We start from the raw sequence: 115,343 nt of genomic DNA, 5'->3' as shown, positions 1-115,343 counted from the left end.
GATGCAATATTGAAACAAACGCCTCTTCCAATACGGGAGAGGCGTTTTGTTTCCAAATAAGGAGATGATCAAGTGAGATTGCCGTCATATATTGAAGCACCGTTTGAAGAGTGGAGGGCATCCTTTCGATTTTATGTCGAAACGACCGTTCGGTTTTCAGAAACGGATATGTTTGGCCACATGAACAATGTTACCCCTTTTGTGTATTTTGAAGAGGCGCGCATTGCCTTTTTTCAAAAAACAGGAATTGTTGATAAACGGATGAAACGTGTGCGAGAAACCATGACAGTCGTCGCTAACCTGCAATGTGATTACATCAAGCAGGTAGAGATTGGAGAGAGGCTTCGAGTGTATGTTAAGCCTGAGAAGGTCGGCTCAAGCTCACTCATTCTTCATTATTTAGGAGAAAACGAGCAGCAGGAACCATGCTTTACCGGCTCAGTCACTATGGTGCAAATTAGTAAAGACACAGGCACATCTGTCCCATTTACTGAAGAAGAAAAAGAGACATTTAGGGCGCAGAGAAAAGAGTAGCATGCTACCTCATCAACGTGCACGCTCCATTTTGTTATAATAAAAGCACCATATCAAGAAGAAACAAGAGGAGAACACATGAAGATTTTTCAATATGACACCATTGATAGTACAAATAATGAAGCGAAAAGGCTCATGCAGCAAGGAGAAAAGCCCTCATTTGCTGTCTATGCACGCCAGCAGACAGAAGGAAGAGGCAGACTCGGCAGGCCGTGGGAAACACCTTTAGGGAATGTGGCAGTGACCATGACAGTCATGCCGCCAGAAAAACTCTCCACCCAGTCAACGATCGCCCCGCTAACAGCGCTAGCAATCTATGATGTGCTGAAACCACTCATAAGAGCGGACGATCAGCTGGCGATCAAATGGCCGAATGATATCCTCATTAATGAAGCAAAGGTATCCGGCACATTAATTGAAGCAGATCGCAGCGCCATTTATATCGGTGTTGGCATCAATGTAGAGACGAAGCCGGAGCATGTCCCGTACAAAACCATTTGCTTATCAGAGCTGACAGAGGTGAAAGCTGATCAGCTAGTGAAAGACCTGGCAGCGGCTTTTAAAAAATACCATACACGCTGGCAGAATGAAGGGTTTGAAGCACTCACTGCCCTTTATAATAAACGGTTATATCGTCTAAACAAGCCGCTTCGCATTTCGTTAGATCGTGAAAAACAAACATGGGAAGAAGGCATTTGCTGCGGCGTTAACCGCTTTGGTCATCTTCAGCTAAAAGATGATAAAGGACAGATCAAAGCTCATTCTGCCGGAGATATTGATGCCCCGCTTCAGCATTAAAAAAAGCAGACGATGTTCTCGTCTGCTTTAGGCTTCTCTTTTAATATGAGGCTGCACAATATAATCTTGTTTCGTAAAGACAACCCCGTCTAGAATTTCTCTTGCAGTTCGAATGACTTTGACTCTATTTTGGGACACGTCAATGTCTGTTTGCATAATTCCGGCAGGGTGACCGATTCGAAGCGTATCATGTTGTCCATCATAAAGCTGTGCAGGAAGTGTTTGTTCCATAAAACAGCTGGCTGACACGCAGACAGAACCGGTAATGGCAAGCGCTTGGTGTGGTCTTTGCATCGATAACATGCGTACGACGATATCCATATCGGCTGCTCGTCTCATCACTCCGTTTGTATCCACATAATCAGCAGGCTCGCTAATGATCGCAAGCTTCGGAACGGCTGGTGATTGTAATGTCGCCATGTCTTTGGGTGCAAAGTGACACATTTCAGCAGCGATGGAACGAATCTCTTCTAAATCATTCAGTAATGCGTCTGTAAACTCCTCAGGTAATTCGGTTCCTTTTAAATGAAGATCCTTCGCACGGACAAAGGCAATGGGATTTGCGATGTCAACGATCGAGATCGGAATCTCTCCGAATTTTGTCTGAATCGTATCCATGCGGTTCCCTGTCGGAAAGGTTTTACCAGTCACAGCGCCTTCAGGTTTTTCAAAGGATAGATAGATGGGAGATCCTGTCCCTTTTACACCTGGAATTTCTACATCTCCCTCAAATTTCACTTCGCCATTTTCAACCTCAACCTCTGCTACGATGACTTTATTGGTGTTGGTATTGAGGATACGTACAGTCGTAATGGGCTCAACCGCTTGCACAAGTCCTTTAATGATGGCGTATGGCCCAACCGCTGATGAGATATTCCCGCAGTTTCCTTTAAAGTCGACATATCTCTCATTGATGCTGACTTGTGCAAATGTATAGTTCACATCCACATCCGGGCGTGTGGCTTTATCGATAATGGCCACTTTGCTTGTTAAAGAATTACCGCCGCCGATTCCATCGACCTGCAGCCGGTCAGGACTGCCCATAATGTCTAAAAGAAATGCCTCGAGCTCATCGTGTTCAAATGGTGAATTGTTTGCTTGAATGAATACCCCTTTACTTGTACCGCCTCGCATCATTGTGATTGGAACTTTTCTCATTGCTCTCACCCTCAATTTTTTAATGAACTGTTTATCTAATCAAAATGGTAAAGTATAATAAGAAATAAGTTAAATACATTATTTTAAGATGAATCAATAAAATTTTTTTATAACTAGTGAAAAAGGAGGGCACACCATGGATGAGAAAGACTGGCGGTTTCTAAAGGTGCTCTATGAAGAAAAGAACATCACAAAAGCGGCGGAGAAATTATTTGTCTCTCAGCCTGCCTTAAGCTATCGGTTGAAGCAGCTTGAAGAGGAGTTTGATATGAAGCTTTTCTTTAAAAGAAAACGAGGGATTGAATTTACGTCAGAAGGCGAGTACTTGGCTGCATATGCAAATGACATGCTCAAACAGCTTCAGCAAACAAAAGATGGTATGCTCAACATGCAAAAAAAGGTCAAAGGGACAATCCGGTTAGGTGTCTCAAGTAACTTTGCTCAGTATAAGCTCCCAGAAATTTTAAGAGAATTTTCTAAGCAGTATCCACATGTTCAATTCATGGTGAATACAGGCTGGAGTACGAAAGTCATGGATTTATTAGGCACATCAAGTGTTCATTTAGGGATTTTAAGAGGGGATTATGACTGGAATGGAGAGCGGTTTTTGCTTGATAAAGAGCGGCTTTGTATCATTTCAAAATCAGAAATTCAGCTAAAGGACCTTCCGAAGCTGCCGCTCATTGACTATCATACAGATAGTTCATTAAAACGATTGATTAATAGATGGTGGCAGGAAACGTTTGCCATGCCTCCGCTTGTGACGATGGAGACAGATCGCCAGGATACATCAAAAGAGATGGTCAAGCACGGTTTAGGCTATGCCATTGTCCCGGAAATTTGCCTCAGGCCAAGTGATGAGCTATTTGTAAAAGGTCTTTCGTATAAAGATGGACAGCCTGTTTTAAGAGATACATGGCTTATGTACCAGCCTGACTCCCTTCATTTATCTGTTGTGAAAGCATTCATCGAATTTTTAAGGAGCCAGCAAGGCTGATTATAAAAAGAATTTATAGAAGATACGAAAAAATCAATATTTTCATTATGAAAAAAGCTATTATATCCTTGAAATAGAAAGCGCTAACATTCAGATCACAAGTGCAAAGGGGCGCTTGCTGATCGTGTAAAGAAGAGGATGGAGGGATATATAGTGCTAGCTATTTTAGGGCTTTTAATGGTCGTGACTTTTACATTTCTTATTATGACAAAACGTATGCATCCGGTGGTGGCGTTAACCGTAGTACCGATCATCTTTGCGTTGATTGGTGGGTTTTACAGTGGGTTAGGGGATATGATGCTCGATGGACTCAAAACGGTTGCGCCATCTGCTGCTTTATTATTATTTGCCATTTTATTCTTCGGTGTCATGCTGGATGCTGGGCTGTTTGATCCACTGATTAAACTCATTTTACGTATTGTGAAAGGGGATCCTGTCAAAATTGCGTTTGGGGTAGCGATTTTGTCTATGCTTGTTGCATTAGATGGTGATGGGACGACAACTTACATGATTACCGTATCCGCTTTGCTGCCGCTTTTCTTAAGAATTGGGATGAACCCGTTGATTTTAGGAACGATTTCATTATTATCATTAGGTATTATGAGCGGTATGACCCCGTGGGGTGGTCCGGCTACTCGTGCAATTGCTGCGCTTGGCTTGGATGCAGCTGAATTTTTTATTCCATTAATTCCAACGATGGTAGCTGGCGGTCTATTCATCCTTTTTACTGCTTATGTGCTTGGGAAAAAAGAGCGAAAGCGAATTGGGGTTGCAGAAATTCAGTACAAAGAAGAGGTCTCGATCTCCCCTGAACTGGCAGCGTCAATCGAAGATGGCGTAGAAGATATAAAGAGACCGAATCTCATTTGGGTGAACTTCTTCTTGACGATTGCGGTGATGGCGACACTTGTTTTAGATATCGTACCGATTCCAGTTCTCTTCTTAATTGGATTTGTCATTGCTCTCATGATCAACTATCCAAAGGTTGAAGATCAGCGCGAGAGAATCTTATCACATGCGGGAAATGCCTTAACGGTCATCACCCTTGTGTTTGCAGCAGGAATTTTCACAGGAATCTTTTCGGGGACAAAAATGGTGGAGTCGATTGCCAACTTGGTGATTTACTTAATTCCGGATTCTTACAGTTCGTTTTTTCCGCTCATTGTGGCTTTAACGAGTATGCCATTTACATTTGTTCTTTCAAATGATGCTTATTATTTCGGGGTGCTGCCAATCTTGGCAGAAGCCGGCGCAGCTTACGGAATTGATCCAGTGGAAATTGCACGCGCCTCTATTATAGGACAGCCTGTTCATCTGCTGAGCCCTCTTGTGGCTTCAACGCTACTTCTTGTCAGTATGCTGAACAAAGATATTGGCGATTTGCAAAAATACGCATTGCTGTGGACCGTGTTAACTGCCCTTTTTACAACGCTTATTGCTTTGTTAACAGGAGCCATTTCTATCTTTTAAATACGTGTATGAAAAGGACGACGTCTCGGGTAGGAGACTCGTCCTTTTTTGTGCGGATAAAACCGTACAAAATGGACGCTCATATGCAGGAATTCTCGATTTTAACGTCACCTACCTCGGGCAGCCGGCATATGATATCTCGACTATACAGAATCCCATTCTATAGAGACTAGAGCTCTCACCTTAGCAAGGAGGGTTACAATACTTGAAGGAGAAAGAGTTTCAATCCAAGCCGCTATTAACCAAAAGAGAAAGAGAAGTATTCGAATTGCTCGTCCAAGATAAAACAACAAAAGAAATTGCAAGCGAGCTTTTTATTAGCGAAAAGACTGTTCGAAATCATATTTCGAATGCCATGCAAAAGCTAGGAGTCAAAGGTCGTTCACAGGCCGTAGTCGAGCTTCTGCGTATGGGTGAGCTAGAGCTCTAAAGTCAGCCGGTTTTCCTTCCACTCTAGGGAGGAACCGGTTATTTCTATATGGTTTCCATGAGTCTCTTCTTGCATTTTCTCTGAAAAACGAGGAAAATAGGAATGTACGTTTTAATCAAAGTGAGATGCTATAGTGAGGTATCAATGAAATGGAAACGAATGAGTTCGACCATGTAGCAGAGATTGAAAAATCATTGCGCCATATTGCTGCAATTATTAAGCAAAAAGGCAGAGAAATCCTGAACCAATATACGATTACACCTCCTCAATTTGTAGGGCTTCAGTGGCTTTATGAATTCGGAGATATGACAATAGGTGAGCTATCACAAAAGATGTATTTGGCTTGCAGTACAACCACCGACTTAATTGATCGAATGGAAAAAAGTGAACTTGTCGAACGAGTAAAAGATCCTTCTGACCGCCGCGTGGTTCGCATTCATTTATTGCCTGAAGGCGAGCGGATCATTCAAGAAGTGATTGTTAAACGCCAAGAATACGTCAGTGAACTTCTAGGGGCTTTCTCAGAAGAAGAAGCCATCGTTTTCAACCAATCCTTAACGAAACTACAGCAGCAAATGAAAAGAAAATGAGGCGATTTTGTTGGATCAACCAATCGGCGTCATTGATTCCGGCGTCGGCGGTTTAACCGTTGCAAAGGAAATCATGAGACAACTGCCAAAAGAAAAAATCATTTACGTAGGCGATACAAAACGGTGCCCGTATGGCCCTCGGAAAGAAGAAGAGGTTCTTCAATATACTTGGGAAATGGCACACTACTTATTAAGACATCATCATATTAAAATGCTCGTCATCGCATGCAACACAGCGACGGCGATCGCACTAGATGAAATCAAAGGAACGCTTGATATTCCGGTCATTGGCGTGATTCAGCCCGGCGCCCGCACAGCCATCAAGGTGACAAACAATCAGCAGATTGGTGTCATTGGTACAGCCAATACGATCAAAAGCGAGGCATACAAAGAAGCTTTGCTATCCCTAAAAGCAGGACTAGCGGTTCAAAGTCTGGCATGTCCGTTGCTTGTTCCCTTTGTGGAAAGCGGGACGTTTTTAGATCAGACAGCAGATGAAGTGGTGAAAGATTCCCTTGAACCGATGAAAGAAACAGGAATTGATACACTCATTCTTGGCTGTACACACTATCCAATTTTAAAAGAGTCGATTCAGCGCTTTATGGGCAGTGATGTGAGCATCATTTCATCAGGGGACGAGACAGCGAGAGAAGCAAGTACGATTCTTTCCTATAAAGGGCTGTTAAATACCTCTAAAGAAGCGCCTGTTCATACATTTTATACAACAGGGCAGCAGCAAAATTTTGAAAACATCGCTCGTGACTGGTTTGGCTACCTGCCAGGGAAGGTCGAAACCGTATCACTCGAACACGTCTATCAGCAATAACCCCCTTCTATTTGAAGTGGGTTATTTTTTTATGAAAAGGGTCTAATCCGCAGGAGGAGCTCGTATACATAGTAGTACAAACTACTAGAGGAGGGTGAAGTATGCTGAAAAAAGGATCTACAGCAGCTGTGACGTGTATCGCGTCAGCCATGCTTTTGTCAGGATGCGGATTGTTTCAAACAGACCAAGCGAAAACAGAGATTGACCCGCCACAAAACGTCACATATGTGAAAGAAAATAAAGAAGATAAACAAACAGCGAAAGAAGGAAAAGAAGAGAAGAAGGCAGAAACAGTCATGAGAGAATTATATTTAATTGATAAAAACGGGTATGTCGTTTCTCAATCCATTCCACTGCCGAAAAATGAGGGGAGTGCCAAACAAACCTTAGAATACCTCGTGGACGGAGGACCGATTTCTAACCTCATGCCAAATGGATTCCGGGCTGTTTTGCCGGCCGACACGAGTGTATCTGTCGACATTAAAGACGGAACGGCCGTAGTAGATTTTTCAAATGAATTCAAAAACTATAAAAAAGAAGACGAACAGCGCATCCTGCAATCGGTCACTTGGACGTTAACGCAGTTTGATTCTGTCGCCAAAGTCAAATTGAAAATGAATGGTCATGAACTAAAAGAAATGCCTGTGAACGGCACACCGATTTCAGATGATTTAAGCAGAGAAGACGGTATTAATATTCAGCACGAGGCTGCCGCTGATATGACATCGACAAAGCCAGTGACAGTTTATTACTTAGCTGAATCTGATGAACAGACGTACTATGTTCCTGTGACCAAAAGGGCGCCAAAAGATGAGGATGATCAAATTACAGCAGCCATTGATGAGCTCGTCTCTGGACCAAGCAAAAAAAGCCATTTGCTCACAGACTTTGATCAAGATGTAAAGCTGAATGATATCCCGAAAGTAAAAGACGGACATGTGACACTTGATTTCAACGAATCCATTTTCGGCAGCGCAGATGAAAAGAAAAAGGTGATTTCACAAAAAGTTCTTGATAGCATCGTGCTCACATTAACAGAGCTGCCGGACGTCAAAAGCGTATCCGTTAAGGTAAACGGCAAGGCTGAGCTTGTGAACGAAAAAGGAGCAGAGCTGACAAAGCCGGTTTCAAGACCAGAACAAGTGAATACAGGTAGTTTTTAACGGCACACATTGATATAATGGAGAAAAAGAGGCATGCATATTCGCTGCCTCTTTTTTATTCCAAGCGATTAGAACGAGCCGAGGTTGTCAAAGTTAGTAGGAGAACCCCGCTGGCATCCGCGCGGAATGTATATTGTAACGGAGGTAAATCATGAGATTAGATGAAAGACACTATGACGAATTAAGAAAAATTGAAATAGAGGCAGGCTACATTACGCATCCAGAAGGCTCTGTCTTAATCTCAGCGGGCAATACGAAGGTGATTTGTAACGCATCCATCGAAGACCGCGTACCTCCTTTTTTAAGAGGACAAGGAAAAGGCTGGATTACAGCAGAATATAGCATGCTTCCAAGAGCAACCGCTCAAAGAACCATTAGAGAATCATCTAAAGGAAAAGTGACAGGACGTACAATGGAAATTCAGCGATTAATTGGACGAGCACTCCGTGCAGTCGTTGACTTAGAAAAGCTTGGCGAACGCACGATTTGGATTGACTGTGATGTCATTCAAGCAGACGGGGGCACACGCACAGCATCTATTACCGGTGCTTTTGTCGCCATGACGCTTGCGATTCAAAAGCTTCGAGCAGAAGGTGTCATCAAACAAAACCCGATCACTGATTATTTAGCGGCGATATCCGTCGGAATTGATTCTCAGCAAGGTCTTCTGTTAGATTTAAATTATGAAGAAGATTCTTCAGCTGAAGTAGATATGAATGTCATCATGACAGGCGCTGGACGCTTTGTTGAACTTCAAGGCACAGGCGAAGAAGCGACATTCTCAAGAGAACAGCTAAACGGACTGCTTGATTTAGCCGAAAAGGGCATCAAAGAATTAATCGAAAAGCAAAAAGCAGTGACAGGAGAAGTCATCGAATAAAGAGAAGGGTTTGATCAGGATGAAAACAGCCATCATTGCAACGCACAATGCGGGTAAAGCGAAAGAATTCAAAGCCATTCTTGAGCCAAAAGGATTCACGGTCAAAACACTAGCAGACATCGGCTTTACTGAAGAGATTGAAGAAACAGGACAAACCTTCGAAGAAAATGCCATTATCAAAGCCGAGGCGATTCAAGCCAAAGCAGGTGAAATGGTCATTGCAGACGATTCCGGTTTGTCGATTGACTATCTTGGCGGAAAACCTGGCGTATATTCAGCGAGATACGCTGGTGAACATAAAAACGATGCTGAGAATGTAGAAAAAGTGCTGAGCGAGCTTCAAGGCATTGAAAAAGAAGACCGTACAGCTAGATTCAGATGTGCCCTTGCTGTCAGCATACCGGGTAAAGAAACAAAGACGGTAGAAGGATCAGTAGAAGGCTTCATCGCCGAGGAACCAATCGGCGAAAACGGCTTCGGATACGACCCAATTTTCATCGTCAAAGACAAAGACCAGACGATGGCCGAGTTATCACCAGAGGAGAAAAACAAGATTAGCCATCGAGCGGTCGCGCTTCAAAAGCTTTCATCACTGCTAGACGCAAATGAATAAGGGGGAATGAAGCCATGAAGATACTCATCATTAGTGACAGTCATGGACTCACAGACGAACTTCAAACCATTGCCAAACGGCATGTGGCTGAAGTCGACATGATGATTCACTGCGGAGATTCAGAACTCGAAACGAACCACCCAGCTCTCGAAGGATACAAAGTCGTCAAAGGAAATTGTGACTTTATGGGCGATTTTGAAGAAGAGCTCCTGCTTTCACTTGATGGTGGCGGAAAACTATTTCTCACTCACGGACATCTGCATGGCATCAAACAATCCTTGCTTCAAGTCTACTACCGTGCAGAAGAGCTAGGCGCAGACATCATCTGCTTTGGCCACTCGCACATCCCAGGCAGTGAGCTGCTAAGAGGAAAACTGCTCATTAACCCAGGCAGCGTGCACCTGCCAAGAGTGCGTAAAGAGCGCAGCTACGCTATACTGACACTAGATGGAAGCGAAGCGAACGTACAGTTTTTCACAGACGAAGGTCAAGCCATACAAGACCTCGAAAACACTGTCACATTGGAAGGTATTTCATAAGGGTGCAGCATTTGCCCCTTATGAAAAAACTTTCGAAAAACCGTTGACTTTAAAGAACAATAGTAATATAATAAATCTTGTCGGTGAGGTACTCACCAACAGAACACTACATAACAACATGTCCCAGTAGCTCAGCTGGATAGAGCAACGCCCTTCTAAGGCGTCGGTCGGGAGTTCGAATCTCTCCTGGGACGTACTAATGTAAAAGCTTGAAATCCTTGATATGAAAGGATTTCAGGCTTTTTTATTTCTTGGAACATAAGATCGATTATTGCTTCAAATTAGAGTTTAGGGAGCGGGTTGGGGGCGAATTTGTTTTTAAGTATTTCCGTTCCCTATTTTTGTATCAAAGAAGCTATCAAGATGGGTGGCTGATTTCTGATTAGCTTCTTCAATGACTATGAACGTAAATGGATCAAAATCAAAAATGTATAAATTGAAAATGGGCTTATATGTAGGGTTGCTACTTAATATATTGAGGTAAAGCAAAAACAAACGAAAAGCCCTTCCAATTTGGAGGGGCCTTCCTTTGTTAATTATCACTGTCCAATTCCCATAATTTTTGACCGTCTGCTAAATATACTGCATTTGGTGTATCTTTATAAAGTGAAATTTCAATTAAGGAACTTTTTTCTTGCTTTAACCAATCGTATATATCACAGTCGTTATTAGCGGGGGGCGATAAGATGTTATTAACTTGAAATGCGACTGCGTCATACTCTGTATAATTGACATCATCATCTTCCAATCCGTTATCTGTTTCATAAAGTGTGTCAGATTCCCCAATAACTTTTAAACCGTTTTTCCATTCTAAAATCAAATCGTTATTTTTATATTTTCGTAATGCTGAAATTAATGGATCATATCCCATTCGAATCCTCCTTAATTTATGGTTTTAAAGGCTCTGATGGTACTATATGAGCGCCGTTTTTGCTGTAGTGTATTAAGCCTCTAGTAGTCTCCACATACTTACCGGTATCTTTATCATAGTATTTTCCAATCACTTGGCCAAAGTCTACTCTTTCTTTGTGCTCACCTATTTTTGTACCTTTCCCAGCGAACTTATCTAGCAATTCTTGTGCTGTTTGATTATCTCCATTGAAAATGCTTTTATTTGGACGGCCATTCGCAACTTCTTGCTTATAGTTAGGTGCATCAGGAATATGTTTCTCTTGAGCTCCTGGTTTTACCTTTGCAGGGAAACCATTTACTTCACGATACGGACCTTTTGGTACGGAGTGTTTGCCGAAGGAAGGTGTTTTAACAATCTTCTTGGCTACTTTCTCTCCTTTCATTTTTTTTAAAACATATTTTCCAACTTTAGCGATTTTAGCTCCTGGTATCATGTACAAGCTTGATACTAGACGGTCCATGTCAGCGACTTTATCACCTGTTACAGGATCTCTCCCTGTGATGGCACGAATTGCATCATTTATTCCTGTAAATTCAACCGCCGTATTTAAGATGTTTGAGGTTTGTTCTCCCGTTTTCACATCAGAAATCTTTGTGATGCTTTCAATATTCACTTTGTTTTGATCCGATATTCGTAACCGATACAGCATTCCATCTCGAATAACTTCAACTGTTTTGGCATTTGCGAAGTCAATCTTTTCATTTGTATTATATACTTTTCTATTTACGATCACGGCGTTTTGATTGATTTTATTAGATGGTTTCTTCTTCACAACCGTATCCACATTCGATCGCTCTTTTTCATTCATCTTCTTGAGCATGATCATCATTGGGTTTTCTTTAGGGTTGTCTATTTTTTCATTCAATCCGTTGATGGTGCTCTTGATTTTTTCTTCTTTTCCATCTTTGAAAATAGAGCCCTTTTGATAACTGGTCATCTCAATTTTCGGGCCAGTGAACATCGTGCTTAAAGTGTCTATGTATTGCTTCATTGTGTGAAGGGAACTTTTTGTTTCATTTAGTGCACTTGTTTGTTCTCTGTCAAAAGCATGAAGTAGTCCAATGGTTTTGGACGTCTCAAGCCATGCTTTTTGATAGCTTTGTTGGAAAGTAGATTCGTTTACATGAGGCAAATGCACAATATGGTTTACTCTGCCAATGGCTTGATTCACATCTGATACGATATCAGAAATGGCCCGTTCGGCTTTTTTTAACCCTTGGTCAAGCTCGTGTTCAATGAATGATTGAGAGATAAAACCATTCGGGTTTGATTCAAAAGCATGAAGTGCCTGTTTTGTCTTTTTTAGCGCACCACTGTATTCTTCAATGATGATCTGAAAGAATTGCAAAAAGGGAATGTGACACTCCAAATAAAAAGCTTTTATCGCTTGTCCAGCTTCTCCCTTTAATGCGCCATCCAAGGAGATGATTTGATTGATTTGTTTTTCTAGGGACTTAACATTCTGTAATTGCTGCTTCAATTTGTTCAGCGTTTGGTCAATTCCATTCTTCAACTCAAAGACGTCAAGGGTTTTCATACCATTCTCCTTTAATTTCTCTACTCATTTACTTCCCTCTTTTTAATTCTAGTTGTTTTGCTTTAATTTAGAACTTTGAGAGTGTTCACATAAAGAAAGGGAGCTGCATAGACGACAGCTTCCTAGATGAAGAGTTTAACTATTCTTTTTTCTGTAGTCTTTCACTAAGCTTGAAACCACTAAACCCATAACACTAAAAGCCACAATATAAAATAAAACATTTGTTACAGGTGTATCAATTTTCCCTAAGATCATCACAAGGGCAATAATAGCGCCGGGTAAAGTAATTAATAACATTTTGGATGGTTTGCTTTGCTGTGTCACTGAATGACCTCCTGATTGATCCATTATCTAGGTATTTTAGTTAATTTTAGCATATAGAGATTATACGAACAATATAGGGGAGGGGAGAAACCCACTTATAGAGCGAAACAAAGGAAACCCACTTCTGCTTGTGGTCGAAATCAATCTAGACTTGCGTATATCTGATTTTGTGGAAATTATTTCAATAGAACCTTTTGTGTAATAAAATGTATATGATGTATACAAAGGGGTGAGATGGCGGTGAAGCATTTTTTAACGGCAATCGTAGTGGCTATCATTGTGGGGATCATTGTGTATGCTGCAGATGATCGTTTAAGTATGTTTCCGTTGATGCTGATTTTAGCGGTTGCGATCTATATCGTAAGCAGGATTAGCGAAACATTTATTAAGAGATATTCAAAATAAAATAGTTAATAACACAGCCCCTCCATTGGAAGGGCGTTTTTTAATGAACCTTCCATTTATTTTTAACTAATGAAAAAGACATCGCAAAGGGATAAATGTTCAAAAGAGAGAATATTCATTTTCCAACTAAAAAAATTAAAGTGTATAGTAGAAGGAGAACCCTTTGATAGAACTGTTTGGAGAAAAGTTATGAGGATACAAGAAGCTGGTTAGCCACGCGCTTTCAGGAGAAAGTTGATTTAGCGATCTTTTCTACTCGTTTTGGTGATGGCGTATACCCAACCTTTTGGGGGATGGACGAGAATGGAGATGAAACTTGTCTCGTTACAGATTTTTTATTGACGGATTAAATGAGGAAAAAGCACATAATTCCAAACGCCCTAGAAAAACATTGAAAGGAATGGTCACTTGTACAACATCAATCCAACAAACCTACTATATGAAAATGGAGAGAAATCAAGCAGCTCAGAAGGTGATCAATTATTCGCCAAACAGTTAGGCTATATCGAGATCACGAGCGGTCATATCGTTGCATGTGATCCTTTTGTTTCTGAAGGAGACCAATCGTTTACGAGGAAGGTTGCTCTAGGAAAATATCCTATTCTACTTATAGTTAAGCGGTTGCAAAGCGGTGACGAACGCGTTGCCTATGCAATGATCAAGTTCACAAACGAGCAAGCAACAGAATGGGAGCTTGCCACAAGAGCAGGGCGAGAACTCAATCAATTGAAAGAAGACGAGTTCTTCGGCTACGGTGTAAATACGGGAATGGGTTGTTTCATGGATGCGGAAGCAGCACGATATTTACAAGCTTATGAGGATAAACGGTATAAAGAGGACAATGATTTCTATCTTTATGAAGAATTTGCAGAAGCGCTTGAGCAAAACTACAAGCACACATGGGACTGGCTCGTTGCCCGTTTTCATGACAAAGTGGACATTGCCATGTTTACAGCAGGCTTCGGTGACGGGATGTACCCAAGCTTTTGGGGGCTAGATCAAAACGGAGAGCCCGCTTGCCTTGTGACGGATTTTTTAATAATGGACTGAGAAGAAACCCATGAATCATGGTTTTTTTTGATGGAGATATAGAAAAATATGAGTAACGCCTGCAATTAATTAACATAAATATGAAATAATTCTAATGCGGAAGTCTAATTTTAGAAATTTATAGGCGCATTGGGGAGACGGTAAGTAAATAAATATATATAAGTAACAAAAACATGGAAAAAATAAATAACTATCCGATATTTGTTATGTAAACAAATTGAAGGAGTGTGTTTATCTTGAAAAAATGGTTTTTTATTTTCATTTTATTAATTTCTGCATTAATTTATCCATTACAATCAATAAAAGCAGATATTCTTGAATGGGAAAAACGAGCAGAATTGCCAGCTGCAAGAGTAGGAGCTGTAAGCGAAGTATATGATGGGAAAATCTATGTAATAGGTGGAATAGGTTCAGGTAAAGCCAATTCTAATACTACTTATGTATATGATCCGAAGTTAGATAAATGGTCAGAAAAAGCTAGTATGAAAACAGGCCGTATGGGTGCTGCTAGTGTTATTGTAGGGGATCATATATATGTAATGGGTGGGAGAACAGATCAAGGGTTTTCAAATAGCGTAGAAGTTTATAACATCAAAATGGATAAATGGGAAGAGGCAGAAGACCTCCCATTTGAATTGAAAATATCTGCTTTCGATTTATACGCAGGTGCTATAGATAATAAAATCTATGTTTTGGGTTATAATAAACCGTTAAAGCACGAGAATTACAGCAGTAACACGTATAGTTACGATATAAAAACAAAAGAATGGACAAAGAAGAAAAAATTTGAAAAAGATGCTCCTGCTGGAAATGCTGTAGTTATAAAAAATAAACTCTATGTTTTATCTGGACAAGCAACGTTTGAATATGATCCATCAATAGATCAGTGGACAAGTGTAGGGTCTGGGGGAATTGGGCGTTATTATAGTGCATTAAATTTTGAAGATTATATTATAAGAACAGGTGGAGTTTCTAAAGTTACACTCTATGATAAGCAAACTAAGACATCAAGAACTGTCCCTAATTCTTCTGCTCCTTATCGTATGGGGCATGTATCCGCCATTATTGATGATACACTTTATGTAATTGGAGGTATTCCACAGAGTAATGATGCTCCTAACTACGCTAGGGACGATTTCAAATCTAATTTATCTATTTCATTAAAAAGTCTTAAAAACAGTGACACTACAGCTCCTCCAGGTGACAAAGACCCGGATCCAGCAACACCACCAAAAGACGGTGCAACCGATGAAGACGGCGATGCTCTCCTCATCATCACAATGGTCAATGGTTTGCAAAAAGAGTATGACCTCTCCATGAAAGAAGTCAACGCTTTCCTATCCTGGTACAAAAAGCGTGATGCCGGAGAAGGACCAGGGTTTTATGAGATTGACGAGCATGACAACAACAAAGGTCCCTTTGAAAGTAAAAAGGATTATGTGGTGTTCAAAAATATTCTCATGTTCGAAGTCAATAAATATAAGAAGTAATTAAAATCAAAGCCATCTAGGTAAACTAGGTGGCTTTTGTGTTTATTCGACAGCTTTCAGCAATTTTAAGGCAAATTTAAGCTCGGATTTTATTTCAAATGTATTAAATCTTTGTTACAATGAGACAGCTTTGCTCAAAAGAGACGTTCCAAGGTTCGACATCTTTTTCATGATTTCTTAAAATTTTTATGTTTTGATATGAAACTCTTTTAATGATTCATGCGTCTCTATAAGTGTCAAAAGAAAAGAGGTTATCAATATGCTATTCAAAAAGCTATCAGAAAATAAGTCTGTAAAATGGATAGGATATACGAGCTTTTACTTACTTATTTTGCTATTATTGTTCTTTATTTACGGATTCCACACAGCTAATACGGGATCATTCATTTACAACGATTTTTAATTGGAGATTAAACTATGAAACTATTACACACGATTCAAGAATACCAACAAACGAAACCAACACAGCCAGCATTTGTTTCTCAACATGCTTCGATCACATATGATGAGCTTTGGCATCTATCAGACCAAATGGCTGGTGCGATCGATGCAGTCGCTACAGATAGTGCACCTGTCATTGTATACGGTCATATGGAGCCAGAGATGCTCATTTCTTTCTTAGGCAGTGTGAAATCAGGTAGACCATACATTCCGGTCGACATCTCAATCCCTGCCGAGCGTATCGTCTCAATTATTGAAAGCTCAAAAGCCAGTCTGTTGATTTGTGCAAATGAGCTGAATGTACTAGATGTAGAAGAACACATTGAAGTGAAAAGTGCGGCATCTCTTTTAGCTCTTGAAAAAGAAGCACCACCATCCTCGCAGTGGGTTCAACAGGATGATGTTTTTTACATCATTTATACGTCTGGCAGTACCGGAAAACCGAAAGGCGTTCAGGTAACAGCCAATAATTTAGAAAGCTTTACAGAGTGGATGTGCCGTGACTTCCCAATTGGCGAGGGACGCACGTTCTTAAATCAAGCACCATTTTCTTTTGACTTATCAGTGATGGATTTATATCCAGCGCTTCAATCAGGCGGCACGCTTTACTGTTTAGTAAAAGATCTAGTGAATAAGCCGAAGGATATGTTTGCAGCACTTGGTCAATCTGACGTTGAAGTGTGGACATCAACACCTTCCTTTGTGCAAATGTGCTTAATGGACCCTTCCTTTACAGGGGAGCTTTTACCAGAGTTGAAAGTTTTCTTGTTCTGCGGAGAGGCACTTCCTGTATCTGTAGCAAGTGCACTCCTTGAGCGTTTTCCAAAAGCGCAGGTCTTTAATACGTATGGTCCGACTGAAGCAACTGTTGCGATCACATCGATTGAAGTCACGCAGGCCATTCTTGATCAGCACGATTCTTTACCAGTCGGCTATGCCAAACCGGATACAGATATCGTCATTTTAGATGAAGAAGGCAATGCACTTCCTGATGGTGAAAAAGGGGAAATTGTCATCGTGGGGCCAAGCGTCACGAGAGGCTACTTAGGTGAACAAGCCTTAACAGATAAAGTGTTCTTTGAATACGAAGGGCGCCCTGCTTACCGTACAGGTGACGCAGGTGTGACGCAGGATGGTTTGATTACATGCCACGGCCGTCTGGACTATCAAATTAAGCTGCATGGATACCGAATGGAGCTTGAAGAAATTGAATATCATGTGAGCGAGACAACGTATGTCAATGCTTGTGTGATTGTGCCGTTCCAGCCAAACGGTCATGTGGAGTACTTAATTGCAGCCATTGTTCCAGCAGCGCATTCTTTTGAAAAAGAATATCAGCTGACAAGTGCAATTAAGAAAGAAATGGCGGATTCACTGCCAGCGTACATGATTCCAAGAAAGTTTGTCTATCTTGAGCAGCTATACATGACGCCAAACGGGAAGGTTGACCGTAAAAGAATCGCGAAAGAGGTTCTTCTATGATTCCGTTTAGTTCATTCTTTTTCTTCATTCTAATTGGTGTTCTTCTTTTGCCGACGATCATTCTTGGTCTTCGCGGCAAAAGAATGCAGGGCTACAACATGTTTGCAACGGTTGTGGCACTCGCCCTTATTTTCTCTAAGGATGCACATGGCGCGCTGCTACTCTTCTTGTTTACAGTGTGGCAAGTCTTGATCATCCGCCTGTACCTTTCGTACCGGTTGAAAGCGAATCAAGCGTCTGTCTTCTATATGGCAGTGGTGGCATCGATTTTGCCGCTTGTGCTATCAAAGGTTTTACCGTTCTTTTTAACTCATCAGCCGCATCAACCGCCGCCAATGAACTGGCTGAGCTTTTTAGGGATCTCGTACTTAACATTTAAAGGTGTTCAGTTAATTATCGAGACAAGAGACGGCTTGATTAAGAAGAAAATGCCGATTCATCGTTTGGTCTATTTCATTGTCTTTTTCCCGACGATTTCATCAGGTCCGATTGATCGTTACCGCCGGTTTGAAAAGGATATGGATACGCCCCCTGAAAAGGAAGCGTACAGTGATCTTCTATACGCCGGTATTCATAAAATTTTTATCGGCTTCTTATACAAGTTCATTATTGGTTATCTGATTCACACGTATATTCTCATGAATATTCATCACATTAGCAGCAGTCACTTTGTTCAACAGTTAACATATATGTATGCGTACAGTATGTATTTGTTCTTTGACTTTGCTGGTTATACAGCATTTGCTGTTGGTGTGAGTTATATGATGGGCATTAAATCACCAGAAAACTTTAACAAACCGTTTATCAGTCGGAACATTAAAGACTTCTGGAATCGCTGGCACATGTCCCTGTCCTTCTGGTTCAGAGACTACGTGTTTATGAGATTTGTGTTCTTTATGACAAAAAAGAAGTGGATCAAGAACCGTATGGCAGTATCAAATATTGGGTACTTTGTCCTCTTTCTATTGATGGGTGCTTGGCATGGTCTAGCCCTTCAATATATTATTTACGGACTATATCACGCAGTTGTGATGTCCGGTTACAATTTATTCGAGAAATGGAATAAAAAACACAAGTGGTGGCCGGATAATAAGGTCACAATGGTTGTGTCGATCATTATTACATTCCATGTGATTTGTTTCGGATTTTATATTTTTTCAGGAAAACCATTTCATCATTAATGATTAAGGGAGTAGAAAATTATGGAATTTAAAAATCAAGTATACGGTATTATTGCAGAGGTTTGTCAGGATGACGTTGTGAAAGAAAATCCAGAGATTGCAATTTTTGACGAAGGTCTTCTAGATTCATTTGGTACAGTAGAACTGCTTATGGCAATCGAAAGTCAACTTGGAATTACTGTTCCGATTACAGAGTTTGATCGTGATGTGTGGGATACACCGAATCACATTGCTGAGCAGCTGGCAGAGATGAAGTAATGAAAAAGCGTTTTTTTGGGCCGCTTATTTTAGCGGCTGTTCTATTCATTGGTGTTCTTCTTGTACCAAATGCATGGCTCTCACATCTGATCCCAAAAGACAAATTACAAAAGTCAGCCACAGAATTAGATCCGGGGATGTTCCAAGGGCTTTATTTACAAGACGAAATGCTAAAAGATCCAACTTATTTGCCGATCTATGGATCTTCTGAACTATCACGTTTTGATCCATATCACCCTTCGAATTTCTTTCATGAGAATCCTCAAGGGTTTACACCTTATCTTATTGGAAAAGGTGGATCGCAATCATTAATTCATGCGATGAACTTTGCAGCGCATATGGATGAATTAAAAGGGAAGAAGCTTGTGTTTATCGTGTCCCCGCAGTGGTTTGTGAAATGGGGATCTGACGAAAATCACTTTGCACCGAACTATTCAGCGCTTCAAGCACTGAATCTCGCTTATAATAAAGAAATTGATCCAGCTGTGAAAAAAGAACTGATCAAGAGAATCATGAAGTTTAAAGCAGTGAAGAACGACATGGTCATCACAGAGCTTTTTAAAGCAGAGCTTTCTGGGAACAAATTCGCTTATGGCGCGATTTCTCCTATTGCAAAAATGTATTATGGCATGCTTCAAAAGAAAGACATGTACTATACAATTGGATCGGGACATGAACGTAAGCTTCAACCGTCTCCATCAGTCAAAGGAAAAACATGGACTGAGCTTGAAAAAGAAGCAAGTGTCTTAGGTGCGGAAAAAGCAGGGAACAACCCGTTTTATATTAATCAAAAACTGTTTGACCGCAAGTTGAAACCGATCATGAAAAAGATGAAAGATTCCCGTGAAGGTCATTCTTATGCGGAATCACCAGAATACAAAGATTTTCAAATCATGCTGGATATTTTAAAACAGGCAGGGGCAAAGCCTTTGTTTGTGACGATACCTGTTAACGGAAAATGGTATGATTATACCGGTTTTCCGAAAGAGGGACGTACAGAGTATTATGAGAAAATCAATCGTCAAATACGCGATAACGGGTATGAAGTCGCAGATTTGACTAAGCATGAGTACGATCCTTATTTCTTTAAAGATACGATTCATGTGTCTTATAAAGGATGGGTGTACATCGATAAGGCAATCGAAAAGTTTTACAAAGAGCAGTAGAATGCAGCAGCTTTCTGCTGCTTTTTGTTTGTCGAATTGGCGAATATCTTGTATAACGAAGGGAAAAGGTCTATGCTGTAAATGGAGGCGATATGATGAATCGTTCTGAGAAAAAAGAACTATTGAAGCGTTCAAAGAAGCATTTTAATGATCATGCCTTTTGGGAAAAGTTAAAAAAGACGGCACAAAAAGCTGGTGTCTCTCTTGTCTATGCTGTGCTATTACTTTACTATACATTGCAAAAACCTGAAGTACCTGTCAAAGCAAAAACCCTTATTATTGGGGCACTCGGATACTTTATCCTTCCAATTGACCTCATTCCCGATACATTGATTGGTGTAGGCTATACAGATGATTTAGGAGCGATCACATTTGCTCTGATTCAAGTAGCGGTCTACATTGATGATGATGTGAAAGGAAAAGCGCAGGACAGGCTGTCAAAATGGTTCGGTGAAAAAACCGATACGTCTCTGATTGATCAAAAGCTTGAAGATGGCGGGATGCCGTCTACACGCTGAAAAGAAGACAAAGGGCTAAAATCAAGATCATTTTAGCCCTTTGTCAACAATATGAAGCCTCCACAGTTGGAGGCTTTTTTTCATTATCCTAAAAATTTCACGCAAACTGGATGAGGGACTGAGATGTCTGATTGTAAGACAGTGAGTCGTCCTGTTTCTTTGTCGCGTTTGTATAACACTAGGTTGCTAGACTCTTGGTTTGAACCGACGAGGAATTCTTCAGTTGGATCAAGCACAAAGTCTCTAGGCCAGTTTCCTTCAGAAGAAGCAATCTCGACAAGACTTAATTGGCCGTCAGCGTCTGCTTTAAAAATCGCAATGCTGTCATGTCCGCGATTTCCTGCATAAACAAATTGGCCGTCTGAAGAGACGTGAATGGCACTGCCTTGATTGTTCTCTGTAAAGTCGCTTGGAATGGTTGCGATCGTTTGAATCTCTTCGAAATGACCATCTTCAAAGTAACGAAGCACAATCACCTCTGAGCTTAGCTCTGTCATCACATATGCCACAGGTTTCGTTGGATGGAATGTAATATGGCGAGGCCCTGTGCCTGGTTTTGTTTCAAATGTATGAGCAAGCTCGAGTTTGCCGTTTTCTTTCTTATACGTATAAATGCCATCTGTCCCAAGGTCAACAGCCACTGCAAATTGTTCATCTGGTGTCAGACCCATAAAGTGAGTGTGCGGTTTTTCCTGACGATCTTCGTTAGGGCCAGTTCCTTCATGCTGCGCCTGTGACAGCGTGCGAATCACTGAGCCATTTTCAGTATCGATTTCATACATCTCTGCTGTTCCTTTATGATAGTTTGCTGTAAAAGCTGTTTTTGTTTGACTGTCCACGCTGACGTGACAAGGAGAAGCGCCTTCGGCAAGTTCTTGGTTGATGAAACGAAGTGTGCCGGTTTCAGCATCGATTTGATAAGCAGCCACGCCGCCCTGTGATCCTTCTTTCACAACAGCATACACAAATTTTTGAGAATCTGAGACGGTTAAATATGTAGGATTTTCAAGTTCAGCAGCCACTTCTACTTGTTCGATCTGCTGCTTGTCCGTATTTAATGTAAAAGTATAAATGCCTTTACTGTCTCCCTTTGTATACGTTCCGATATAACCTCTGATGTTAGCCATGTATTGCCCTCCTTCTATAAGATGCTCTCATTCTATCATAAATTCATAGGAAAACGCTTTAGAAAGGCATACCGAAAGAAAATCAAAAGCGCTGGAATCTACCAGTCTTCATTCAAAACAATGTGAAAAAATATGACAAACGTTTTCTCAAATGAAAAGCGTTCAGGTAAAGTAAATCAATTGAAGAAAAAATACAAAAAATTTTAAGTTTTTTTCATTCCTTGTCTAGCAAAGGTGTAAGCGTATACATTTAATTTTGATTAGTCTAAATTGTCTAATAATTTTAAAAATGCTGTTGACACTGTATGGAAAGCGGCGTAAGATGGGTTCAACAAAAGCTAAACAAACACGCAGAGCAAGCGTGAGGCGCTTTAATATAAAGTGTCTGAAAATTCAACTACTTTTTGTTTGAAAGAGAGGGTGCTCACTGAAAATGGAAGACCAAAAGGAACAGTGGATCTTTTTAAACGATGAACTCGTGAAAAAAGAGGATGCGAAAATTTCAGTTTATGATCATGGCTTCTTATACGGTGACGGTGTGTTCGAAGGGATACGCGTGTATAACGGAAATATCTTTCGAATGAAGGAACATTTAGACCGCCTGTATGATTCCGCCAGATCGATTATGCTGAACATTCCATATTCACTTGAGGAACTCACGGAAAAAATGATTCATACAGTTGAAAGGAACGGACTGAAGGATGCCTATATCCGTCTTGTTGTCTCAAGAGGAGCTGGTGATCTTGGTTTAGATCCAAACAACTGCGGGAGAGCCAACACAGTGATCATTGTAGAGCCGCTGGCCATCTTTCCAAAGCACCTATATGAAACAGGTATTGATATTGTGACGGTACCGACGAGGCGAAATCGTCCCGATGTACTGAGTCCAAAAGTGAAATCATTAAATTATTTGAATAACATCCTTGTCCGAATCGAAGCCCATATGGCCGGTGTGAGTGAAGCGCTGATGCTGAACGATCAAGGGTACGTGGCAGAAGGTTCTGCAGACAATGTGTTTATTTATAAAAAAGGTAAGCTCTATACACCGCCAGGTTATATCGGCGCTCTTGAAGGCATCACAAGAAATGCCATCATGGAGATTGCAGAAGACTTAGGCTATGAAGTGAAAGAAGAACCATTCACAAGGCACGATGTGTATACAGCAGAAGAAGTTTTTCTAACAGGAACCGCAGCCGAAGTGATTGCCGTTGTAAAGGTTGACGGCCGTACGATCGGTGAAGGGAAACCTGGGGTTCACACAAACAAACTTCTTGAACAATTCCGCAAGCGAGTCGTTGAAGAAGGAGAAAAAGTCGTTTTTACAGATGAAAACATTCATGCAAGCTAAATAGATATCGATAAACGTTGAAGAGGACTAGTAGCTTTAGAGTCAGTATCTACAGAGAGCCGGTGGTAGCTGGAAACCGGTGTTACTTTCTAAAGTGAACTCACCTCTGAGTGTCTGCTTGAAATGATAGTAGGGCAGACCGAGTGACATTGCTCACTCGTTACCAAAATGGATGAAAGATGTCCATGAGACGGCAGCTGATTTTGCCGTGAACAAGGGTGGTACCGCGAAAAACAAAGCTTTTTCGCCCCTTTGACCTAGTGAAAAGTAGTGTCATTGTGGGGTGAGAAGGCTTTTTTATATGGTCTAAAAACTCGATTTTGAATGGAAAAGGGTGAAAAAACTTGACTGAAGCAAGACAAAGAGGAGGAAATCAAATGGGGACAAATGTACAAGTGGAGACGGAAACATCTAAAGCATCACAAACGATGAACGGTGCACTCATGCTAATTGAAGCACTCAAAAGAGAAAAAGTAGAAGTCATTTTCGGATATCCAGGCGGAGCGGTTTTACCGATCTACGATAAAATTTATGATTCTGGTTTATTTCATGTCCTGCCAAGGCATGAGCAGGGAGCGATTCATGCAGCAGAAGGATACGCTAGAGTATCTGGTAAACCAGGTGTTGTCATTGCAACATCAGGACCAGGAGCGACAAACCTTGTCACAGGAATTGCAGATGCAATGATTGATTCACTTCCTCTTGTTGTCTTCACAGGACAGGTGGCAACCTCAGTTATTGGATCAGACGCTTTCCAGGAAGCAGATGTGCTCGGCATCACAATGCCTATCACAAAGCACAGCTACCAGGTGAGAAATCCAGAGGAACTACCGGGTGTCATTAAAGAAGCATTCCACATCGCAACGACAGGGAGACCTGGTCCAGTCTTGATTGATATTCCAAAAGATGTGGCAGGTATTGAAGGAACGTTTGAATACGATCAGCCAATTGATTTACCTGGTTATCAGCCAAAAGTAGAGCCGAACTATTTGCAAATTCGCAAATTAGTAGAAGCTGTCAGCAGAGCGAAGAAACCGGTCATTCTAGCAGGAGCTGGCGTTCTTCATGGCAAAGCATCTGAAGAATTAAGGCAGTATGTAGAGCAGCAGCAAATTCCAGTCGCTCATACACTGCTAGGACTTGGCGGCTTCCCGGCAAAGCATCCTCTTTTCCTAGGGATGGCTGGTATGCATGGCACATATGCGGCGAACATGGCTCTTCATCAATGTGATTTGCTCATTTCAATCGGTGCGAGATTCGATGACAGGGTAACTGGCAATCTCAATCACTTTGCGAAACATGCGAAGGTCGCTCATATTGACATCGACCCAGCGGAAATCGGCAAGAACATTCATACCCATATCCCGGTTGTTGGAGACAGTAAGCTAGTCCTTGAAGAACTGATCAAGCAAGACGGGAAACAAGCAGATGCTGACGAATGGAAAAACCAATTAGATCAGTGGAAGGAAGAATATCCACTCTGGTACGTCGAAAACGAAGCTGAAGGCTTTAAGCCTCAAAAGCTGATTGAATACATTCATCAATTTACAAAAGGTGAAGCCATTGTCGCAACTGATGTGGGACAGCATCAAATGTGGGCAGCACAGTTCTATCCATTTGAAAATGCAGATAAGTGGGTAACATCTGGAGGCCTTGGCACAATGGGCTTCGGATTACCAGCAGCCATCGGCGCTCAGCTAGCTGATCAAGAGGCAACCGTTGTAGCGATTTTAGGAGACGGAGGTTTCCAAATGACCCTGCAAGAACTTGCCGTTATCCGTGAGCTGAACCTTCCAGTCAAAGTGATTGTGCTCAATAATCACTGCCTTGGAATGGTAAGACAATGGCAAGAAATTTTCTACGAAGAACGCTACTCATATTCTAAATTTTCAGAGCAACCAGACTTCGTTAAATTATCTGAAGCTTATGGCATTAAAGGAATCAGAATCTCATCAGACGAAGAGGCGAAAGAAAAGCTTGAAGAAGCCTTAACCTCTAGAGAGCCTGTTTTCATCGATGTCAATGTAGCGAGAGATGAAAAAGTATTCCCGATGGTAGCACCGGGGAAAGGACTTCATGAGATGGTGGGGGTGAAACCTTGAAAAGAATTATTGTGTTGACTGTATTAAATCGATCAGGCGTACTGAACCGAATCACTGGCCTTTTTACTAAACGACATTACAACATTGAAAGCATTACGGTCGGCCATTCTGAGATTCAAGATGTATCACGCATCACGTTCGTCGTCCATGTAGACCAAGAGAAAGACATCGAACAGCTAACAAAACAGCTGAACAAACAAATTGATGTTCTCAAAGTAACAGACATTACAAACCAATCAATCGTCCAGCGAGAGCTGGCTTTGATAAAAGTCGTTTCTGCACCAGCATCTAGAATGGAGATCACAGGGGTCATTGAACCATTTAGAGCTTCTATTGTAGATGTGAGCAGAGAGAGTGTCGTCATTCAGGTGACAGGTGAGTCTTCAAAAATTGAAGCACTCATTGAATTACTTAAGCCATACGGCATTAAAGAAGTCGCCAGAACTGGCACCACGGCCTTTGCGAGAGATAATCAGCAAAAGCCGCAACAAAATAAAACAATTTCAATTGTCTAAACAAAAGGAGAGAGTCAAATGGTAAAAGTATATTATAACGGTGATATTCAAGAAAACGTATTAAATGGTCAAAAGGTTGCCATCATTGGATATGGATCACAAGGTCATGCACATGCATTGAACTTAAAAGAAAGCGGCGTAGATGTCATCGTCGGCGTGAGAAAAGGCGGATCTTATACAAAAGCACAAGAAGACGGCCATCAAGTATTCACAGTAAAAGAAGCGGCAGCACAAGCAGACATCGTCATGGTACTACTTCCAGATGAGCAGCAAAAGAAAGTATATGACGAAGAAATCAAAGATCAATTAGAAGCAGGCAACTCACTTGTATTCGCACACGGATTCAACGTACATTTCCATCAAATCGTTCCTCCAAGTGACGTAGATGTGTATCTTGTGGCTCCAAAAGGTCCAGGACATCTTGTGAGAAGAACATATGAGCAAGGCGCTGGTGTACCTGCACTATTTGCCATCTATCAAGATGTATCTGGTCAAGCGAAAGATAAAGCACTTGCTTATGCAAAAGCAATTGGTGGAGCAAGAGCGGGCGTTCTTGAAACAACATTTAAAGAAGAAACGGAAACGGATCTATTCGGTGAGCAAGCAGTCCTTTGCGGGGGTCTTACTTCACTAGTAAAAGCAGGATTTGAAACATTAACAGAAGCTGGTTATCAGCCAGAGCTTGCATACTTCGAGTGTCTACATGAACTGAAACTGATCGTTGACCTTATGTACGAAGAAGGATTAGAAGGCATGAGATATTCAATCTCTGATACAGCACAATGGGGTGACTTCGTATCAGGACCACGCGTTGTGGATGCAAACGTAAAAGAATCGATGAAAGCCGTCTTGACTGATATCCAAAACGGAACATTTGCAAAAGAATGGATTGTTGAAAACCAAGTGAATCGTCCACGTTTCAATGCGATCAATGCTAATGAAAATGAGCACCAAATTGAAATCGTCGGAAGAAAGCTTCGTGAAATGATGCCTTTCGTCAAACAAGGAAAGAAAAAGGAAGCGGTGAGCGTCGGTGCGGAAAATTAATTTTTTTGACACAACACTTCGAGATGGAGAGCAATCACCGGGAGTGAACTTAAATGCACAAGAAAAGCTAATCATTGCAAAGCAGCTTGAGCGCCTTGGGGTTAATATCATTGAAGCGGGTTTTCCCGCTTCATCCCGAGGGGATTTCTTAGGCGTACAAGAAATTGCTAGAACGATCAAAAATTGTTCAGTTGCTGGTCTTGCGAGATGTGTAAAAGGTGACATTGATGCTGCATGGGAAGCGTTAAAAGATGGAGTGGAACCAAGAATTCATATCTTTATCGCTACTTCTGATATTCACTTGGAGCATAAACTAAAGAAAACACGTGAAGAGGTCGTAGAACAGGCTGTCTCCATGGTGAAATACGCGAAGGAACGTTTTCCAGTTGTCCAGTGGTCAGCAGAAGATGCATGTCGTACAGATCTTGCTTTTTTAGCAGAAATTGTAGAGAAGGTCATTGACGCTGGAGCGAGTGTCATTAACTTGCCAGATACAGTTGGATACTTAGCGCCAAAAGAGTATGGCAATATCTTTAAATATATGAAGGAACACGTTCCAAATATCGACCGCGTCAACTTGTCTGCTCACTGTCATGATGATCTAGGGATGGCTGTAGCAAACTCACTTGCAGCCATTGAAAATGGAGCAAATCAAATTGAAACGGCTGTTAACGGAATTGGAGAACGTGCAGGAAATGCCGCTTTAGAAGAAATTGCAGTCGCTCTTCATATTCGAAAAGACTTCTACCAGGTCGAATCAACGATTCAATTGAATGAAATTAAGCGTACAAGTGATGTAGTGAGCAAATACTCAGGAATGATTGTACCGCGCAATAAAGCTGTCGTTGGTAACAACGCTTTTGCACATGAATCAGGTATTCACCAAGATGGTTTCCTCAAAGAAAAAACAACCTATGAAATCATATCTCCAGAGCTTGTCGGTGTGACAACAGATGTACTTGTCCTTGGGAAACACTCCGGAAGACATGCGTTTAAAGACCGCATGAAAACGTTAGGTTTTAAACTAACAGAAGAAGAAATCAATAAGTTCTTCGAAACCTTCAAGAATTTGACGGAGAAGAAAAAAGAAATTACAGATGATGATTTGATTTCTATTATATTGGAAGAAAAAGTAGCAGACCGAAAAATTGGCTACGAATTTGAAAGTCTTCAAGTGCATTATGGAACAGAACAGATGCCGACAGCAACGGTCTCTCTGAAAAATCAAGAAACGCAAGAAGTTATTCAAGAAGCAGCTACAGGCGCAGGCAGTGTAGAAGCTGTGTACAACACACTGGAGCGCTGTATGGAGGAAAGAATTCATTTGCTAGACTACCGTATTCAATCAAATGGAAAAGGCAGAGATGCACTAGCGGAAGTATATGTGAATGTTTCAATAGAAGGAAAAGAAACAGCTGGACGCGGTGTAGCGCAAGATGTGCTGGAAGCATCGGCAAAAGCCTACGTCAATGCAGTAAACAGGCATTTAATCTTTAAATCAAATCTCATTGAAATTGAGAAACATCACGCGATCTCATAGGAAAGGAGGTAGGTCCTCATGAAAAAGAAAATTGCACTTTTGCCCGGCGATGGAATCGGACCGGAAGTTGTGACATCAGCGGTCGCTGTCCTCAAAGAGACAGCGGCTCAATTTAGGCACGAATTCGAATTCGAAACGGCGCTCATTGGCGGTATCGCAATAGATGAAAAAAACAATCCGCTCCCAAAAGAAACGGTTAATGTTTGCAAGAGCGCGGATGCGATTTTATTAGGAGCAGTCGGCGGACCAAAATGGGATCAAAACCCACCAGAGCTTCGTCCGGAAAAAGGCTTGCTCGCCATTCGTAAACAATTGGACTTATTTGCTAATATTCGTCCTGTCAAAGTGTTCGATAGCTTAAGCGAGGCGTCACCGTTAAAACAGGATCACATTAACGGAGTCGATTTTGTCATCGTTCGTGAATTAACAGGTGGTCTCTATTTTGGTGAACCAAGCGAGCGCTATACAGATGAAGAAGGAAAAGAAGCTGCGGTTGATACGCTTCTTTATACAAAGGAAGAGATTGTCCGTGTACTAAAAGAAGCATTCGACATGGCGTTAACGAGACGGAAAAAAGTAACGTCTGTGGATAAAGCGAATGTTCTGGCTTCTAGTAAACTATGGCGGGATGCGGTAGAAGAAGTGGCTTCTCAATATCCAGACGTTGAATTTGAGCACATGCTCGTTGATAATGCCGCCATGCAGCTGATTTATAAGCCTGCACAATTTGATGTCATTGTGACAGAGAATATGTTTGGTGACATCTTAAGTGACGAGGCTTCAATGATTACTGGATCACTCGGTATGTTGCCATCTGCTAGTCTATCAAGCACCGGCCTTCATTTATATGAGCCGATTCATGGATCAGCACCCGATATTGCGGGGCAAAACGTCGCAAACCCTCTGGCAACTATTTTGTCGGCAGCAAGCTTGCTTAGAACATCCTTTGCATTAGAAGATGAAGCGGCTGCCATAGAAGAAGCTGTTGAAGCTGTTCTTGCCTCTGGCAAAAGAACAAAGGATTTATCTGCAAAAGAGGGAACGTATCAAACAACTGAAGACATCACTCATGCAGTTGTAGACGCACTCAAGCAGCGCGCGAAAACAATTGTATAAATAGAATCTTGTGGAATTAGGTAGAGGGAGGAAAAGGGTTATGCCTCGAACAATCATCGAAAAAATATGGGATCAGCACGTTGTCAAAAGCGGCGAGGGGAAACCAGACCTTTTATATATTGATCTGCACTTGGTGCATGAAGTGACATCGCCTCAAGCGTTTGAAGGATTAAGACAAAAAGGGCGCAAGGTGAGAAGACCTCAAAATACGTTTGCGACGATGGATCACAACATCCCGACTGTGAATCGATTTGTGATCAAAGATGAGGTTGCTAAAAAACAAGTGAGTGCTCTAGAGCGCAACTGTGCTGAATTTGGTGTCCGTCTAGCTGACCTTCACAGTGTAGACCAAGGAATCGTCCATGTCGTTGGACCAGAGCTTGGTTTGACACTTCCGGGAAAAACAATCGTTTGCGGAGATAGTCATACATCCACTCATGGCGCATTTGGCGCACTTGCTTTTGGCATCGGTACAAGTGAGGTTGAACATGTACTATCCACACAAACACTTTGGCAGCAGCGTCCGAAAACATTAGAAATTAGAGTAGACGGAAAGCTGCAAAAAGGGGTAACGGCCAAAGATGTCATTTTAGCAGTCATTGGTGCGCATGGCGTGAAGTTTGGATCAGGTTATGTCATTGAATACACTGGGGAAGTATTCAGAAACATGACGATGGATGAACGTATGACCGTTTGTAATATGTCGATTGAAGCAGGCGCAAGAGCAGGATTGATTGCACCTGATGAAGTCACCTTTGAATATTGCCGCGGCCGCAAATATGCACCGCAGGGAGAAGACTTCGAAGCAGCGATTAAAGAATGGGAAGAACTTAAAACAGATCCGGGTGCAACCTATGATAAAACGATTGTTTTAGATGGGAATGAGATTTCACCAATGGTCACATGGGGAATTAACCCAGGAATGGTGCTGCCTGTAGATGCATCCATCCCAGGACCTGATGATTTTGCGCAAGAGGATGACCAAAAAGAAGCGATTCGTGCGTACGAATACATGGGGGTTCATCCGCATCAGCGTATTGAAGATATTACGATTGAGCATGTGTTTATTGGCTCATGTACGAACTCAAGAATGACTGATTTACGCCAAGCAGCTTCTATGATAGAAGGACAAAAGGTAGCTGATCATGTCAGAGCGATTGTCGTGCCTGGCTCTCAAAGCGTCAAATTGCAGGCAGAAGAAGAAGGTCTTCATGAAATCTTCCTTGAAGCAGGATTTGAATGGAGAGAATCTGGCTGCAGTATGTGTCTCAGCATGAATAACGATGTGGTACCAGAAGGAGAACGCTGCGCATCCACATCAAACCGTAACTTTGAGGGTCGTCAAGGAAAAGGTGCGAGAACGCATCTTGTCAGCCCGGCAATGGCCGCAATGGCTGCAATACATGGCCGGTTTGTCGATGTCAGGAAGTTTAATCAAGAGAAAACAGTCGTGTAAGGAGTTGTCATAGATGGAGCCTTTAGTCACACACAAAGGAAAAGCCGCTGTGCTTAACCGTATCAACGTAGATACAGATCAAATTATTCCGAAGCAATTTTTGAAAAGAATTGAACGAACAGGATATGGCCGGTTTGCCTTTTTCGACTGGCGGTATTTAGCCGATGGCAGCCCAAATCCTGATTTCGAACTGAATCAGCCGATTTATGAAGGTTCATCCATTTTGATCGCAGGAGAAAACTTTGGCTGCGGATCATCAAGGGAACATGCTCCTTGGGCACTTGATGATTATGGTTTCAAAATTGTCATCGCACCATCATTCGCAGATATTTTTCACCAAAACTGCTTTAAAAATGGGATGCTTCCGATTCGTCTTGATTATGATGTGTGGAAAACATTCGCTGCGTCATATGAGAACAAAGGGTATGAGATGACGGTTGATCTTGAAAAACAGCAAATAGAAGATCACGAAGGGAATATCACTCCTTTTGATGTGGATCCTCACTGGAGAGAAATGCTCCTGAATGGCTATGATGAAATCTCATTAACTTTACTACTAGAAGATGACATTCAAGCATTTGAAGATAAGCGCAGCAGCTGGCTGCGTGCGTAAACAACAAGAAGCCGTCCGCCCGAGGTGTGACGGCTTCTTTTTTGCATGAAAACCTCTCGTTACTTGTGTTTACTAACCTTCGTTGGTAAACTGATAAAAAATATGCGCCCGAAAGGAACGTAAGCATGAAACATGACAAGAAGAAAGATAATGTCATTTTGTTTCCTGGTCTGAAAGAAAGACTGATTGAAAAAGGAATGGCAGCATTAAAAGATAAACAGTATCAAGAGGCACTTCACTTGTTTTCAGAAGCAAAATCTTATGATGACGATGAAGAATCCGATATTCATCTCGGTATGGCGATTTGTTTTCTGGAGCTGGGCGAGCTGCAGGATGCAAAGCGTGTGTGTGAAAAGATGCTGCATGAAGGATATGGTCATTACTTCACCGTGCTTCAAGTGTATATGACAATCTTAATTCAGCTGAAAGAATATGAAGAAGTGAAGCAGACAATTGAAGCAGTACTTGAGGAAAACCACCTTCCAGCAGAAAGCGCGGAGCATTTTTACAAGCTGCTCGAATTTAGTAGAAAAATGATCGAATCGCCTGAACAGATTTTAGATGAAGATGAAGAGGACGGCAGTGAAATCAATATAGATGATCTGCTCGAGCGTCCAGAGGAGCAGGTGCAGTTCATCCATTCGCTGAAAGACCGAAACATCACGCCGCACATGGGTCTATTAAATACGATCCTACAAAAGCCTGATGGAAACCCTTTGGTCAAATCATTGATTCTGCAGCTTCTGTCAGATCATGATGTGGCAAAGCCGGTTCATGTGACGAAGTTCGGTGATTCTTTAACGCTTGTTCCTTCTGAGGCTGTTAAACCAGAGCAAATGCCGCTGCTTCAGCAAGTCCTTCGAAAGCTCGATGACACACTCGGCAATGAGAACCCAACCCTTTACCAAGGCGTGGAAGAGTTATGGCGCCGGCACTTATTTGTACTATATCCATTTCTTCCTAAATACACAGATCCGAATCTTTGGGCAGCAGCACTTCATAAAGTCGGCTATGAAATGCATGGGATCGAGATTGACCTCGAAGAATTGCATCTATTGTATGAATTTGATGAACGAGAGCTGAGAGAAGCTTGCACAATGCTGAAAGATATTGAAGAAATTTCTTATTTGTAATTTGTCGATTTAGTTGAAAGACGGACTTGTTATGTTATAATATAATGGTTGTATTTGTGCATATATCGTGCAGTTGTCGATTCCAATGGTTGAAAGACGATATGTATAATCAAGTCAAATGTTGTATACATAATACCGCTTCTTTAGCGGCGTGCGTGGTTTTTAATTGGACGAAGTCTTTATGATGCTTTAGAATGTAACAACGCACAATCTGAATAGATTTTTGGAGGGAAACACACATGTCAGTAAAATGGGAAAAACAAGAAGGTAACGAAGGCATCTTAACGGTAGAAGTTGATGCTGAAACATTTAACAAAGCACTTGATGATGCGTTTAAGAAAGTTGTTAAGCAAGTATCGATCCCTGGATTCCGTAAAGGGAAAGTACCACGTGGTCTTTTCGAACAGCGTTTTGGTGTAGAATCTCTTTATCAAGATGCATTAGATATTCTTCTTCCAGTTGAGTATCCAAAAGCAATCGACGAAGCTGGTATCGAGCCAGTTGACCGCCCTGAAATCGATGTTGAGAAAATCGAAAAAGGCGAAAGCTTAATCTTCACTGCAAAAGTAACAGTGAAGCCTGAAGTGAAACTTGGTGACTACAAAGGTCTTAACGTAGAAAAAGATGACGCTACTGTCACTGATGAAGATGTACAAGAAGAGTTAAAAGGCATGCAAAACCGTCAAGCTGAGCTTGTTATCAAAGAAGAAGGCGCAATCGAAAACGGCGATACAGTTGTTCTTGATTTCGAAGGATTCGTTGATGGAGAAGCATTCGAAGGCGGAAAAGCTGAGAACTACTCTCTTGAAGTAGGTTCTAATTCATTCATCCCTGGTTTTGAAGAGCAGTTAGTTGGTCTTGAAACTGGAGCTGAAAAAGACGTAGAAGTCACTTTCCCAGAAGAATACCATGCTGAAGACCTTGCAGGTAAACCAGCTGTATTCAAAGTGAAAATTCACGAAATCAAAGCAAAAGAACTTCCAGCACTTGACGATGAGTTCGCGAAAGATGTTGATGAAGAAGTAGAAACTCTTGCTGAACTAACTGAAAAAACAAAGAAACGTCTTGAAGAAGCGAAAGAAAACGAAGCAGAAGGTAAACTTCGTGAAGAGCTAGTTGAGAAAGCTTCTGAAAATGCGGAAGTTGACATCCCACAAGCGATGGTTGACACAGAGCTAGACCGTATGATGAAAGAATTCGAACAACGCCTTCAAATGCAAGGAATGAACCTTGAGCTTTACTTCCAATTCTCAGGACAAGATGAAAATGCGCTGAAAGAGCAAATGAAAGAAGATGCTGCTAAACGCGTAAAATCTAACCTAACACTTGAAGCAATTGCTGCTGCAGAAAACTTACAAGTGTCTGATGAAGAAGTAGAAGAAGAGCTTTCAAAAATGGCTGAAGCATACAACATGCCAATTGAAAATATTAAACAAGCGATCGGATCTACTGACGCAATGAAAGAAGATCTAAAAGTTCGTAAAGCAATTGATTTTCTTGTAGAAAACCGTTAATATGGTGCATAATAATAAAACAGGGCGCGAGTGACTCGTGCCTTGTTTTGTACAATTTTTGACTTATCATCGCTTCTTTTGGAAACGATAGTGTAAGTCGCATCTTTCTGTTATACATATCTCGATGTGCAGTGTTAGAAACACATCATTACCGTCTTTTAGGAAAGTATGGTAAAATGCATACATACTGGACCCAGAAAGGTAGCTGACTGTTAGCTACAGGCAAGTGAAGAAGAATAAGGGGTGAAAGAATGTTTAAATTCAACGAGGAAAAAGGTCAATTAAAATGCTCGTTTTGCGGAAAAACGCAAGATCAAGTGCGTAAACTGGTCGCAGGACCTGGCGTATATATATGTGATGAATGTATCGAGCTTTGCACGGAAATAGTTGAAGAAGAGCTCGGCACTGAGGAAGAAGTTGAATTCAAGGATGTTCCGAAGCCTCATGAAATTCGGGAGATTCTTGATGAATATGTCATCGGCCAAGAAAATGCGAAGAAATCCTTAGCTGTAGCGGTTTATAATCACTACAAACGGATCAATTCCAACAGCAAGATTGATGATGTTGAGCTTTCGAAAAGTAATATCTCTATGATTGGGCCAACAGGAAGCGGTAAAACATTACTTGCTCAAACGCTTGCTCGTATTTTAAATGTGCCATTTGCGATTGCAGATGCAACATCTTTAACTGAAGCAGGTTATGTTGGTGAAGACGTAGAGAATATTTTACTAAAGCTGATCCAAGCAGCCGATTATGATGTAGAAAAAGCAGAAAAAGGTATTATCTACATCGATGAAATCGATAAAGTAGCAAGAAAATCAGAAAACCCTTCTATCACTCGTGATGTATCTGGGGAAGGTGTTCAGCAAGCACTATTGAAAATTCTTGAAGGAACTGTCGCTAGTGTACCGCCTCAAGGTGGACGTAAGCATCCTCATCAAGAATTCATTCAAATCGATACAACAAATATCCTCTTTATTTGTGGTGGAGCCTTTGACGGCATTGAGCAAATCATCAAACGCCGCTTAGGTCAAAAAGTCATTGGCTTCGGTGCGGAAAATAAAATCGAAGATCTTGAAAAAGAAGTTCTTTTATCAAAAGTACTCCCAGAAGACTTGCTTCGCTTCGGTTTAATCCCAGAATTCATCGGCCGCTTGCCGGTTATTGCAAGCCTAGAGCCGTTAGATGAAAAAGCACTTGTAGAGATCTTGACGAAGCCTAAAAATGCACTCGTTAAGCAGTATACAAAAATGCTTGAGCTTGATGATGTAGAGCTAGAATTTGAAGAAGATGCTCTTAGCGAAATTGCGAAAAAAGCAATTGAGCGTAAAACAGGAGCTCGTGGTCTACGTTCAATCATTGAAGGCATCATGCTTGATGTGATGTTTGACCTTCCATCACGTGATGATATTGAAAAATGTGTCATCACTGGTGCAACAGTTGCTGATGGCGTGTCGCCGCGTCTTGTGTTAAAGGACGGCACAGTCGTTAATAAAGATACGAAAACATCTGCATAAGAGTAGTCTCACTCCTGAATCCTTTTGATTCAGGAGTTTTTTATTTATCGTGGAAGTTGTGTTTATTCCGTCCAGCTCTAGGAAATACTAGCAGACAGAAACCAATACATACGATAGATGAAGGAGGGAGCACCGATTGAGCTGGACAGGAATCGTTTTATTCATACAACTGTTCTTTGGTATCGTCATCGGGCTGTACTTTTGGAACTTACTGCGAAATCAGCGCACACAAAAGGTGACGATAGACAAAGAGTCAAAGAAAGAAATGGAGGCACTCAGAAAGATGCGGTCAATCAAGCTGAGTGAACCTTTATCAGAGAGAGTCCGGCCAAAGGGGTTTCAGGATATTGTAGGGCAGGAAGACGGCATTCGTGCACTAAAAGCGGCACTATGCGGGCCGAACCCACAGCATGTCATCGTCTACGGACCACCGGGAGTCGGTAAAACAGCCGCTGCCCGTCTTGTGATGGAAGAAGCGAAGCGTCACGCTGATTCTCCTTTTAAAAAAGATGCGGTCTTTGTAGAGCTCGATGCCACAACCGCGAGATTCGATGAACGAGGCATTGCAGATCCGCTTATTGGTTCCGTGCATGACCCAATTTACCAAGGGGCTGGAGCAATGGGACAGGCAGGCATTCCGCAGCCAAAACAAGGAGCCGTCACACATGCTCATGGCGGGGTTCTGTTTATCGATGAAATTGGCGAACTGCATCCGATCCAAATGAACAAAATGCTCAAAGTGCTGGAAGATCGGAAAGTCTTTTTAGACAGTGCCTACTACAGTGAAGAAAATACCCAAATCCCGAATCACATTCATGATATTTTCCAAAATGGACTTCCGGCCGATTTTCGATTGATAGGTGCCACGACAAGAACACCTGACGAAATTCCACCAGCGATCCGGTCAAGATGTCTCGAAATTTTCTTTAAAGACCTTGACCAGCATGAACTGAAAATCGTCGCTGCCAAGGCTGTCCAAAAAATTCAAAAGGAATTAAGTGATGAAGGGCTGAACCTGTTAACCTCCTATGTGAAAAATGGACGTGAAGCCGTCAACATGGTGCAGATTGCCGCTGGCATGGCGGTCACGGAAAATCGAAAAGACATCACGATCGAAGATGTAGAATGGGTTATTCATTCGAGCCAGCTGACACCAAGATATGAACAAAAAGTACCGGAAAAGCCAAAAGTGGGGGTAGTCAATGGATTGGCTGTTTATGGACCAAACAGCGGTGCCTTGCTTGAGATTGAAGTGAACATCTGTAAGGCGCTTGAAAAAGGTAGTATCAACATTACAGGGATTGCAGAAGAAGAAAGCATTGGCAATCAATCGAAATCCATTAGACGAAAAAGTATGGCCAAAGGGTCAGTTGAAAATGTATTAACGGTACTTCGAAATTTAGGCATTCGGACAAATGAATATGACATCCATATTAATTTTCCAGGCGGTGCCCCTATTGATGGACCGTCTGCTGGAATTGCCATGGCGACCGCAATCTTCTCAGCCATACATCAAATTCCGATTGATCATTTGACAGCCATGACGGGTGAAATCGGATTGCAAGGTCAGGTGAAGCCGATCGGTGGTGTGATACCGAAGATAAAGGCAGCGAAGCAGGCTGGTGCCACAACCGTCATTATTCCTTATGACAATCAGCAGTCGATCTTAAAAGAGATTGAAGGGGTCACCATTGTGCCTGTGAAGCACTTCCAAGAAGTGCTGGATCAGTGTTTGGTTAACCCGCCAGACGAGAAGAAAGATGGACTAGAAGAAGAAATGAAAAGAAAATCTGTTTAATCCCCATCACATATGGGGATTTTTTAGTGAAATAGATCTTTTTTTCTTTTTCAAGATAAAAAGAAAGGGTATACTACGGTAAGATCAACATTTCTCAAGTCTTTTACATTGTACAAGACTGAAACAGGTATATTATAATGATTCATACTAGTGACGGAGGTGTCAATCAACATGGCAGATGAAATCAAAAAGAATGTTCCGCTCCTTCCATTGCGAGGTTTGCTTGTTTATCCAACAATGGTCTTGCATTTGGACGTTGGACGCGAAAAGTCTGTTCAAGCATTAGAACAGGCGATGATGAACGATCATATGATTTTTCTAGCTACACAGCGGGAAATTTCAATAGATGAACCAGGTGAAGAGGAAATTTTCAAAGTCGGCACCTACACAAAAATTAAACAAATGCTGAAGCTGCCAAATGGAACGATTCGTGTACTCGTTGAAGGCCTAAATCGAGCGCAGATCGAATCATATGTCGAGCTGGAGGACTATACGTCCGTCGACATTAAAGAATTGACAGAAGAAGAATTAAAGGACGCAGAAGCAGAAGCCCTCATGCGTACATTGTTAGATCACTTTGATCAATACATAAAAATTTCAAAAAAAATCTCAGCTGAAACATATGCAACAGTGACGGACATTGAAGAACCGGGGAGAATGGCAGATATCGTTGCTTCTCACCTGCCGCTGAAATTAAAGGACAAACAAGAAGTACTGGAAACAGTAGATGTCAAAAAACGGCTGAACCGGGTCATCAGCTTAATTCACAATGAAAAAGAAGTGCTCGAGATTGAAAAGAAAATCGGGCAGCGCGTGAAACGTTCAATGGAACGGACGCAAAAAGAATATTATTTACGTGAACAAATGAAAGCCATTCAAAAGGAGCTTGGAGACAAAGAAGGGAAAACGGGCGAAGTCAGTTCTTTAATGTCTAAAATCGAAGAGTCGAGCATGCCGGATTCTGTTCGTGAAACGGCGCTAAAAGAATTGAATCGTTATGAAAAAATTCCTTCAAGCTCTGCTGAGAGCTCTGTGATTCGAAATTATATTGATTGGCTGATCGGCCTCCCGTGGGGCATCTATACAGAAGATCGTCTCGATTTAAAGCTTGCAAGTGAAATTTTAGATGATGAGCATCACGGGCTGGAAAAGGTCAAAGAACGGGTGCTTGAATATCTTGCTGTACAGAAGCTGACCAATTCATTAAAAGGACCGATTCTTTGCTTAGCAGGACCTCCTGGCGTAGGGAAAACGTCACTTGCCAAATCGATTGCCAAATCACTTGACCGAAAGTTTATCCGTATCTCCCTTGGCGGTGTGCGTGATGAGTCTGAGATTCGTGGACATAGAAGAACGTATGTAGGTGCGATGCCAGGCCGTATCATTCGCGGAATGAGCAAGGCAGGAACGATGAATCCGGTCTTCCTTTTAGATGAAATTGATAAAATGTCCTCTGATTTTAGAGGCGATCCATCTTCTGCGATGCTCGAAGTCTTAGATCCAGAGCAAAATCATAACTTCAGCGATCACTATATTGAAGAAACATTTGATTTGTCTCAGGTGCTATTTATTGCCACTGCCAACAATTTAGCAACCATTCCAGGTCCACTTCGTGATAGAATGGAGATTATCACGATTGCAGGGTATACAGAGGTTGAAAAAGCAGAAATTGTGAAAGATCACCTTCTGCCGAAGCAGCTAAAGGAGCACGGATTAAAGAAAGGGAACTTGCAGCTCCGTGAAGCAGCGATTTATGATACGATTCGCTATTACACAAGAGAAGCGGGTGTTCGTGGATTAGAGCGTCAGCTTGCGGCGATATGCCGTAAAGCAGCAAGAGCGATTGTGGCTGAAGACCGCAAACGCATCACGGTGACGGAAAAGAACTTATCTGAATTTCTCGGAAAAAGACTTTACCGTTATGGTCAGGCTGAAACGACAGACCAAGTGGGGGTTGTCACAGGACTTGCGTATACCACTGTTGGCGGAGACACCTTGTCGATTGAGGTATCACTTTCTCCGGGTAAAGGCAAGCTGTTGTTAACAGGTAAGCTTGGTGATGTCATGAGAGAATCTGCACAGGCGGCATTCAGTTATATTCGTTCGAAAGCAGATGAACTGAACATTGATCCTAATTTTAATGAAAAGCATGATATTCATATCCATGTTCCAGAGGGTGCGGTTCCAAAGGACGGGCCATCAGCTGGTATCACCATTGCGACGGCTCTTGTATCAGCCCTCACAGGACGACCTGTGTCAAAAGAGGTTGGTATGACAGGAGAGATCACGTTAAGAGGAAGAGTGCTTCCAATTGGCGGACTAAAAGAAAAAGCATTAGGCGCACATCGTGCAGGACTGAAAACCATTATTCTTCCAAAGGACAATGAGAAGGATATTGATGATATTCCTGAAAGTGTGAGAGAAGGACTAACCTTTATTCCGGTCTCGCATTTAGATGAGGTGCTTGAGAAAGCGTTGGTAGGAGAGGGAAGATGAAAGTAACAAAATCAGATATCGTCATTAGTGCGGTAAAACCAGAGCAGTACCCAAGCGGGGGACTGCCTGAAATCGCTCTTGCTGGACGATCAAATGTTGGGAAGTCCTCGTTCATCAACTCATTGATTAATCGTAAAAATTTAGCACGTACGTCTTCTAAACCAGGTAAGACTCAAACGCTTAATTTCTACATTATTAATGATATGCTCCATTTTGTGGACGTTCCAGGTTACGGCTTTGCTAAAGTATCAAAGACAGAGCGTGAAGCCTGGGGTAGAATGATCGAAACGTATATTACAATGCGTGAAGAATTAAAAGCAGTTGTCCAAATTGTGGACCTGCGTCATAAGCCATCAGTAGATGATGTGAACATGTATGAATTCCTGAAATATTACGGCGTTCCTGTGATCGTCATCGCAACAAAGGCGGACAAAATTCCAAAAGGCAAATGGGAAAAACATGCGAAAGTCGTCAAACAGACACTCGACATTGCCCCATCAGATGAACTAGTCCTATTCTCTTCTGAAACAAAAAAGGGAAAAGACGAAGCCTGGAATGCCATCCTTGCGAAGATTAATAACTAAAAAAAGGCATCTGTCATGAGCAGATGCCTTTTTATTGTATAAGTTATTTCCTTTTTAAAAATAATAAGAGGAGACTGACAGCAATCAGTACATAAGGCCAGTACAATTCAAAACCGGAAGTAGGGATCGAAAGGGAACTTAGCTGCTTTGTAATTTGCTGAAAGAAATAAAGGAACAGACCGAGTGCAATGAGAACAACACTTTCAATACGATATTCTTTTTTCTGAGATGATTTCACAAAAAGAGCAAGTCCAACGATGAATACGATCATCGTAAATGTGTCTGGCCAGTAGTCCAATTTTGGCTGAAGAATAAAGTGTAGCGAAAGGCCCGTCATCAGCATACCGATAAACACATGAGCGCTTTCTTGCTCCTTCTTTCCTTGATATAAGAAAGCAAGGCCAAAAAGCAGTACGAGTGTATACCATTTCTCTTGATCCTTCCAAATGTCAAATTGACCTCCTGAGAGAATGGCATATAGCGCTACAGCCAGCAAAGTGAGCGGTAGCAAAATGGATTTCTTCTTCAAAGATGTCACCTTCTTTTAAGCAGATCATTTGTCCGCACGCGCCAAATCTGGTAAATTGCTTGAAGTGATGATATGGCATAATGGGTGTCGAACATTTTTCTACTATATCACAACATTTTTGAAATCTGTTCACAATTTTCATCCAGTTAAAAATGAATATATGTTATAATCACTATAAATAATAAATTCTATATTGTAATTATTATAAATTAGACAGGGCGTTGGGGGTGCAAGCTGAAGTTATGCATATTCTTGTTGTGGGTTTAGATTATAAAACAGCCCCTGTTGAGATACGGGAACAGCTGAGCTTTGAACCGAGCGAGCTCGGAACAGCGATGTCCAAGCTTAAAGAAGAAAAAAGCATTCTAGAGAATATCGTCATCTCAACATGTAATCGAACAGAGATCTACGCAGTGGTAGATCAGCTTCATACTGGACGGTTTTATATAAAAAGATTTTTAGCTGATTGGTTCGGTTTAGAAAAGGAAGATGTCTCGCCGTATTTGAAGTTCTATGAAAATGATGGAGCGGTCGAGCATTTATTCCGTGTGGCCTGTGGACTTGATTCCATGGTGATTGGCGAAACACAAATACTTGGTCAAGTGCGCTCTAGCTTTAAAGTAGCTCAAGAGGAGAAGACCATTGGTACCGTTTTCAATTATTTATTCAAACAGGCGGTCACCGTTGCAAAACGGTCTCATGCGGAAACAGACATTGCGTCTAATGCCGTGTCTGTCAGCTATGCAGCTGTCGAGCTTGCGAAAAAAATCTTTGGACGTCTTTCTGATAAACATGTCCTGATTCTTGGTGCGGGTAAAATGGGCGAACTAGCGGCTCAAAACCTTCAAGGTCAAGGGATTGGTCAAGTAACGGTTATCAATCGAACGTATGAGAAAGCAAAAGAATTGGCGGGCCGTTTTTCAGGAGAGCCTAAAAGCTTAAACCAATTGGAAAAAACATTATCCGAAGCGGACATTTTAATTAGTTCCACTGGTGCGAAACAATTTGTCATTACAAAAGAAATGGTCGAAAGTGCGAATAAAAAGCGGAAAGGCAGACCTCTATTTATGGTGGATATTGCTGTGCCCCGTGATTTAGATCCAGCCATTTCTGAAGTAGAAGGTGCTTTTTTGTATGACATTGATGATCTTGAGGGCATCGTGGCAGCTAACTTAAAAGAGCGTCGTGCGGTGGCTGAGCAGGTTGAGCTTCTCATTGAAGCAGAAATTGTGGAATTTAAGCAATGGCTGAATACGCTTGGTGTGGTTCCTGTCATTTCTGCACTTAGAGAAAAGGCGCTGACGATTCAAGCGGATACGATGCAGAGTATTGAGCGAAAGCTTCCGAATCTCACACATCGTGAAATGAAGCTATTAAATAAACATACGAAAAGCATTATCAATCAAATGCTGAAAGATCCTATCTTAAAGGCAAAAGAAATTGCCGCGGAGCCGAATGCAGAGGAAAAACTTTTACTCTTCAAAGAAATCTTTGATTTACAGGTTGAAGATGAAGAGCAAAGGGCGGAGCCGATGCAGGTGGAGCAAGGGTCATTTCAGCTGTTTAAACCAAATATGGCACAAGGCCTTGCTACAGTTGCCAGTGAGTGATTAAGCGATGATGGAATCCATTGTAGCGAGACTAGGCGAAGCGACGACCTTGATCTATGCACTAAGTGTCTTGTTCTATTTCATAGATTTTCTTCAACACAACCGGAAGGCTGGAAAAATGGCTTTCTGGTTGCTTTCTATTGTCTGGCTGCTGCAAACAGTCTACATGTTCTATATTATGATGGAAACAGACCGATTCCCTGTGTTGAATGTAGCAGAGGGGTTATATTTTTATACGTGGGTGCTTGTGACACTTTCACTTGTTCTCACAAAAGTACTGCGTGTTGAATTTATCGTCTTTTTTACAAATGTCATCGGTTTTTCCTTGATGGCGATTCACACCTTTACACCATCGGATCTCCACTCAGCAGAACTAACGGGGAAGCTGACGAGTGAATTGCTAGTGATCCATATTACGATGGCGATTTTATCATACGGTGCCTTTTCACTTTCATTTGCTTTCTCTCTTCTCTATCTCTTTCAATATCGTTTGCTGAAAAAGAAAAAATGGGGAAAATGGCTTCTAAGAATTGAAGATTTATCGAAGCTTGATCATATGGCATACGTATTAAACATTATTGGCGTGCCGATGCTCTTACTTAGTTTGATTCTTGGCATCATTTGGGCATATATTTCGTATGATACGTTGTACTGGACAGATACAAAGGTGCTTGGTTCGTTTATTATGCTGTTTTTATATGGTGTTTACTTATATATCAGATTGGTGAGAAATATGCAGGGCAAAGTCGTGGCACTGTGGAATGTCGGTTCATTCCTTGTGCTGATGATCAATTATTTTCTGCTTGGTAGCTTATCAACCTTTCATTGGTTTCAATAAATAATGATGAGTCTTAAGGGCATTGTCGGGAGGAAGACGAATTGCGTACAATTAAAGTAGGTTCTAGAAGAAGTAAGCTTGCAATTACACAAACAAAATGGGTCATTCAAAAGCTGTCTGAACTAAACCCTTCTTATTCTTTTGAAATAAAAGAGATTGTGACAAAGGGTGATCAAATTTTAGATGTGACCTTATCAAAGGTTGGCGGAAAAGGACTGTTTGTCAAAGAAATTGAACAGGCGATGCTAAATCACGACATCGATATGGCCGTTCACAGTATGAAGGATATGCCGGCTGCTCTTCCTGAAGGATTAGTCATTGGCTGTATTCCTGAGCGTGAAGATGTAAGGGACGCTCTTATATCGAAGGATCATCTGCGTCTTCACGAGCTGCCGAATGGTGCTATTGTGGGAACGAGCAGCTTACGGCGCAGTGCCCAGCTTCTTCAGGAAAGACCAGATCTGAACATTAAATGGATTCGAGGAAACATTGATACACGATTGGAAAAGTTGAAAAATGAAGAATATGATGCCATTATTCTAGCGGCTGCCGGTCTGTCCAGAATGGGCTGGAGCAAAGAGGTCGTGTCTGAATTTTTATCTCCTGAGACTTGCCTGCCCGCAGTTGGCCAAGGCGCTTTGTCAATTGAGTGCCGCGGAGATGATGAAGAGCTATTGCAGCTCCTCGCTCAATTTACGAATGAATACACAAAGAAAACGGTTCTCGCTGAACGAGCCTTCCTCAAACAAATGGATGGCAGCTGTCAGGTACCGATCGCTGGCTATGCAACGATAAATGAGCGCGATGAAATTGAACTGACGGGTCTTGTGGCATCTGCTGACGGACACACGATTATTCGAGAAACTGTATCAGGCTATGACCCTGAGGCAATTGGAACAGCATGTGCGAAGCAGATGGCTGATAAGGGAGCAAAGGATTTAATCGACAAGGTGAAAAAGGATCTGTCCTCCCAATGACCATAGGCCAATCGCTTCACGGACAGACGGTGCTTGTCACTCGAAATGAACGTCAAGCGGGTGTGTTTCAGCAGAAGATTGAAGAGCTGAACGGCCATGCTGTTTTAACCTCTCTTATTCGGTTTGAGCCTACGCTCACAAATGAAAAAGCGCAGGCCTTTTTAAAGGACTTAGAAAATAGCCAATGGCTTGTTTTCACGAGTGTAAATGGGGCGTCTTTTTTTCTGAGCTACATAGAAGACCATCATTTACATAAGAGTTTATCCCATTTGAAAGTGGCTGCGGTAGGTGAGAAAACCTCTGCCTATCTTGAGCAGCACGGCTTGAAGGTGGATGTCGTACCAGAACGATTCATAGCGGAAGAGCTCGCAGATGCGCTGCTTGACCATGTGCGTCCGGGAGAGCGTGTGTTTGTAGCAAAAGGACACCTGTCTCGAGATGTCGTGAAGAAAACGCTTGTTCCACTTGGCATAGAAGTAAAGGAATGGATTTTATATGAAACGGTCAAGGATGAGGAAGGAATTGCCGCTCTCAAAACGGCAATGACGAAGCAATCATTTGATTTTATTACATTTACGAGCTCATCCACTGTCCATTCATTTATGCATGCCATGGAGGCAGGTGCAGCGAAGCTAGCTGCTTCTGACACCTGTTTTGTGACGATCGGTCCTCTGACAAAAGAGGCGCTGCTTCAATACGGGATTTCTTCTGAAACCCCAGATACTTATACGATAGACGGAATGCTTGAATTGATGTGCCGTTTATCTGAAAGGAAGTTGAACCAATGATGAAATTTAACAGACACCGCAGACTGCGGACAAGTGCAGGAATGAGAGAATTAGTCAGAGAAACCTTTTTAAGACCATCTGATTTCATTTATCCGATCTTTTTTGTAGAGGGAGAAAATGTCCGAAAAGAAGTCCCTTCAATGCCGGGTGTTTATCACATTTCAGTGGACCTTGTAAAAGAAGAAGTCCAAGAGCTTGTCGACCTAGGCATCAAATCAATTATTGTATTTGGTGTTCCAGATCATAAAGACCATGTGGGCAGTGAAGCGTATCACGATCATGGCATTGTTCAAAGAGCAACGCTTGAGATCAAAAAGCATTTCCCAGAGCTTGTGGTCATTGCAGACACTTGCTTATGCCAATATACAGATCACGGACACTGCGGAATCGTTGAAGATGGAGAAATTTTAAATGATGAATCTCTTCAGCTATTAGCGAAAACTGCTGTTAGCCAAGCGCGCGCAGGTGCAGATATCATTGCTCCTTCTAATATGATGGATGGATTTGTTATTGCCATTCGTGAGGCGCTTGATGAAGCTGGCTTTATTCATGTACCTGTCATGTCATATGCTGTGAAATATGCAAGTGCGTTTTACGGTCCGTTTCGTGACGCGGCGCATAGCACACCGCAGTTTGGAGATCGTAAAACATATCAAATGGACCCTGCAAACCGTTTAGAGGCACTAAGAGAAGCGCAATCTGACGTAGAAGAGGGAGCTGACTTCCTCATTGTGAAACCATCTCTTTCTTATTTAGACATTATGCGTGATGTGAAAAATGAATTTACACTCCCTATTGTTGCTTACAATGTGAGCGGAGAATATGCAATGGTCAAAGCCGCTGCTCAAAATGGGTGGATTTCTGAAAAAGAGCTTGTTCTTGAAATGCTGACAAGCATGAAACGTGCAGGAGCAGAACTCATCATTACGTATCATGCAAAAGATGCAGCAAAATGGCTCTCAGAATAAAGAACGGATAGACAGGAGGATGTTGAAATGGGACGTAGCTATGAAAAATCAAAGCAAGCATTTGAAGAAGCGCAGCATTTAATGCCTGGTGGTGTCAACAGCCCTGTACGTGCATTTAAATCAGTGAACACAGACCCGATTTTTATGGAACGAGGCAAAGGCGCCAAAATCTATGATATTGATGGAAATGAATACATCGATTATGTCTTATCGTGGGGACCGCTTATTTTAGGTCATACGAATGACCGTGTGGTTGAAAGCATTCAGCGAGTGGCAGAAAAGGGGACAAGCTTTGGTGCTTCGACATTAGTTGAAAATGAATTAGCTAAGCTTGTATCAGAGCGGGTTCCTTCTATCGAAGTCATTCGTATGGTCAGCTCTGGTACAGAGGCAACCATGAGTGCACTTCGTCTGGCTCGAGGCTTTACAGGCAGAAATAAAATTGTGAAATTTGAAGGCTGCTATCATGGCCACGGCGATTCTTTGCTCATTAAAGCAGGTTCAGGTGTCGCAACGCTAGGGCTTCCAGATAGCCCAGGGGTACCTGAGGGAACTGCAAGCAACACGATCACAGTGCCGTACAATGATTTAGAAAGCATTCAAGTTGCCTTTCAGGAATTTGGAGACGATATTGCAGGTGTCATTGTCGAGCCGGTTGCAGGAAATATGGGGGTTGTCCCTCCGCAAGACGGTTTCTTACAAGGGTTGAGAGACATCACAGAGCAATACGGAGCTTTACTCATTTTTGATGAGGTCATGACCGGCTTCCGTGTGGATTATCACTGCGCGCAAGGCTACTTTGGCATCACACCTGATCTGACGTGTCTTGGTAAAGTGATCGGAGGCGGTCTTCCGGTCGGCGCTTATGGCGGAAGAGCGGATATTATGAGACAAATTGCGCCAAGCGGTCCAATTTATCAAGCAGGAACGTTATCTGGTAACCCACTTGCGATGACAGCAGGCTTAGAAACCTTAAAACAGCTGACACCTGAGTCTTATGAAGAGTTTAGACGAAAAGGAGACCGGCTGGAAGAAGGCATTTCAAATGCGGCGAAAGCACATGGAATTCCATTAACGTTTAACCGTGCGGGTTCGATGATTGGATTCTTCTTTACAAATGAAGAAGTGGTCAATTATGACAAAGCCAAAACAGCTGATCTCGCTTTATTTGCTGAATTTTACAAGGAAATGGCCGACCACGGCATCTTCCTACCCCCTTCTCAATTCGAAGGACTATTCCTGTCAACAGCTCACACAGATGAAGACATCGAATATACGATTGAGACAGTGGAAAAAGTATTTCAAAAACTACATCGATAAACGAAAGCCGATATGGAAACATATCGGCTTTTTTGTGTTGCTGAAAACCAATCATATTTTCACTGCCCCTCACATACATCTGTATTGACATCTAATTTTATTTTGAAGGATTAGATGAAAGGAGGACACCGACTTGTCTCAAAACAATCGATTACAGTTTTCAGTAGAAGAATCCATCTATTTCAAAAGCGGACAGGAAGTCAGTGAGCTGCTGTCTATTTCTCTCGATCCTGACATTCTCGTTCAAGAAGTGAATGATTATGTTTCGATTAGAGGTTCACTCGAGCTAACAGGAGAATACAACATAAATCAAGAGGAGCTATTGGGTGAATTGAGTTCCTATGCATCATACAGAGAAGCTGATGAGGTGAAGGTCAGAGAAGACGGGACGGCAGAGCTTCTGCATCAATTCCCAGTCGATATCACGATTCCTAAAAACAAAATCAGTCATTTAAATGATGTGTTTGTGTTTATTGATGCGTTTGATTACCAGCTGACAGAAAATCGTTTGCTCACCATTCAAGCTGATCTGGCGATTGAGGGTCTATTAGACGAGGAAATGCCCCAAGCGCCTGTAGAGGAGTCGTATGAATTTGTTCATCGTTCTGAAGAAGAATATGGCGACGTGACCTACGATTATCAGCTGCAGCCAGAAGATGAAGAGCAAGAAGAGCTACAAGGCTATGAACGTGAGATTGATGAGGATCAGGCTGTATTACAGCATGACACGCGCGCCGAAGAAGAAAAGCAGGAAGAAGAAATTGAGATAGAGCTGATGAGTAGGGAAGAAGAAACCGAAGAACTGGAAGAATCGGAGAGCCAAGAAGAAGTGGCGCTTGGTTATCGCTCTTTACCAGAAGCTCAGGTGCAAGAACCACCATTTTTTGAACCGCCTAAGCTCTTAGAAGAAGAGAAACGGGAGGATACATTCTTTGAGGTGGAAGTGAGAAAAGATCCCGAAGCAGCTGAAGAGCTGGAAGAAACGGTTCAGCCGTATCCGGTATTTGAATCACCGGCTTATCACGTGGAAGAGGAGCAAGAGGCGCAGGATGACACGTACCAGCTCGGACGGTTATATGAACGAGAAGCGCCAAAAGTATATGAGGCAGCTCAAGAAGAAGAGGCGTTTGAAGAAGATGTGAGAGAAACGTCTGGCAGTGAAAACTCTCTTTATTTAACAAAGCTGTTTGCTAAGCAGGAGGAGGAAGATTTTTCTCGCATGAAAATATGTATAGTTCAGCAAGAAGATACGGTCGATCGTATTTGTGAGCGATATCAGTTGAGTGTGCAGCAGCTTCTTCGCACAAACTCATTATCGGTGGATGCGGAGCTTGAAGAAGGGCAGATTCTTTATATTCCTGAATATCAAAAAAGCAATGCCTAACAAGAGATGACCGATCGAGAAAATGTGGTGAGTGAACGTGGATGAGATCCAATCTGTCCTATACGAATACGGGCTTGAGGCGGAATACGTTGAACCTGTCAGTCCTGCTGTCGTCAAAGTATATACAAAGCAGGGCGTATTTGCCTTAAAGCGAGTAAAAGCCAACAGGCATATGCAGTTTACAGAGCAAATGCTTGAACTAGAATCAAAGGGCTATCGCTCTTTTGTGCCGATTTATCGGACGAAGAGCGGTTCTTTTTTCTCAAGTCATCGTGAAAGCCAGTACGCATACTATCTCATGCCTTGGCTGACGAATGAAAAGAGAGAAGAGCAGGACGATAAACATGAATATTTATTTCAAGAGATTGCAAGACTTCATAAGCGGACTGAAGTGATGATGGATATCACAGAGCAAGAGATCGAAGCGCACTACACACAAATCAAGACCAAATGGGAAACAGAGAAAGACATGTATGAACGATTCATAGAGCGGGCAGAGCAAACTTGGTATATGTCGCCATTTGAACTGGCTGCTGCGATGTATTTTTCAGAGGCGATGTCTGCCAGCGAATTTGCCCTCGAACGACTAGAAGACTGGCATGAAGAAATGAAAGATAAAGAAACAACACGTGTTGTGTTAAATCATGGGCAGCTGTCGATTCATCACTTTTTGTATAATGATGTGGGTACAGGACATTTCACCAATTTTGAACGGTCTAAAAAAGCCGCCCCCATTTATGACCTTCTGACCTTTTACTATCGGACATTCAAAACCTATCCCACGTCTTGTCCTGAATGCACTTCCTTGTTTTATACGTACCAAAAAGGAAATCCTCTTCGGGAGGAAGAGCTTCATTTGTTTCTTAGTTACCTTGCTTATCCGCAAGGTCTGTTTGATACAGTTAAAACCTATGAAGCAGGCGGGCAGGATGAGATGGAAAGCTGTCAACAGCTGTTAAAAGCGTATTGGCAGATGAAAAATTCAGAGCCGACCGTCATGAAGATTCACGAAATTGAGCAGGCTAGACGGCTTGAAGAAGAACAAAGTGCCTCGTCATCAGCGGAATGACGAGGTTATTTTGTGTGTACATAAGCGCGAGTGTTTAAAACCAATCAAGGTGAAACGCGCAGGCGAGAAAAATGAGAATACCTAGGATGAGGACGTCAAATGTTGTGGGGAAAATGATCGTACGAAACCCTTGAAATATCGCAATCGGGAGAACGACTTGGGAGGCCACTGCCCGAATTTGTCTCAGCCAGGGGGGAAGTGTGTAAGGATTGATCTTTTTCAAAGCAAACGCCCTCCTTCTTCATTTTGTTATTATCATATGGGCAAAGAGGAAAAGGGTGCTTGCCCAATTTGTATAAAGAAGAAGAAAAGCGGAAAAGATGATTGACGAAAACAAAAGGCATTTAGTAATATAAATAAAAGATGAGTATGTGCTGATGAACGTGATATATCGTAAGCGTGGATCAGGAAGAGTACAAGCAAGACCCTAAAGAGAGGGAGACCATGAGCTGAAAGGTTTCCTAGGATGCACTTGTTTGGAAGGTCGCCTGTGAGCTTAATTTCTTGAATGAACAAGTAGAGAAATTCGGGAGAACCCCGTTATCCTTTAGAGTGTATGGGACACGTCTATGTGTTCCATGAAAAAAGGTGGTACCGCGAAAAAGCTTTTTCGTCCTTTTATAAGGATGAAAAGGCTTTTTTATGTTTCATCAGCCGAAAAAATGTGGAGGTTACATAAATGGAAACAAATAATCAAGAAATGCCAACAAAGTACGACCCAAATGCGATTGAAAAAGACCGCTATACGTACTGGCTTGAAGGAAAATTCTTTGAAGCACAAAATGACAAAACGAAAGATCCATATACAGTCGTCATTCCTCCACCAAACGTGACAGGAAAACTGCACCTTGGGCATGCGTGGGATTCTACACTTCAAGACATCGTGACACGTATGAAGCGGATGCAGGGCTATGACGTTCTATGGCTTCCAGGAATGGATCATGCCGGTATTGCGACCCAAGCAAAGGTTGAGGCAAAGCTTCGCGAAGAAGGCGTAAGCCGTTATGACCTTGGCCGGGAGAAATTTGTGGAAGAAACGTGGAAATGGAAAGAAGAATATGCGGACTTTATTCGCAGTCAGTGGGCGAAAATGGGACTTGGTCTTGATTACTCACGTGAACGTTTTACATTAGATGAAGGTCTGAATAAAGCGGTACGCCAAGTGTTTGTTCAATTGTATGAAAAAGGGCTGATCTATCGCGGAGAGTACATCATTAACTGGGATCCAGCGACGAAAACGGCACTTTCTGATATTGAAGTCATTTATAAAGATGTTCAAGGCGCGTTTTATCACTTAAGATACCCACTTTCAGATGGCACGGGTTCAATTGAAATTGCGACGACAAGACCTGAAACAATGCTCGGAGATACAGCCGTTGCCGTGCATCCTGATGACGAACGTTATCAGCATTTAATTGGAAAAACAGTGGTCTTGCCAATTACAGGACGCGAGATTCCAATCGTTGCTGATGATTATGTCGATATGGAGTTTGGTTCAGGAGCTGTGAAAATTACACCTGCTCATGACCCGAATGACTTTGAGCTTGGAAACCGCCATAACTTAGAGCGTATCCTTGTCATGAATGAAGATGGCACAATGAATGCAAATGCACTGCAATACAAAGGAATGGACCGCTTTGAATGCCGTAAACAGCTTGTAAAAGACTTGCAAGAAGAGGGTATTTTGTTCAAAATTGAGGACCATATGCATTCAGTTGGTCATAGTGAGAGAAGCGGAGCTGTCGTTGAACCTTATTTATCTACTCAATGGTTTGTAAAAATGCAGCCGTTGGCAGACGAAGCCATTAACCTTCAAAATGGGGACGACCAAGTTCAATTTGTTCCAGACCGCTTTGAAAAGACGTATTTACACTGGATGGAAAATATCCGTGACTGGTGTATTTCTCGTCAGCTATGGTGGGGACACCGCATTCCAGCTTGGTATCATAAAGAAACGAAAGAAGTATATGTTGGACTGGAAGCACCAGAAGATATAGAAAACTGGGAACAGGATAACGATGTGCTTGATACATGGTTTAGTTCAGCGCTTTGGCCTTTCTCGACAATGGGCTGGCCGGATGCAGATAGTGAAGACTTCAAGCGCTACTATCCAACAAACCTGCTTGTTACAGGCTATGACATCATTTTCTTCTGGGTCTCTCGCATGATCTTCCAAGGTCTTGAATTCACAGGAGAAAAACCGTTTAAAGACGTTCTGATTCATGGGCTGATCCGTGACGAGCAAGGACGTAAAATGAGTAAGTCGCTAGGTAACGGAATTGATCCAATGGAGGTCATCGACAAGTACGGTGCAGATTCATTAAGATATTTCTTAGCAACTGGAAGCTCACCAGGTCAGGATCTTCGCTTTAGCTTTGAAAAGGTTGAATCCACTTGGAACTTTGCGAACAAAATTTGGAACGCATCACGTTTTGCTTTAATGAACATGGATGGCTTAACGTATGATGAGCTTGATTTAACAGGAGAAAAATCAGTTGCTGACCAATGGATTTTAACCCGCTTAAATGAAACGATTGAAAGTGTCACACAGCTAGCTGACAAGTATGAATTCGGTGAAGTGGGCAGACATTTATACAACTTCATTTGGGATGATTTCTGTGATTGGTACATTGAGATGGCGAAGCTTCCGCTTTATGGAGAAGATGAAGCAGCGAAGAAAACGACTCGTTCGATCCTTGCGTACGTATTAGATCAGACGATGAGACTTCTTCATCCGTTCATGCCATTCTTAACAGAAGAAATCTGGCAGCATCTTCCGCACGAAGGTGAATCGATTACTGTAGTGGCTTGGCCTGAGGTGAAGCCAGAGCTTTCAAACGAACAAGCGTCTGCTGATATGAAGCTGCTTGTGGAACTCATCCGTTCTGTTCGTAACATCCGCAGTGAAGTGAATACGCCAATGAGCAAACAGGTGGAGCTTTACATTAAAGCTTCTACATCTGATGTGCAGGAACGCTTAGAGAAAAACCGTTCATATATTGAGCGTTTTACGAACCCAAGTGTACTTGAAATTGGCACAGATGTCCCAGCTAGTGATAAAGCGATGACGGCTGTTATTTCTGGAGCAGAGCTCATTCTGCCGCTTGAAGGCTTAATCAACTTAGATGAGGAAATCGCTCGTCTGCAAAAAGAGCTTGATAAGTTGACAAAAGAAGTAGAGCGCGTCCAGAAAAAGCTTGGCAACGAAGGCTTTATGAAAAAAGCGCCTGAAAGTGTCGTAGAAGAAGAGCGTGCGAAAGAACGTGACTATGTCGCAAAACGCGAAGCTGTTCAAAAGCGTATTGAAGAGCTGAAAGCATAAGGTTGAAAAGACGGCTCCTAACAAAATGGAGTCGTCTTTTTTGAAAATTTCGGATGAAATGAGAGATGACATTGTTTACAACCTATCATGAAGCCATTGAGTGGATTCACAGTAGACTGGCCTTTGGTGTAAAACCGGGTCTTGAAAGAATGAAGTGGCTGATGAACAAACTAAGCCATCCGGAACAACGCATAAAAGCGGTACATGTTGCAGGTACAAATGGAAAAGGTTCAACGATTGCGTTTACTCGTTCCGTTTTACAGGCAGCAGGCTATTCAGTCGGCACCTTCACCTCCCCGTTTATTTTAACGTTCAATGAACGAATCAGCGTGAACGGAGCACCTATACAGGATGAAGAATGGCTGAGTTTGGTGAATAAAATCAAGCCTTTTGTTGATGAGTTAGATCAAACAGAGCTTGGCGCAGCAACAGAGTTTGAAATCATTACCGCATGTGCATTTGCTTATTTTGCCGATGTGCAGCAAGTAGACTTTGTCCTATTAGAGACAGGGCTTGGTGGAAGACTTGATTCAACAAATGTTGCCGTACCTATCTTAACAGCGATTACATCGATTGGTCATGATCATATGGCGATTCTAGGTGATACACTTGAACAAATTGCATCTGAAAAAGCGGGCATTATCAAAGAGGGTATTCCGATGATCACCGCAGTTCATCAACCGGAAGCACTTGCGGTCATTCAAAACATCGCAAAAGAAAAGAAGGCGGAATGCATTTCATTACAGGATACTTGTACCTTCAGTCATCAGCAGCCAACAGAAACAGGAGAACGATTTACGTTAAGTACATCAAAAAGGCAGTATCCGCAGCTTGAAACAGGGTTAATCGGAACGCATCAACAGCAAAATGCTTCCCTTGCTGTTCTACTCATTGAATGGCTGGAGCAAGAAGGCTATATTAGCGTGACAGAAGAGCAGGTATATGAAGGTATTCGGCATGCAGTTTGGGCTGGAAGATTTGAAAAAGTCAAAGACCATCCACCAGTTTATTTAGACGGCGCTCATAATGAAGAAGGAATCGACCGTTTAATTGAAACGGTACAAGCTCATTTTTCTAGTAAACAAGTGCATGTCTGTTTTAGTGCTTTAAAAGATAAGCCGTACAAGCAAATGATTCAAAAACTTGAAGCCATTAGTTCCTCTATCCATTTTGTTTCATTTGATTTTCCAAGAGCTGAATCAGCGGAAAAGCTTTATGCATGCAGTCAGTTAGAGGCAACATCGTATGATGATGACCCTCGAACAGTGCTTGAGTTCATTCAGAAAAAAAGTGATGATCCTTCAGCGGTGATCCTTGTGACAGGCTCTCTTTATTTTATTTCAGATATACGAAATCGTATGATTGGGTAACGAAAAGACGCAAATGGCTTTGATGCCTCCTGCGTCTTTTTCTTTTTATATGTAGAAGAGGGGAAAAATCATATTTTCACTAGATGCTCTGGTGGATAGGGTCATGGTAAAATCCGGTCTATCTTATTACCGGAAGGAGCACCACATATGATTGAGATTTTTCTGTTTCTTGCAGGCGTCACGTTGGGGTCGTTCTTTCATCTCGTTGGCGAAAGACTGCCAGTGAAGCGATCTATTCTCTTCCCTCGATCTCACTGCACAGCCTGTAAACAGCCGCTATCCCTGCATGAGATGATCCCGCTCGTTTCTTATGCTGTATGGAAGGGGTCTTGTAAACATTGCGGCATTCGGCTATCTTGGCTCTATCCAACGATTGAAATGCTGTCAGGCGGTCTTTTTTTGCTCATTTATAGGATCGCTGGTTTTTCGTTTGAAGGTCTTTTTCTTGTGATTCTTTGTAGTTTATTCGTGATTGCTGTCGTGAGTGATCTTCTCTATATGAGGGTGCCGAACGAGCTGTTTCTCTTCTTTTTCCCTCTTTTCGTCATATACCGCACGCTGGAACCGCTTCTGATCTGGTGGGAAGGGGCGGCTTCTCTGATTTTTTGCATTCTTTTGTTTTCTAGTTTAGATTATTTTAAGCCGAATAGTCTGGGCGGAGCTGATATGAAGCTGTTCAGTGTGCTTGCGTTTTGCTTTGGCTTCAAGCCGTTCCTTCTCATGCTTTTTCTCTCATGTATCGCTGGAATGGTTTATGCAAAGGTCTTTTCCTTTCGAGTAAACGAGCCATTCCCTTTTGTTCCTTCGATCGCTATTTCTTTTTTGCTGTATCTCTGTGGTGCTCCTGTCTTGTTTCTATTTGGATAGTCGAAGGGGTGAAAAAATTGGCGAACACTTTTTTGCCCTGCCGACAAAAGTCTTGTTCTTTTTTTTTACTGCTATGGTAAAGTGTGAAACAGAAAGAAGGACGGGTTAAATTCGCACTGATTCATTGGACAGAAAGGTCTTTCTTACAAACATGTCAGAAAGCGGGGAATGACAGTGAAAAAAAGGCAGGCAAAAAAACAAGGGCTAAAGGTCAATATTAATGGCAAGGAAGAAATGGTGCATGAAGATGATCATCAGCCGCCAAAACAGCAAGAGGATCAAGTGACGTTTTCGAATTGGGAGGAAAAGAGACATTCGGAACAGGAGACAGCGGCTTCTCAGGAAGATTCGTCTAAACCGAAAGAAGAGGATTTCCAGTGGGATGATGCTGCTGATCATATTTATCATTCTGATCCAAAAGTCGTCACACCTTATCAAAAGAAAAAAAGCTCCTTTGATCAGAAGTTCGGTAAAAATCGCGGTCCCTTCAAGAGAGTGATGACAACGATTGTGTTTGCGGTCGTTCTTGGGACAGGCCTTGGGGTGTTTGCGCTTAGTTTAAGTCAAGATGGTACATCAAATCCTTCAGGTGGAGATATCAGTGTCTCGGCATCTGGTTCTGGAAATCAATCATCGATGAAAGCTGGTGGGGATGCGCCGAATGCAGGTACTACAGATGAATCAAAAGAGAACAAAGATGAAAAAAGTGCCTCTGGCAGTTTATCAACCTTTGTTGTACAGGCTGGGAAATTCTCTTCTGAAAAAGGAGCAGATGACTTAGTTGGCAGTTTAAAAGATGCAGGATATGCTGGGAAAAAGGTTTCCATGGATGATGGATATTATGTCATTGCCGGGCTTGCGACAGAGCAGGGGATGACAAGCGCTGTAGGGAAGAAATTGATTGATCAGCACTTTGAGGCGTGGGGAGGAAAGGAGCTCTCATTTCAAGTGCCGGATGAGCTGACTAGTTTAATAGAAAAGGCATCTGTATTATCATCCAAAGTGATTGCAGGCGATGAAGTGGATCCAAAGGAAGTCACGCAGCTAATTTCTGAGCTTGAAAGTGCCAAAACAGAGGATGCACCGGCTAAAAGCAGTTTGCTAAAAGCTGTGCAGCTCTTAAATGACCCAACTGCTGAAAATGGATGGAAATCTCAGCAGGCATTGCTTGATCAATTAAATACGTAAAATCATTTTTTAAGAAACGAAACTAGTCAAAAAATGACTAGTTTTTTTCTTTTGCATCCAACATAATGATGAAGGTACATGAAAAATGAATTTTCGTAAATTGTCGGTAAGATGTACATTTGCTAGGATGAATGGGTATCTTACTTCTTAGGCTAAACCCTGAAAGGATGAACAAACATGAACCAATTGATTCTCGCATCGCAATCACCTAGAAGAAAAGAATTGCTTGATCTAGCAGGGTTTTCTTATGACATTCAAGCAAGTCATTTAAAAGAAGAAATAAATCGAAACCTTTCCCCTGCTGAGAACGTCCAATGGTTGGCAGAACAAAAAGCAAATGATATTCAAAGATTAAATCCCAAAGCTGTGGTCATTGGTGCAGATACAATTGTTGCAATTGACGGCAAATGTCTTGGGAAACCAAAAGATAAGAAAGAAGCGGCTTTTATGCTTCAATTATTATCAGGAAAGACACATCAAGTCTTGACGGGTGTCACGGTTCAGTCAGAGAATAGAAAAGAAACATTTTATGAACAGACAGAAGTGACATTTTGGACGCTTACTCAAAATGAAATAGACCGCTATATCGATACGGGCGAACCCCTTGATAAAGCGGGAAGCTATGGCATTCAAGGGAAAGGCGCACTGTTTGTTCAAAAAATAGATGGTGATTATTTTTCCGTTGTCGGTCTACCTATTGCGAAAACAGTCAGAGTGCTTGAAACCTTTGGAATCACCCCTTTTTGAAGACAGGAAGGAATTCTAAAAGGAGTGGTCATCCTGAACGATTTCCCTATGCTGCTAAAGCATCTCCCTCATGATGAAAAACCGAGAGAACGATTTATCAAATACGGGCCCAGCAGTTTGTCAAATCATGAACTTGTTGCGATCCTTCTAAGAACAGGCACGAAAAAAGAATCAGTTCTCCAAATTTCTGCAAGACTTCTGCAAACATTTGGCGGTCTTCGCTCTGTAAAAGAAGCCTCAATTGAAGAAATGTCGAAGATTAGAGGAGTTGGAAAGGCGAAGGCGATTTCTCTTTTAGCTGCTTTAGAACTCGGCACTAGGTTACACCATCAAACGACGGATAACCGCTATGTGATCCGCACACCAGAAGACGGAGCGAACTTTGTGATGGAAGATATGAGATTTTTGACACAGGAAAATTTCGTTTGTCTTTATCTCAATACAAAAAATCAAGTTCTTCATAAACATACCGTGTTTATTGGAAGCCTGAATTCATCGATCGTTCACCCGCGTGAAATTTTCAAAGAAGCCTTTAAACGATCGGCCGCTTCATTTATATGTGTGCATAACCATCCATCTGGAGATCCGACGCCCAGCAGGGAAGATATTGAAGTTACACAGCGACTTTTTGAATGTGGAAAGCTGATTGGAATACAGCTGCTTGATCATCTGGTCATAGGTGATCAAAAATTTGTGAGTTTGAAGGAAAAAGGGTATTTGTAACACTTTTTTTTTCAATGTTTTACGATATAATAGAGTTTATGAGTTTTTCCCTAAAGGGAATTTTGGTTTAAGAAAGGAAGATACATACATATGTTTGGAATTGGTACAAAAGACCTTGGAATAGATCTTGGAACAGCGAACACGCTTGTTTTTATTAAAGGAAAAGGCATTGTTGTAAGAGAACCTTCGGTCGTAGCTTTGGAAACTGATACGAAGTCTATAGTGGCGGTTGGAAATGACGCGAGAAACATGATTGGCCGTACACCTGGTAATATTGTGGCACTTCGCCCAATGAAAGACGGAGTCATTGCAGATTACGAGACGACAGCAACAATGATGAAATATTACATTAATCAAGCATTAAAAGGCAAAGGGCTTTTTGCTCGTAAACCTTACGTGATGGTATGTGTACCATCTGGTATTACAGCTGTAGAAGAGCGTGCAGTTATTGATGCAACAAGACAAGCTGGTGCACGTGACGCATACCCGATTGAAGAGCCATTTGCTGCGGCGATCGGTGCTAACCTGCCTGTATGGGAGCCAACAGGAAGTATGGTTGTTGACATTGGCGGCGGTACAACAGAGGTAGCCATTATTTCTCTTGGCGGTATTGTGACATCACAATCGATCCGCGTGGCAGGAGATGAAATGGATGATGCGATCAGCAGCTACATCCGTAAAACGTATAACCTGATGATCGGTGATCGTACGTCAGAAGCTATTAAAATGGAAATTGGATCTGCGCAGCCTGATGTGCATGATGAAATGGATATTCGGGGCCGTGACCTTTTAACTGGCCTGCCAAAAACAATCTCGATTACAGCAGATGAGATTGCAAAAGCGCTTCGTGATACAGTGGAAACAATTGTTGATGCGGTGAAAATGACACTTGAAAAAACTCCGCCTGAGCTGGCAGCAGATATTATGGACCGTGGAATCGTCTTAACTGGCGGCGGTGCATTGCTTCGTAATCTTGACAAAGTCATTAGTGATGAAACGAAGATGCCAGTTATTATTGCTGAAGATCCGCTTGACTGTGTGGCGATCGGGACAGGAAAAGCACTAGAGCATATTCATTTGTTCAAAGGAAAATCAAAAGATAATCGATAATCGGGCGTAAATAAAGAGGTGTAAGACATGCCGCAGTTTTTTATGAATAAAAGATTAATGTTGCTCCTTGTCTGTGTCATCGTACTGGTGGCCATGATTGGTTTTTCAGTGAAAAGCGGCAGAGGTGCTTCATGGCCGGAAAAATTAGTGGGGGATACGACAGGCTTTTTTCAAGGTGTCTTTCATAAACCATCACAATTTATTGCCGGTATTTATGGGAATGTACAAGATTTAAAGAACACATACGATGAAAACGAACGTCTTCGAAAAAAACTTGATGGACAAACCCAATATGAGGCGAAACTTCAAGAACTAGAAGATGAGAACAAAAAGCTACGCAAGCAGCTCGGTTATGTGAACTCTATTCGTGATTATACGCCAATTCTATCAACGGTTATCGCGAGAAACCCGTCCCTTTGGGATAGCTTTATCATGATTGATAAAGGGAAAAAACAAGGCGTTGACAAAGATATGGCGGTCACAAATGAGAGTGGTGCGTTAATTGGGAAAATTGAAAGTGATAAGCTCAACAATTTTACTTCGACTGTAAGGTTGCTAAGCTCTACTGACCAAAATAATAGAATTTCAACGAAAATTTTTGCGAAAAAGGGCAAAGAAGAACTCAACGGAATTATTAACGGCTATGACAGTAAGAAAAAAATGCTGACAATGAATATTCTGAAATCTGATGCAGATGGAGATGTCAAAAAAGGAGATCTTGTTGAAACATCTGGAGCAGGGGGCGTATTTCCTCAAGGCTTGACGATTGGTAAGGTAAGTGAAATCGAGCCAGATCATTACGGCCTGACAAAAATCATTTATGTAGAACCAGCGGCTGAACTTAACAATTTAGACCGTGTGATTGTGGTGAATCGCAGCTCAAGTACGGCAGATGCATCTGAATTGACGAAGGAGGAAGGCTCGTGAGACGTGTCCTTCTTGCTTTCGTCATGTTGTTTATCTTCGTATTTGACAGTATTTTTGTCGATCTAGTGAAGCTCCCATTTGTTTCAGACAATCAAATTTTAGCTCCTCATTTCATCTTACTCGCACTTGTATTTATGACGGCGTTTGTGAATCAAAAATATGGTGTGATTTTCGGTTTTATCTTTGGACTTTTATATGATATTTCGTATACAGGCATACTTGGTGTTCATATGTTTGGCTTTGGAGCGCTCTGCTATTTGCTAGCGAAAGCCTTTAAAGTTTTGCAAACGAATATGTTAGTGGTCGTCTTTCTGTCGATTATTGCTGTTTCCGTGATGGAGTTTTATGTGTACGGCGTTCAAGCGACAATTCAACCAGGGATTATGCCGTTTAATACGTATGTCATCGAACGCTTTATTCCAACGATTCTTTTAAATACTGCTGCGTCTCTCATACTTGTTGTGCCGCTTAGGCTCTTTTTCATCAACATGAAACAAGGACTGATCGACGAATAAAAGCAGGAGTTTGTCCAAATACGGCGAAATGAGTATGTTGTTGAGGTGAGCATCTTGAAAACTCAAAAACAGCAATATGTGACAATAAAAGGTACAAAAAACGGATTAACATTACAGTTAAATGATGACTGTTCGTTTGATGACCTTCTTTCTGGCTTGCGAGAGGTTCTTTTACTTGAGCAATATACAGATGGAAGAGAAGGTCATAAGGTTAATGTGCATATTAAGCTTGGTTTTCGGTATTTAACAGAGGATCAGGAAATGCGTTTGACTGAAGCAGTCTCTGAAAATGAACATCTCGTCATTCACTCTATTGAAAGTGACGTCATGTCAACTGAAGAGGCGAGACGATTAAAAGCAGAGGCTGACATTACCTCTGTAGCGAAAATTGTGCGCTCTGGACAGGTGCTGTATGTCGAAGGAGATCTTTTATTAATAGGAGATGTCAATCCTGGCGGAACGATTCGTGCAGGGGGAAATATTTTTGTGCTCGGTGCTTTAAAAGGCGTGGCACATGCTGGATGTAATGGGAATAAACAAGCTGTCATTGCGGCATCTCGTATGATTCCAACACAGCTTCGTATCGCACAAGTGTTTAACCGTGCACCAGATCAAAAAGAAGATGGAAATGAAATGGAATGTGCTTATTTAGATATAGATGGCAACATGATCATTGAACGCCTGCAGCAATTGGCTCATATAAGACCTAATCTGACAAGGCTTGAGGGAGGAATGTGAAATTGGGCGAGGCTATTGTGATTACCTCAGGAAAAGGCGGCGTTGGCAAAACAACAACATCTGCAAACTTAGGCACAGCACTAGCAATTCAAGGGAAAAAGGTGTGTCTAGTTGATACCGATATTGGCCTTCGGAATTTAGATGTCGTGATGGGGCTTGAGAACCGCATTATTTATGATCTAGTCGATGTAGTAGAAGGAAGATGTAAAATTCACCAAGCGCTTGTAAAAGATAAGCGTTTCGAGGATCTTTTGTATCTTTTACCCGCTGCTCAAACAAGCGATAAAACGGCTGTAGAACCAGAGCAGATCAAAGAATTAATTCAATCATTGAAACAAGACTTTGACTATGTCGTCATTGATTGCCCTGCTGGAATTGAGCAAGGCTTTAAAAATGCTGTATCTGGTGCAGATAAGGCAATTGTCGTGACGACGCCTGAGATCTCAGCTGTAAGAGATGCCGACCGTATCATCGGCTTGTTAGAACAAGAAGATATCGAACCACCTCGTTTGATTGTCAACCGTATTCGTACACACATGGCGAAAAGTGGCGATTCAATGGATGTGGATGAAGTTGTCCATCACTTATCGATTGATCTTCTTGGCATTGTCGCTGATGATGATGACGTGATTAAGGCTTCAAACAATGGTGAACCGATTGTCATGGATGCTAAAAATAAAGTCTCGATTGCGTATCGTAATATCGCCCGCCGCGTACTAGGCGAATCTGTTCCACTTCAATCATTTGAAGATGAAAACAAAGGAATGTTTGCTAAGCTGAAAGCATTTTTTGGTGTAAGAGCTTAATAAGCATTCAGGTAAGATGAGACCGATTCGATCAGAATCGGTCTTTTTGTTGCATATCAGATGAGGTCACCACATAAAATGTACAAACTGTTTGTATGTAAAGGGTGATCTCATGAAAAGAGTGGACGAGTACCGAAAGAAAATCGCGCAGCGCCGCAAAACGAAGCAGTTAGCTGCTCCATCTAAGAAGACGACTTTTAAGAAAAAAGAGGATATCCCTCCATGGGTCATGCTGACAGAGGAAGAAAAGCATTCAGGGTCGTCTTCCTTTGAATCGTCGTCTCATCAGCCGAAGAAATATCAGCATCCGCTATTTAATCCCAATGCCTTTGTGCTGAAATGTTTATTATCTGCGTCTCTTGTGTTATTTGCAGCCATTTCATTTAAAGGTCAGGCAGGGCCGTTTCAGCAGCTGAAGCCAATCATTACGCAGACCTTTGAGCAAGATTTTCAATTTGCTGCTGCCAATCGCTGGTTTGAGAAAACAGTTGGAAACCCCCTTGCCTTTTTAACAGACAAAAAGGAAGACCAAAAAGATGTACAAGCGAACCAAGAACTGGCCGTACCTGCTTCTGGAAAAGTACAGGAATCCTTTACGCAAAACGGAGCAGGTGTCAAAATCGAAACAGCGGCTGAAGCGATTGACAGTATGAAGGAAGGCTATGTAGTAGAAGTGAAAAAGAAAAGTGACACAGGGCTGACAGTGGTCGTGCAGCATGCGGATAACAGCTATAGCTGGTACGGTCAATTAAAGGAAGCCAATGTGGCCTTATACGATTTTGTCGACAAGGGTGAGAAAATTGGCCAGATCTCACTTGATGATCAAGGAAAGGGCACATATTACTTTGCCATTAAGCAAAATGAACAGTTTATCGATCCTATTCAGGTGATGACCTTTGAATAGATGGCTGGTCATGCTGACGAAAATTCACATTCATCCGCTGCTGTGGATTGTGATGGCGTTTGCGATCCTCTCTGGTCAAATCAAGCCGCTGCTTTGTCTGCTCATTATCGTCTTTGTCCATGAGCTTGGACATGCAGCGGCTGCTTGCTATTATCATTGGCGCATTCGGCGGATTTTTCTACTCCCGTTTGGCGGAGCGGTAGAAGTAGAAGAGCATGGGAACCGCCCGCTAAAGGAAGAGCTGGCGGTCATTTTATGCGGGCCGCTCCAGCATGTACCGCTCCAGCTAATGGCGTGGTTTTTCATGGAAGCTTCTCTTATTTCACACGACATTTTTACGATGTTCACTTTTTATAATATGGCGATGTTCCTTGTGAATCTTTTGCCGATTTGGCCGCTAGATGGCGGGAAATTATTCTTTTTGCTCTTATCAGCATATTACCCTTTCCAACGTGCACATGCCCTTGCCATAAAAGGCTCCCTTGTCTTTTTTAGTCTGTTGACAGGCGGATTACTTTTGTTTGCGCCGCTTCAATTCAACGGCTGGGTGCTGCTCACCTTTTTAGCCTATTCACTCGTGATGGAGTACCGGCAGCGGCATTATGTCAGGGTTCGTTTTTTACTAGAACGTTATTACGGTAAAAAAGAGCAAAAGGTAGAAAAGCTGATTCCGCTGAGAGCGAGCGCTGAGGAAAAAGTATATGAAGTCATGGCGCGATTCCAAAGAGGCTGTAAGCATCCGATTATTATTGAAAGAGATGGCGTGAAAATGAGCCAGCTTGACGAAAATGAACTGCTTCATGCGTATTTTTCAGATCGAAGAACCACCTCCTCAATGGAAGAGCTGCTTTTGCCGTACTAGTTATGAAAATACATTGACATTCTGCGTCTAATTTGATATATTTTTTAATGTTATGGATATGTAGCACCCGTGCTACAACCGCGCGAAGCAGGTGTAAAGAGCCTAAGGCCCCCTGTATTCGGCGAGTCTGAGTTTATTAGGAGGTGCAGAGATGTACGCAATTATCGAAACTGGTGGTAAACAAGTAAAAGTTGAAGAAGGTCAAACTGTTTATGTTGAAAAACTAGCTGCTGAAGCAGGTGAAACAGTAACTTTTGAAAACGTATTGTTTGTCGGCGGAGACACTGTCAAAGTGGGTAACCCTTCAGTTGCTGGAGCAACAGTAACGGCTAAAGTTGAAAAACAAGGTCGCGGTAAGAAAATTACTGTGTTCAAGTACAAACCGAAGAAAAACAACCACAAGAAACAAGGTCATCGTCAACCTTACACTAAAGTTGTTATCGAAAAAATCAACGCTTAAGGCGTGTGAGTGATATGATCAAAGCAACCATTACTCGGTCGGCAGCAGATGAAAGCATTACGTCTTTTCAGATGACTGGACATGCCGAGTTTGCTGAAAAAGGTCAGGATCTCGTTTGTGCAGGAGTATCTGCTGTTGTTTTCGGCTCAGTCAATTCAATTATTGCACTGACAGGATTGGACCCTCTGCTTGATATTGGCGAGGAAGGCGGCTATTTCTCTTTTGAATTGCCGGCTGATACAGATCCAGTATCCTTTGAAAAAGCCCAGCTGCTTTTAGAAGGCATGGTCGTTTCCTTAGAAACAATCGAACGAGATTATCACGATTATGTGAGAATATCTACAAAAAAATAGGAGGTGAACTTCATGCTTAGATTAGATCTTCAATTTTTCGCATCTAAAAAAGGGGTAGGTTCTACAAAGAACGGACGTGACTCTGAGTCTAAACGTTTAGGCGCTAAACGTGCTGATGGTCAATTCGTAACTGGTGGTTCTATCCTTTATCGTCAACGTGGAACGAAAATCTATCCAGGTGAAAACGTTGGACGCGGAGGCGACGACACTCTTTTCGCTAAAATCGACGGAACAGTTAAATTCGAACGTTTCGGTCGTGACCGTAAAAAAGTGAGCGTATATCCTGCGGCACAATAATTGCTAAAAACTCCGGTCATTGACTGGAGTTTTTTCACTTTTTACAAGTAGTATCGAAGATGAAAAAGAGATGCACTCCATCAATATCAAAGAACGTTTGCTGACTTTGCCTCATTTTCTCCTATAGATCAGAAAAAACAACCTTTCCTCACATAACTAGTGTTTTTCTATGCTGTCTTCTCTGTTATAATTCAGGGAGACATATTGATGATAAGACTCCTAAAAGAGAGACCAAACGATTGGGAGTGCGATAATGGAAGAGATATCAAGTAAACAAAACGAAAAATTAACTCACGTTGCATTAACAAATGAATTGATCTATCTGCTCAGTCGTTCAAGACATGACTGGATGAATAAATTGCAGCTGATCAAGGGCAACTTGACATTAGAAAAATATGACCGTGTGTTTGAAATTATAGAAGAAATGGTCATTGAAGCACAGCATGAATCCAAACTCTCAAATTTAAAAATTCCCCAATTGGCCTATTACTTTCTAACATTTAATTGGGAGTCGCATTTTATCACCTTAGAATACGAAGTGCTTGGTGAAACCCGAGACTTATCAGCATATGAATCGCAGCTGCTAACGGTATCACAGGAGTTGTTTTCGATATTCGATCAATCAGTTTGCCAAAAAACTGAAAATCATTTAACGGTCACGTTCCAAACAGATCATGAAGAGAATGATGTGATCTTATATTTTGATTTCAAAGGAAAATTAACAAGTTTGGATGCGTTAAATGCGTTTCATGACGCAAACTATCCATGTATGAGTGTAGTTCAATTTCATGTGACAAGTCATGAGTCCATGATCGAGCTTTGTTTGAGGCAAGAATGAGATATGTGATGCAGAGAAACGGAGGAAGTTATGTTTGTAGATCAGGTTAAAGTGTATGTTAAAGGCGGTGACGGCGGAAACGGTATGGTGGCGTTTCGTCGTGAAAAATATGTGCCAAAAGGCGGACCGGCTGGCGGCGATGGTGGAAATGGTGCAGATGTTGTATTTGAAGTAGACGAAGGACTCAGAACATTGATGGACTTTCGTTATAAGCGCCATTTTAAGGCGGATCGCGGCGAGCACGGAATGAGTAAAAACCAGCACGGCCGAAATGCGGAAGAAATGGTTGTCAAAGTTCCGCCCGGTACGGTTGTGACGGATGCAGAGACAGAACAAGTACTCGCAGACTTAACAGAGCATGGACAGCGGGCAATCATTGCAAAAGGCGGACGAGGCGGACGTGGAAATTCACGTTTCGCAACACCGGCAAACCCTGCACCACAGCTTTCTGAAAATGGCGAGCCAGGTAAAGAACGTGACGTCATCTTAGAATTAAAAGTACTTGCAGATGTTGGACTTGTTGGTTTCCCAAGTGTCGGGAAGTCGACACTGCTTTCAATTGTCTCTTCTGCGAAACCGAAAATTGCAGATTATCATTTCACAACGCTTGTGCCGAACCTAGGAGTTGTCGAAACAGATGATAACCGAAGCTTCGTCATGGCGGATCTGCCAGGACTGATCGAAGGCGCGCACGAAGGTGTTGGCTTAGGTCATCAATTTTTACGCCACATTGAGCGGACACGCGTCATTGTCCATGTCATTGATATGTCAGCACTTGAAGGACGTGACCCGTACGAAGATTATGTGACGATTAATGAAGAGCTTGAGCAATACAATATGAGATTGACTGAGCGTCCACAAATCATTGTAGCGAACAAAATGGACATGCCAGATGCAGCTGACAATCTAGCGGCATTTAAAGAAAAATTAACGGATGACTATAAAGTGTTCCCAATTAGTGCGATCACAAGAGAAGGGCTTCGTGAGCTTTTATTTGAAATCGCCAATCAGCTTGAAACAACACCGGAATTCCCGCTTTATAATGAAGAGGAACTGTCTGATAACCGCGTAATGTACAGGTTTGATGAGGGAGATGCACCATTTGAGATCACAAGAGATCCTGACGGTACATTTGTCATAACGGGTAAAGCACTTGAGCGACTGTTTAAGATGACAGATTTCTCAAGAGATGAGTCCGTGAAACGATTCTCTAGACAATTGCGCGGAATGGGTGTCGATGATGCCTTGCGTGAGCGTGGTGCACAAGACGGCGACATCATTCGTCTGCTTGAATTTGAATTTGAATTTATTGATTGATCAAAAGGAGGGTCCAGTCCATGGGCTCTCCCGTTTTTAAAAGGGGAGAAAACAGGTGAAAGAAGAAACGTTCTATTTAGTAAGAGAGGATGTCCTTCCAGATGCGATGCGAAAAACGCTTGAAGTCAAAAAGCTTCTCGATCGCAAAAAAGCGGATTCAGTTGCCGATGCTGTTCAACAAGCGGATTTAAGCCGCAGTGCTTTTTATAAATACAGAGATGCTGTTTTTCCATTTTATACGATGGTGAAAGAGCAGATCATCACATTGTTTTTCCACCTTGAGGATCGGTCTGGGGCTCTGTCAAGACTGCTGCAAATTGTGGCTGACTCTGGCTGTAATGTGTTATCCATTCACCAAACGATTCCGCTGCAAGGAAGAGCGAATGTCACCCTATCCATTAGCACGGCTGGTATGGCAGATGATATCAATACAGTCATGAATCAATTAAGAAAACTTGAATTTGTCGAAAAAGTTGAAATTCTAGGTTCTGGGGCGTAAAAGGAGAGATCATAGCAGATGAAGCAATTAACTGTAGGTTATTTTGGACCAGAGGCAACATTTACTCATTTGGCCGTATGCTCTTGCTTTCCAGCAGATGCAATGCAGCGTGCCTATGCAACGATTCCGCAATGTATGGATGCTGTGTCAAAAGGCGAAGTCGATTTGGCGGTCGTTCCACTTGAAAATGCACTCGAAGGATCTGTGAACTTAACGATTGATTATTTAATTCATGAAGAAGCGCTGTCCATTGTTGGTGAAATGACAGCACCGATTCGGCAGCATTTGCTTGTCCACCCATCAAGAGCGGAAAGCTGGGAGACATTAGATGTGATCCAATCACATCCGCACGCGATTGCCCAGTGTCATCAATTTCTGAAAAAGCAGTACCCAGATATTCCGCATCGTCCAGTTGAATCAACAGGTTATGCAGCGAAATATATCAGTGAGCATCCGGATGAGGCTGCTGGGGCCATTGCGAATGAAATTGCCGCACAAACGTATGGTTTAACAATTGCAAAAAAAGACATTCATGATTATCCGCACAATCATACACGCTTTGTTATTTTACATAAAGATCCTAAAGCATCGTTCCCAATGAATGCAGGGTTCTCATCGAAGCCAAAAACGACCATTGTCGTCAGTCTGCCAAAGGATGACCAATCAGGTGCATTGCACCGCGTGTTATCTGCCTTTTCTTGGCGAAATCTCAACTTGTCAAAAATTGAATCTCGTCCAACAAAAACTGGTCTTGGACACTATTTATTTATTATAGATATAGAAAAAGAAATGGATGATGTCCTTGTCCCTGGTGCGATTCAGGAATTAGAAGCAATTGGCTGTGAAGTCAAATTGCTCGGCAGCTACCAAACATATGAACTAACGAATGAAAAATAGTGTCCCTTATAGGACACTATTTTTTTAGTCTTTAATTAAAAAGCCAGCATCATCGAGCGCTTGGATGGCTTGGTCAAGCTGCTTTTGACTGTAAGAAGTGAGTGTATGTAAATGCACACCGTCTGTTAGTTCTGACAAGTAGGAGGCGCCCGTGTTAGAAATATGATGAACGAAATCAGCTACTTGCTTGCGAGTGCTGACGCGAATCGAGGCCGTTAGTTCACCGTAAACAGGGTGCTCTATAATCACATCTTTTACCGTCACCCCAAAGTCTACAATTAAGGTCAGTTCCTCTTCTGTACGAACAGGATCATGCTTGCAGGCGATGATTTGTTCAATTTCTCTTTCTGGCGCATGCTGAGATGCCATATACACATAGCCTTGACTTGTGGCAATAATGGGTTCGTTTTTTGCTTTCAATAGTGAGATATCTTGTACAATGACTTGTCGAGAGACAGCCGCCTTTTTAGCCAAAAAGCTCCCGGTGAGCGGTGAATCTGTTTCTTTCAGCCACTCTAAAATGGCGTTTCTTCTCTCTTCGCCAATGAGTTTCCTCTCTTGCTCCACGTCTTATGCTCCTTTCTTCTCCTTTTGCAATTGTTCAAATGTATGCAAAAGCTGATCGATGTCCTCTTTTGACGACTTCGATCCAAATGATAGTCGAATGAATTGAAGAGCATCACGGTCTGATACGTGCAATGCCTTCACAGCCGGGGAAGGATGATGATAACCAGAAGCACATGCGCTTCCAGTCGATATACAAATCCCATGCCGGTTACATGCTAACATTACATATTGTCCTTCAAACCCTTCAAAAAAACAACCAATAATATGAGGCAGCATAAGGCGATTGCCATTGTTCTGAAGTGTACGAACAGGAAGCTGTCTCATTTTCAGCTGCTGAAGAAAATAATCACGAAGCTGCTCATTTTGCCGTTTTTGCTCATCTAGCTTAAGCATTAATTGTTCGCTCGCAGCAGCAAAAGCACCGATGCATGGAACGTTCACTGTTCCAGGGCGGAAGCCATTTTCCTGAACTGCACCTGAATATAAAGGCTTCCAAGGAACGTGAGCGCCCATATAGACAGCACCAGCGCCCTTAGGTGCATACACTTTATGGCTAGAGATGGATACGGCATCAACCCCAAGCTCCTTGATGGACACACGAACCTTTCCGAATGTTTGCACGGCATCTGTATGAAAAAGAATGTGCCTTTCTTTTAAAATGGGTGCTAATTCAGCGAGCGGCTGGATAATCCCTGTTTCTGAATTAGCATGCTGGATAGATACTAATCCTGTTTCAGGCAATAATGCATCTTTGAGAATGTCCTGAGTGATGATCCCATCTTGATTCGGTTCAATGATCGTAACCTTCGCGCCAAGACGCTCTAAGCTCTTAACCGCATGATGAACAGAAGGATGCTCTACAGAAGTTGTGATGACATGCTGCCTGTCTGCTGGCAGACCATTTGCCATCGATTGAATCGCAAGAAGATTGGATTCCGTTCCGCCGCTTGTAAAGTAGATGCCCTCTGGTTCGCCCTCAAGAATGGCAGCGATTGATTGTCTGCTGTAAGTCAGTATGTCATTTGCTCTTCCGCCTGCATCATGTAGACTGCTTGCATTCCCGTAGCAATCTTTACTTAGCTGATGAAAAACATGCAGTGCCTCCTCCGAAACAGGTGTAGAAGCTGCGTAATCTAAATAAACCAATCCATCCATCTCCTATGAGAAAATTTTTTCTTGTATTTATTGTAGTGTTGTGTAATGATATGTGTCAAGACAGGTGTAAATGACAGGAGGGGCGATGGTGTCATCAATCAAAAAAATCATTGTGGTGGGATCAGGCATTGCAGCGCTTTCCTTTGCAAAAACCATTTCAGCAAGCTGCGAAGTCATCATGATGACAAAAAAACAATTTTCCTCTAGTAATTCCATGCTTGCACAAGGAGGAATCGCTGCTGCCTTTTCAGCACAGGATTCTGTTCATCAGCATGTACAAGACACATTAGCCGCCGGCTGTGATCACAATGATGAAAGGGCGGTACAAGAGATCGTACGTCTTGGAAAGCATATGGTGGAGCAGCTCGTAGAAGAAGGCTGTCCATTTGATCAAACGGAGACGGGCGTGCCGCAATTAGGTAAAGAGGGGGCGCATACGACTCATCGCATTTTGCATGCAGGAGGAGACCAAACAGGTAAAACCCTCGTGCAGTATTTAAAAAATCAGCTTGGCTCACATATTCATTTATATGAAAATTCCCATGTCGTTGATCTGCTCGTTCACGAAGGAACCTGCATAGGAGTGGTCTGGAAAGATGAGAAAGATCGCGTACATACCATGACCGCAGATGCCGTTGTCTTATCGACAGGCGGCTGCGGCTCCCTTTATGAAACAAACACAAATGACCCTTCTGTAACAGGAGACGGACTGATGATGGCTTATCGAGCCGGTGCACAATTAGCTGATCTAGAATTTGTTCAATTTCATCCTACCCTCTTGACGATCGCTGGAAAAGCAGTCGGTCTCGTTTCAGAGGCAGTCCGAGGAGAGGGAGCCTATTTAGAAGATGAAACAGGCAGGAGAATCATGAAAGGCATTCACCCACAAGCTGATTTAGCGCCTAGAGATATCGTCTCTAGAGCTATTTTTCATGAGCAGCAATTAGGTCATGAGCTGTATCTCAATATCAGCGAAATTGCACATTTCTCAGTTCGTTTTCCAGCAATTGCTGCAATGTGTGAGCGTGCAGGTGTCGATATAGCAAGCGGCAGGCTCCCAGTTTCCCCTGGTATGCATTTTTTAATGGGCGGAATCTGCGTGAATGAATATGGAGAAACGACGGTTCCATCTCTTTTTGCTATCGGAGAAGCGGCCTGTACAGGCTTACACGGAGCGAACCGATTGGCGAGTAATTCTCTCTTGGAAGGTCTCGTTTTAGGAAACAAAGCGGCACGGAGAATTGAAGAAATACCTAAACAGAAAAAAACAATCTCCTCTTTCTCAATTCAAGAAATATGGCCTGTGCCAGAGGTTTCAGAGGATCAGTTGAGACAATGGATGACAACATATGCCGCAATTGTAAGAGACGAAAAAGGGCTAAAGACCTTACTGCAAACATTACAGCAAGTCCCTTATCAGCAAATGAATGTGAAGAATATCACAAGTGAACAGATCGAATTAAGCAATCAATGGGCATTAGCGATTTGCCTTGTGAAGTCTGCATTACTTCGTACAGAAAGCAGAGGTGGTCATTATCGAATGGATTATCCAAATCGGAATGATGCATTATGGCGGGGCGTGCAAATTGTCCATGAAAAAGGCCACATTCACATGATGAAAAATGAAAGGATCGGTGCCAAATGGAACGTTTACAGTTAAAACAAATGCTGACTCATTTTTTCACAGAAGATATTGGTTTTGGAGATGTATCAGCTGATGGCATTTTTGGAGAAAAGAAAGGAACAGCCTATATCATCGCAAAACAATCGGGTGTATTGGCAGGTTCTCAAGTCATTGACATAGGGTACCGCCTGCTGAATGAACAGATTCAGACTGAGTTGTTCTTTGAAGAAGGTGGTTGGATTCATTCAGGGGCAGTGCTGGCGAAAATAAAGGGACCAGTCAGCGACTTATTAAAAGGAGAACGGGTCATTTTGAATGTCTTGCAGCGCATGACAGGTATCGCCACTTTAACACATGAAGCAGTGCAGCGATTAGCGGACCCGTCGATTACGATTTGTGATACGAGAAAAACGACGCCCGGCTTGCGTATGTTAGAGAAATACGCTGTGAAGACAGGTGGGGGAAAGAATCATCGCTTCGGCTTATCAGATGGGGTAATGATTAAAGATAATCATATCGCTGCATGCGGCTCTATTCATGAAGCAGTAGAGAAAGCAAGAGCATATGCCGGTCATATGGTGAAAATTGAAGTGGAAATTGAATCAGAAACGCAGCTAAAGGAAGCCATAGATGCAAAGGCCGATGTCATCATGTTTGACAACTGCTCTCCGGACGAGGTAAAACGTTTTAAACAAATGACGCCTGAGACAATTTTGACAGAGGCTTCAGGAGGTATCACGCTAGAGACATTGCCAAGTTACAGAGGGACAGGTGTCGATCTTATTTCACTTGGTTTTCTGACACATTCTGCCCCAGCATTTGATTTTAGTATGAATATGGAATTCAGTCATAAAGGGGGAACAACTCATGTCACTGCTTGATGTACTCGCGAATCAACATGTAGCCATGATGCCAGAAGAATATAAACACCGATCTGTTGAGGAGATGAAGCAGCGTGTGTTAGACATTAAACGAGCCTTTGGATCAAAGCTTTTTATACCAGGGCATCATTATCAAAAGGATGAAGTCATCCAATTTGCAGATGTAACAGGAGATTCATTGCAGCTCGCACAAATAGCCGCGGACAACAAGGAAGCGGAGTACATTGTGTTCTGCGGTGTTCACTTCATGGCTGAAACAGCAGACATGCTGTCAAATAAGAATCAAAAGGTTCTATTGCCAGATATGAGAGCAGGCTGTTCAATGGCAGATATGGCAAACATGAAACAAACGGATAGAGCATGGGAGCAGCTCACTGATCTGTTTGGGGAGACAATTCTTCCCCTTACGTATGTCAACTCAACAGCTGATATTAAAGCATTTGTCGGAAAGCATGGCGGGGCCACTGTGACATCATCAAACGCTAAAAAAGTGCTGGAGTGGGCGCTCACACAAAAAGAGCGCATTCTGTTTCTCCCTGATCAGCATTTAGGGCGTAATACGGCCTTTGATTTAGGTATTTCACTTGAAGAAATGGCTGTCTGGAATCAAATAGAAGAAAGGCTCATCACCGATCAGCCGCTTTCCCGCATCAAGATGATTTTATGGAAAGGCCATTGCTCTGTCCATGAGAAATTTACGGTGCGGAATATTGAAGAAACGAGAAAAAGAGACCGTGACATTCAAATTCTTGTCCATCCAGAGTGCACGCATGAAGTCGTCACGGCTTCTGATCTTGCCGGTTCAACGAAATTTATTATTGATACGATCAAGGAAGCAGCAGCAGGAAGCAAGTGGGCGATTGGAACAGAGATGAATTTGGTCAAGCGAATCATAGATCAGCATCCAGATAAACAAATCGAATCCCTCAATCCGGATATGTGTCCATGTTTGACGATGAATCGGATCGATCTCCCTCATTTGTTATGGTCACTAGAAAGCATAGAGAAAGGTGATCCGGTCGGTTTGATTCAAGTCAATGAAGACACGACAAAAGACGCTTTACTTGCACTGAATAAAATGCTCGCCATTAAATAATGAATCAGCCCCTCCTATCAGAAAACAAGTTTTTATCATATCGGCTTGTAAATAGGCATAAATTTATGGTGAAACATATTGTACTTCTGACATAACCGTTACGTTCACGTTTTGCATAGGAGGGGAAAACGTTGAAAATTCATATTGTGCAAAAAGGAGACTCCCTTTGGAAAATTTCAAAGAAATACGGAGTCGACTTTCAAGAATTGAAAAAACTAAATTCACAGCTCAGTAACCCAGATTTGATCATGCCGGGTATGAAGATCAAGATTCCATCTAGTGGTGTTCCTGTAAAAACAGATCATCAGAAAGCAAAAGAAATGCCAAAGCCGAAAGAACATCCGTATGTGAAAGAAAAGCCAAAAGATGTCGTGCAAGTGCAAGATACGAAGCCGAAAGAAAAGCCAAACGAACCTGTACCTTATGTACCGCCAGTGCCAAAGATCGAGCAGCCAGCTTTTCCACAAGTCGATGTGAATTATTATCAGACCAATCTCTACCAGCCATTCACGCCTCCTCCCAAAAAAGAACATCATGAGAAAAAAGATCACGTTCATGAAAAGAAAGATCATGTTCATGACAAAAAGGATCATAAAGATCATGTTCATTATGAGAATAAGGAGCATAAAGACAACAAGGACCATTTCCATCATGAAAATAAAGGTCATTTAAAAGATGAAGTGGCAAAGGGGTATGATCCGTTTATTCATATTCCGCATCAAAAGGAGGAGGGAAAAGATATGGAGCACAGCAATTACCCAAACCTTCCTAATTTCCCGCAAATGCCGAATGTAGGAGGCGCAGCGGTAGGGGGAATGGCTGAGAATAAGGAACATCATCACCATCACCAGCATCATGACGCATATGATCCTTATTATGGTCATGGTCATTACATGCCGGCAATGTATCCATATCCGCAGCAAATGGTGCCAGCATCGCCAATTTTACCAGGGTCAGGTCTTTGCTATCCTGTCCAGCCATATTATCACCATCACATGATGCCATATCCATACCCAGCGCAGCCGTATTATCCTGCGTATCAAGCGCCAGCTTATTACGGAGAACATTATGAACATCATGCAAACGATGGGCATCACTGGCACCACCATATGCATCCAAATGCCAATGCCAACGCCAATGTCAATGCGAACGTGAATCAAGGCTTTTATCCAAATGTTTCAAATGAAGCTTATGGCAAGGAAGACTGCGGATGTGATGATGGCATGAAGCAGCATCAGCCATGGCCAGGACATTACCCGAATCCTGTACCTTATGGCCAAATGGGGGCTTATCCAGCTCAGCCTTATATGCAGCCATATCCAGGTCAATCTGTTTTTGCAAGACCAGAGGAAGACGAAGAAGAGTAATAACAGAAGGAGCGATCTCAATCGTTCCTTTTTTTGTTTATAACTGACAGCTTGATTTTTCCCCAAACTGTACATGCTAAAACAGAGCCTGTTTCGCGCTCATGAGATTGAATTTGTACAGGGGGTTTTTCGTTTGAGACAAAAATGGCAAAAAACGATCGCATTAGTGCTTCTTCCTATTGGGTTAACGGCATGTGGTACAAATGACAATGCAGGTGTAGATACACGTCATAATCAATCAGGTCAGCCAGTCGGATATCATTCGAATAACCGTGCGGATGACAATAACCAAGATCATCAAGGGCCAGTTTCTGAACTCATGGAGGGAATGAACGGTGGGAATACAACGAATGTTGATTATCGCACCCGCCCTCAAGCAGATGATCGAACGCCTCTCGCAGGTGGTGACGGACGCTACAGTCATGGAGATATGAACTATCATAACCAAATGTCGTTCTCTGGCTACGATAAACAAGAGAATGTGCAGCGTTCAAGAAAAATTGCCAATCGCGTCAATAAAATGAACCACGTTGCAGACTCACAGGTGATGGTAACAGATGAAAATGTGTATATTGCCATTAAATCAGATGGACGTCTGACGTCAGAGGGCGTATCACAAGTGGAAGAAGCAGCGACTCGTTATGCGGATGGAAGAGCTGTCCAAGTCATTAAAGACGAGGGAGCTTTCACACGCTTTAGAGATATGAGAAGAACACAATTTGAAACAGGTCAAACAGGCATGACTCGATAAGTAAAAAAGGCTAAAGTTCCTCAAGAACTTTAGCCTTTTCTTAAAAATAAACCTTAATGCCTATATAGAATTCGTAAAAGAAATAACAGCCAAATCCAAGTAATAAAATACCAGCAATAATGGATGTCCATTTGATCATCGTTCGATTCATCACTTTTCTTGTTAAGGATACAAGGGTGAGAAGACTGATGTCATGAAGGAGAATCCCTGCCAAAATACCGCCTGATGCCAGCATAAATTCAGATGAATCTGTTTTTGTATATGCATCTGCCAGTACAGCTCCGAATACAGAAACCCAGAACACAAGGTTTCCAGGAGACACCGCGACAAGCAAGCCGTTTCTGTACGTTTTTGCGAAAGATTTATTGACTTTTTCGCCAGCTAAATGGATGTCTTGATCCGCATGTTTAATGGAATCGTATGCGAGCATCATTAAGAAGATAGCTCCGATCAGCCAGAGCGGGATTTGGACAAATGGCAGTGATAAAAACTGAGCAAATCCAGCATACAAAGCCATGATTAGTAAGAGATCAATGGTCATGCCGCCTGCTCCTACAGTTAAACCATGAAAGAAGCCGTTTTTTAATCCTTGTTTTGTCATTTCAACCGTGATCGCTCCAACTGGTAGAGCAATTGAGAATCCTATGACGATAAATGTGAGAAATGTTTGCAATCGACTAGAACTTCCTTTAAAAAAGTCTGTATAAAAATTCTCCGTTTAGATTAATTATACATAATAGGAGAAAAGGATCAATGATTATTTCAGATTTTATCTAAATGTTTGAGGAGGATGATGTATATAAAGGTGTATATCAAGCTGGCTTTATCTCTTTTGTAGTGAAAAGGAACTATTTTCCTAAAACTCCTTTTTTTCATGGCATCTCTATGCTACACTGTTGTGGAAATAAATAAATGTGACTAGGGGTGCCCGCGGCTGGGCTGAGAGAGAAGTGTATGCTTCTTAACCCTTTGGACCTGATCTGGCTCGTACCAGCGTGGGGAAGTTGAAGATGATACATGTGTCTTATAAATGAGATTCATGTTTATTTCTAACGACGAAACCAGGTTCTGTTCATAGAGCCTGGTTTTTTTGCTGGTGCTGATTCCATCCTGTCCGGTGACAAGAAGAGAAGGAGAGAACAGCAAATGAAAGAAAAGAAAAATACCCTATCAACTCAATCGTTATTATCAAGCTTTGATGGCAGCCGAAAGGTGTATGAGAAAGGGTCAAGACCTGACATTTTAGTGCCAAAAAGAGAGATTGCCCTCTCACAAACGGTGACGCAGGCAGGAAACATTCAAAATGAACCGATTCGTGTGTACGATACGAGTGGACCTTACACCGATGAGCGTGCCCATATCGATGTTACAAAGGGGCTTCATCGTCTGAGAGCGGCATGGATCGAAGAAAGAGGGGATACAGAAAGCTATGAAGGACGTCATGTAAAACCTGAAGATAACGGATATCGCTCCAAAGAGAAATCGTCACATCAGCATGTTCTTACTGATTTTCATCATGAGCCGCTTCGCGCAAAACAAGGTGCCTGTGTGACGCAAATGCATTATGCAAAAAAAGGTATTGTGACGCCTGAAATGGAGTTCATCGCGTTAAGAGAAGGGTTAAGTCCTGAGTTCGTGAGAGAGGAAGTAGCCAGCGGAAGAGCCGTCATTCCAGCGAATATTAACCATCCTGAAAGTGAACCGATGATTATCGGAAGGCATTTTCATGTCAAAATCAATGCGAACATTGGCAATTCAGCTGTGACATCATCCATTGATGAAGAAGTTGAAAAAATGACTTGGGCGATCAGATGGGGTGCAGACACTATGATGGATCTGTCTACAGGAAAGGACATTCATACAACGAGAGAATGGATCATACGCAATTGCCCAGTCCCAGTAGGCACCGTTCCCATTTATCAGGCGCTTGAAAAAGTGAATGGCGTGGCAGAAGATTTGACGTGGGACGTGTACAGAGACACGTTAATTGAACAAGCAGAGCAAGGAGTAGACTACTTCACGATACATGCGGGCGTGCGGTTAAGGTATATTCCGCTGACAGTCGATCGGGTAACCGGAATTGTTTCAAGAGGCGGTGCCATTATGGCAAGATGGTGTCTTGCTCATCATCAAGAGAATTTCCTTTATACCCACTTCGAAGATATTTGTGAGATTATGAAAACGTATGATATTGCCTTTTCACTTGGAGATGGGCTTAGACCAGGATCAATAGCTGATGCCAATGATGAAGCGCAGTTTGCAGAGCTGGAAACGTTAGGTGAATTGACAGAGATCGCTTGGAAACATGATGTTCAGGTGATGATTGAAGGACCTGGGCATGTTCCAATGGATAAAATCAAAGAGAATGTAGACAAACAAATGGAGATTTGCAAAGAGGCACCATTTTATACATTAGGACCTCTTACAACAGATATTGCTCCGGGATATGATCATATTACATCTGCCATCGGCGCAGCTATGATCGGCTGGTATGGAACAGCGATGCTATGCTATGTAACGCCAAAAGAGCATTTAGGGCTGCCGAACAAAGAAGATGTAAGAGAAGGTGTGATCGCCTATAAAATTGCTGCACATGCTGCTGATCTAGCAAAAGGACATCCTGCTGCTCAAAAGCGCGATGATGCTTTATCGAAAGCAAGGTTTGAATTTAGATGGCGGGACCAATTCAACCTGTCACTTGATCCAGAAAGAGCGATGGAGTTCCATGATGAAACATTGCCTGCCGAAGGCGCTAAGACTGCCCATTTTTGCTCAATGTGCGGACCGAAGTTTTGCAGCATGAAAATTTCCCATGATATTCGCAATCAATCAGAAGAAGTAAAAAAAGAGATGGAGAAGAAGGCGAAGGAGTTTATCAGCCAAGGAAGTCAAATATATTCATCCTAAAAAAGAACCTCGCACGCATGTTGTGCGGGGTTTTATCAGATCGCGGATAAGGCTTTTCTTAAGAGGTGGAAAAATGCCTTTAATGCAACCCCTATCATGTCCAGACTCGGAATGAGGGCATCTGTTAAATGAAACACGACTGTTTGTCTTTCAGGAGATGTTCGTTTCTTTTTCCGTTTCATAAAGAAAACCTCCTTTTTAAAATACTATACTTCTTTGCAAAGAAGAGGGATAGAGATATTGTTTGAATTTAAACAAAATTTAAACTTCTTGTGTTTGAAAGGAAAGAAGGAGGGGAAACGAGTTGAGTAGAGAATGAATGAAAAGAGCCGATCTATTTGGCCAGCTAACAAGAGAGAGTGGAAGGTGATCTTATGATGAAAGTATTTAAGGTAACATTTCATATGAACAATGGGGAAGTGCTTGATTTCGAGCTAAAACGTCCAGCTACCTATGATGTGTATAAGAAAATTGAAGAAGCCAATCATTGGTTTAAGCTGAATAATGAAATCATTAACTTATTAAATGTGAATAGCATCCATGTTGAAACAGATTGACACAGAAAAGCCGCTCAGTGAGAGGGGCTTTCAGATTGTTGACAAAGGGCTAAAATGATCTTTATTTTAGCCCTTTGTCTTCTTTTCAGCGTGATAGAAAACCTTTGAAGTCTAGGAAGGGCGAGCACTGGCGCGGAGCGAATTGAACATTCGTGAGCACTAGCGCGCAGGACTGACAAAGAATGCGAGGGTTTGTCTACACGCTGAAAGCCGCTCAGTGAGAGCGGCTTTCATTATGCAGAGAAATCATTCCGATTATTAAACTGGCCGCGGGACAGCCAGTTCTTTTTATATAAATAAGCAATCACTTCAAGCCATAGACGCGGTGCTTTTTTCGGGAAAAAAGGTTTTTGATAATAAGCGTAAGCGGCTTTTAAGTCATCCCATTGGTGGCATGCTTTTGTTTGTGTGAAACGGGCAACGTCGATGACCCTGACCTGTCCTTCCTTTGTTAAGATCAGATTCCTCAGATGGATATCAGAAGGATTCAATCCTTTCTCGCGTGCTTCTTCTAGCGCATCATCGACTTGTTCAATCATTTGTTTTTTAATAGGAATCCCCTTTGTGAGGCATTCATAGAATGTATGTCCTTTAATATATTCCATTAAAATATATTGATCCCCAGATTCATAAATCTCAGGGTAGTAAGACGAACCAGAAAGTTTTTCATAAATGGCGGCTTCTTTGCGGGCAATATGCTGATAAGAAGGGAAAAAGACTTTTAACGCCATTTTCTTGCCGTTTTTTTTGTATGAAAAGACATAGGCACTTCTTCCTTTGCCGCACAGCTCAAGCTCTGCCGGTTTAAAGGCAAGCTTATGAAGACGTTTATCCTCATGATACTGAATCGATTCGGCTAATCTTTTGACTTCTGACATTGACTTCACCTTCTTTGGTTTCAGTTTATGCGGCTGAAAAACGAATGATGAAAAAACCGAGCATTCGATAAAGCAATGGATTGTATAAAACATACCATTTACGAATGAAGGATACAACGAAAGACTCTTCCCATATATTCATGTCATCGATTTGGTTAATGTTTAGAAAAATGGGTCAAACTACATATGTCATGCATCGATCTCATGTTTTAAAGAGGTGTAAATAGTGAAAGTGAAGATGAAATGTTTCGTTACAGGACTTATCATGACAAGTGTGCTTTTTTTCGCTACGGATATGGAAGGAAAAGAACACTTGCAAAAGCAGTCAAACTCGATCACCGTACAGCTTGAAAAAGTTTATCTAGACGGAGATGTGAGTATTGAAAGACACCGGGCATCATTAGAAGACAAAGACACATTCTGGTCGCAGTATAAAGGCTGGACGCTAGTAGAGCAGAAAGAGGATTTTGCGCTTTTTAGAAAGCAAATTGATGATATCTCTCCATTAAGTAAAGCAAATGGATATATCGGATTATCAGAGGACGGTGTGATTTCTACGTTTCATGGAAGGCCTGACGGCTGGGCGGAGCCCATTCATCTCTTTTTTCAAATTGATACGTCCCGTTTAGAAAGTCATGTGGAGGAGCAGCTTGAGCAAGGCATTCCTTTTCGAACAAAGGATGAATTTGAGCATGTGCTTGAAGTCATGAAGACTTACCGAAATGAAATATCGTTTTAAAGCGTATAACAGCTTGCTGGTGTGAAGGCCGCAAGCTGTTTTTCGTAGTGTCATCGTAAAAATGCATTGAGCGAACGTATGTTAACTTTTATTGCGGTTTTCTTCTCGATTTATGTTACAATGAAGAACAGTCAAAGAGGTGAAAACGGTGATAGAGTTTGTAAAAGGGACCATTGATTATGTGTGCCCGCAATATGTTGTCATAGAAAACGGCGGAGTGGGATATCAAGTCTATAGCCCAAACCCGTTTATCTATCAAATCAATAAACAAGAAACGATTTATACGTATCATTACATAAAGGAAGACGCTTTTTCGTTATATGGATTTCAAACACGAGAAGAAAAAGCGCTGTTCACAAAACTGTTAAATGTCACAGGGATTGGGCCGAAGGGGGCTCTAGCGATTCTTGCTTCAGGTGATCCAGGCGCTGTCATTTCAGCGATAGAACGTGAAGATGAAGCGTTCCTGATTAAATTCCCTGGTGTTGGCAAAAAGACAGCTCGCCAAATCATTCTCGACCTAAAAGGAAAGCTAGCTGATGTTGTGCCTGAAATGATTGGCAATCTATTTAATAACGAGGACCATATTCAGGTCGAAACGCAGCAAACGGCATTAGACGAAGCGCTTGAAGCCTTAAGTGTTCTCGGATACGGTGATCGCGAAATTAAAAAGGTTCTTCCATTGTTAAAAGAAGAAAAGAATCTCACAACCGATCAATATGTGAAAAAAGCTTTACAAAAAATGTTGAAATAGGGTGATGTCTCATGGATGAACGGCTCGTCTCAACTGAAGCAGACAACCATGAATCAGCCATTGAGCAAAGTCTGCGGCCACAGACACTTAGCCAATATATCGGTCAGCAAAAAGTAAAGGATAACCTCAGCGTGTTTATTGAAGCTGCCCGTATGAGGCAGGAAACACTCGATCATGTCCTTTTATACGGACCGCCCGGACTCGGGAAAACAACGCTCGCGTCGATTATTGCCAATGAAATGAATGTTCAGCTGCGGACAACATCTGGACCAGCGATTGAACGTCCTGGCGATTTGGCGGCGATCTTGACTTCTCTTGAGCCAGGTGATGTGTTGTTTATAGATGAAATTCATCGCTTGCAGCGCTCAATTGAGGAAGTGCTTTATCCAGCAATGGAGGATTTTTGTTTAGATATCGTCATTGGCAAAGGAGATACAGCGCGCTCTGTACGGCTTGATTTACCGCCATTTACACTTGTAGGTGCCACGACCCGTGTCGGGCTTTTAACAGCGCCGCTTCGTGACAGGTTTGGAGTACATGCAAGATTGGAATACTATGAGCAAAGAGATTTGGCTCACATTGTTTCAAGAACAGCAGAGCTGTTCGAGATTGGGATCGATCTTCGCTCAGCCGAAGAGATCGCAAGACGTTCCCGCGGTACGCCGAGGGTTGCCAATCGTCTACTCAGAAGAGTAAGAGATTTTGCGCAGGTGCTTGGGAATCACGCGATTACCGAGGACATTGCAGAAGATGCCCTTGAGCGCCTTCAAGTCGACAAGCTTGGTCTTGATCATATCGACCATAAGCTGCTTTTAAGTATGATTGAAAAATTTAGAGGCGGGCCTGTTGGGCTTGATACGATCTCAGCGACAATTGGAGAAGAATCACATACGATTGAAGATGTGTACGAACCGTATTTACTGCAAATTGGTTTCCTGCAAAGAACACCAAGAGGACGGGTCGTCACAAGAGAAGCGTATGAACATTTTCAAATGGAGGTTCCGATTCGTGACTGAATTCCCTAAAATATTGATGATTTTAGGTGGTGTCCTTTTTGCCGCAGGATTAGGTTTTCAATTGGTTGGTAAGCTTCCAGGTGATATTTTTGTGAAAAAAGGAAATGTGACGTTCTTTTTTCCTGTGATCACATGCATTGTCATTAGCATCGTGCTCACGATATTACTTAATATCTTTGGACGGATGAAATAACGTTAACTAGTTAACTACAGAATAGGTGAAGGAAATGAAGCTAGAACTATTTGATTTTGATTTACCAGAAAGATTGATTGCACAAGTACCGCTTGAAAAACGAGATGCATCAAGACTGATGGTCTTAAATAAACAAACGGGTGAGGTGACACACGATACATTCTCACAAATTACCGATTATTTTCAAACTGGTGATTGTCTCGTTTTAAATAATACACGCGTTCTGCCGGCACGGTTGTTTGGAATGAAAGAGGATACAGGTGCAAAAGTTGAACTTCTTCTCTTAAAACAAGAGGAAGGCGACAAATGGGAGACACTTGTAAAACCAGCCAAACGGGTGAAAAAAGGAACAGTGATCACATTTGGTGATGGACGGCTTCAAGCGGTATGTACAGAAGAATTAGAACATGGCGGAAGAAAAGTTGAGTTTCAGTATACCGGCATTTTTTACGAAGTACTTGAATCCCTTGGTGAAATGCCGCTGCCTCCTTATATTAAAGAGCAGCTTGACGATCGTGAACGCTATCAAACGGTGTATTCGAAAGAGGTCGGCTCCGCTGCTGCTCCGACTGCTGGTCTTCACTTTACAAACGAGCTGCTGGATGCGCTGAAAGCAAAGGGTGTGCACATCGCATTCATTACACTGCACGTGGGGCTTGGTACTTTTCGTCCGGTCAGTGCAGATCGTATTGAAGAACACGAAATGCACGCGGAATTTTACGAAATGAATGAAGAAACAGCGGCAGAGCTTAATCGCGTTCGCAAAGAAGGCGGGCGGATTATTTCAGTGGGGACAACGTCAACGAGAACGCTAGAAACCATTGCAAGTGCGCATGACGGTGAATTCAAAGCGTCAAGCGGCTGGACGTCAATCTTTATTTACCCCGGCTACACATTCAAGGCAATTGATGGCATGATCACGAATTTCCATCTGCCAAAATCCTCGTTAATCATGCTTGTCAGCGCATTAGCTGGACGAGAGCATGTCCTAAAAGCGTACAATGAGGCTGTAAAAGAGGAATACCGATTCTTCAGCTTTGGCGATGCCATGCTGATTCAATAACATCATACAACAAAGACAGGAGGGCTCATTTTTGTCGCAATTACCGATACGTTATGAGTTCATTAAATCATGCAAACAAACAGGTGCACGACTAGGACGTGTTCATACACCGCACGGCTCCTTTGACACACCTGTATTTATGCCGGTAGGTACACTGGCTACAGTCAAAACGATGGCGCCTGAAGAACTAAAGGCAATGGAAGCAGGCATCATCTTAAGCAATACGTACCACCTATGGCTCCGTCCGGGTCATGACATTGTGAAAGAAGCAGGCGGCCTGCATAAATTTATGAACTGGGATCGAGCGATTTTGACCGACTCAGGCGGATTCCAAGTCTTCTCTTTGAGTGAATTTAGAAAAATTGAAGAAGAAGGCGTCCACTTCCGTAATCACTTAAATGGAGATAAGCTGTTCCTTTCTCCTGAGAAGGCCATGGACATTCAAAATGCGCTTGGCTCTGATATTATGATGGCATTTGATGAATGCCCGCCATATCCAGCAGAATACGATTACATGAAACGTTCTGTAGAGCGGACAAGCAGATGGGCAGAACGCTGTCTAGAAGCACATCAGCGTCCAGAGGATCAAGGGCTGTTTGGAATCATCCAAGGCGGAGAATACGAAGAGCTTCGTAAACAAAGTGCAAAAGATCTCGTGTCACTTGATTTCCCAGGCTACGCCATCGGAGGCTTATCTGTTGGGGAACCAAAAGATGTGATGAACCGTGTACTCGAGTTCACAACGCCATTGTTACCAGCAGACAAGCCAAGGTACTTAATGGGTGTCGGCTCACCAGATTCCTTAATTGACGGCGCCATTCGCGGTGTAGATATGTTTGACTGCGTGCTGCCAACACGAATTGCTAGAAACGGTACGTTGATGACAAGCGAAGGACGTCTAGTTGTGAAAAATGCAAAATATGAGCGTGATTTCAGACCAATCGATGAAAATTGTGACTGCTACACATGTAAAAACTACACACGCGCTTATATTAGACATTTGATCAAAACAAATGAAACGTTCGGAATTCGATTAACAACTTATCATAATCTTCATTTTCTGTTAAAATTAATGGAGCAAGTGAGAGAAGCTATCCGTGAGGATCGTTTAGGTGATTTTAAAGAAGAGTTTTTTGAGCGTTACGGCTTTAACGAACCGAATGCGAAAAACTTTTAACGCATAAACGAAAAGGCTTTACAATGCTTTAGAAAGGGGTGAAATAGAATGGATGGTGGTATGGGTTCAATCATTATGATTGTTGTCATGTTTGCTGTGCTTTACTTCTTATTAATCCGTCCACAGCAAAAGCAACAAAAAGCTGTGCGTCAGATGCAGCAATCTTTATCAAAAGGCGATAAAATCGTCACAATCGGTGGTTTACATGGTGAAATCGACTACATTGATGAATCAAAAGTGGTCATCAAAACAAGCGAAAACAACCGTTTAACTTTCGATCGTCGTGCTATTAGAGAATTAGCTGACAAAGGCTAATCCTCCGATACATAGCCATAAAAAAAAGAGCGATATAGATCCGCTCTTTTTTTATTTGCCTCGAAGATTGACGCCAATCATTCCGCCGAGCATACAAATCCCTAGAAATGCCCCATGATAGATGAACTGCTCTGGTGAAAAGGTTTCTCCAAACCCTAAATATTGAAACAAAAATACAGTGAGGGAAAAGATCAGCGAAGTAATCGCACCAATGAACCAGCCGCGCTCCTTTGCCTTTCCTCCAGAAATGATCCCCCCTAATAAAAGTGCCACAAAGGACAAAATCATAATCATCCATTTAAACGATGATTCCTGCATACTTGTGAAGGTAAGCATGAGCGATACAAGTAAGCTTGTGACAATCATGACGATAAAAATGGCCATTAAGCCGGATAAAATCCCTTTTCCGATTTGTTTCGTTTCCTGCATGTGATTCGTCTCCTCTCCAATTGACCGAAGCTTGTCTTTTACTAAAATGTATTCACATAGAAGAAAAAATAGACATGTTTCTCACGATAAAAACAGAGGCTTTCTTTTCTACATAAATAAAGGGTTTTGACACAAGCTATGGTGGAGAAGGAGGGTTTACATCACATGCAGGACATCTTGATTATCTCCATGAGAACAATCATTTTATATTTTCTTATTTGGTTTATTTTTCGGTTAATGGGCAAGAGAGAAATTGGCGAATTGAGTATTTTAGATCTTGTCATTTTTATGATGATCGCAGAAATTGCGGTTCTCGCTATAGAAGAAGTCGAGGATCACATGTTACATACGGTATGGCCGATCCTGCTGTTAACCTTCATTCAAATCACACTTGCCTATCTCTCATTGAAATTCCAAGGTGTCCGGCGCTTTCTTGACGGCAAACCGGTCCTGCTCATCATTAATGGGAAAATTGACGAGGGTGCGATGAGAAAACAGCGATACAATTTTGATGACCTGCTCATTCAATTAAGAGAAAACAACATCGATAGCATTCAGGATGTGTCTTACGCCATTTTAGAGCCATCCGGAAAGCTTGCGGTTGTTGAAAAAGAAAACAAGCACACACACGGAGCGCTTGAGCTGCCACTTATTGCTGATGGCGTTGTACAGCACGATCATTTGAAGCAAATTAATCAAAATGAACAGTGGCTGAAAGATGAGCTTGCCAAAAGGGGCTATCATGAAATTGATCAGATTTCCTACTGCAGCTTTAATCAAAAGACATTTTATATTGATTTGAAAGATGAAGTGATCAAGAAGAAATGAGCTAAAGCAGTTTCCCTATAAACGGGATACGGCGAAGCTCTTCACGCTTCACTAGCCCTAGACAGATTAATAGAATGACATACAGCGCGCACGTAACAAAGATCAGCATCACAAGCTCAATCGGGGCAGAAAAGAGCCCGTTTACTTGAGATTTCAGCCAAAGGCTCACGGCCCCAGTGCCGATGATCACAAGAACGCATATCCCATATTCCTTCATTGGTAAATGAATAGGCAGTACTTTACCGACAGTTGCCGCATGAAGCAGCGTGACAAGGACGATGCCGATTAATATTGCAAGTGCTGCCCCCATAATGCCAAAGCCCGGCTGTGAAGCAAGGACAAAAATCATTCCTGTTTTCACAACAGCACCTATCAGACTATTCGTCATCGCCGCACCAGCTAAATTGAGTGCTTGCAAGACGGCTTGAAGCGGCCCTTGAAAATAATATAGAAGAAAAAATGGTGCCATGAATTTTACATAAATAGCCGCATGCGATGAACCATACATAAAGAGCGTTAAATCTTCTGCGTAAACGAAAAGAATAATACAGGAAATACCTCCGCTGAGTAGACAAAGACGCATCGCCTGCTTCAGCCGGTATTCGACCGTTTTGCGTTTGTTCTGCTCCATTCCTTCACTGATTGCCGGGACCAGTGCAGTGGAGAGAGAATACGTAATAAAGCTAGGCAGTGTCAAAAGGGTCAGCGCAAGACCAGTCAATTCCCCGTATTGTCTTGTCGCCTCGACGGCCGCATATCCAGCAATGGCAAGACTTTGCGCGACAACTATCGGCTCTAAAAACCACGAAATATTCCCGATAAAACGGCTGCCTGTTGTTGGCAGGGCAATACTCATCAGCTGCTTAAACGTGTCCTTACCGTCATGAATCGCCTTAAAAAATCGTTTTCGAATACGAATGGTCTTTTTATAACGAAAGGCAATCAGTAAATAAGCAAGTGAAATCATCTCTCCAATAACAGATGAAATCATCGCACCTGCTGCCGCATATTCAATCCCATAAGGAAGGAAAGCCGTTGTACATACTGCCACTAGAGAAATTCTTGCAACCTGTTCCAGTACTTGAGATATGGCAAGCGGGCTCATTTGCTGTCTGCCTTGAAAATACCCTCTTAGCACACTGGAAATGGCGATGACTGGGACAACGGGCGTAATGGCAAGCAGTGGATAGACCGTTCTAGGATCTGTCAGCATATTTTCTGCCATGATGGGTGCAAACCATAAAAAGAGCGGCGTGAATATCAGGCTGAGAGTCCCTGTTATCGCAAGAGACATGACAAGAATTCGTTTTGTTTTCTGTTTGTCTCCACGAGCTTCTGCTTCTGCGACAAGCTTGCTAATAGCGACAGGCAGTCCGAATTGTGTCAGTGTCACAGCGAGAAAAAAGGTAGGAGCAGCCATCATATAAAGCCCGACTCCTTCTTCGCCAACGAACCTTGCAATCACAATTCGATTGACAAAACCCAATATTCTCGTGATAAAACCTGCTAAAATTAAAATAATCGTGCCCTTTAAAAACGTTTGCTTCGTCAAATCAAAGATCACCTGCCTTCTCAAACGACATAGAATCATATACAATAAGATATGCGTGTATATCGTCCAAGCATGACAAGTCTCTCGATAAAAACTGAAAAGGGGGAGCGTCCCATTGACACAACATCCGGCTGCAATTTACAAAGACCATTTAAAGCCTTTTCTGTTCAGTAAGCTTGAAGAATTCATCGTTTTGGGCTATAAAGATGTAGATTTAGAGGAATTATGGTCATACTTAGAGAATAAGAAGTGGAAGAAAAAACAAGAGTATCCGATTCATGAAATGGTTGCAGATATTTTATCTGTGAAAATTGGCGAATTTATGAACTATGCAACCGTTCAGTCGTTTAAAACGTCTGCTTTTTTGGACAGTGAAGATGGCAAGAATATGCTAGATGAACTGTTGAAATAAGCCATCTTAATGGATTCAGGTGTTTAAGGAGGAAATACATAATGAAAAAAGGGCGCATTCTTGCGTTTTTCTTAGTGGTTCTGTTAATCGGAACTGGCGTAGGCTTACTAACAAAGCCTGTTGCGAAAGATATGACGCTAGGGCTGGATTTACAGGGTGGATTTGAGGTCCTGTATGATGTACATCCAGTGAAAAAAGAGGATAAAATCACAAATAGTGTCCTCGTCAGTACAGTGGAGGCTTTAAACCGAAGAGCCAATGTGCTAGGTGTAAGTGAGCCGAACATCTCGATTGAAGGCAACAATCGTATCCGTGTGCAGCTTGCGGGAGTAAAAGATCAAAACAGAGCTAGGGAGATTCTTTCCACTGAAGCACAGCTATCCTTCAGAGATACGAATGATAAAGAACTCCTTAACGGGGCTGACCTGGTCGAAAACAGTGCAAAACAAACATTCAGTCAAACGAATGAGCCAATTGTGACGGTTAAACTAAAGGATGCGAAAAAATTTGGTGACGTCACAAGAAAAGTAGCGGCGATGGCGCCGAATAACCAGCTTGTCATTTGGCTTGATTACCACAAAGGAGATTCCTTCAAAAAAGAAGTCTCAAAATCAAACCATAAGTATGTCTCTGCACCGAATGTGAATCAAGAAATTAACAGCAGTGACGTGCAAATTGAAGGGAAATTTACTGTCCAAGAGGCAAAGGACCTTGCAAGTATTTTAAATGCCGGGGCATTGCCAGTGAAATTAACAGAAAAATATTCAACATCTGTGAGTGCACAGTTTGGTGAACAAGCACTGGACGAAACAGTGTTCGCAGGAATTGTAGGAATCGCATTTATCTTCTTATTCATGCTGCTTTATTACCGATTACCTGGTCTTATCGCTGTCATCACACTTTCAGCTTATATTTACATTACGCTTCAAGTGTTTGATTGGATGGGTGCAGTCATGACGCTGCCTGGAATTGCGGCATTGATTCTAGGGGTAGGGATGGCTGTTGATGCCAACATTATTACTTATGAGCGGATCAAAGAAGAGCTCAAGCTCGGCAAATCAGTCCGTTCTGCTTTCAGATCAGGGAACCGCCGATCATTTGCAACCATCTTTGATGCAAACTTAACAAGTATTATTGCCGGCGGCGTGCTGTTCTTCTTCGGGACAAGCTCGGTAAAAGGATTTGCAACGATGCTCATCCTATCGATTTTAACTAGCTTTATCACAGCTGTCTTCCTATCAAGATTCCTTCTTGGTCTTCTTGTTGAAAGCCGCTATCTTGACCGGAGAAAAGGCTGGTTTGGTGTTCGTCAAAAAGACATTATGAACATTCATGAAACAACAGAAACCACCGAGCCAAAAACACCATTTGATAAGTGGGATTTCGTCAGCAAACGTAAAGGATTTATGATTTTCTCAGCTACTATCACCATTGCGGGAATCATCGTTCTTTCCATCTTCAAGCTGAATGCGGGAATTGACTTTACTAGTGGAACTAGAATTGATATCCAAAGTGATCACAAGCTGTCAACTGAACAAGTCGAGCAAGACTTTAAAAAGCTGGACCTTGAGACAGACAGTGTCGTGTTATCGGGTCAAAAAGAAAATCAGGCAGCAGCGAGATTTGTCGGTGTGCCGAACAAAGAAAAGATTGCTGAAGTGAAAGATTACTTCAAAGATAAATACGGAACGGAGCCGAACGTAAGTACAGTGTCTCCGACTGTTGGGAAAGAACTTGCCCGAAATGCATTATATGCTGTCATCATTGCTTCAATCGGGATCATTTTATATGTCTCCGTTCGATTTGAATATAAAATGGCCATTGCAGCGATTATTTCACTGCTGTATGACGCGTTCTTTATCGTGGCCTTCTTTAGTATTACGCGTTTAGAGGTGGATGTCACCTTCATTGCGGCGATCCTCACAGTCATCGGATATTCGATCAACGACACGATCGTCACCTTTGACAGGGTTCGTGAACAAATGAAGAAGCGCAAACCAAAAACCATTGAAGATCTATCGTACATTGTGAACTTAAGTTTACAGCAAACCTTTACGCGATCTGTCAACACGGTATTAACCGTACTTGTTGTTGTGATCGCACTGCTTATCTTTGGATCAGCATCAATTACAAACTTCTCCATCGCCTTACTTGTCGGTCTGTTAACAGGGGTGTACTCATCTCTATATATCGCAGCGCAAATTTGGCTCATGTGGAAAGGCCGTGAGATGAAAAAACCGGCGAAGATTGATACTGAGCAAGATATTTAATGTAGCAAGACTGCCTGAACGGCAGTCTTTTTTCTGTAGTTTTTCGGAAAATAAGATGATTTGAAAAAACATTTCGGGTTTCATTGATCTTGAAATGGTCTTTTGCTATAATGACATACGTTTAGATCAGTATAGAAAGCAAGTGTCCGTTTGAGGCATTTGGCTTTGGAGGGGCTGTTATGAAGGTTCGGGAAATTGAACTGCCAGGTACCGGTCACAAAGCCGAAATGATCACAAGAAATAATGAGAAGCTTGCCATCATTACACACGATGACGGCAGGAGAGAAATGTATCATTTTCAAGAGGACGATCATGAAGAATCTATTTCTGATATCTTGCTAAACGATGAAGAAGCAAGACAAATTGCAGCAATCTTAGGCGGCATGGTATATAAGCCGAAAGCGCTTGAAACTGTAGAAGTAGCCATTGATAAACTGATGATTGAATGGTTTAAGATTGAAAAGAATGCACCAGCTGTTCAGCAAACCATCGGTGACCTGAGTGTCTGCCAATATGATCAAGTAACAGTCATCGCTATCGTGAGAAAATGAATCCAGGACCTGAAACGGTCATTGAAGAAGGGGATACCCTTGTTATTTCTGGAGAAAGACAAGAAATAAAGAATCTCATTTTAAAAAAACTCAGCAGCTAATTCATGCCCATGCTGTTAGATTTTCTTCCGCGCTTTTCTTTCTGTGTTTAAAAAGGACAATAAAAAGGGAAGAATAAAAGAAAAAGCTTGGGGGATATGTAGATGAACAAACAACAATGGACCATCATACTCGCATTTATTTTCGTATTAATTGTCTCAGTATTTGCCGTGATCAATGTGCGGCCGGTGCAAGTTGACTACTTATTTGGATCGGCTGAATGGCCGCTGATCCTTGTCATTATTGGTTCTGTGCTCATGGGCGGACTCATTGTGGCTTTTGCAGGGATTTTCCAAATTATGAAACTAAAACGTGAACTAAAGGCATTAAAAGCTGAGCGTGCAGCCGCACCTGCACCTGCTGTTTCGAATAAAAAGATCGACAAAGACGTTCAAAAGAAACCGAATGTGACGCCTTTAAAAGAACAGCCAGCATCATTTAACCGGAAGGAAAAATAATCTTCCAGCACAATTTCATAAAATAAAAATTGAAACCCCTCAGGCCACTCTAGTATAATAGTGTGGTTGAGGGGTGAATTTATGTTATTATCCAAAATGCGCTGGGAATATGAACATCCAAGCGAAGAAAAAGTGAAATCACTCTCTGAAAATCTGAATATTTCAGCGCTGACTGCATCGCTTCTTGTAAAAAGAGGACTTGAAGAAGTAGAAGAAGCGAGGTCTTTTTTATTTGATCAAAAAGCCGAATTTCATGATCCATTTCTATTAAAAGGAATGAAAGAGGCAGTAGAGCGCATCAACAAAGCGATCGAAAAGCAGGAATCGATTGTGATCTTCGGAGACTATGATGCGGATGGTGTGACAAGTACGTCTGTGCTTTTACATACATTAAAAGAGTTGTCTGCGAAAGTAGACTTTTATATTCCAGATCGATTTAAAGAAGGCTATGGGCCTAATGAACAGGCTTTCCGATATATCAAAGAGCAAGGCGCATCGCTTGTCATCACCGTCGATACAGGCATTGCAGCTGTAAATGAAGCACGTATTGCAAAAGAAATAGGGTTAGACCTGATCATTACAGATCACCATGAACCAAGTGAGGAACTGCCTGAGGCACTTGCGATTGTTCATCCTAAGCAGCCAGGCTGTGAGTATCCCTTTAAAGAACTTGCCGGTGTAGGCGTAGCATTTAAAGTGGCGCATGCACTTCTTGGAAAGCTGCCAACTCAGCTGTTAGATCTTGCGGCAATTGGGACAATAGCGGATCTTGTGCCGCTTCATGATGAGAATAGATGGCTCGCTAAAAAAGGGCTTATGCAGCTTAGGCAGTCGAATAGACCAGGGCTGAAGGCGTTATTGAAAGAAGCAGGTGCTACTCTTGAAGAAGCAAATGAGGAAACGGTCGGCTTTCAAATTGCGCCAAGGCTGAATGCTGTAGGACGAATTGAACAGGCCGATCCAGCTGTTCATCTTCTCATGACAGAGGATAAGGATGAAGCAGAAGAACTCGCTCGTTTTGTACAAGAACTGAATAAAGAACGTCAAAAAATTGTGAGTACGATCACAGAAGAAGCCATTCAAATGGTGGAAGAGACAGGTGATGACCAGTCTGCAATCGTTGTAGCGAAAGCTGGCTGGAATCCGGGTGTTGTCGGAATTGTTGCCTCTAAATTGACGGATAAATTTTCTCGTCCGGCGATTGTGCTTGGAATAGATGAAGAGACGCAAATGGCAAAAGGATCAGCGCGGAGTATTCCTGGCTTCGATCTATTTTTCCATTTAAGCAAATGCCGTGACATTCTGCCTCATTTTGGCGGGCACCCGATGGCTGCGGGTATGACACTTCGAGCGGATGATGTTCCTTTACTAAGGGAAAGATTAAATCAATATGCGAATGAAACGTTGACGGAAGAAGACTTTATTCCGATTCAGCGGGTTGATGCTGTATGCAAGGTAGACGAGTTGTCGGTTGAAGCAATTGAAGAAGTGGGGATGCTGTCACCATTTGGCATGCAGAATCCAAAGCCGTTCATCATGATTGAAGATGTGAGACTTGAAGAAATCCGAACAATTGGAGCAAATCAGAATCATATTAAAATGTCTCTGAAAGACGAAGAGAAGCTGCTTGACTGTGTCGGTTTTCATCAAGGTCAATTAAAAGAAGAAGTTGTCACAGGTAGCCGCATTTCCGTCATTGGTGAAATGTCCATCAATGAATGGAATAACCGGAAGAAACCACAGCTCATGCTAAAAGATGCCCGAGTAGATGAGTGGCAGCTGTTTGATTTGCGCGGCAAAAAAGATTGGGAAAAGACAATCTCCACGCTTGACCCAGAAAAATATGTGGTGGTCTGTTTTGACGAAGAAACAAAACAGGAAGTCAAAATCCCGATTCATCATGTCCATGCAGAAAATGTTTCAACATTCAATGTAGAAGGCAAGTATGTTGTCTTTGCAGATGTTCCAGCAGATGAACACTTACTAAGGCAGCTGTTAGAAAACCAAAAGCCAGCTAGAGTTTATACGGTTTTCCAAAGAAAAGAAGATCATTTCATGTCCTCTTTCCCTAGCCGCGATCAATTCAAATGGTTTTATGGATTCTTGTTAAAGCGAGGAAGTTTCCCTCTCAAGGAGCAAGGAATGGAGCTTGCGAAACATAGAGGCTGGACAAAAGATACAATGATTTTTATGACAAAGGTGTTTTTTGAACTCGGTTTTGTTAAAATAGAGAATGGTGTGCTGTCAATAGTACGTGATGCCCCTAAAAAAGATTTAACGGCATCAGCATCCTATACAGCAAAACAACGATTGATGGAACTCGATCAAACACTAACATATTCCTCAGCCAAAGAGCTGAAGGAATGGCTGAATAGCATGATGAGCGAAGTCTCACCTGTGCTTTGACGTACGAGGAGGAAAAGGAAAAGATGGATTTAAAACAATATGTGACAGTTGTACCTGACTACCCAAAGGAAGGTGTACAATTTAAAGATATTACAACGTTAATGGATAAAGGCGAAGTGTACCGTTATGCAACGGATCAAATCGTTGAATACGCGAAGGAAAGAGACATTGATCTCATTGTTGGACCTGAAGCGCGTGGATTCATTATTGGCTGCCCTGTAGCTTACGCACTTGGTGTAGGTTTTGCACCGGTTCGTAAAGAAGGAAAGCTTCCTCGTGAAGTCGTTAAAGTCGAATACGGCTTAGAATATGGGAAAGATGTATTAACGATTCATAAAGATGCGATTCGTCCTGGTCAACGTGTATTGATTACAGATGACTTACTTGCGACTGGTGGAACAATTGAAGCGTCCATCAAGCTTGTAGAGGAATTGGGCGGCGTTGTGGCAGGAATTGCATTCTTGATTGAGCTGACGTATCTGGACGGCAGAAAGAAGCTTGACGGTTACGATATCTTGACGTTAATGCAATACTAATGGAGTTTTACGAAAAAAGCACTCGGTAAGAAGGGTGCTTTTTTCCTATCAAAAATCTTTTAGCGGACTTCTTCTCTTTACATCTATCGAATTTTTCTTGATAATAAACTACAATACAGTTTTCATTTAAAAAGGTGATTCCATGGCGAACGAACAAGTTTTAACGGCGCAGCAGGTCATTGACAAGGCAAGAGAATACCTGTCCGCTGAACATATTCAATTTATAGAGCGAGCATATGAATATGCTGAAAATGCACATAAGGAGCAATACCGGAAGTCTGGTGAGCCTTATATTATCCATCCAATTCAAGTGGCGGGGATTCTTGTTGACCTTGAAATGGACCCATCGACCATTGCAGGAGGTTTCCTGCACGATGTTGTCGAGGATACAGATGTGACATTACAGGATTTAAAAGAGCATTTTAACGAAGAAGTTGCGATGCTTGTTGATGGTGTAACAAAGCTCGGGAAGATTAAATATAAATCACAAGAAGAACAGCAGGCCGAAAACCATCGAAAAATGTTTGTGGCAATGGCGCAGGATATACGCGTCATCTTGATTAAACTGGCAGACCGTCTGCACAATATGAGAACGCTCAAACACCTTCCTCAGGAAAAGCAGCGTAGAATTTCAAATGAAACCCTTGAAATCTTTGCACCGCTTGCGCACAGATTAGGGATTTCAAAGATTAAGTGGGAGCTTGAAGATACAGCGCTCCGTTACTTAAATCCGCAGCAATATTACCGGATCGTGAATCTCATGAAGCGTAAACGAGCGGAACGTGAGGAATACTTGGACGAGGTTGTCAATGAAGTAAAAGATCGGGTGTCAGAGGTAAACATCAAGGCTGAATTTTCCGGAAGACCAAAGCATATTTATAGTATTTATCGCAAAATGGTCCTGCAAAATAAGCAGTTTAATGAAATTTATGATCTGCTGGCCGTTCGTATTTTGGTTGACAGCATTAAAGACTGCTATGCCGTGCTCGGGATTATCCATACATGCTGGAAGCCGATGCCAGGCAGGTTTAAGGATTATATTGCAATGCCAAAGCCGAACATGTACCAATCGCTTCATACAACAGTGATTGGGCCAAAAGGTGACCCGCTTGAAGTTCAAATCCGAACAGTGGAAATGCATGAAATTGCAGAGTACGGAATTGCTGCACACTGGGCATACAAAGAAGGAAAAGAGTCAGCAGAATCAACGGAGGAAGCTGTCTTCCAGAAGAAGCTCTCTTGGTTTAGAGAAATCCTTGAATTCCAAAATGAATCGACAGATGCAGAAGAATTTATGGAATCATTAAAGATCGATCTCTTCTCTGATATGGTGTTTGTCTTTACACCAAAAGGAGACGTCATTGAACTGCCATCGGGTTCCGTGCCGATTGACTTCTCTTACCGGATTCACTCGGAAATTGGGAACAAAACGATCGGTGCGAAGGTCAACGGAAAGATGGTCACGCTCGATCATAAATTGAAAACAGGTGACATTATTGAAATTCTGACATCAAAGCACAGCTATGGACCAAGTCAGGATTGGGTCAAACTTGCCCAAACCTCCCAAGCCAAGCACAAGATCAGACAGTTTTTCAAAAAACAGCGCCGTGAAGAAAATGTCGAAAAAGGCCGAGAACTCGTGGAGAAAGAAATCAAAAACCTTGAGTTTGATGTCAAAGACATCCTGACAGCTGAAAACCTGCAAAAAGTGGCTGACAAATTTAATTTCTCAAACGAAGAGGACATGTATGCAGCGGTTGGTTATAACGGAATTACTGCACTCCAAGTCGCCAATCGTTTAACTGAAAAAGAAAGAAAACAAAGAGATCAAGAAGAACAAGAAAAAACAGTTCAAGAAGTGACTGTAGAGCCAAAGACGTATCACGGGAAGAAACGAGAAGCAGGTGTAAGAGTCAAAGGGATAGATAACCTGCTTGTCCGCTTATCTAAGTGCTGTAATCCTGTTCCAGGTGATAGCATTGTTGGTTTTATTACGAAAGGCCGAGGCGTATCTGTTCACCGTGATGACTGTCCGAACGTGAAGACAGGAGAAGCGCAGGAACGGTTAATCCCGGTTGAGTGGGAGCATGAACAGCCTGCTCGAAACCGTAAAGAATACAATGTGGAAATTGAAATATTAGGATATGACAGACGCGGCTTACTCAATGAGGTGCTTCAAGCAGTCAACGAAACCAAAACGAACATCTCGTCGGTTTCTGGTAAGTCTGATCGTAACAAAGTGGCGACGATCCATATGGCGATCTTTATTCAAAATATTAACCATTTACACAAAGTGGTAGAACGCATTAAACAAATCAAAGACATTTACTCTGTTCGCCGATTCATGAATTAGAAAGGAAGTATATCGTCTATGAGGCTTGTTGTGCAGCGTGTGACAAGTGCATCTGTGAAGGTAGAAGAAGAGATCACAGGAGCCATCAATGAAGGATATATGGTACTCGTTGGTGTCACACACGAAGATACAGAAGAAGATGTGCATTATTTAGCTGATAAGCTTGCACATTTACGTATTTTTGAGGATGAAAACGGGAAAATGAATCATTCGTTATTGGATGTAAAAGGAAGCGTGCTGTCTGTGTCTCAGTTTACCCTTTATGGTGATACGAGAAAGGGCAGAAGGCCAAATTTTATGAAAGCAGCCAAGCCAGATGCGGCGAACGCCCTTTACGAATGTTTCAATAAAGCCCTTAGAGAAAAAGGCATTCATGTAGAAACTGGCCGCTTTGGCGCGATGATGGATGTGTCATTGACCAATTCAGGACCCGTCACCATCTGGATGGATAGCAAAGAATAGATTCACTTTAGACTGTAGATAAACTCATGCAGGAGTTTGTTTAGAGTCTTTTTCTTTTGCGACCAAACAAAAAAGAGGCGCAGTGGCCTCTTTTTTCTAGCGGAAATATTGTTTTAATCCTTCTGTCATTCCTTCTGTGACTCGTTCTTGGTAAGAGGCGCTATAAATGATGGCTTCCTCCTGAGGATTGCTTAAATAGCCGAGTTCATATAAAAGAGAAGGACGTTTGTTTTCTCTTAACACAAAATAATCTCCGAATTTGACACCCTTATCAGGGATTTGAGAGCGTTTAGCAACTTCTGTATGAACATTTGTCGCTAATTGCTGGTCTTTTGCTGCTTGATAATAATACGCTGTACTTCCTCTGACGCTTGGGTCCATAAAACTATCATAATGAAGACTAATAAATGCATCTGCATTTCTGTAATGAGATGTCGCGACCCTCGATTGAAGGCTGATAAAAGTATCTTCACTTCTAGTTAAATAAACATTTGCTCCAGAAGCCCTTAATTTGCCTGCCAGTAAATTAGCGGTTTTGATGGTAATGTTCTTCTCAAACGCACCATCTGCGCCAATCGTACCGCTGTCTTTTCCGCCATGACCTGGATCAAGAACAATCGTTTTTCCTTTTAAAGAACCAGTTCCTGACGATGAATCCTGCTGTGGTCTTGGTGCCTCGCTGCTATTTTTATTCGTTTGAACGACCCAGCTTGCCACATAACCAGTTCCGCCGTTTGATAATGTCACCTCGTACCAGTCACCTTGCGTGCGAACAATTTGATAGGCAGCACCTTTTGTGGCTCTTTCTGCAATCTGAGCAGAGGTAGAAGCACTTTTTCGAATGTTGGTGCCATCGTAAACAATGTACGCTTTCTTTTGGGAAGCCGATGAAGATGAGTTCTTTTCACCCTCCGAACTCGCTCCATTGCTTGTGACGATGTAATAGCTTGCTGCCCAGCCTTTCACGCCTTTTGCCTCAATTTCATACCAGCCGTTCTGCTCGCGCAAAATGGTGATCTGTGTGTTGCGGGCAAGTGAAGCGACGACTTGTGCATTTGGTGCCGCCGATTGCCTTACATTCAAGCTCGATACGCCAACTGTGCCTGTCTGTTTAGAGCGAGAGGACTCGCCAGCGTTTGATTGAGAAGCTTTTTGGCCGCCTGACACATAATCAGAGTGAACCCAGCCTACTGCTTGTTTATACGAAATTTTTGTCCATTCGCCGCTTGTCTGCAGCTTTTTAGCCGAAGCGCCTTGCGGGAAAGTTCCGACGACTTGATAGGAAGTCCCTGGGCCCGTCCGTATGCGAAGATCAGAGGCTGTCGATGTAATGGAACTGCTCTCTGCTGAGCTTTGATTTTGTGTCTTCGGCTTAGCAGATTTTTGGCCGCCAGATGATGTCGTAATCAGCCATGAGACGACCCATCCTTTTTGACCGTTCGATAGCCCGATCTGCACCCATTCTCCTTGTTTCGAGAGAATGGGATAGCTTTCTCCGCGCTTCACAACAGCTGCGATTCCATAGCTTAAGCCAGGACCCGTTCTCACATTGATTTCATCTGTAGCGACCACAGCTTGATCTGTTTGTGCTGTAGCATGTGCCATAGGCAAAGTACTTGCGATAAGAACAAAACAGGTAAGAAGCATCATCATTTGATTGTGTTTTTTTAGATTCAAAACGGTGTTTTCCCCTCCCTTGTAAAACCGATGAATGTAAATTCGTTATGTAATGGACTAATTCCTTGCAGTTTCCCTAATAAAAATGAATCAATCTGTTTATACTAAATAAAAACGTGATAAAAGGATGTACAAACATGAGATTAAGCAGAAAATTAGGACGAGTGCAATATAATGGACATCGTGATATCGATCGCTGGCAGCACGACGAAATGGATCAACCAGGCTTCCTTGAAGAAACCGCATCTGAATACGGATGTACGTCAAAAGAAGAGCTGGAAAAGAAAAAGAGGCACGGCAAGGGTTGACAGAGTGGCAGCACCGACCTTATTATAATATAAATCAACACACTTGAAAATTTAAAATGTGGAACTGATGATAGAGAATAGTAGGGTAAATTGCGTGAGCAGAGAGGAATCGCCTTAGGCTGAAAGCGAATCCGCATGGCATTTATCACGAAAGAACACTCTGTAGGTTTCCTGCTGAACGCTCTAAAAATGAGTCAATAGGCGGAGAACGTGAATCTGCGTTAAGGATTTGAGCGGGAACATGGCTAGATCATGTTCCAACTAGGGTGGCACCACGGGTATAACTCTCGTCCCTACTATACACATAGTAGAGGCGGGGGTTTTTTATATGTCCACATAAAAAAATGAATGATGGTCGTAGGAGGACGAAAAATGAGTTTTAATATTCCAAGAGGCACACAGGATATTTTACCTGGAGAGTCAGAACGCTGGCAGTATGTTGAACAAATTGCAAGAGATACATGTGCGGCCTTTCAATACAAAGAAATCCGCACACCGATTTTTGAGCATACAGAGCTGTTTGCACGGGGAGTAGGCGAATCAACCGATATCGTTCAAAAAGAGATGTATACATTTGAAGATAAAAAGGGACGCAGCATCACCCTTCGTCCAGAGGGAACGGCATCAACCGTACGTTCTTATGTTGAAAATAAATTATTTGCACAGCCGGCGCAGCCAACAAAGCTGTATTACATCGGACCAATGTTCCGCTATGAACGTCCGCAAACGGGAAGATATCGTCAATTTTATCAGTTTGGGATTGAAGCGATCGGTTCAAAGGACCCAGCCATTGATGCAGAAGTTATTTCCCTTGCGATGAGTGTTTATGAGAAAGCAGGTCTTTCAAACTTAAAGCTCGTCATTAACAGCCTTGGTGACAAAGAGAGCCGTGCAGACTACCGCAAGGCACTTGTTGAGCACTTTGAGCCAAGAATCGATGAATTCTGTCATGACTGTCAAACCCGTTTACATCAAAATCCGCTGCGAATTCTTGATTGCAAAAAGGATCGTGACCACGAATTGATGGCAACGGCTCCATCCATTCAAGATTACTTAAATGATGAATCACGGACTTATTTTGAAAAGGTCAAACAATACTTAACAGATATAGGCGTTGAATATGTCGTCGATCCGAACTTAGTGCGCGGCCTTGATTACTACAATCACACGGCATTTGAGATCATGAGTAATGCTGAAGGCTTTGGTGCGATTACCACATTAGCCGGCGGAGGCCGATATGATGGACTTGTTGAAGGAATTGGCGGTCCTGAATCACCAGGAATCGGTTTTGCTATGAGTATTGAGCGTTTCTTATCAGCAATCGATGCTGAAGGGATTGATCTTCCATTGCAAGATGGCATTGATCTATACATTGCTGCACTCGGTGATGATGCGAAAGATTACGCTGTTTCATTATTAAATCGTCTAAGAAAAGAAGGCATTTCAAGTGAAATGGACTATACAGGGAAGAAATTAAAAGGACAATTTAAAGCGGCTGATCGATTAAAAGCCAAGTTTATTGCTGTCCTTGGTGAAGATGAGCTGGCGCAGCACATTGTGAATGTAAAAGATACGACAACGGGTGAACAAATTGAAGTGAAGCTTGATGAGCTGATTCAAATGATGAAGGCCCACAAGAAGGCGTAAAGAAGGAGTGGAATGTTTGTGTTTGGTAGAACTTTTTATTGTGGAGAAGTAACAGAAGACCAAATCGGTCAAACCGTTGTATTAAAAGGATGGGTTCAAAAAAGACGTGACCTTGGCGGATTAATCTTTATTGATCTGCGTGACCGTACAGGAATTGTACAAGCTGTCTTCAATCCAGACCTTTCAAAAGAGGCACTTGAGACAGCAGAATCGATTCGTAATGAATATGTCCTTGATATTAAAGGAACGGTTGTCGCAAGAGAAGAAGCAACAATTAATCCAAATCTAAAAACAGGGAAAATTGAAATACAAGTCGAAACCGTCAGCGTGTTAAATGAAGCGAAGACCCCTCCTTTTGTGATTTCAGATCAAGCGGACGAGGTATCAGAAGATGTGCGCCTTAAATACCGTTACTTGGACCTTCGCCGTCCTGCTATGTTTGAAACGATGAAAATGCGACACGAGGTTACAAGAGCATTCCGCCATTTCTTAGATGACAACGGCTTTCTAGATATTGAAACACCAATTTTAACAAAAAGTACGCCAGAGGGTGCACGTGACTATCTTGTTCCAAGCCGTGTACACGAAGGAGAGTTCTATGCCTTGCCTCAGTCCCCGCAATTATTTAAACAATTGCTGATGGTCTCAGGAATGGATCGTTACTATCAAATTGCCCGCTGCTTTAGAGATGAAGACTTGCGTGCTGACCGTCAGCCGGAATTCACACAAGTCGATATCGAAATGTCCTTTATGAGTCAGGAGGACATTATGACGCTTGCTGAAGAGATGATGGCAAAGGTGATGAAAGATGTCAAAGGCGTAGAGCTGACATTGCCATTACCTCGTATGACTTATGATGAAGCGATGAATTCTTATGGTTCTGATAAACCAGATACACGTTTTGAGATGAAGCTTGTCAACATTTCAGACACGGTAAAAGACTCTGATTTCAAAGTCTTTAGCGGAGCTGTAAAAAATGGTGGAGCTGTGAAAGCCATCAATGTCAAAGGGGCTGCAGCGAATTACTCAAGAAAAGACATTGATGCCCTTGGTGCATTTGCTGCGAACTACGGTGCAAAAGGTCTAGCTTGGCTTAAAGCAGAAGGCACAGAATTAAAAGGGCCGATTGCTAAATTCTTTGACGAAGCAAAGCAAGCAGAATTAAAGGAGCAGCTTCAAGTCGAAGAAGGCGACCTTTTACTCTTTGTTGCAGATAAGACGTCTGTTGTCCATGACGCACTTGGTGCCCTTCGCTTAAAACTCGGCAAAGAGCTTGAACTCATCGATGAGTCTGTATTCAACTTCTTATGGGTCGTTGATTGGCCGCTGCTTGAAAAAGATGAAGAAGAAGGACGCTTCTATGCTGCCCATCATCCTTTCACAATGCCAGTACGCGACGATCTTGAATTAATTGAGACAAGCCCAGAGGACATGAAGGCACAGGCATACGATCTTGTCCTGAATGGCTATGAGCTTGGCGGAGGTTCGATTCGTATTTTCGAAAAGGACATTCAAGAAAAAATGTTTAGCTTACTTGGGTTTTCAAAAGAAGAGGCTTATGAACAATTCGGCTTCCTTCTAGATGCTTTTGAGCACGGTGTTCCTCCGCACGGCGGAATTGCGCTTGGTCTTGACCGCTTAGTGATGCTGCTTGCCGGCCGCTCTAACCTAAGAGACACGATTGCATTCCCGAAAACGGCAAGTGCGAGCTGCGTGCTAACAGATGCTCCAGGTCATGTGAGCGAAGCGCAGCTGGATGAGCTAAGTTTAGCGATTAAAACAAAAGTAAAACAGTAAAATAGACGCATGGATATAGGCATGTAAACGCTTGAAAAAGCGGCATGCCTATGATATGCTTTCATCAATCAATAAATAAAGTCCTGATACGTACGGTGGTTACCTAGTTTTGACCGAACATTTTTTTATACGGGAGCTTGCCTTTCCTTTCTGCATAAATGCCTCTTTAGAGGACTTATAAAGTCAGGAAGAAAGCACCCACCTGCATGGTGCGGGGTTCAAAACGAAGGAAAAGCTGGCGGCGTTGTCGGGACTTTTTTGTGTTTTTTTCTTTTTCAGAAGGATGACGAAGAAGTCTGAATATGATATGATTCTTTCGATTCATTTTAAATAAAGGTGGAGTGAGGCACTTGTTACATCAGTTTTCAAGAAACGAGCTTGCCATTGGCAAGGAAGGCTTAGATATATTAAAAAACAGTACAGTTGCAGTGCTTGGTGTGGGCGGCGTTGGTTCATTTGCAGTTGAGGCACTCGCTCGTTCAGGCGTTGGCCGTATTGTTCTTGTTGATAAAGATGATATTGATATTACAAATGTAAATCGTCAGCTGCCAGCATTGCTTTCAACAGTTGGTCAGCCAAAGGTTGACTTAATGCAGGCGAGAATCGCTGATATTAATCCAGAATGTGAAGTTGTTGCACTCAAGATGTTTTATACAGAGGAAACATATGAGCAATTTTTTGAATATCCACTTGATTATGTCATCGATGCGTCAGATACGATTCACTATAAAATTCATTTAATGAAAGAGTGTCTGAAACGCAATGTGAACATCATTTCGAGTATGGGAGCTGCAAACAAAACAGATCCGACCCGCTTCAAAATTGCTGACATTTCAAAAACACATACCGACCCAATTGCAAAAGTCGTGAGAACGCGTCTACGCAAAGAAGGGATTCGTAAAGGAATTGAAGTCATTTTCTCTGATGAAAGTCCGATTGTCATCCGCGAAGATGTCAGAAAAGAAGTTGGAAATGATGAAGCGAAGATTCGCAAGGCACAAATGCCGCCATCATCCAACGCATTCGTCCCATCTGTTGCAGGACTGATCATGGGTGGTCATGTCATTATGCAGCTTTTAAAAGATATTCCAATTACACGTGTGAAGGATAAATAAACAGCCCACCTGCTAATAGGCAGGTGGGCTTTTTTATTTTTGGCGTTTTAAATTCTCATATACCTGTTTTAGTGCGCCTTCAAATTTACCTGTTTGCTTTGGTTCATAGTATTGCTTGTTTTTCAGCGGATCAGGTAAGTATTGCTGCTTCACCCAGCCGTTTTCATAATCGTGTGGGTATAAGTAATCGACGCCTCTGCCAAGTGCTGTGGCTCCTTTGTAGTGAGCATCCTTTAAATGAACAGGGATTTCACCAATTTTCCCTGAACGAATGTCACCAAGTGCCGCATCGATCGCCTTATATGCTGAGTTGGACTTAGGAGAAAGACACAGTTCAATGACTGCGTTAGCCAGCGGAATTCGTGCTTCCGGGAAGCCGACTCTTTCTGCTGTTTGAACAGCGCTTAACACACGAGGGCCTGCCTGCGGACTAGCTAAGCCAATATCTTCGTAAGCCATCACGAGTAATCTCCTTGAAATGCTTTCGAGGTCCCCTGCTTCAATCAGTCTGGCAAGGTAATGCAGCGCCGCATCTGCGTCAGAGCCTCTAATGGATTTTTGAAAAGCCGAGAGGACATCGTAATGAGCATCACCATTCTTATCATGTGAGAAGCTCTTTTTTTGTAAACATTCTTCTGCTGTGGCAAGAGTGATCATAATAAGCCCAGCATCATCTGCTTTTGTCGATAAAACAGCTAGTTCTAAAGCATTTAAAGCAGAGCGTACGTCCCCGCCGCATCCATTGGAAAAATGATTCATCGCTTCATCGTCCACTGTCACCTCATAACCGCCAAGTCCGCGATGTTCATCCTGTAACGCTCTTGTTAATGCAGCTTTGATTTGCTCTGTTTCAAGCGGTTTTAGCTCAAATATTTGTGTCCGGCTTCGGATGGCAGGGTTGATCGCATGATAGGGGTTAGCTGTCGTTGCGCCAATTAAAATGATCATGCCATTTTCTAAATAAGGAAGAAGAAAATCCTGCTTTCCTTTATCAAGCCTGTGAACCTCATCTAAAATGAGGATGACCTGGCCGCTCATTTTCGCTTCAGCGGCGACAGCTTCCATATCCTTTTTGTTATGAATGACCGCATTCAACGTCCGAAACGCAATGCTTGTACTGCCAGCGATCGCCGTCGCAATCGATGTTTTTCCGATGCCCGGCGGTCCGTATAAAATCATCGAGGATAAATGTTTTGCCTCGACCATTCGTCTAATAATTTGACCTTCTCCAACGAGATGCTCCTGCCCAATGATGTCTTCAATATGACTTGGGCGCATCCGGTACGCTAAAGGTTTCATGATTATCTCTCCTAAAGCAATGTCTTGTTTGTATAGAGTACCGAAATTTCTTCAAATAGAAAAGGGATGCGTCCTCCTAAAGCGCTCAGAACCGGCAAATGAAAGTTGGCTAAAAGTATGATATAATTGCTTTTGGTCTATATAAGCGTATATGAAATCAGAAAAATAATTGATGACATAGAAATAGAAAACGCAGAGGTGTTTAACTTGAAAATTTCTACTAAAGGCAGATATGGTCTGACGATCATGATCGAATTAGCCAAAAAACATGGCGAAGGCCCTACATCATTAAAATCAATCGCTCAAAACAATAATTTGTCTGAGCATTATTTAGAGCAGCTTGTATCACCACTTCGGAATGCCCGTCTTGTGAAAAGTATTCGCGGTGCATATGGCGGCTATGTTCTTGCACATGAACCAAACGAGATCACAGCCGGTGATATTATTCGTGTATTAGAAGGACCGATTAGTCCTGTCGAAGTCATTGAAAACGAAGAACCAGCAAAACGTGCACTTTGGATTCGAATTCGTGATGCAGTAAAAGACGTACTGGACAATACAACTCTTGAAGACTTGGCAAGCTATAAAGATGACGAGGATCAAGAGGCGTATATGTTCTATATTTAGATCAGAGGTGTACCGGGAATGGAACGTATCTATTTAGATCATGCAGCCACAACGCCGATGGATCAGCGTATTGTGGACAAGATGATGCCTTACTTTACAGAGATATTTGGCAATCCCTCTAGCATTCATTCATATGGGCGCGAGGCAAGAAAGTGGCTCGATGAAGCAAGAGAAGTGATTGCAGGAGAATTACACTGTAAACCACAGGAGATCATCCTCACAAGTGGAGGAACAGAGGCGGACAACCTGGCAATTACAGGTGTGGCAATGGCAAGACAGCATGAAGGAAAACATATCATCACAGCAAAAACAGAGCATCATGCGGTGCTGCACACATGTGAACGCCTAGAGAAGCTAGGATTTGACGTGACATATTTAGATGTGGATGAAACTGGATTGATTCATCTTGAACAACTAAAACAAGCACTAAGAGATGATACGATTCTTGTGACCATCATGTACGGCAATAATGAAACAGGTGTGATTCAGCCAATCAAAGACATTGGTGAGCTTTTACACAATCACACTGCTCATTTTCATACAGACGCCGTGCAGGCATTTGGAACAATGCCAATCGATGTAGCAGACCTTCATATTGATCTCTTATCTGCTTCTGGCCATAAGCTAAATGGTCCAATGGGAACGGGCTTTTTATATGTAAACGAAGGCGTGAAACTTTCTCCGCAAATTTTCGGAGGAGAACAAGAAAGAAAACGCCGTGCTGGCACTGAAAATGTGGCAGGGATCGTCGGACTTGCAGAAGCTGTTCAATTAACGAAGCAAAATAGAAGAGAAAAAGCCATGCATTATGGTAAGCTCAAAGAAATCATGCTACAAGTATTCGAAGAGGAATCACTCGACTTCTCTATCAATGGGCACCCGGAAGAGACATTGCCGCACATTTTAAATGTTCATTTCCCGGGCGTTTCTATCGAATCGTTACTTGTGAATTTAGATATGGAAGGAATTGCTGTTTCAAGTGGGTCTGCATGTACGGCTGGATCCGTCCTTCCTTCACACGTGTTAAGCGCCATGTATGGCGAAGAAGTAGACAAGCTGACGTCCTCAGTCAGAATAAGCTTCGGTCTTGGGAATGAAGAGGATCATGTGAAGCAGGCGGCGCGCAAGATAGTAGCTGTTGTCAAACGCTTAGCCAAATAAACGTTCCTCTTTTGTTCGTGTGTGAAAAATGAAACAGCCAGGCACCTGAAGAACGAAACGCACATGCTGTTTCATTGAAAATGGAGTTGATGAAGATGACAAAAAGACCAGAAGACACAAGAGTTGTGGTCGGTATGTCCGGAGGAGTCGATTCATCAGTTGCTGCTCTTATGTTAAAGGAGCAAGGCTATGATGTAATCGGCATATTTATGAAAAACTGGGATGACACAGATGAAAATGGTGTATGTACAGCAACGGAGGACTATGAGGATGTCATCCGCGTATGCAACCAAATTGGAATCCCTTATTATGCAGTGAATTTCGAGAAGCAATATTGGGACAAAGTGTTTCAATATTTCCTTGATGAATATAAAGCGGGCAGAACGCCAAACCCAGATGTCATGTGCAACAAAGAAATTAAGTTCAAAGCGTTCCTTGAGCACGCATTGTCACTCGGTGCGGATTATTTAGCAACAGGTCACTATGCGCGCGTCGACAGAACTGGCGATGAAGTCAAAATGCTAAGAGGTCTTGATGCCAACAAAGACCAAACGTATTTCTTAAATCAGCTGACTCAGGAACAGCTTGATAAAGTCATGTTTCCAATCGGTGATCTAGAGAAAAAAAGGGTTCGTGAATTGGCAAAAGAAGCAGAGCTCGCAACAGCAACGAAAAAAGATTCAACGGGTATTTGCTTTATTGGAGAAAGAAACTTTAAAACGTTCCTTAGTCAATATTTGCCTGCACAGCCTGGCGTGATGCAGACGATGGACGGAGAAGTCAAAGGGGAGCACGATGGACTGATGTATTACACGATCGGTCAGCGCCAAGGTCTAGGCATTGGCGGCAGCGGTGATCCTTGGTTTGTCGTTGGAAAAGACTTGGAACAAAATATTCTGTTTGTCGAACAAGGTTTCCACAATCCACTTTTATATTCTGAAAGCATTTCAGCCGTCAATATTAGCTGGACTCGTCCTCATATTGTCGGTGAAAACGGTGAATTAATCTGCACAGCTAAATTCAGATACCGTCAAGAAGATCACCATGTGAAGGTGAAAATGACTGGTGAGCAAGAAGCGATGGTCATCTTTGATGAACCTGTTCGTGCTGTCACACCAGGACAAGCGGTTGTCTTTTATGAGGGCGACGAATGTCTCGGTGGCGGAACAATTGACGATGTCTTTAAGGACGGCCAAAAGCTGTCGTATGTGTAACATGTTTTCAAAACCTCAACGTCGCTGTTGAGGTTTTTTAATGAAAGGATGAGAGAGCGAATGAATCATAACGAAATCGGCATAGAAGCCTTAAATCAAGGGAACATCGAAAAAGCAGCAGAAGCTTTTACGAAAGCCATTGAAGAAAGCCCGAAAGACCCGGTTCCATATATTAACTTTGCGAACTTGCTTTCAAGCATCAATGAATTTGAACGTGCGTTAAACTTCTTTCAAAAAGCAATAGAACTTGATCACGCCGCAGCTGCAGCCTATTACGGGGCAGGAAATGTCTACACATTAAAAGAAGACTTTATGAAAGCAAAAGACTATTTTGAACAAGCACTTCAAGCTGGGATGGAAAATAGTGATTTATTTTATATGCTGGGGCAAACGCTCATCAAATTAGAGCAGCCGAAGCTTGCGATGCCTTATCTTCAGCGTGCCATCGAACTGAATGAAGATGATAATGAAGCAAGGTTCCAATTTGGCATGTGCTTAGCCAATGAACAATTGCTGGAAGAAGCGGTGACGACCTTTACCGAGGTGATCGCGCGTGATCCGCAGCATGCAGATGCCTTTTATAATTTAGGGGTTGCGTATGCATACTTAGAGAAAAAAGACGAAGCACTTGAGATGCTAGGAAAAGCGATTGACGTGCAGCCTGACCATATGCTGGCACTACATGCACAAAAGCTAATTCAAGAGGCAGAATAGACGGAAGGAGGGAAGACCTGTGCAGGAACATCCAGATCAAATGAAGCTTGAGGACGAACCATTTTTAAAGGGGACAGTTCAAGCCGTTATTTTCCATAATGAAAGTAATTTATACTCGGTGTTAAAGGTGAAAGTCATTGAAACATCGGAAAACTTAGAGGAAAAAACAGCATCTGTCACAGGCTACTTCCCAGCACTTCATGAGGAAGAAACTTACACCTTCTATGGCAAAGTCACAAGCCACCCGAAATTTGGTGAACAGTTTCAGGCGACTCATTTTCAAAAGGAAGTACCGACAACAAAGCAAGGAATCATTCATTATCTCTCAAGTGATTTATTCGAAGGGATAGGGAAAAAGACGGCGGAAGAAATTGTGGGGCAGCTTGGCAATCAGACGCTTCATAAAATTATGCGTGACCCAGCTGTTTTGTATGACGTTCCGCGCTTATCAAAAAAGAAGGCAGATAAGCTGGCCGCAGCGCTCCAGGAGCATCAAGGATTGGAACAAATCATGATCAGCCTGAATCAATATGGCTTTGGTCCACAGCTCAGCATGAAGATATATCAAGTGTACGAGAGTGAGACGCTGCAGAAGATTGAAGAAAACCCTTATCAGCTCGTCAAGGATGTCGAAGGAATCGGATTTATTAAGGCGGATGAACTTGGCGCTAGAACCGGTATCTCAGGAAATGACCCAGAGCGAATCCGTGCAGCCTTGCTTTATACAGTGGAGACAGCCAGCCTTCAGGACGGTCATACGTACATACAAACAAAGGATTTGATCGTCGAAACCCGAAAACTGCTCAATCAGACAGGCAATGAGTACAAAGTGACGGAAATGGACGTCGCCAATCAGATCATTGCACTTGGCGAAGGGAAAGAGATGATCATTGAAGATGAGCGCTGCTATCATCCGTCCTTATTTTATGCCGAGCAAAGTGTCGCCAAACGTATACAAAAAATCGTCTCCCAAACGGAATATGCAGACCAATTCCCTGAATCAGAATTCCTTCTAGCCCTTGGTGAGCTAGAGGAACGGCTGGGCGTCCAGTATGCACCGACACAAAAAGAAGCGATTCAAAAGGCGCTCATGTCCCCAATGCTGCTTTTAACAGGCGGACCTGGGACTGGGAAGACAACAGTCATTAAAGGGATTGTTGAGCTTTACAGCGATCTTCACGGTGTATCTCTTGATCCGAGTGATTACAAAAAAGATGAATCCTTTCCATTTGTGCTTGCGGCGCCAACTGGACGAGCAGCTAAACGAATGACAGAATCAACAGGGCTTCCAGCTGTGACGATTCACCGGCTGCTTGGTTGGAATGGGTCAGAGGGATTCTCGCATGATGAAGAACAGCCGATTGAAGGAAAGCTTGTCATTATTGATGAATCAAGCATGCTAGATATTTGGCTTGCGAATCACTTGTTTAAGGCCATTCCTGATCATATCCAAGTGATCATGGTGGGGGATGAACATCAGCTTCCGTCTGTCGGACCAGGCCAAGTGTTAAGAGACTTGCTTGCATCACAAGCTGTGCCAGCTGTTACCCTGAAAGATATTTACCGTCAGGCAGACGGCTCCAGCATTGTTGAGCTTGCACATGATATGAAAAATGGCGTCCTGCCAAAGGATATTACCGCACGTTCAAAGGATCGATCTTTCATAAAATGCTCAGTTGATCAAATGAAAGAAGTGATTGAGAAAGTCGTCAGCAATGCTGCTCAAAAAGGCTATTCAGCTAAAGACATTCAAGTGCTTGCGCCCATGTATAGAGGAAAAGCAGGCATTAATGAGCTCAATAAAATGCTGCAGCACATTTTAAATCCTAAAAAACCAAAAGGCAGAGAAATCCCGTTTGGTGATGTGGTGTACCGGACCGGTGATAAAGTGCTTCAGCTTGTGAATCAGCCGGAGAACAATATTTTTAACGGTGATATTGGCGAAATTGTCTCGATTTTTTATGCGAAAGAAAACACGGAAAAAGAAGACATGGCTGTGATCTCCTTTGATGGGAATGAAATTACCTTTACAAAAAAGGATTTTCATCAATTTACACATGCCTATTGCTGCTCCATCCACAAATCACAAGGCAGTGAATTCCCCATCGTTGTGCTTCCAGTCGTGAGAAGCTACTATAGAATGCTTCGGCGAAATCTGCTGTACACAGCCATTACACGAAGTAAAAAGTTTTTAATTCTGTGCGGCGAGGAATCAGCACTGGAGTGGGGCGTGAAAAACAATGAGGATTCGCTCAGACAAACGTCCTTAACGATGCGGCTCGTGCAAACCGAAGAGGTTATGGATGCGGAACTTGCAGCACTTCAAAAAGAACTGCCGTTTAGCGTGCATGATGCAAATATCGGTATGGAGGGAATCACTCCATTTGATTTTATGTATGAATAAAAGGCTTCCAGATGGGAGCCTTTTTTAGCATGAAAAGAAATCCTCATATTTCGTTCATGGAAGCCATTTCTTCGTATGAGTCTTGCAGTAAACGCACACGATAAGACTGTTCCGCAAAAGGTGGTTGAGCACATTTTGAGAACATGTCGAGAGCTTGAAGGAATGTCAATCTATACAGGTGAAACGTCTCATTCACTTGGTTCGATAAAAGATATTTGCTTATTAGCCGGAGGCAGCTGCGGAGGATATGTGTTAGATGGGAAAAAGAAAGACTGTGCACTCGTTCCATTCTCGGCTGGGGATCAGCTGACAGACAAAGGCTTATATGTGAGCTGCCAGGAGGGAATAGGCATGGATTCCTCCGCCCCATCCTTCTTATTTTCGAAATTGAAAAAGAAAATGATGCAGTCGCCTGATGGTGAAAATTTAGGCATTTTGGAAGATGTATACTTTTGCACAAATTCGGGCACAATCGTAGCATATGAACTCTCGGACGGCTTCTTTACAGAGCTTTCAGGGATTCGAAAACAGCTTCAGGCTGCCGGAACCTTGATCAACGTTCAAAAGGAAGCACTTGTTCTAAACCGAACGTAAAGAGGTGCTGATTATGCTCATTTGCCCAAATTGCAAATGTAAAGACATCGGAAAAATTGGGGTCAATCAATATTATTGCTGGGGCTGTTTTATTGAATTGACGCTGTCAAAAGGCAAAATATCTACACACCAAGTGGAAGAAGACGGAACACTAAGCAGCTTAGATGATCTGTTTAGTGATGATGAACGTTCAATTCAACTATAAGTGTTAAGGGGGAATTTCGAATGGGCAAAATGACTTCTTCACTATTAACGCTTGGTGCAGGTGCACTCGCATATCACTTTGCAAGCCGATATGATATGCCATCAAAGCGGGATATGAAAAAGCTAAGAAAACGCGTTATGAGAATGATGTAAACAAAAAGACATCCGCCAAAAGCCAAAAGCGGATGTCCTTTTTTATGCCTGCCTATATTCTAATCGGCGCGCGAGTAATGATAAGCTGAAATTGACGACAAAATACATCATCGCTGCTAATAGGAAAATGGGCAGTAAGTAAGATTGGCTCTGACCGTTTAATATTTGAGCGTGATGCAATAGCTCTGGAAGGGCAATGACAACAGCTAGTGACGTATCTTTTAAAAGAGAGATGAACTGACTAACAATTGGCGGTACCATACGGCGTAAAGCCTGCGGCATAATAATCATTTTTAATGTTTGGATATAGGTTAAACCTGAAGACCTGGCTGCTTCGATCTGCCCCTTATCAATTGATTTTAAACCGCTCCGAATAATTTCTGACAGCATCGCTGATTCAAATACGGTTAAAGCTGCGATAGCCGAGGCTGTAATGCTCAGCTTAATGCCTATTTCAGGCAGTGCAAAATATGTGAAAAAGATGATCAATAAGAGCGGCAGGTTTCGAATGGTTTCGACGACGACTGCAAGTATCTTTGATAAAACCGGAATCTGAGCGAACCGCAATGTGCCAATGACTAATCCGATGAGAAAGCTCAAAATGATGGAGATAAAAGCCACTTTTAAGGTGACAGCAAATCCTTCAAGTAAAAAGGCGAGATGATCAGGCTGGTAGGCACCTAGAAAATCCATGATGTTTCCTCCTTTCTAGTGGCTTCTTGCTAATCTTTTTTCTAAATAACCAACGCCTAAACTGAGCGGAATCGTTAATAGTAGATAGAACATGGCAACAAAGATGTAGACATCAAATGTCACAAATGTTCTAGAAGCGATGAGGTCTCCTTGATACATGAGATCAAACCCTGCAATGACACCTAAAATAGAGGAGTTTTTGACAAGATTAATAAATTGATTCCCAAGAGGGGGAATGACAATTTTAATCGCTTGCGGCAGAATGATATACCGCATCGTCCCGCCATAGGATAGACCTGAAGCACGCGCTGCTTCCATTTGTCCAAGCGGTACAGCTTGTATCCCGGCGCGAATGGCTTCAGCAATAAAGGCAGAGGTATAAATGGCAAGGGCAATTGTGCCAGCGGTGAAGCCATCTGCTACAATGCCAAGCACGGGTAATCCAAAGAAGAAGACAAATGTAATCAATAATAACGGAATATTCCGAACAAACTCCACGTAAGCCGTTCCTAACCAGTTGAGCGGCCTAAGTGGCGCAATTCTCATAATGGCAATGAGTGTACCGATCAAAAAGCTTCCAATCAAAGCAATGACACTTGCACCAATGGTATATTTAAAGCCTTCTATATAAAGCTGAAAATTTTCAATAAGAATGGAAAACCGTAGCAATCAGTTCACTTCCTTCCTGATCAACAGGTGAGCCAATGAGCGGCTCACCCTGAGAGAATCATTCTTCACACGTCAAACGGTCATTCTTTGATCCATTTTTGATGAATCTTGTCATACTCTCCATTGTCTTTTAAGGTTTTTAGGGCTTTATTGATCGCAGCTGTTAATTTCTGATCACCTTTTTTCACAGCAATACCATAAGGCTCATCTGTAAAGGTGCCGCCGACGACTTCGTAATTTGAATCCTCATCTGCCATACCAAATAAGATCGCATTATCGGTTGTCAGCACTTGCCCTTGGTTTGATTTTAAAGCTGTAAAAGCCTCCTGATAGTTCTCAAATTCTAATACAGACGCTTCAGGTGCTTTTTCGCGGATATTTTGAGAAGAAGTAGATCCTTTCACTGCAAGCACTTTCGTCCCTTTTTTAAGATCATCAATCGATTGAATGTCGCTTCCTTTTTTCACAAGCAATGATTGTCCTGCTTCAAAGTAAACATCTGAGAAATTGACTTCTTTTTTACGCTCTTCGGTAATCGTCATAGTTGCGACGATCGCATGAATATCTCCTTTTTGCAGTAAAGGAATTCTCGTTTTTGATGTCACTTCTTTGAATTCTGCTTTTCCTTCATCACCGAGCATTTCCTTTGCGATGGCTTTTGCAATATCGATATCAAACCCTTCGATATCTCCGTTGCTAGGATTTTTTAGACCGAAGAGACGTGTATCATTCTTGACCCCGAATATGATTTTTTTGTCTTTCTGAATGGTTTCTAAAGA

At 42.3% G+C, this 115,343-nt stretch carries 116 protein-coding genes, 1 tRNA gene, 1 other RNA gene, 1 pseudogene, 1 riboswitch and 4 other annotated features (1 of these 124 only partly in view); of the genes and pseudogenes, 100 read left to right on the top strand and 19 right to left on the bottom strand.

Going from position 1 to position 115,343, the window contains the following annotated elements; genetic code table 11:
- Positions 1–72: 72 nt before the first annotated feature.
- Positions 73–534, top strand: coding sequence for a thioesterase family protein (locus tag MHB83_RS17635; protein WP_106029055.1), 462 nt, complete (start codon positions 73–75; stop codon positions 532–534).
- 78 nt (positions 535–612) lie between these two features.
- A complete protein-coding gene (locus MHB83_RS17630; RefSeq protein ID WP_253622359.1) occupies positions 613–1,332 on the top strand; it encodes a biotin--[acetyl-CoA-carboxylase] ligase in 720 nt (239 codons plus the stop codon).
- Positions 1,333–1,359: 27 nt separating this feature from the next.
- Here the strand turns inward: MHB83_RS17630 and MHB83_RS17625 are convergent, their stop codons facing one another.
- The gene (locus MHB83_RS17625; protein WP_253622360.1) at positions 1,360–2,490 is read right to left on the bottom strand and encodes a PrpF domain-containing protein; all 1,131 of its coding nucleotides are present in this window, start codon (positions 2,488–2,490) and stop codon (positions 1,360–1,362) included.
- Positions 2,491–2,626: 136 nt separating this feature from the next.
- Here MHB83_RS17625 and MHB83_RS17620 point away from each other — a divergent pair, with 136 nt between their 5' ends.
- The 10 genes from MHB83_RS17620 to MHB83_RS17575 all read left to right on the top strand — a co-directional run bounded on the left by MHB83_RS17620 (position 2,627) and on the right by MHB83_RS17575 (position 10,192).
- Entirely contained in the window at positions 2,627–3,487 is an 861-nt protein-coding gene (locus MHB83_RS17620; protein WP_113387208.1) for a LysR family transcriptional regulator, read from the top strand.
- A gap of 153 nt (positions 3,488–3,640) precedes the next feature.
- Positions 3,641–4,957, top strand: a complete 1,317-nt coding sequence (locus tag MHB83_RS17615; RefSeq protein WP_113387207.1) for a citrate:proton symporter — start codon at positions 3,641–3,643, stop codon at positions 4,955–4,957.
- A gap of 205 nt (positions 4,958–5,162) precedes the next feature.
- The gene (gene gerE, locus MHB83_RS17610) at positions 5,163–5,387 is read left to right on the top strand and encodes a spore germination transcription factor GerE (protein ID WP_003184172.1); all 225 of its coding nucleotides are present in this window, start codon (positions 5,163–5,165) and stop codon (positions 5,385–5,387) included.
- A 149-nt stretch (positions 5,388–5,536) separates the two neighbouring features.
- A complete protein-coding gene (locus MHB83_RS17605; RefSeq protein ID WP_003216546.1) occupies positions 5,537–5,977 on the top strand; it encodes a MarR family transcriptional regulator in 441 nt (146 codons plus the stop codon).
- Positions 5,978–5,984: 7 nt separating this feature from the next.
- Positions 5,985–6,803, top strand: coding sequence for a glutamate racemase (gene racE, locus MHB83_RS17600; protein WP_095117850.1), 819 nt, complete (start codon positions 5,985–5,987; stop codon positions 6,801–6,803).
- A 101-nt stretch (positions 6,804–6,904) separates the two neighbouring features.
- The gene (locus MHB83_RS17595) at positions 6,905–7,966 is read left to right on the top strand and encodes a GerMN domain-containing protein (protein WP_253622361.1); all 1,062 of its coding nucleotides are present in this window, start codon (positions 6,905–6,907) and stop codon (positions 7,964–7,966) included.
- Between the two features lie 151 nt (positions 7,967–8,117).
- Positions 8,118–8,846, top strand: a complete 729-nt coding sequence (rph, locus tag MHB83_RS17590; protein ID WP_003216792.1) for a ribonuclease PH — start codon at positions 8,118–8,120, stop codon at positions 8,844–8,846.
- 10 nt (positions 8,847–8,856) lie between these two features.
- Complete coding sequence (locus tag MHB83_RS17585; RefSeq protein ID WP_181185471.1) at positions 8,857–9,459, top strand: XTP/dITP diphosphatase; 603 nt, start codon at positions 8,857–8,859, stop codon at positions 9,457–9,459.
- A 14-nt stretch (positions 9,460–9,473) separates the two neighbouring features.
- Positions 9,474–9,998 carry a metallophosphoesterase gene (locus MHB83_RS17580; protein WP_050943624.1) on the top strand — a complete coding sequence of 175 codons (525 nt, stop codon included), beginning with the start codon at positions 9,474–9,476 and terminating at the stop codon, positions 9,996–9,998.
- 120 nt (positions 9,999–10,118) lie between these two features.
- A tRNA-Arg gene (locus MHB83_RS17575) sits at positions 10,119–10,192 on the top strand.
- A gap of 338 nt (positions 10,193–10,530) precedes the next feature.
- On the opposite strand, the gene MHB83_RS17570 is transcribed toward MHB83_RS17575, so the two are convergent.
- The 3 genes from MHB83_RS17570 to MHB83_RS17560 all read right to left on the bottom strand — a co-directional run bounded on the left by MHB83_RS17570 (position 10,531) and on the right by MHB83_RS17560 (position 12,772).
- Complete coding sequence (locus MHB83_RS17570) at positions 10,531–10,869, bottom strand: hypothetical protein (RefSeq protein ID WP_050943626.1); 339 nt, start codon at positions 10,867–10,869, stop codon at positions 10,531–10,533.
- Positions 10,870–10,885: 16 nt separating this feature from the next.
- Entirely contained in the window at positions 10,886–12,448 is a 1,563-nt protein-coding gene (locus tag MHB83_RS17565; protein ID WP_253622362.1) for a T7SS effector LXG polymorphic toxin, read from the bottom strand.
- Between the two features lie 135 nt (positions 12,449–12,583).
- Positions 12,584–12,772 (bottom strand): hypothetical protein, encoded by a 189-nt coding sequence (locus MHB83_RS17560; protein ID WP_050943628.1) that lies wholly within the window; start codon positions 12,770–12,772, stop codon positions 12,584–12,586.
- Between the two features lie 240 nt (positions 12,773–13,012).
- Between MHB83_RS17560 and MHB83_RS17555 the strand changes: the two genes are divergently transcribed.
- The 10 genes from MHB83_RS17555 to MHB83_RS17510 all read left to right on the top strand — a co-directional run bounded on the left by MHB83_RS17555 (position 13,013) and on the right by MHB83_RS17510 (position 20,763).
- Positions 13,013–13,177, top strand: coding sequence for a hypothetical protein (locus MHB83_RS17555; protein ID WP_162531759.1), 165 nt, complete (start codon positions 13,013–13,015; stop codon positions 13,175–13,177).
- A gap of 176 nt (positions 13,178–13,353) precedes the next feature.
- Positions 13,354–13,527, top strand: a complete 174-nt coding sequence (locus tag MHB83_RS17550; RefSeq protein ID WP_340866414.1) for a DUF4241 domain-containing protein — start codon at positions 13,354–13,356, stop codon at positions 13,525–13,527.
- A 58-nt stretch (positions 13,528–13,585) separates the two neighbouring features.
- Complete coding sequence (locus tag MHB83_RS17545; protein ID WP_253622363.1) at positions 13,586–14,227, top strand: DUF4241 domain-containing protein; 642 nt, start codon at positions 13,586–13,588, stop codon at positions 14,225–14,227.
- Positions 14,228–14,463: 236 nt separating this feature from the next.
- Complete coding sequence (locus MHB83_RS17540; RefSeq protein WP_301288998.1) at positions 14,464–15,717, top strand: DUF1668 domain-containing protein; 1,254 nt, start codon at positions 14,464–14,466, stop codon at positions 15,715–15,717.
- Positions 15,718–15,970: 253 nt separating this feature from the next.
- A complete protein-coding gene (locus tag MHB83_RS17535; RefSeq protein WP_024427820.1) occupies positions 15,971–16,120 on the top strand; it encodes a teichoic acid D-Ala incorporation-associated protein DltX in 150 nt (49 codons plus the stop codon).
- A 14-nt stretch (positions 16,121–16,134) separates the two neighbouring features.
- Entirely contained in the window at positions 16,135–17,640 is a 1,506-nt protein-coding gene (dltA, locus tag MHB83_RS17530; protein WP_253622365.1) for a D-alanine--poly(phosphoribitol) ligase subunit DltA, read from the top strand.
- Entirely contained in the window at positions 17,637–18,821 is a 1,185-nt protein-coding gene (dltB, locus tag MHB83_RS17525; RefSeq protein WP_050943632.1) for a D-alanyl-lipoteichoic acid biosynthesis protein DltB, read from the top strand. The genes dltA and dltB overlap by 4 nt, the downstream gene beginning before the upstream one ends.
- A 21-nt stretch (positions 18,822–18,842) precedes the next feature.
- Positions 18,843–19,079: a D-alanine--poly(phosphoribitol) ligase subunit 2 gene (dltC, locus tag MHB83_RS17520; protein WP_003216498.1), complete on the top strand. Its 237-nt coding sequence runs from the start codon at positions 18,843–18,845 to the stop codon at positions 19,077–19,079.
- Positions 19,079–20,245 carry a D-alanyl-lipoteichoic acid biosynthesis protein DltD gene (gene dltD, locus MHB83_RS17515; RefSeq protein WP_137054891.1) on the top strand — a complete coding sequence of 389 codons (1,167 nt, stop codon included), beginning with the start codon at positions 19,079–19,081 and terminating at the stop codon, positions 20,243–20,245. Before dltC ends, dltD begins: the two co-directional genes overlap by 1 nt.
- Positions 20,246–20,340: 95 nt before the next feature.
- Positions 20,341–20,763 (top strand): YkvA family protein, encoded by a 423-nt coding sequence (locus MHB83_RS17510; protein WP_034620597.1) that lies wholly within the window; start codon positions 20,341–20,343, stop codon positions 20,761–20,763.
- A gap of 83 nt (positions 20,764–20,846) precedes the next feature.
- On the opposite strand, the gene MHB83_RS17505 is transcribed toward MHB83_RS17510, so the two are convergent.
- On the bottom strand, positions 20,847–21,890 hold the full coding sequence (locus MHB83_RS17505; protein ID WP_253622366.1) for a lactonase family protein: 1,044 nt from the start codon (positions 21,888–21,890) through the stop codon (positions 20,847–20,849).
- Between the two features lie 433 nt (positions 21,891–22,323).
- Here MHB83_RS17505 and ilvE point away from each other — a divergent pair, with 433 nt between their 5' ends.
- The 14 genes from ilvE (at position 22,324) to yihA (ending at position 40,669) form a co-directional block, all read left to right on the top strand.
- On the top strand, positions 22,324–23,238 hold the full coding sequence (gene ilvE, locus MHB83_RS17500) for a branched-chain-amino-acid transaminase (protein WP_003216381.1): 915 nt from the start codon (positions 22,324–22,326) through the stop codon (positions 23,236–23,238).
- Positions 23,239–23,246: 8 nt separating this feature from the next.
- Positions 23,247–23,493 (top strand) — a binding site (T-box leader).
- A gap of 122 nt (positions 23,494–23,615) precedes the next feature.
- Positions 23,616–25,340 (top strand): acetolactate synthase large subunit, encoded by a 1,725-nt coding sequence (gene ilvB / locus MHB83_RS17495; RefSeq protein ID WP_253622367.1) that lies wholly within the window; start codon positions 23,616–23,618, stop codon positions 25,338–25,340.
- Positions 25,337–25,855 carry an acetolactate synthase small subunit gene (ilvN, locus tag MHB83_RS17490; protein WP_003216637.1) on the top strand — a complete coding sequence of 173 codons (519 nt, stop codon included), beginning with the start codon at positions 25,337–25,339 and terminating at the stop codon, positions 25,853–25,855. The genes ilvB and ilvN overlap by 4 nt, the downstream gene beginning before the upstream one ends.
- Before the next feature lie 18 nt (positions 25,856–25,873).
- Positions 25,874–26,902, top strand: coding sequence for a ketol-acid reductoisomerase (gene ilvC, locus MHB83_RS17485; protein WP_003216490.1), 1,029 nt, complete (start codon positions 25,874–25,876; stop codon positions 26,900–26,902).
- Complete coding sequence (locus MHB83_RS17480) at positions 26,889–28,442, top strand: 2-isopropylmalate synthase (protein WP_050943635.1); 1,554 nt, start codon at positions 26,889–26,891, stop codon at positions 28,440–28,442. The genes ilvC and MHB83_RS17480 overlap by 14 nt, the downstream gene beginning before the upstream one ends.
- Before the next feature lie 18 nt (positions 28,443–28,460).
- The gene (leuB, locus tag MHB83_RS17475; RefSeq protein WP_106035293.1) at positions 28,461–29,558 is read left to right on the top strand and encodes a 3-isopropylmalate dehydrogenase; all 1,098 of its coding nucleotides are present in this window, start codon (positions 28,461–28,463) and stop codon (positions 29,556–29,558) included.
- A gap of 40 nt (positions 29,559–29,598) precedes the next feature.
- A complete protein-coding gene (leuC, locus tag MHB83_RS17470; protein WP_003216723.1) occupies positions 29,599–31,014 on the top strand; it encodes a 3-isopropylmalate dehydratase large subunit in 1,416 nt (471 codons plus the stop codon).
- A gap of 13 nt (positions 31,015–31,027) precedes the next feature.
- Positions 31,028–31,627 (top strand): 3-isopropylmalate dehydratase small subunit, encoded by a 600-nt coding sequence (gene leuD, locus MHB83_RS17465; RefSeq protein ID WP_003216415.1) that lies wholly within the window; start codon positions 31,028–31,030, stop codon positions 31,625–31,627.
- Positions 31,628–31,752: 125 nt separating this feature from the next.
- Positions 31,753–32,760, top strand: a complete 1,008-nt coding sequence (gene ddcA / locus MHB83_RS17460) for a DNA damage checkpoint antagonist DdcA (protein WP_050943638.1) — start codon at positions 31,753–31,755, stop codon at positions 32,758–32,760.
- Positions 32,761–32,999: 239 nt separating this feature from the next.
- A complete protein-coding gene (gene tig, locus MHB83_RS17455; protein WP_253622369.1) occupies positions 33,000–34,274 on the top strand; it encodes a trigger factor in 1,275 nt (424 codons plus the stop codon).
- A gap of 251 nt (positions 34,275–34,525) precedes the next feature.
- Entirely contained in the window at positions 34,526–35,791 is a 1,266-nt protein-coding gene (gene clpX / locus MHB83_RS17450; protein WP_003216176.1) for an ATP-dependent protease ATP-binding subunit ClpX, read from the top strand.
- A gap of 136 nt (positions 35,792–35,927) precedes the next feature.
- Positions 35,928–37,589: an ATP-dependent protease LonB gene (gene lonB / locus MHB83_RS17445; RefSeq protein WP_003216675.1), complete on the top strand. Its 1,662-nt coding sequence runs from the start codon at positions 35,928–35,930 to the stop codon at positions 37,587–37,589.
- A gap of 171 nt (positions 37,590–37,760) precedes the next feature.
- Complete coding sequence (gene lon, locus MHB83_RS17440) at positions 37,761–40,085, top strand: endopeptidase La (protein ID WP_003216539.1); 2,325 nt, start codon at positions 37,761–37,763, stop codon at positions 40,083–40,085.
- Positions 40,082–40,669, top strand: coding sequence for a ribosome biogenesis GTP-binding protein YihA/YsxC (yihA, locus tag MHB83_RS17435; protein ID WP_003216344.1), 588 nt, complete (start codon positions 40,082–40,084; stop codon positions 40,667–40,669). Before lon ends, yihA begins: the two co-directional genes overlap by 4 nt.
- A gap of 43 nt (positions 40,670–40,712) precedes the next feature.
- Here the strand turns inward: yihA and MHB83_RS17430 are convergent, their stop codons facing one another.
- A complete protein-coding gene (locus MHB83_RS17430) occupies positions 40,713–41,198 on the bottom strand; it encodes a hypothetical protein (protein WP_044139987.1) in 486 nt (161 codons plus the stop codon).
- A gap of 242 nt (positions 41,199–41,440) precedes the next feature.
- Here MHB83_RS17430 and hemA point away from each other — a divergent pair, with 242 nt between their 5' ends.
- The 8 genes from hemA to ysxE all read left to right on the top strand — a co-directional run bounded on the left by hemA (position 41,441) and on the right by ysxE (position 50,152).
- On the top strand, positions 41,441–42,808 hold the full coding sequence (gene hemA / locus MHB83_RS17425) for a glutamyl-tRNA reductase (RefSeq protein WP_050943640.1): 1,368 nt from the start codon (positions 41,441–41,443) through the stop codon (positions 42,806–42,808).
- A 7-nt stretch (positions 42,809–42,815) separates the two neighbouring features.
- The gene (locus MHB83_RS17420) at positions 42,816–43,646 is read left to right on the top strand and encodes a cytochrome c biogenesis protein (protein WP_050943641.1); all 831 of its coding nucleotides are present in this window, start codon (positions 42,816–42,818) and stop codon (positions 43,644–43,646) included.
- A 41-nt stretch (positions 43,647–43,687) separates the two neighbouring features.
- Entirely contained in the window at positions 43,688–44,623 is a 936-nt protein-coding gene (gene hemC, locus MHB83_RS17415) for a hydroxymethylbilane synthase (RefSeq protein ID WP_050943642.1), read from the top strand.
- Entirely contained in the window at positions 44,620–45,411 is a 792-nt protein-coding gene (locus MHB83_RS17410) for a uroporphyrinogen-III synthase (protein WP_137054897.1), read from the top strand. The genes hemC and MHB83_RS17410 overlap by 4 nt, the downstream gene beginning before the upstream one ends.
- Positions 45,408–46,379: a porphobilinogen synthase gene (gene hemB / locus MHB83_RS17405; protein WP_050943644.1), complete on the top strand. Its 972-nt coding sequence runs from the start codon at positions 45,408–45,410 to the stop codon at positions 46,377–46,379. The genes MHB83_RS17410 and hemB overlap by 4 nt, the downstream gene beginning before the upstream one ends.
- A gap of 27 nt (positions 46,380–46,406) precedes the next feature.
- A complete protein-coding gene (hemL, locus tag MHB83_RS17400) occupies positions 46,407–47,699 on the top strand; it encodes a glutamate-1-semialdehyde 2,1-aminomutase (protein ID WP_342496517.1) in 1,293 nt (430 codons plus the stop codon).
- A 133-nt stretch (positions 47,700–47,832) separates the two neighbouring features.
- Positions 47,833–49,083 (top strand): LysM peptidoglycan-binding domain-containing protein, encoded by a 1,251-nt coding sequence (locus MHB83_RS17395; RefSeq protein ID WP_342496516.1) that lies wholly within the window; start codon positions 47,833–47,835, stop codon positions 49,081–49,083.
- A gap of 37 nt (positions 49,084–49,120) precedes the next feature.
- Complete coding sequence (gene ysxE / locus MHB83_RS17390; protein ID WP_342496515.1) at positions 49,121–50,152, top strand: spore coat protein YsxE; 1,032 nt, start codon at positions 49,121–49,123, stop codon at positions 50,150–50,152.
- 34 nt (positions 50,153–50,186) lie between these two features.
- Here ysxE and MHB83_RS17385 read toward each other — a convergent pair whose 3' ends face one another.
- Complete coding sequence (locus MHB83_RS17385) at positions 50,187–50,375, bottom strand: hypothetical protein (protein WP_003216497.1); 189 nt, start codon at positions 50,373–50,375, stop codon at positions 50,187–50,189.
- 168 nt (positions 50,376–50,543) lie between these two features.
- Positions 50,544–50,773 (top strand) — a binding site (T-box leader).
- A 58-nt stretch (positions 50,774–50,831) separates the two neighbouring features.
- Between MHB83_RS17385 and MHB83_RS17380 the strand changes: the two genes are divergently transcribed.
- From MHB83_RS17380 to pheA, 20 genes are all read left to right on the top strand, one after another.
- On the top strand, positions 50,832–53,474 hold the full coding sequence (locus MHB83_RS17380; protein ID WP_253622371.1) for a valine--tRNA ligase: 2,643 nt from the start codon (positions 50,832–50,834) through the stop codon (positions 53,472–53,474).
- A gap of 65 nt (positions 53,475–53,539) precedes the next feature.
- Positions 53,540–54,844 (top strand): folylpolyglutamate synthase/dihydrofolate synthase family protein, encoded by a 1,305-nt coding sequence (locus MHB83_RS17375; RefSeq protein ID WP_137054899.1) that lies wholly within the window; start codon positions 53,540–53,542, stop codon positions 54,842–54,844.
- Between the two features lie 147 nt (positions 54,845–54,991).
- Positions 54,992–55,711, top strand: coding sequence for an A24 family peptidase (locus tag MHB83_RS17370; RefSeq protein ID WP_253622372.1), 720 nt, complete (start codon positions 54,992–54,994; stop codon positions 55,709–55,711).
- Positions 55,712–55,879: 168 nt separating this feature from the next.
- Complete coding sequence (locus MHB83_RS17365; protein ID WP_253622373.1) at positions 55,880–56,899, top strand: SPOR domain-containing protein; 1,020 nt, start codon at positions 55,880–55,882, stop codon at positions 56,897–56,899.
- A 177-nt stretch (positions 56,900–57,076) separates the two neighbouring features.
- On the top strand, positions 57,077–57,646 hold the full coding sequence (locus tag MHB83_RS17360; RefSeq protein ID WP_003216355.1) for a Maf family protein: 570 nt from the start codon (positions 57,077–57,079) through the stop codon (positions 57,644–57,646).
- A 48-nt stretch (positions 57,647–57,694) separates the two neighbouring features.
- Positions 57,695–58,369, top strand: a complete 675-nt coding sequence (radC, locus tag MHB83_RS17355; RefSeq protein WP_034620589.1) for a DNA repair protein RadC — start codon at positions 57,695–57,697, stop codon at positions 58,367–58,369.
- Between the two features lie 90 nt (positions 58,370–58,459).
- Entirely contained in the window at positions 58,460–59,479 is a 1,020-nt protein-coding gene (locus MHB83_RS17350) for a rod shape-determining protein (protein ID WP_003216532.1), read from the top strand.
- Positions 59,480–59,506: 27 nt separating this feature from the next.
- The gene (gene mreC / locus MHB83_RS17345; RefSeq protein ID WP_050943652.1) at positions 59,507–60,406 is read left to right on the top strand and encodes a rod shape-determining protein MreC; all 900 of its coding nucleotides are present in this window, start codon (positions 59,507–59,509) and stop codon (positions 60,404–60,406) included.
- Positions 60,403–60,921 (top strand): rod shape-determining protein MreD, encoded by a 519-nt coding sequence (gene mreD, locus MHB83_RS17340; RefSeq protein WP_034661648.1) that lies wholly within the window; start codon positions 60,403–60,405, stop codon positions 60,919–60,921. Before mreC ends, mreD begins: the two co-directional genes overlap by 4 nt.
- Before the next feature lie 54 nt (positions 60,922–60,975).
- Positions 60,976–61,659 carry a septum site-determining protein MinC gene (minC, locus tag MHB83_RS17335; RefSeq protein ID WP_106029075.1) on the top strand — a complete coding sequence of 228 codons (684 nt, stop codon included), beginning with the start codon at positions 60,976–60,978 and terminating at the stop codon, positions 61,657–61,659.
- 2 nt (positions 61,660–61,661) lie between these two features.
- Positions 61,662–62,465, top strand: a complete 804-nt coding sequence (gene minD, locus MHB83_RS17330) for a septum site-determining protein MinD (protein ID WP_003216504.1) — start codon at positions 61,662–61,664, stop codon at positions 62,463–62,465.
- 112 nt (positions 62,466–62,577) lie between these two features.
- Positions 62,578–63,369 carry a M23 family metallopeptidase gene (locus MHB83_RS17325; protein ID WP_226803782.1) on the top strand — a complete coding sequence of 264 codons (792 nt, stop codon included), beginning with the start codon at positions 62,578–62,580 and terminating at the stop codon, positions 63,367–63,369.
- Positions 63,362–64,231: a M50 family metallopeptidase gene (locus MHB83_RS17320; protein WP_342496514.1), complete on the top strand. Its 870-nt coding sequence runs from the start codon at positions 63,362–63,364 to the stop codon at positions 64,229–64,231. Before MHB83_RS17325 ends, MHB83_RS17320 begins: the two co-directional genes overlap by 8 nt.
- Before the next feature lie 66 nt (positions 64,232–64,297).
- Positions 64,298–64,370, top strand: a sequence feature (ribosomal protein L21 leader region).
- Between the two features lie 12 nt (positions 64,371–64,382).
- Positions 64,383–64,691, top strand: coding sequence for a 50S ribosomal protein L21 (gene rplU / locus MHB83_RS17315; RefSeq protein ID WP_003216781.1), 309 nt, complete (start codon positions 64,383–64,385; stop codon positions 64,689–64,691).
- Positions 64,692–64,705: 14 nt separating this feature from the next.
- Positions 64,706–65,044, top strand: coding sequence for a ribosomal-processing cysteine protease Prp (locus MHB83_RS17310; protein ID WP_003216478.1), 339 nt, complete (start codon positions 64,706–64,708; stop codon positions 65,042–65,044).
- Positions 65,045–65,056: 12 nt separating this feature from the next.
- Positions 65,057–65,341 (top strand): 50S ribosomal protein L27, encoded by a 285-nt coding sequence (gene rpmA, locus MHB83_RS17305; protein ID WP_003216586.1) that lies wholly within the window; start codon positions 65,057–65,059, stop codon positions 65,339–65,341.
- 253 nt (positions 65,342–65,594) lie between these two features.
- Positions 65,595–66,179 carry a sporulation initiation phosphotransferase B gene (locus MHB83_RS17300; protein WP_003216825.1) on the top strand — a complete coding sequence of 195 codons (585 nt, stop codon included), beginning with the start codon at positions 65,595–65,597 and terminating at the stop codon, positions 66,177–66,179.
- Between the two features lie 30 nt (positions 66,180–66,209).
- Positions 66,210–67,496, top strand: coding sequence for a GTPase ObgE (gene obgE / locus MHB83_RS17295; RefSeq protein WP_342496513.1), 1,287 nt, complete (start codon positions 66,210–66,212; stop codon positions 67,494–67,496).
- Positions 67,497–67,551: 55 nt separating this feature from the next.
- A complete protein-coding gene (locus MHB83_RS17290; protein WP_003216269.1) occupies positions 67,552–67,995 on the top strand; it encodes an ACT domain-containing protein in 444 nt (147 codons plus the stop codon).
- An 18-nt stretch (positions 67,996–68,013) separates the two neighbouring features.
- A complete protein-coding gene (gene pheA / locus MHB83_RS17285) occupies positions 68,014–68,892 on the top strand; it encodes a prephenate dehydratase (RefSeq protein ID WP_003216746.1) in 879 nt (292 codons plus the stop codon).
- Positions 68,893–68,916: 24 nt separating this feature from the next.
- Here pheA and MHB83_RS17280 read toward each other — a convergent pair whose 3' ends face one another.
- Positions 68,917–69,459, bottom strand: a complete 543-nt coding sequence (locus MHB83_RS17280; RefSeq protein WP_003216377.1) for a transcription repressor NadR — start codon at positions 69,457–69,459, stop codon at positions 68,917–68,919.
- Positions 69,460–69,462: 3 nt separating this feature from the next.
- Positions 69,463–70,614: an IscS subfamily cysteine desulfurase gene (locus MHB83_RS17275; RefSeq protein ID WP_285859316.1), complete on the bottom strand. Its 1,152-nt coding sequence runs from the start codon at positions 70,612–70,614 to the stop codon at positions 69,463–69,465.
- 85 nt (positions 70,615–70,699) lie between these two features.
- Between MHB83_RS17275 and nadB the strand changes: the two genes are divergently transcribed.
- The 5 genes from nadB (at position 70,700) to MHB83_RS17250 (ending at position 76,333) form a co-directional block, all read left to right on the top strand.
- Positions 70,700–72,274: an L-aspartate oxidase gene (nadB, locus tag MHB83_RS17270; RefSeq protein WP_342496512.1), complete on the top strand. Its 1,575-nt coding sequence runs from the start codon at positions 70,700–70,702 to the stop codon at positions 72,272–72,274.
- Positions 72,256–73,119: a carboxylating nicotinate-nucleotide diphosphorylase gene (gene nadC, locus MHB83_RS17265; protein WP_335355703.1), complete on the top strand. Its 864-nt coding sequence runs from the start codon at positions 72,256–72,258 to the stop codon at positions 73,117–73,119. The genes nadB and nadC overlap by 19 nt, the downstream gene beginning before the upstream one ends.
- Positions 73,106–74,215, top strand: a complete 1,110-nt coding sequence (gene nadA / locus MHB83_RS17260) for a quinolinate synthase NadA (RefSeq protein ID WP_226803777.1) — start codon at positions 73,106–73,108, stop codon at positions 74,213–74,215. The genes nadC and nadA overlap by 14 nt, the downstream gene beginning before the upstream one ends.
- 131 nt (positions 74,216–74,346) lie before the next feature.
- The gene (gene safA, locus MHB83_RS17255) at positions 74,347–75,582 is read left to right on the top strand and encodes a SafA/ExsA family spore coat assembly protein (protein ID WP_277551941.1); all 1,236 of its coding nucleotides are present in this window, start codon (positions 74,347–74,349) and stop codon (positions 75,580–75,582) included.
- Positions 75,583–75,715: 133 nt separating this feature from the next.
- Positions 75,716–76,333 (top strand): YhcN/YlaJ family sporulation lipoprotein, encoded by a 618-nt coding sequence (locus tag MHB83_RS17250; protein WP_003216228.1) that lies wholly within the window; start codon positions 75,716–75,718, stop codon positions 76,331–76,333.
- A gap of 40 nt (positions 76,334–76,373) precedes the next feature.
- Here MHB83_RS17250 and MHB83_RS17245 read toward each other — a convergent pair whose 3' ends face one another.
- Positions 76,374–77,006: a LysE family transporter gene (locus tag MHB83_RS17245; protein ID WP_137054907.1), complete on the bottom strand. Its 633-nt coding sequence runs from the start codon at positions 77,004–77,006 to the stop codon at positions 76,374–76,376.
- Between the two features lie 237 nt (positions 77,007–77,243).
- Positions 77,244–77,352: riboswitch (TPP riboswitch) on the top strand.
- Positions 77,353–77,479: 127 nt separating this feature from the next.
- Between MHB83_RS17245 and thiC the strand changes: the two genes are divergently transcribed.
- Positions 77,480–79,240: a phosphomethylpyrimidine synthase ThiC gene (thiC, locus tag MHB83_RS17240; protein ID WP_253622377.1), complete on the top strand. Its 1,761-nt coding sequence runs from the start codon at positions 77,480–77,482 to the stop codon at positions 79,238–79,240.
- A 35-nt stretch (positions 79,241–79,275) separates the two neighbouring features.
- On the opposite strand, the gene MHB83_RS17235 is transcribed toward thiC, so the two are convergent.
- Positions 79,276–79,422: a hypothetical protein gene (locus MHB83_RS17235; protein ID WP_003216600.1), complete on the bottom strand. Its 147-nt coding sequence runs from the start codon at positions 79,420–79,422 to the stop codon at positions 79,276–79,278.
- Between the two features lie 195 nt (positions 79,423–79,617).
- Between MHB83_RS17235 and MHB83_RS17230 the strand changes: the two genes are divergently transcribed.
- The gene (locus tag MHB83_RS17230) at positions 79,618–79,797 is read left to right on the top strand and encodes a hypothetical protein (protein WP_034620653.1); all 180 of its coding nucleotides are present in this window, start codon (positions 79,618–79,620) and stop codon (positions 79,795–79,797) included.
- Positions 79,798–80,030: 233 nt separating this feature from the next.
- On the opposite strand, the gene MHB83_RS17225 is transcribed toward MHB83_RS17230, so the two are convergent.
- A complete protein-coding gene (locus tag MHB83_RS17225) occupies positions 80,031–80,675 on the bottom strand; it encodes a protein kinase family protein (protein WP_253622378.1) in 645 nt (214 codons plus the stop codon).
- A 238-nt stretch (positions 80,676–80,913) separates the two neighbouring features.
- Here MHB83_RS17225 and MHB83_RS17220 point away from each other — a divergent pair, with 238 nt between their 5' ends.
- From MHB83_RS17220 to yajC, 7 genes are all read left to right on the top strand, one after another.
- Positions 80,914–81,414 carry an intercompartmental signaling factor BofC gene (locus MHB83_RS17220; protein ID WP_253622942.1) on the top strand — a complete coding sequence of 167 codons (501 nt, stop codon included), beginning with the start codon at positions 80,914–80,916 and terminating at the stop codon, positions 81,412–81,414.
- 148 nt (positions 81,415–81,562) lie between these two features.
- Positions 81,563–82,168, top strand: a complete 606-nt coding sequence (gene ruvA, locus MHB83_RS17215) for a Holliday junction branch migration protein RuvA (protein WP_253622379.1) — start codon at positions 81,563–81,565, stop codon at positions 82,166–82,168.
- A gap of 11 nt (positions 82,169–82,179) precedes the next feature.
- Positions 82,180–83,184 carry a Holliday junction branch migration DNA helicase RuvB gene (gene ruvB / locus MHB83_RS17210; RefSeq protein WP_050943663.1) on the top strand — a complete coding sequence of 335 codons (1,005 nt, stop codon included), beginning with the start codon at positions 82,180–82,182 and terminating at the stop codon, positions 83,182–83,184.
- Positions 83,177–83,377 (top strand): DUF2905 domain-containing protein, encoded by a 201-nt coding sequence (locus MHB83_RS17205; protein WP_003216361.1) that lies wholly within the window; start codon positions 83,177–83,179, stop codon positions 83,375–83,377. Before ruvB ends, MHB83_RS17205 begins: the two co-directional genes overlap by 8 nt.
- Before the next feature lie 34 nt (positions 83,378–83,411).
- Positions 83,412–84,440, top strand: a complete 1,029-nt coding sequence (gene queA, locus MHB83_RS17200; RefSeq protein ID WP_044140021.1) for a tRNA preQ1(34) S-adenosylmethionine ribosyltransferase-isomerase QueA — start codon at positions 83,412–83,414, stop codon at positions 84,438–84,440.
- Between the two features lie 31 nt (positions 84,441–84,471).
- The gene (gene tgt / locus MHB83_RS17195) at positions 84,472–85,617 is read left to right on the top strand and encodes a tRNA guanosine(34) transglycosylase Tgt (RefSeq protein WP_003216540.1); all 1,146 of its coding nucleotides are present in this window, start codon (positions 84,472–84,474) and stop codon (positions 85,615–85,617) included.
- A 48-nt stretch (positions 85,618–85,665) separates the two neighbouring features.
- The gene (gene yajC, locus MHB83_RS17190; RefSeq protein ID WP_003216659.1) at positions 85,666–85,932 is read left to right on the top strand and encodes a preprotein translocase subunit YajC; all 267 of its coding nucleotides are present in this window, start codon (positions 85,666–85,668) and stop codon (positions 85,930–85,932) included.
- A 51-nt stretch (positions 85,933–85,983) separates the two neighbouring features.
- Here yajC and MHB83_RS17185 read toward each other — a convergent pair whose 3' ends face one another.
- On the bottom strand, positions 85,984–86,361 hold the full coding sequence (locus MHB83_RS17185) for a TIGR04086 family membrane protein (protein WP_003216839.1): 378 nt from the start codon (positions 86,359–86,361) through the stop codon (positions 85,984–85,986).
- 165 nt (positions 86,362–86,526) lie between these two features.
- On the opposite strand from MHB83_RS17185, the gene MHB83_RS17180 reads away from it, so the two are divergent.
- Positions 86,527–87,189, top strand: a complete 663-nt coding sequence (locus MHB83_RS17180; protein WP_003216185.1) for a DUF421 domain-containing protein — start codon at positions 86,527–86,529, stop codon at positions 87,187–87,189.
- A 1-nt stretch (position 87,190) separates the two neighbouring features.
- On the opposite strand, the gene spoVB is transcribed toward MHB83_RS17180, so the two are convergent.
- Positions 87,191–88,741, bottom strand: a complete 1,551-nt coding sequence (gene spoVB, locus MHB83_RS17175; RefSeq protein ID WP_342496511.1) for a stage V sporulation protein B — start codon at positions 88,739–88,741, stop codon at positions 87,191–87,193.
- 115 nt (positions 88,742–88,856) lie between these two features.
- On the opposite strand from spoVB, the gene MHB83_RS17170 reads away from it, so the two are divergent.
- The 8 genes and pseudogenes from MHB83_RS17170 (at position 88,857) to dtd (ending at position 98,288) form a co-directional block, all read left to right on the top strand.
- Positions 88,857–89,153 (top strand): post-transcriptional regulator, encoded by a 297-nt coding sequence (locus MHB83_RS17170; protein ID WP_003216788.1) that lies wholly within the window; start codon positions 88,857–88,859, stop codon positions 89,151–89,153.
- Between the two features lie 41 nt (positions 89,154–89,194).
- A complete protein-coding gene (gene secDF, locus MHB83_RS17165) occupies positions 89,195–91,423 on the top strand; it encodes a protein translocase subunit SecDF (protein WP_003216337.1) in 2,229 nt (742 codons plus the stop codon).
- A gap of 179 nt (positions 91,424–91,602) precedes the next feature.
- Positions 91,603–92,075 (top strand): annotated as a pseudogene (locus tag MHB83_RS17160) (cation:proton antiporter regulatory subunit).
- A gap of 102 nt (positions 92,076–92,177) precedes the next feature.
- Positions 92,178–92,531 carry a lipopolysaccharide assembly LapA domain-containing protein gene (locus MHB83_RS17155; RefSeq protein ID WP_003216178.1) on the top strand — a complete coding sequence of 118 codons (354 nt, stop codon included), beginning with the start codon at positions 92,178–92,180 and terminating at the stop codon, positions 92,529–92,531.
- Positions 92,532–92,612: 81 nt separating this feature from the next.
- On the top strand, positions 92,613–94,937 hold the full coding sequence (gene recJ, locus MHB83_RS17150; protein ID WP_342496510.1) for a single-stranded-DNA-specific exonuclease RecJ: 2,325 nt from the start codon (positions 92,613–92,615) through the stop codon (positions 94,935–94,937).
- Between the two features lie 23 nt (positions 94,938–94,960).
- Entirely contained in the window at positions 94,961–95,473 is a 513-nt protein-coding gene (locus MHB83_RS17145) for an adenine phosphoribosyltransferase (protein ID WP_003216770.1), read from the top strand.
- Positions 95,474–95,615: 142 nt separating this feature from the next.
- Positions 95,616–97,826, top strand: coding sequence for a bifunctional (p)ppGpp synthetase/guanosine-3',5'-bis(diphosphate) 3'-pyrophosphohydrolase (locus MHB83_RS17140; protein ID WP_012010732.1), 2,211 nt, complete (start codon positions 95,616–95,618; stop codon positions 97,824–97,826).
- A gap of 18 nt (positions 97,827–97,844) precedes the next feature.
- The gene (gene dtd / locus MHB83_RS17135) at positions 97,845–98,288 is read left to right on the top strand and encodes a D-aminoacyl-tRNA deacylase (RefSeq protein WP_003216527.1); all 444 of its coding nucleotides are present in this window, start codon (positions 97,845–97,847) and stop codon (positions 98,286–98,288) included.
- A gap of 96 nt (positions 98,289–98,384) precedes the next feature.
- Here the strand turns inward: dtd and MHB83_RS17130 are convergent, their stop codons facing one another.
- Positions 98,385–99,965, bottom strand: a complete 1,581-nt coding sequence (locus tag MHB83_RS17130; RefSeq protein ID WP_342496509.1) for an SH3 domain-containing protein — start codon at positions 99,963–99,965, stop codon at positions 98,385–98,387.
- Between the two features lie 137 nt (positions 99,966–100,102).
- Here MHB83_RS17130 and MHB83_RS17125 point away from each other — a divergent pair, with 137 nt between their 5' ends.
- From MHB83_RS17125 to MHB83_RS17105, 5 genes are all read left to right on the top strand, one after another.
- Positions 100,103–100,273 (top strand): YrzK family protein, encoded by a 171-nt coding sequence (locus MHB83_RS17125; RefSeq protein ID WP_003216250.1) that lies wholly within the window; start codon positions 100,103–100,105, stop codon positions 100,271–100,273.
- A gap of 58 nt (positions 100,274–100,331) precedes the next feature.
- Positions 100,332–100,571: a binding site (T-box leader), on the top strand.
- A 74-nt stretch (positions 100,572–100,645) separates the two neighbouring features.
- Positions 100,646–101,920, top strand: a complete 1,275-nt coding sequence (hisS, locus tag MHB83_RS17120; RefSeq protein WP_003216423.1) for a histidine--tRNA ligase — start codon at positions 100,646–100,648, stop codon at positions 101,918–101,920.
- Positions 101,921–101,938: 18 nt separating this feature from the next.
- Complete coding sequence (gene aspS, locus MHB83_RS17115; protein WP_095117949.1) at positions 101,939–103,717, top strand: aspartate--tRNA ligase; 1,779 nt, start codon at positions 101,939–101,941, stop codon at positions 103,715–103,717.
- 77 nt (positions 103,718–103,794) lie between these two features.
- A non-coding RNA gene (ssrS, locus tag MHB83_RS17110) (6S RNA) lies at positions 103,795–103,975 on the top strand.
- Positions 103,976–104,067: 92 nt separating this feature from the next.
- A complete protein-coding gene (locus MHB83_RS17105; RefSeq protein ID WP_342496508.1) occupies positions 104,068–104,832 on the top strand; it encodes a tRNA threonylcarbamoyladenosine dehydratase in 765 nt (254 codons plus the stop codon).
- 33 nt (positions 104,833–104,865) lie between these two features.
- On the opposite strand, the gene MHB83_RS17100 is transcribed toward MHB83_RS17105, so the two are convergent.
- Entirely contained in the window at positions 104,866–106,131 is a 1,266-nt protein-coding gene (locus MHB83_RS17100; RefSeq protein WP_251190262.1) for a replication-associated recombination protein A, read from the bottom strand.
- Positions 106,132–106,338: 207 nt separating this feature from the next.
- Here MHB83_RS17100 and MHB83_RS17095 point away from each other — a divergent pair, with 207 nt between their 5' ends.
- The 8 genes from MHB83_RS17095 to MHB83_RS17060 all read left to right on the top strand — a co-directional run bounded on the left by MHB83_RS17095 (position 106,339) and on the right by MHB83_RS17060 (position 113,202).
- A complete protein-coding gene (locus MHB83_RS17095) occupies positions 106,339–106,758 on the top strand; it encodes an Rrf2 family transcriptional regulator (RefSeq protein WP_034620651.1) in 420 nt (139 codons plus the stop codon).
- Between the two features lie 18 nt (positions 106,759–106,776).
- Entirely contained in the window at positions 106,777–107,919 is a 1,143-nt protein-coding gene (locus tag MHB83_RS17090; protein WP_321999422.1) for a cysteine desulfurase family protein, read from the top strand.
- A 95-nt stretch (positions 107,920–108,014) separates the two neighbouring features.
- Complete coding sequence (gene mnmA, locus MHB83_RS17085) at positions 108,015–109,133, top strand: tRNA 2-thiouridine(34) synthase MnmA (RefSeq protein ID WP_284906811.1); 1,119 nt, start codon at positions 108,015–108,017, stop codon at positions 109,131–109,133.
- A 60-nt stretch (positions 109,134–109,193) separates the two neighbouring features.
- Positions 109,194–109,847 carry a tetratricopeptide repeat protein gene (locus tag MHB83_RS17080; protein ID WP_003216571.1) on the top strand — a complete coding sequence of 218 codons (654 nt, stop codon included), beginning with the start codon at positions 109,194–109,196 and terminating at the stop codon, positions 109,845–109,847.
- Between the two features lie 19 nt (positions 109,848–109,866).
- The gene (locus tag MHB83_RS17075; protein WP_342496507.1) at positions 109,867–112,251 is read left to right on the top strand and encodes an ATP-dependent RecD-like DNA helicase; all 2,385 of its coding nucleotides are present in this window, start codon (positions 109,867–109,869) and stop codon (positions 112,249–112,251) included.
- A 135-nt stretch (positions 112,252–112,386) separates the two neighbouring features.
- The gene (locus MHB83_RS17070) at positions 112,387–112,845 is read left to right on the top strand and encodes a PRC-barrel domain-containing protein (RefSeq protein WP_034620649.1); all 459 of its coding nucleotides are present in this window, start codon (positions 112,387–112,389) and stop codon (positions 112,843–112,845) included.
- A 13-nt stretch (positions 112,846–112,858) separates the two neighbouring features.
- Positions 112,859–113,050, top strand: a complete 192-nt coding sequence (locus MHB83_RS17065) for a hypothetical protein (RefSeq protein ID WP_003216308.1) — start codon at positions 112,859–112,861, stop codon at positions 113,048–113,050.
- A gap of 20 nt (positions 113,051–113,070) precedes the next feature.
- Positions 113,071–113,202, top strand: a complete 132-nt coding sequence (locus MHB83_RS17060) for a YrzQ family protein (RefSeq protein WP_003216198.1) — start codon at positions 113,071–113,073, stop codon at positions 113,200–113,202.
- Between the two features lie 42 nt (positions 113,203–113,244).
- Here the strand turns inward: MHB83_RS17060 and MHB83_RS17055 are convergent, their stop codons facing one another.
- From MHB83_RS17055 to MHB83_RS17045, 3 genes are all read right to left on the bottom strand, one after another.
- Complete coding sequence (locus tag MHB83_RS17055; protein ID WP_003216394.1) at positions 113,245–113,895, bottom strand: amino acid ABC transporter permease; 651 nt, start codon at positions 113,893–113,895, stop codon at positions 113,245–113,247.
- Positions 113,896–113,910: 15 nt separating this feature from the next.
- Entirely contained in the window at positions 113,911–114,564 is a 654-nt protein-coding gene (locus MHB83_RS17050; protein WP_310426390.1) for an amino acid ABC transporter permease, read from the bottom strand.
- 80 nt (positions 114,565–114,644) lie between these two features.
- Positions 114,645–115,343 carry the 3' portion of a transporter substrate-binding domain-containing protein gene (locus tag MHB83_RS17045; RefSeq protein WP_251190265.1) on the bottom strand. 111 nt of this gene lie beyond the right edge of the window, so 699 of the gene's 810 nt are visible here — the last part of the coding sequence; the start codon falls outside the window, past its right edge; its stop codon occupies positions 114,645–114,647.

It is taken from the genome of Bacillus sp. FSL K6-3149, from assembly GCF_038630515.1.
Taxonomy (GTDB): Bacteria; Bacillota; Bacilli; order Bacillales; family Bacillaceae; genus Bacillus; species Bacillus pumilus.
This window is presented reverse-complemented; position numbering and strand designations above follow the sequence as displayed.

Excerpts from the sequence above, each read along its gene's own strand:
- ddcA (WP_050943638.1), top strand. The coding sequence starts at position 31,753 with ATGAAACATGACAAGAAGAAAGATAATGTCATTTTGTTTCCTGGTCTG.
- MHB83_RS17620 (WP_113387208.1), top strand. The coding sequence starts at position 2,627 with ATGGATGAGAAAGACTGGCGGTTTCTAAAGGTGCTCTATGAAGAAAAG.
- nadC (WP_335355703.1), top strand. The coding sequence starts at position 72,256 with ATGGAACGTTTACAGTTAAAACAAATGCTGACTCATTTTTTCACAGAA.
- hisS (WP_003216423.1), top strand. The coding sequence starts at position 100,646 with ATGAGTTTTAATATTCCAAGAGGCACACAGGATATTTTACCTGGAGAG.
- MHB83_RS17325 (WP_226803782.1), top strand. The coding sequence starts at position 62,578 with ATGAAAAGAGTGGACGAGTACCGAAAGAAAATCGCGCAGCGCCGCAAA.
- MHB83_RS17235 (WP_003216600.1), bottom strand. The coding sequence starts at position 79,422 with ATGAAACGGAAAAAGAAACGAACATCTCCTGAAAGACAAACAGTCGTG.
- MHB83_RS17275 (WP_285859316.1), bottom strand. The coding sequence starts at position 70,614 with ATGGATGGATTGGTTTATTTAGATTACGCAGCTTCTACACCTGTTTCG.
- MHB83_RS17065 (WP_003216308.1), top strand. The coding sequence starts at position 112,859 with ATGCTCATTTGCCCAAATTGCAAATGTAAAGACATCGGAAAAATTGGG.
- recJ (WP_342496510.1), top strand. The coding sequence starts at position 92,613 with ATGTTATTATCCAAAATGCGCTGGGAATATGAACATCCAAGCGAAGAA.
- mnmA (WP_284906811.1), top strand. The coding sequence starts at position 108,015 with ATGACAAAAAGACCAGAAGACACAAGAGTTGTGGTCGGTATGTCCGGA.
- dltD (WP_137054891.1), top strand. The coding sequence starts at position 19,079 with ATGAAAAAGCGTTTTTTTGGGCCGCTTATTTTAGCGGCTGTTCTATTC.
- hemL (WP_342496517.1), top strand. The coding sequence starts at position 46,407 with ATGGGACGTAGCTATGAAAAATCAAAGCAAGCATTTGAAGAAGCGCAG.
- MHB83_RS17605 (WP_003216546.1), top strand. The coding sequence starts at position 5,537 with ATGGAAACGAATGAGTTCGACCATGTAGCAGAGATTGAAAAATCATTG.
- MHB83_RS17420 (WP_050943641.1), top strand. The coding sequence starts at position 42,816 with ATGATGGAATCCATTGTAGCGAGACTAGGCGAAGCGACGACCTTGATC.
- MHB83_RS17125 (WP_003216250.1), top strand. The coding sequence starts at position 100,103 with ATGAGATTAAGCAGAAAATTAGGACGAGTGCAATATAATGGACATCGT.
- clpX (WP_003216176.1), top strand. The coding sequence starts at position 34,526 with ATGTTTAAATTCAACGAGGAAAAAGGTCAATTAAAATGCTCGTTTTGC.
- MHB83_RS17565 (WP_253622362.1), bottom strand. The coding sequence starts at position 12,448 with ATGAAAACCCTTGACGTCTTTGAGTTGAAGAATGGAATTGACCAAACG.
- ilvC (WP_003216490.1), top strand. The coding sequence starts at position 25,874 with ATGGTAAAAGTATATTATAACGGTGATATTCAAGAAAACGTATTAAAT.
- MHB83_RS17350 (WP_003216532.1), top strand. The coding sequence starts at position 58,460 with ATGTTTGGAATTGGTACAAAAGACCTTGGAATAGATCTTGGAACAGCG.
- MHB83_RS17180 (WP_003216185.1), top strand. The coding sequence starts at position 86,527 with ATGCAGGACATCTTGATTATCTCCATGAGAACAATCATTTTATATTTT.
- leuD (WP_003216415.1), top strand. The coding sequence starts at position 31,028 with ATGGAGCCTTTAGTCACACACAAAGGAAAAGCCGCTGTGCTTAACCGT.
- MHB83_RS17580 (WP_050943624.1), top strand. The coding sequence starts at position 9,474 with ATGAAGATACTCATCATTAGTGACAGTCATGGACTCACAGACGAACTT.
- MHB83_RS17230 (WP_034620653.1), top strand. The coding sequence starts at position 79,618 with ATGAAAGTATTTAAGGTAACATTTCATATGAACAATGGGGAAGTGCTT.
- MHB83_RS17060 (WP_003216198.1), top strand. The coding sequence starts at position 113,071 with ATGGGCAAAATGACTTCTTCACTATTAACGCTTGGTGCAGGTGCACTC.
- yajC (WP_003216659.1), top strand. The coding sequence starts at position 85,666 with ATGGATGGTGGTATGGGTTCAATCATTATGATTGTTGTCATGTTTGCT.
- dltC (WP_003216498.1), top strand. The coding sequence starts at position 18,843 with ATGGAATTTAAAAATCAAGTATACGGTATTATTGCAGAGGTTTGTCAG.
- obgE (WP_342496513.1), top strand. The coding sequence starts at position 66,210 with ATGTTTGTAGATCAGGTTAAAGTGTATGTTAAAGGCGGTGACGGCGGA.
- leuC (WP_003216723.1), top strand. The coding sequence starts at position 29,599 with ATGCCTCGAACAATCATCGAAAAAATATGGGATCAGCACGTTGTCAAA.
- mreC (WP_050943652.1), top strand. The coding sequence starts at position 59,507 with ATGCCGCAGTTTTTTATGAATAAAAGATTAATGTTGCTCCTTGTCTGT.
- dtd (WP_003216527.1), top strand. The coding sequence starts at position 97,845 with ATGAGGCTTGTTGTGCAGCGTGTGACAAGTGCATCTGTGAAGGTAGAA.
- yihA (WP_003216344.1), top strand. The coding sequence starts at position 40,082 with ATGAAAGTAACAAAATCAGATATCGTCATTAGTGCGGTAAAACCAGAG.
- ilvE (WP_003216381.1), top strand. The coding sequence starts at position 22,324 with ATGGAAGACCAAAAGGAACAGTGGATCTTTTTAAACGATGAACTCGTG.
- MHB83_RS17370 (WP_253622372.1), top strand. The coding sequence starts at position 54,992 with ATGATTGAGATTTTTCTGTTTCTTGCAGGCGTCACGTTGGGGTCGTTC.
- MHB83_RS17505 (WP_253622366.1), bottom strand. The coding sequence starts at position 21,890 with ATGGCTAACATCAGAGGTTATATCGGAACGTATACAAAGGGAGACAGT.
- pheA (WP_003216746.1), top strand. The coding sequence starts at position 68,014 with ATGAAGCAATTAACTGTAGGTTATTTTGGACCAGAGGCAACATTTACT.
- MHB83_RS17510 (WP_034620597.1), top strand. The coding sequence starts at position 20,341 with ATGAATCGTTCTGAGAAAAAAGAACTATTGAAGCGTTCAAAGAAGCAT.
- ilvB (WP_253622367.1), top strand. The coding sequence starts at position 23,616 with ATGGGGACAAATGTACAAGTGGAGACGGAAACATCTAAAGCATCACAA.
- MHB83_RS17300 (WP_003216825.1), top strand. The coding sequence starts at position 65,595 with ATGGAAGAGATATCAAGTAAACAAAACGAAAAATTAACTCACGTTGCA.
- nadB (WP_342496512.1), top strand. The coding sequence starts at position 70,700 with ATGGTGTCATCAATCAAAAAAATCATTGTGGTGGGATCAGGCATTGCA.
- rplU (WP_003216781.1), top strand. The coding sequence starts at position 64,383 with ATGTACGCAATTATCGAAACTGGTGGTAAACAAGTAAAAGTTGAAGAA.
- MHB83_RS17055 (WP_003216394.1), bottom strand. The coding sequence starts at position 113,895 with ATGGATTTTCTAGGTGCCTACCAGCCTGATCATCTCGCCTTTTTACTT.
- MHB83_RS17145 (WP_003216770.1), top strand. The coding sequence starts at position 94,961 with ATGGATTTAAAACAATATGTGACAGTTGTACCTGACTACCCAAAGGAA.
- leuB (WP_106035293.1), top strand. The coding sequence starts at position 28,461 with ATGAAAAAGAAAATTGCACTTTTGCCCGGCGATGGAATCGGACCGGAA.
- MHB83_RS17570 (WP_050943626.1), bottom strand. The coding sequence starts at position 10,869 with ATGGGATATGATCCATTAATTTCAGCATTACGAAAATATAAAAATAAC.
- MHB83_RS17225 (WP_253622378.1), bottom strand. The coding sequence starts at position 80,675 with ATGTCAGAAGTCAAAAGATTAGCCGAATCGATTCAGTATCATGAGGAT.
- MHB83_RS17155 (WP_003216178.1), top strand. The coding sequence starts at position 92,178 with ATGAACAAACAACAATGGACCATCATACTCGCATTTATTTTCGTATTA.
- MHB83_RS17380 (WP_253622371.1), top strand. The coding sequence starts at position 50,832 with ATGGAAACAAATAATCAAGAAATGCCAACAAAGTACGACCCAAATGCG.
- MHB83_RS17630 (WP_253622359.1), top strand. The coding sequence starts at position 613 with ATGAAGATTTTTCAATATGACACCATTGATAGTACAAATAATGAAGCG.
- rph (WP_003216792.1), top strand. The coding sequence starts at position 8,118 with ATGAGATTAGATGAAAGACACTATGACGAATTAAGAAAAATTGAAATA.
- hemB (WP_050943644.1), top strand. The coding sequence starts at position 45,408 with ATGATGAAATTTAACAGACACCGCAGACTGCGGACAAGTGCAGGAATG.
- MHB83_RS17310 (WP_003216478.1), top strand. The coding sequence starts at position 64,706 with ATGATCAAAGCAACCATTACTCGGTCGGCAGCAGATGAAAGCATTACG.
- MHB83_RS17090 (WP_321999422.1), top strand. The coding sequence starts at position 106,777 with ATGGAACGTATCTATTTAGATCATGCAGCCACAACGCCGATGGATCAG.
- hemA (WP_050943640.1), top strand. The coding sequence starts at position 41,441 with ATGCATATTCTTGTTGTGGGTTTAGATTATAAAACAGCCCCTGTTGAG.
- tig (WP_253622369.1), top strand. The coding sequence starts at position 33,000 with ATGTCAGTAAAATGGGAAAAACAAGAAGGTAACGAAGGCATCTTAACG.
- MHB83_RS17220 (WP_253622942.1), top strand. The coding sequence starts at position 80,914 with ATGAAATGTTTCGTTACAGGACTTATCATGACAAGTGTGCTTTTTTTC.
- MHB83_RS17185 (WP_003216839.1), bottom strand. The coding sequence starts at position 86,361 with ATGCAGGAAACGAAACAAATCGGAAAAGGGATTTTATCCGGCTTAATG.
- thiC (WP_253622377.1), top strand. The coding sequence starts at position 77,480 with ATGAAAGAAAAGAAAAATACCCTATCAACTCAATCGTTATTATCAAGC.
- lon (WP_003216539.1), top strand. The coding sequence starts at position 37,761 with ATGGCAGATGAAATCAAAAAGAATGTTCCGCTCCTTCCATTGCGAGGT.
- dltB (WP_050943632.1), top strand. The coding sequence starts at position 17,637 with ATGATTCCGTTTAGTTCATTCTTTTTCTTCATTCTAATTGGTGTTCTT.
- rpmA (WP_003216586.1), top strand. The coding sequence starts at position 65,057 with ATGCTTAGATTAGATCTTCAATTTTTCGCATCTAAAAAAGGGGTAGGT.
- queA (WP_044140021.1), top strand. The coding sequence starts at position 83,412 with ATGAAGCTAGAACTATTTGATTTTGATTTACCAGAAAGATTGATTGCA.
- MHB83_RS17100 (WP_251190262.1), bottom strand. The coding sequence starts at position 106,131 with ATGAAACCTTTAGCGTACCGGATGCGCCCAAGTCATATTGAAGACATC.
- MHB83_RS17410 (WP_137054897.1), top strand. The coding sequence starts at position 44,620 with ATGACCATAGGCCAATCGCTTCACGGACAGACGGTGCTTGTCACTCGA.
- MHB83_RS17360 (WP_003216355.1), top strand. The coding sequence starts at position 57,077 with ATGAACCAATTGATTCTCGCATCGCAATCACCTAGAAGAAAAGAATTG.
- MHB83_RS17080 (WP_003216571.1), top strand. The coding sequence starts at position 109,194 with ATGAATCATAACGAAATCGGCATAGAAGCCTTAAATCAAGGGAACATC.
- MHB83_RS17140 (WP_012010732.1), top strand. The coding sequence starts at position 95,616 with ATGGCGAACGAACAAGTTTTAACGGCGCAGCAGGTCATTGACAAGGCA.
- MHB83_RS17365 (WP_253622373.1), top strand. The coding sequence starts at position 55,880 with ATGACAGTGAAAAAAAGGCAGGCAAAAAAACAAGGGCTAAAGGTCAAT.
- MHB83_RS17595 (WP_253622361.1), top strand. The coding sequence starts at position 6,905 with ATGCTGAAAAAAGGATCTACAGCAGCTGTGACGTGTATCGCGTCAGCC.
- secDF (WP_003216337.1), top strand. The coding sequence starts at position 89,195 with ATGAAAAAAGGGCGCATTCTTGCGTTTTTCTTAGTGGTTCTGTTAATC.
- radC (WP_034620589.1), top strand. The coding sequence starts at position 57,695 with ATGCTGCTAAAGCATCTCCCTCATGATGAAAAACCGAGAGAACGATTT.
- ruvB (WP_050943663.1), top strand. The coding sequence starts at position 82,180 with ATGGATGAACGGCTCGTCTCAACTGAAGCAGACAACCATGAATCAGCC.
- nadA (WP_226803777.1), top strand. The coding sequence starts at position 73,106 with ATGTCACTGCTTGATGTACTCGCGAATCAACATGTAGCCATGATGCCA.
- dltA (WP_253622365.1), top strand. The coding sequence starts at position 16,135 with ATGAAACTATTACACACGATTCAAGAATACCAACAAACGAAACCAACA.
- MHB83_RS17375 (WP_137054899.1), top strand. The coding sequence starts at position 53,540 with ATGACATTGTTTACAACCTATCATGAAGCCATTGAGTGGATTCACAGT.
- MHB83_RS17625 (WP_253622360.1), bottom strand. The coding sequence starts at position 2,490 with ATGAGAAAAGTTCCAATCACAATGATGCGAGGCGGTACAAGTAAAGGG.